100 protein-coding genes and 2 pseudogenes (1 of these 102 cut by a window edge) are annotated in these 115,343 nt (G+C 59.6%); 54 read left to right on the top strand and 48 right to left on the bottom strand.

From position 1 onward, the window contains the following. Together ACL2XN_RS03705 and ACL2XN_RS03700 are read right to left on the bottom strand one after the other, a co-directional pair. Positions 1–2,210: the 5' portion of a TIM-barrel domain-containing protein gene (locus ACL2XN_RS03705; protein WP_413730313.1), read on the bottom strand. Its footprint begins 157 nt before the window's first position; the window shows 2,210 of its 2,367 coding nt (coding positions 1–2,210); the start codon lies at positions 2,208–2,210; its stop codon lies off the left edge, out of view. Positions 2,211–2,230: 20 nt separating this feature from the next. Continuing rightward, positions 2,231–3,535, bottom strand: a complete 1,305-nt coding sequence (locus ACL2XN_RS03700) for an MFS transporter (RefSeq protein WP_413730312.1) — start codon at positions 3,533–3,535, stop codon at positions 2,231–2,233. Positions 3,536–3,817: 282 nt separating this feature from the next. Between ACL2XN_RS03700 and ACL2XN_RS03695 the strand changes: the two genes are divergently transcribed. The 4 genes from ACL2XN_RS03695 to ddlA all read left to right on the top strand — a co-directional run bounded on the left by ACL2XN_RS03695 (position 3,818) and on the right by ddlA (position 8,895). Then, positions 3,818–4,888: a LacI family DNA-binding transcriptional regulator gene (locus ACL2XN_RS03695; RefSeq protein WP_413723014.1), complete on the top strand. Its 1,071-nt coding sequence runs from the start codon at positions 3,818–3,820 to the stop codon at positions 4,886–4,888. Between the two features lie 146 nt (positions 4,889–5,034). Next, positions 5,035–6,066: an AI-2E family transporter gene (locus ACL2XN_RS03690; RefSeq protein WP_413730311.1), complete on the top strand. Its 1,032-nt coding sequence runs from the start codon at positions 5,035–5,037 to the stop codon at positions 6,064–6,066. 147 nt (positions 6,067–6,213) lie between these two features. Further along, a complete protein-coding gene (gene cycA, locus ACL2XN_RS03685; RefSeq protein WP_413730310.1) occupies positions 6,214–7,608 on the top strand; it encodes a D-serine/D-alanine/glycine transporter in 1,395 nt (464 codons plus the stop codon). A 174-nt stretch (positions 7,609–7,782) separates the two neighbouring features. Next, positions 7,783–8,895, top strand: a complete 1,113-nt coding sequence (gene ddlA, locus ACL2XN_RS03680; RefSeq protein WP_410014726.1) for a D-alanine--D-alanine ligase — start codon at positions 7,783–7,785, stop codon at positions 8,893–8,895. Positions 8,896–8,928: 33 nt separating this feature from the next. Here ddlA and yghX read toward each other — a convergent pair whose 3' ends face one another. After that, entirely contained in the window at positions 8,929–9,816 is an 888-nt protein-coding gene (yghX, locus tag ACL2XN_RS03675) for a YghX family hydrolase (protein ID WP_413730309.1), read from the bottom strand. A 232-nt stretch (positions 9,817–10,048) separates the two neighbouring features. Between yghX and ACL2XN_RS03670 the strand changes: the two genes are divergently transcribed. From ACL2XN_RS03670 to ACL2XN_RS03655, 4 genes are all read left to right on the top strand, one after another. Next, positions 10,049–11,545 carry a UbiD family decarboxylase gene (locus ACL2XN_RS03670; RefSeq protein ID WP_410014724.1) on the top strand — a complete coding sequence of 499 codons (1,497 nt, stop codon included), beginning with the start codon at positions 10,049–10,051 and terminating at the stop codon, positions 11,543–11,545. 14 nt (positions 11,546–11,559) lie between these two features. Continuing rightward, on the top strand, positions 11,560–12,135 hold the full coding sequence (locus ACL2XN_RS03665; protein WP_413730308.1) for a UbiX family flavin prenyltransferase: 576 nt from the start codon (positions 11,560–11,562) through the stop codon (positions 12,133–12,135). 33 nt (positions 12,136–12,168) lie between these two features. Continuing rightward, complete coding sequence (locus tag ACL2XN_RS03660) at positions 12,169–12,885, top strand: DUF554 domain-containing protein (RefSeq protein ID WP_413723019.1); 717 nt, start codon at positions 12,169–12,171, stop codon at positions 12,883–12,885. A 101-nt stretch (positions 12,886–12,986) separates the two neighbouring features. After that, entirely contained in the window at positions 12,987–13,841 is an 855-nt protein-coding gene (locus ACL2XN_RS03655) for a LysR family transcriptional regulator (protein ID WP_413730307.1), read from the top strand. A 105-nt stretch (positions 13,842–13,946) separates the two neighbouring features. Here ACL2XN_RS03655 and ACL2XN_RS03650 read toward each other — a convergent pair whose 3' ends face one another. Then, positions 13,947–14,273 carry an NIPSNAP family protein gene (locus tag ACL2XN_RS03650; RefSeq protein ID WP_410014720.1) on the bottom strand — a complete coding sequence of 109 codons (327 nt, stop codon included), beginning with the start codon at positions 14,271–14,273 and terminating at the stop codon, positions 13,947–13,949. Positions 14,274–14,517: 244 nt separating this feature from the next. Between ACL2XN_RS03650 and ACL2XN_RS03645 the strand changes: the two genes are divergently transcribed. Beyond that, complete coding sequence (locus tag ACL2XN_RS03645; protein WP_413723021.1) at positions 14,518–15,318, top strand: inositol monophosphatase family protein; 801 nt, start codon at positions 14,518–14,520, stop codon at positions 15,316–15,318. Between the two features lie 125 nt (positions 15,319–15,443). On the opposite strand, the gene ACL2XN_RS03640 is transcribed toward ACL2XN_RS03645, so the two are convergent. The 3 genes from ACL2XN_RS03640 to dmsA are packed head-to-tail and all read right to left on the bottom strand — an operon-like array spanning position 15,444 to position 19,390. Next, positions 15,444–16,304: a DmsC/YnfH family molybdoenzyme membrane anchor subunit gene (locus ACL2XN_RS03640; RefSeq protein WP_413723022.1), complete on the bottom strand. Its 861-nt coding sequence runs from the start codon at positions 16,302–16,304 to the stop codon at positions 15,444–15,446. Position 16,305: 1 nt separating this feature from the next. Further along, a complete protein-coding gene (locus ACL2XN_RS03635) occupies positions 16,306–16,926 on the bottom strand; it encodes a DMSO/selenate family reductase complex B subunit (RefSeq protein ID WP_413723023.1) in 621 nt (206 codons plus the stop codon). Between the two features lie 10 nt (positions 16,927–16,936). Beyond that, positions 16,937–19,390: a dimethylsulfoxide reductase subunit A gene (gene dmsA / locus ACL2XN_RS03630; RefSeq protein ID WP_413730306.1), complete on the bottom strand. Its 2,454-nt coding sequence runs from the start codon at positions 19,388–19,390 to the stop codon at positions 16,937–16,939. Positions 19,391–20,000: 610 nt separating this feature from the next. Here dmsA and ACL2XN_RS03625 point away from each other — a divergent pair. From ACL2XN_RS03625 to ACL2XN_RS03615, 3 genes are all read left to right on the top strand, one after another. Further along, positions 20,001–20,918: an alpha/beta fold hydrolase gene (locus ACL2XN_RS03625; protein ID WP_413723025.1), complete on the top strand. Its 918-nt coding sequence runs from the start codon at positions 20,001–20,003 to the stop codon at positions 20,916–20,918. Positions 20,919–21,285: 367 nt separating this feature from the next. Next, a complete protein-coding gene (locus ACL2XN_RS03620; protein WP_413730305.1) occupies positions 21,286–22,182 on the top strand; it encodes a Kdo hydroxylase family protein in 897 nt (298 codons plus the stop codon). A gap of 110 nt (positions 22,183–22,292) precedes the next feature. Next, positions 22,293–23,723 carry an EmmdR/YeeO family multidrug/toxin efflux MATE transporter gene (locus ACL2XN_RS03615; protein ID WP_410014713.1) on the top strand — a complete coding sequence of 477 codons (1,431 nt, stop codon included), beginning with the start codon at positions 22,293–22,295 and terminating at the stop codon, positions 23,721–23,723. A gap of 81 nt (positions 23,724–23,804) precedes the next feature. Here ACL2XN_RS03615 and ACL2XN_RS03610 read toward each other — a convergent pair whose 3' ends face one another. Further along, entirely contained in the window at positions 23,805–25,259 is a 1,455-nt protein-coding gene (locus ACL2XN_RS03610) for a DASS family sodium-coupled anion symporter (protein WP_410014712.1), read from the bottom strand. 483 nt (positions 25,260–25,742) lie between these two features. On the opposite strand from ACL2XN_RS03610, the pseudogene ACL2XN_RS03605 reads away from it, so the two are divergent. The 10 genes and pseudogenes from ACL2XN_RS03605 to ACL2XN_RS03560 all read left to right on the top strand — a co-directional run bounded on the left by ACL2XN_RS03605 (position 25,743) and on the right by ACL2XN_RS03560 (position 37,837). Beyond that, positions 25,743–26,496, top strand: a pseudogene (locus ACL2XN_RS03605) (DUF2461 domain-containing protein). Between the two features lie 68 nt (positions 26,497–26,564). Next, entirely contained in the window at positions 26,565–27,440 is an 876-nt protein-coding gene (locus ACL2XN_RS03600; protein ID WP_410014710.1) for an EamA family transporter, read from the top strand. Between the two features lie 69 nt (positions 27,441–27,509). Further along, on the top strand, positions 27,510–28,088 hold the full coding sequence (locus ACL2XN_RS03595; protein ID WP_413723450.1) for a DUF1349 domain-containing protein: 579 nt from the start codon (positions 27,510–27,512) through the stop codon (positions 28,086–28,088). A gap of 601 nt (positions 28,089–28,689) precedes the next feature. After that, positions 28,690–29,991, top strand: a complete 1,302-nt coding sequence (locus ACL2XN_RS03590; RefSeq protein WP_413723027.1) for an anaerobic C4-dicarboxylate transporter — start codon at positions 28,690–28,692, stop codon at positions 29,989–29,991. 191 nt (positions 29,992–30,182) lie between these two features. Beyond that, positions 30,183–31,517, top strand: a complete 1,335-nt coding sequence (locus tag ACL2XN_RS03585; RefSeq protein WP_410014708.1) for an MFS transporter — start codon at positions 30,183–30,185, stop codon at positions 31,515–31,517. 186 nt (positions 31,518–31,703) lie between these two features. Next, on the top strand, positions 31,704–32,918 hold the full coding sequence (gene manD / locus ACL2XN_RS03580) for a D-mannonate dehydratase ManD (protein WP_331123072.1): 1,215 nt from the start codon (positions 31,704–31,706) through the stop codon (positions 32,916–32,918). A gap of 14 nt (positions 32,919–32,932) precedes the next feature. Then, entirely contained in the window at positions 32,933–33,946 is a 1,014-nt protein-coding gene (locus ACL2XN_RS03575) for a Zn-dependent oxidoreductase (protein WP_410014707.1), read from the top strand. A gap of 77 nt (positions 33,947–34,023) precedes the next feature. Further along, positions 34,024–35,496 carry a mannitol dehydrogenase family protein gene (locus ACL2XN_RS03570; protein ID WP_413723451.1) on the top strand — a complete coding sequence of 491 codons (1,473 nt, stop codon included), beginning with the start codon at positions 34,024–34,026 and terminating at the stop codon, positions 35,494–35,496. 294 nt (positions 35,497–35,790) lie between these two features. Next, positions 35,791–37,143, top strand: a complete 1,353-nt coding sequence (locus ACL2XN_RS03565) for an MFS transporter (protein ID WP_410014706.1) — start codon at positions 35,791–35,793, stop codon at positions 37,141–37,143. 1 nt (position 37,144) lies between these two features. Beyond that, entirely contained in the window at positions 37,145–37,837 is a 693-nt protein-coding gene (locus ACL2XN_RS03560) for a cyclase family protein (protein ID WP_413728190.1), read from the top strand. A gap of 96 nt (positions 37,838–37,933) precedes the next feature. Here the strand turns inward: ACL2XN_RS03560 and argE are convergent, their stop codons facing one another. The 9 genes from argE to ACL2XN_RS03515 form a co-directional block, all read right to left on the bottom strand. Beyond that, the gene (argE, locus tag ACL2XN_RS03555; RefSeq protein WP_413730303.1) at positions 37,934–39,082 is read right to left on the bottom strand and encodes an acetylornithine deacetylase; all 1,149 of its coding nucleotides are present in this window, start codon (positions 39,080–39,082) and stop codon (positions 37,934–37,936) included. 141 nt (positions 39,083–39,223) lie between these two features. Next, positions 39,224–39,634, bottom strand: coding sequence for a RidA family protein (locus ACL2XN_RS03550; protein ID WP_410016801.1), 411 nt, complete (start codon positions 39,632–39,634; stop codon positions 39,224–39,226). Between the two features lie 73 nt (positions 39,635–39,707). Next, complete coding sequence (locus tag ACL2XN_RS03545; RefSeq protein WP_413723029.1) at positions 39,708–40,460, bottom strand: amino acid ABC transporter ATP-binding protein; 753 nt, start codon at positions 40,458–40,460, stop codon at positions 39,708–39,710. After that, a complete protein-coding gene (locus tag ACL2XN_RS03540; RefSeq protein WP_410014702.1) occupies positions 40,453–41,115 on the bottom strand; it encodes an amino acid ABC transporter permease in 663 nt (220 codons plus the stop codon). Before ACL2XN_RS03540 ends, ACL2XN_RS03545 begins: the two co-directional genes overlap by 8 nt. Further along, positions 41,112–41,786, bottom strand: a complete 675-nt coding sequence (locus ACL2XN_RS03535; RefSeq protein ID WP_410014701.1) for an amino acid ABC transporter permease — start codon at positions 41,784–41,786, stop codon at positions 41,112–41,114. Before ACL2XN_RS03535 ends, ACL2XN_RS03540 begins: the two co-directional genes overlap by 4 nt. After that, positions 41,786–43,240 (bottom strand): MmgE/PrpD family protein, encoded by a 1,455-nt coding sequence (locus ACL2XN_RS03530; protein WP_413730302.1) that lies wholly within the window; start codon positions 43,238–43,240, stop codon positions 41,786–41,788. Before ACL2XN_RS03530 ends, ACL2XN_RS03535 begins: the two co-directional genes overlap by 1 nt. A gap of 131 nt (positions 43,241–43,371) precedes the next feature. Continuing rightward, positions 43,372–44,157, bottom strand: a complete 786-nt coding sequence (locus tag ACL2XN_RS03525) for a transporter substrate-binding domain-containing protein (protein ID WP_410014699.1) — start codon at positions 44,155–44,157, stop codon at positions 43,372–43,374. A gap of 81 nt (positions 44,158–44,238) precedes the next feature. Beyond that, the gene (locus ACL2XN_RS03520) at positions 44,239–45,207 is read right to left on the bottom strand and encodes an agmatinase (protein ID WP_410014698.1); all 969 of its coding nucleotides are present in this window, start codon (positions 45,205–45,207) and stop codon (positions 44,239–44,241) included. Between the two features lie 48 nt (positions 45,208–45,255). Continuing rightward, positions 45,256–46,131, bottom strand: a complete 876-nt coding sequence (locus tag ACL2XN_RS03515) for a MurR/RpiR family transcriptional regulator (protein WP_410014697.1) — start codon at positions 46,129–46,131, stop codon at positions 45,256–45,258. Positions 46,132–46,145: 14 nt separating this feature from the next. On the opposite strand from ACL2XN_RS03515, the gene ACL2XN_RS03510 reads away from it, so the two are divergent. The 7 genes from ACL2XN_RS03510 to treA all read left to right on the top strand — a co-directional run bounded on the left by ACL2XN_RS03510 (position 46,146) and on the right by treA (position 53,655). Then, on the top strand, positions 46,146–46,412 hold the full coding sequence (locus ACL2XN_RS03510; RefSeq protein ID WP_413730300.1) for a hypothetical protein: 267 nt from the start codon (positions 46,146–46,148) through the stop codon (positions 46,410–46,412). 145 nt (positions 46,413–46,557) lie between these two features. After that, positions 46,558–47,310 carry an IclR family transcriptional regulator gene (locus tag ACL2XN_RS03505; RefSeq protein WP_410014695.1) on the top strand — a complete coding sequence of 251 codons (753 nt, stop codon included), beginning with the start codon at positions 46,558–46,560 and terminating at the stop codon, positions 47,308–47,310. 65 nt (positions 47,311–47,375) lie between these two features. Continuing rightward, positions 47,376–48,965 (top strand): OPT/YSL family transporter, encoded by a 1,590-nt coding sequence (locus ACL2XN_RS03500; RefSeq protein WP_413730299.1) that lies wholly within the window; start codon positions 47,376–47,378, stop codon positions 48,963–48,965. Between the two features lie 67 nt (positions 48,966–49,032). Next, positions 49,033–49,962, top strand: coding sequence for a DUF1177 domain-containing protein (locus tag ACL2XN_RS03495; protein ID WP_413730298.1), 930 nt, complete (start codon positions 49,033–49,035; stop codon positions 49,960–49,962). A gap of 11 nt (positions 49,963–49,973) precedes the next feature. Beyond that, entirely contained in the window at positions 49,974–50,654 is a 681-nt protein-coding gene (locus tag ACL2XN_RS03490; RefSeq protein WP_413723034.1) for an AroM family protein, read from the top strand. A gap of 63 nt (positions 50,655–50,717) precedes the next feature. Further along, positions 50,718–51,428 carry a dipeptidase PepE gene (gene pepE, locus ACL2XN_RS03485; RefSeq protein WP_413730297.1) on the top strand — a complete coding sequence of 237 codons (711 nt, stop codon included), beginning with the start codon at positions 50,718–50,720 and terminating at the stop codon, positions 51,426–51,428. 538 nt (positions 51,429–51,966) lie between these two features. Beyond that, positions 51,967–53,655: an alpha,alpha-trehalase TreA gene (gene treA / locus ACL2XN_RS03480; RefSeq protein WP_413730296.1), complete on the top strand. Its 1,689-nt coding sequence runs from the start codon at positions 51,967–51,969 to the stop codon at positions 53,653–53,655. Positions 53,656–53,738: 83 nt separating this feature from the next. Here the strand turns inward: treA and ACL2XN_RS03475 are convergent, their stop codons facing one another. The 6 genes and pseudogenes from ACL2XN_RS03475 to ACL2XN_RS03450 all read right to left on the bottom strand — a co-directional run bounded on the left by ACL2XN_RS03475 (position 53,739) and on the right by ACL2XN_RS03450 (position 58,626). After that, positions 53,739–54,341, bottom strand: a complete 603-nt coding sequence (locus ACL2XN_RS03475; RefSeq protein ID WP_410014689.1) for an SIS domain-containing protein — start codon at positions 54,339–54,341, stop codon at positions 53,739–53,741. Positions 54,342–54,375: 34 nt separating this feature from the next. After that, entirely contained in the window at positions 54,376–55,104 is a 729-nt protein-coding gene (locus tag ACL2XN_RS03470) for a 3-deoxy-manno-octulosonate cytidylyltransferase (RefSeq protein ID WP_413730295.1), read from the bottom strand. 23 nt (positions 55,105–55,127) lie between these two features. Next, entirely contained in the window at positions 55,128–55,625 is a 498-nt protein-coding gene (locus ACL2XN_RS03465) for a hypothetical protein (RefSeq protein WP_413731071.1), read from the bottom strand. Between the two features lie 159 nt (positions 55,626–55,784). Beyond that, positions 55,785–56,135 (bottom strand): annotated as a pseudogene (locus tag ACL2XN_RS03460) (alcohol dehydrogenase catalytic domain-containing protein); the annotation flags it as partial. Continuing rightward, positions 56,132–57,463 (bottom strand): aspartate aminotransferase family protein, encoded by a 1,332-nt coding sequence (locus ACL2XN_RS03455; RefSeq protein WP_413728183.1) that lies wholly within the window; start codon positions 57,461–57,463, stop codon positions 56,132–56,134. The pseudogene ACL2XN_RS03460 and the gene ACL2XN_RS03455, both read right to left, overlap by 4 nt. Positions 57,464–57,477: 14 nt before the next feature. Further along, entirely contained in the window at positions 57,478–58,626 is a 1,149-nt protein-coding gene (locus ACL2XN_RS03450; RefSeq protein WP_413728182.1) for a sialidase family protein, read from the bottom strand. Positions 58,627–59,633: 1,007 nt separating this feature from the next. Here ACL2XN_RS03450 and ACL2XN_RS03445 point away from each other — a divergent pair. The 4 genes from ACL2XN_RS03445 (at position 59,634) to ACL2XN_RS03430 (ending at position 63,999) form a co-directional block, all read left to right on the top strand. Continuing rightward, positions 59,634–60,677, top strand: coding sequence for a LacI family DNA-binding transcriptional regulator (locus ACL2XN_RS03445; RefSeq protein WP_413730294.1), 1,044 nt, complete (start codon positions 59,634–59,636; stop codon positions 60,675–60,677). A gap of 231 nt (positions 60,678–60,908) precedes the next feature. After that, complete coding sequence (locus ACL2XN_RS03440; protein WP_413731060.1) at positions 60,909–62,204, top strand: MFS transporter; 1,296 nt, start codon at positions 60,909–60,911, stop codon at positions 62,202–62,204. A gap of 26 nt (positions 62,205–62,230) precedes the next feature. Then, entirely contained in the window at positions 62,231–63,394 is a 1,164-nt protein-coding gene (locus ACL2XN_RS03435; protein WP_410014682.1) for an L-talarate/galactarate dehydratase, read from the top strand. Between the two features lie 257 nt (positions 63,395–63,651). After that, positions 63,652–63,999 carry a DUF488 domain-containing protein gene (locus ACL2XN_RS03430; protein WP_410014681.1) on the top strand — a complete coding sequence of 116 codons (348 nt, stop codon included), beginning with the start codon at positions 63,652–63,654 and terminating at the stop codon, positions 63,997–63,999. A gap of 5 nt (positions 64,000–64,004) precedes the next feature. Here ACL2XN_RS03430 and ACL2XN_RS03425 read toward each other — a convergent pair whose 3' ends face one another. Continuing rightward, entirely contained in the window at positions 64,005–65,036 is a 1,032-nt protein-coding gene (locus ACL2XN_RS03425) for an ABC transporter substrate-binding protein (RefSeq protein WP_410014680.1), read from the bottom strand. Positions 65,037–65,104: 68 nt separating this feature from the next. Continuing rightward, entirely contained in the window at positions 65,105–66,151 is a 1,047-nt protein-coding gene (locus ACL2XN_RS03420) for an ABC transporter permease (protein WP_410014679.1), read from the bottom strand. A gap of 491 nt (positions 66,152–66,642) precedes the next feature. Here ACL2XN_RS03420 and ACL2XN_RS03415 point away from each other — a divergent pair, with 491 nt between their 5' ends. Then, positions 66,643–67,455, top strand: a complete 813-nt coding sequence (locus ACL2XN_RS03415) for an ABC transporter ATP-binding protein (protein WP_410016799.1) — start codon at positions 66,643–66,645, stop codon at positions 67,453–67,455. 18 nt (positions 67,456–67,473) lie between these two features. On the opposite strand, the gene ACL2XN_RS03410 is transcribed toward ACL2XN_RS03415, so the two are convergent. Next, entirely contained in the window at positions 67,474–68,064 is a 591-nt protein-coding gene (locus ACL2XN_RS03410) for a carboxymuconolactone decarboxylase family protein (RefSeq protein WP_410014678.1), read from the bottom strand. Next, positions 68,061–69,425, bottom strand: a complete 1,365-nt coding sequence (locus tag ACL2XN_RS03405) for an MFS transporter (RefSeq protein WP_413730292.1) — start codon at positions 69,423–69,425, stop codon at positions 68,061–68,063. Before ACL2XN_RS03405 ends, ACL2XN_RS03410 begins: the two co-directional genes overlap by 4 nt. A 271-nt stretch (positions 69,426–69,696) precedes the next feature. Between ACL2XN_RS03405 and ACL2XN_RS03400 the strand changes: the two genes are divergently transcribed. The 10 genes from ACL2XN_RS03400 to ACL2XN_RS03355 all read left to right on the top strand — a co-directional run bounded on the left by ACL2XN_RS03400 (position 69,697) and on the right by ACL2XN_RS03355 (position 80,178). Beyond that, entirely contained in the window at positions 69,697–70,410 is a 714-nt protein-coding gene (locus ACL2XN_RS03400; protein ID WP_410014676.1) for a GntR family transcriptional regulator, read from the top strand. Then, positions 70,407–71,189: an ABC transporter ATP-binding protein gene (locus tag ACL2XN_RS03395; RefSeq protein WP_413723045.1), complete on the top strand. Its 783-nt coding sequence runs from the start codon at positions 70,407–70,409 to the stop codon at positions 71,187–71,189. The genes ACL2XN_RS03400 and ACL2XN_RS03395 overlap by 4 nt, the downstream gene beginning before the upstream one ends. A 2-nt stretch (positions 71,190–71,191) precedes the next feature. Continuing rightward, the gene (locus tag ACL2XN_RS03390; protein ID WP_410014674.1) at positions 71,192–71,965 is read left to right on the top strand and encodes an ABC transporter permease; all 774 of its coding nucleotides are present in this window, start codon (positions 71,192–71,194) and stop codon (positions 71,963–71,965) included. 5 nt (positions 71,966–71,970) lie between these two features. Next, positions 71,971–72,951, top strand: coding sequence for an ABC transporter substrate-binding protein (locus tag ACL2XN_RS03385; RefSeq protein WP_410014673.1), 981 nt, complete (start codon positions 71,971–71,973; stop codon positions 72,949–72,951). 13 nt (positions 72,952–72,964) lie between these two features. Then, complete coding sequence (locus ACL2XN_RS03380; protein WP_410014672.1) at positions 72,965–73,981, top strand: zinc-binding alcohol dehydrogenase family protein; 1,017 nt, start codon at positions 72,965–72,967, stop codon at positions 73,979–73,981. Between the two features lie 93 nt (positions 73,982–74,074). Then, positions 74,075–74,491 (top strand): PaaI family thioesterase, encoded by a 417-nt coding sequence (locus ACL2XN_RS03375; protein ID WP_331122548.1) that lies wholly within the window; start codon positions 74,075–74,077, stop codon positions 74,489–74,491. Between the two features lie 9 nt (positions 74,492–74,500). Next, entirely contained in the window at positions 74,501–75,286 is a 786-nt protein-coding gene (locus tag ACL2XN_RS03370) for a VOC family protein (RefSeq protein WP_413730290.1), read from the top strand. Continuing rightward, the gene (locus ACL2XN_RS03365) at positions 75,283–76,833 is read left to right on the top strand and encodes a class I adenylate-forming enzyme family protein (RefSeq protein WP_410014670.1); all 1,551 of its coding nucleotides are present in this window, start codon (positions 75,283–75,285) and stop codon (positions 76,831–76,833) included. The genes ACL2XN_RS03370 and ACL2XN_RS03365 overlap by 4 nt, the downstream gene beginning before the upstream one ends. Then, complete coding sequence (locus ACL2XN_RS03360) at positions 76,823–78,445, top strand: gamma-glutamyltransferase family protein (protein WP_413730288.1); 1,623 nt, start codon at positions 76,823–76,825, stop codon at positions 78,443–78,445. Before ACL2XN_RS03365 ends, ACL2XN_RS03360 begins: the two co-directional genes overlap by 11 nt. 86 nt (positions 78,446–78,531) lie before the next feature. Further along, complete coding sequence (locus ACL2XN_RS03355) at positions 78,532–80,178, top strand: ABC transporter substrate-binding protein (protein ID WP_413730287.1); 1,647 nt, start codon at positions 78,532–78,534, stop codon at positions 80,176–80,178. 5 nt (positions 80,179–80,183) lie between these two features. Here the strand turns inward: ACL2XN_RS03355 and ACL2XN_RS03350 are convergent, their stop codons facing one another. The 3 genes from ACL2XN_RS03350 to sodC all read right to left on the bottom strand — a co-directional run bounded on the left by ACL2XN_RS03350 (position 80,184) and on the right by sodC (position 81,886). After that, complete coding sequence (locus ACL2XN_RS03350; protein ID WP_413723048.1) at positions 80,184–80,822, bottom strand: hypothetical protein; 639 nt, start codon at positions 80,820–80,822, stop codon at positions 80,184–80,186. Then, positions 80,822–81,169, bottom strand: coding sequence for a type II toxin-antitoxin system prevent-host-death family antitoxin (locus ACL2XN_RS03345; protein ID WP_413723049.1), 348 nt, complete (start codon positions 81,167–81,169; stop codon positions 80,822–80,824). The genes ACL2XN_RS03350 and ACL2XN_RS03345 overlap by 1 nt, the downstream gene beginning before the upstream one ends. A 192-nt stretch (positions 81,170–81,361) precedes the next feature. Continuing rightward, positions 81,362–81,886 (bottom strand): superoxide dismutase[Cu-Zn], encoded by a 525-nt coding sequence (gene sodC / locus ACL2XN_RS03340; protein ID WP_410014665.1) that lies wholly within the window; start codon positions 81,884–81,886, stop codon positions 81,362–81,364. A gap of 295 nt (positions 81,887–82,181) precedes the next feature. Between sodC and ACL2XN_RS03335 the strand changes: the two genes are divergently transcribed. Next, positions 82,182–83,819, top strand: a complete 1,638-nt coding sequence (locus ACL2XN_RS03335) for an ABC transporter substrate-binding protein (RefSeq protein WP_413730286.1) — start codon at positions 82,182–82,184, stop codon at positions 83,817–83,819. 95 nt (positions 83,820–83,914) lie between these two features. Here ACL2XN_RS03335 and ACL2XN_RS03330 read toward each other — a convergent pair whose 3' ends face one another. Next, entirely contained in the window at positions 83,915–84,073 is a 159-nt protein-coding gene (locus tag ACL2XN_RS03330; RefSeq protein ID WP_410014663.1) for a DUF3309 family protein, read from the bottom strand. A gap of 137 nt (positions 84,074–84,210) precedes the next feature. Beyond that, a complete protein-coding gene (pta, locus tag ACL2XN_RS03325) occupies positions 84,211–86,343 on the bottom strand; it encodes a phosphate acetyltransferase (RefSeq protein ID WP_413731059.1) in 2,133 nt (710 codons plus the stop codon). 249 nt (positions 86,344–86,592) lie between these two features. Here pta and ACL2XN_RS03320 point away from each other — a divergent pair, with 249 nt between their 5' ends. The 3 genes from ACL2XN_RS03320 to ACL2XN_RS03310 are packed head-to-tail and all read left to right on the top strand — an operon-like array spanning position 86,593 to position 89,702. Further along, positions 86,593–86,901: a PTS sugar transporter subunit IIB gene (locus ACL2XN_RS03320; protein WP_413728168.1), complete on the top strand. Its 309-nt coding sequence runs from the start codon at positions 86,593–86,595 to the stop codon at positions 86,899–86,901. An 8-nt stretch (positions 86,902–86,909) separates the two neighbouring features. Further along, positions 86,910–88,220 carry a PTS sugar transporter subunit IIC gene (locus ACL2XN_RS03315; protein WP_413730285.1) on the top strand — a complete coding sequence of 437 codons (1,311 nt, stop codon included), beginning with the start codon at positions 86,910–86,912 and terminating at the stop codon, positions 88,218–88,220. A 42-nt stretch (positions 88,221–88,262) separates the two neighbouring features. Continuing rightward, complete coding sequence (locus ACL2XN_RS03310) at positions 88,263–89,702, top strand: glycoside hydrolase family 1 protein (protein ID WP_410014660.1); 1,440 nt, start codon at positions 88,263–88,265, stop codon at positions 89,700–89,702. A gap of 27 nt (positions 89,703–89,729) precedes the next feature. On the opposite strand, the gene ACL2XN_RS03305 is transcribed toward ACL2XN_RS03310, so the two are convergent. The 3 genes from ACL2XN_RS03305 to ppk2 form a co-directional block, all read right to left on the bottom strand. After that, positions 89,730–90,749 carry a LacI family DNA-binding transcriptional regulator gene (locus ACL2XN_RS03305; protein WP_413723052.1) on the bottom strand — a complete coding sequence of 340 codons (1,020 nt, stop codon included), beginning with the start codon at positions 90,747–90,749 and terminating at the stop codon, positions 89,730–89,732. Between the two features lie 191 nt (positions 90,750–90,940). Then, complete coding sequence (locus ACL2XN_RS03300) at positions 90,941–91,483, bottom strand: glutathione peroxidase (RefSeq protein ID WP_410014658.1); 543 nt, start codon at positions 91,481–91,483, stop codon at positions 90,941–90,943. A 186-nt stretch (positions 91,484–91,669) separates the two neighbouring features. Next, positions 91,670–92,482: a polyphosphate kinase 2 gene (gene ppk2, locus ACL2XN_RS03295; protein ID WP_413723053.1), complete on the bottom strand. Its 813-nt coding sequence runs from the start codon at positions 92,480–92,482 to the stop codon at positions 91,670–91,672. 158 nt (positions 92,483–92,640) lie between these two features. Between ppk2 and ACL2XN_RS03290 the strand changes: the two genes are divergently transcribed. Both ACL2XN_RS03290 and ACL2XN_RS03285 read left to right on the top strand, forming a co-directional pair. Then, positions 92,641–93,201 carry a GNAT family N-acetyltransferase gene (locus ACL2XN_RS03290; RefSeq protein WP_413730283.1) on the top strand — a complete coding sequence of 187 codons (561 nt, stop codon included), beginning with the start codon at positions 92,641–92,643 and terminating at the stop codon, positions 93,199–93,201. Between the two features lie 134 nt (positions 93,202–93,335). Next, positions 93,336–94,148 carry a Cof-type HAD-IIB family hydrolase gene (locus ACL2XN_RS03285; RefSeq protein WP_413730281.1) on the top strand — a complete coding sequence of 271 codons (813 nt, stop codon included), beginning with the start codon at positions 93,336–93,338 and terminating at the stop codon, positions 94,146–94,148. On the opposite strand, the gene ACL2XN_RS03280 is transcribed toward ACL2XN_RS03285, so the two are convergent. From ACL2XN_RS03280 to ACL2XN_RS03235, 10 genes are all read right to left on the bottom strand, one after another. Continuing rightward, entirely contained in the window at positions 94,101–95,222 is a 1,122-nt protein-coding gene (locus ACL2XN_RS03280; protein WP_413728164.1) for a bifunctional transcriptional activator/DNA repair enzyme AdaA, read from the bottom strand. The genes ACL2XN_RS03285 and ACL2XN_RS03280 overlap by 48 nt on opposite strands. Positions 95,223–95,305: 83 nt before the next feature. After that, on the bottom strand, positions 95,306–95,983 hold the full coding sequence (locus ACL2XN_RS03275) for an RBBP9/YdeN family alpha/beta hydrolase (RefSeq protein WP_413730280.1): 678 nt from the start codon (positions 95,981–95,983) through the stop codon (positions 95,306–95,308). Further along, positions 95,980–96,831, bottom strand: coding sequence for a triphosphoribosyl-dephospho-CoA synthase CitG (gene citG / locus ACL2XN_RS03270; protein WP_413731058.1), 852 nt, complete (start codon positions 96,829–96,831; stop codon positions 95,980–95,982). The genes ACL2XN_RS03275 and citG overlap by 4 nt, the downstream gene beginning before the upstream one ends. 61 nt (positions 96,832–96,892) lie before the next feature. Continuing rightward, on the bottom strand, positions 96,893–97,429 hold the full coding sequence (citX, locus tag ACL2XN_RS03265) for a citrate lyase holo-[acyl-carrier protein] synthase (RefSeq protein ID WP_413728163.1): 537 nt from the start codon (positions 97,427–97,429) through the stop codon (positions 96,893–96,895). Continuing rightward, positions 97,430–98,956: a citrate lyase subunit alpha gene (gene citF, locus ACL2XN_RS03260; RefSeq protein WP_413730278.1), complete on the bottom strand. Its 1,527-nt coding sequence runs from the start codon at positions 98,954–98,956 to the stop codon at positions 97,430–97,432. It lies immediately after the preceding gene. Positions 98,957–98,991: 35 nt separating this feature from the next. After that, on the bottom strand, positions 98,992–99,867 hold the full coding sequence (gene citE, locus ACL2XN_RS03255; RefSeq protein ID WP_410014649.1) for a citrate (pro-3S)-lyase subunit beta: 876 nt from the start codon (positions 99,865–99,867) through the stop codon (positions 98,992–98,994). Beyond that, the gene (citD, locus tag ACL2XN_RS03250) at positions 99,864–100,157 is read right to left on the bottom strand and encodes a citrate lyase acyl carrier protein (protein WP_410014648.1); all 294 of its coding nucleotides are present in this window, start codon (positions 100,155–100,157) and stop codon (positions 99,864–99,866) included. Before citD ends, citE begins: the two co-directional genes overlap by 4 nt. A gap of 50 nt (positions 100,158–100,207) precedes the next feature. Further along, complete coding sequence (gene citC, locus ACL2XN_RS03245; RefSeq protein ID WP_413730276.1) at positions 100,208–101,272, bottom strand: [citrate (pro-3S)-lyase] ligase; 1,065 nt, start codon at positions 101,270–101,272, stop codon at positions 100,208–100,210. 48 nt (positions 101,273–101,320) lie between these two features. Beyond that, a complete protein-coding gene (locus ACL2XN_RS03240; protein ID WP_413730275.1) occupies positions 101,321–102,196 on the bottom strand; it encodes a fumarylacetoacetate hydrolase family protein in 876 nt (291 codons plus the stop codon). Between the two features lie 37 nt (positions 102,197–102,233). Next, positions 102,234–103,604, bottom strand: coding sequence for a 2-hydroxycarboxylate transporter family protein (locus tag ACL2XN_RS03235; RefSeq protein WP_410014645.1), 1,371 nt, complete (start codon positions 103,602–103,604; stop codon positions 102,234–102,236). Positions 103,605–104,020: 416 nt separating this feature from the next. Between ACL2XN_RS03235 and ACL2XN_RS03230 the strand changes: the two genes are divergently transcribed. After that, positions 104,021–105,667 carry an ATP-binding protein gene (locus ACL2XN_RS03230; protein ID WP_413730273.1) on the top strand — a complete coding sequence of 549 codons (1,647 nt, stop codon included), beginning with the start codon at positions 104,021–104,023 and terminating at the stop codon, positions 105,665–105,667. Beyond that, positions 105,657–106,370: a response regulator gene (locus ACL2XN_RS03225; RefSeq protein ID WP_410014643.1), complete on the top strand. Its 714-nt coding sequence runs from the start codon at positions 105,657–105,659 to the stop codon at positions 106,368–106,370. Before ACL2XN_RS03230 ends, ACL2XN_RS03225 begins: the two co-directional genes overlap by 11 nt. A 38-nt stretch (positions 106,371–106,408) precedes the next feature. Here the strand turns inward: ACL2XN_RS03225 and maeB are convergent, their stop codons facing one another. Continuing rightward, positions 106,409–108,688, bottom strand: coding sequence for an NADP-dependent oxaloacetate-decarboxylating malate dehydrogenase (maeB, locus tag ACL2XN_RS03220; RefSeq protein ID WP_410014642.1), 2,280 nt, complete (start codon positions 108,686–108,688; stop codon positions 106,409–106,411). Between the two features lie 348 nt (positions 108,689–109,036). Here maeB and ACL2XN_RS03215 point away from each other — a divergent pair, with 348 nt between their 5' ends. After that, the gene (locus ACL2XN_RS03215) at positions 109,037–112,804 is read left to right on the top strand and encodes a hypothetical protein (protein ID WP_413730272.1); all 3,768 of its coding nucleotides are present in this window, start codon (positions 109,037–109,039) and stop codon (positions 112,802–112,804) included. Between the two features lie 24 nt (positions 112,805–112,828). Continuing rightward, positions 112,829–113,563, top strand: a complete 735-nt coding sequence (locus ACL2XN_RS03210) for a substrate-binding domain-containing protein (protein WP_413730271.1) — start codon at positions 112,829–112,831, stop codon at positions 113,561–113,563. Between the two features lie 47 nt (positions 113,564–113,610). Here the strand turns inward: ACL2XN_RS03210 and ACL2XN_RS03205 are convergent, their stop codons facing one another. Both ACL2XN_RS03205 and ACL2XN_RS03200 read right to left on the bottom strand, forming a co-directional pair. Then, a complete protein-coding gene (locus ACL2XN_RS03205) occupies positions 113,611–114,381 on the bottom strand; it encodes an ABC transporter ATP-binding protein (protein ID WP_410016796.1) in 771 nt (256 codons plus the stop codon). Further along, complete coding sequence (locus ACL2XN_RS03200; RefSeq protein ID WP_410016795.1) at positions 114,381–115,325, bottom strand: FecCD family ABC transporter permease; 945 nt, start codon at positions 115,323–115,325, stop codon at positions 114,381–114,383. The genes ACL2XN_RS03205 and ACL2XN_RS03200 overlap by 1 nt, the downstream gene beginning before the upstream one ends. Between the last annotated feature and the right edge of the window lie 18 nt (positions 115,326–115,343).

Below are 115,343 nucleotides of genomic sequence, written 5' to 3'. Positions count from 1 at the left end.
CATTCCAGCCAGAGCGCGTGCCCGTCCCGCCAGGCGAAACTTTCGCCGTCATCCTCGTACAGCATTCCCGAACTTTCCTCTGTCCCCGGCAGGGGAAACAGCGCCAGGCGGCGTTCATCATCCAGGGTGGGATCCTGGCACTGATAACAGCCGGAAAGCGCAATGGCGGCCCCGGCCCGCACCAGCATCGGCAGGCGCTCCAGCGGCGCGTCGAGGACGATATCCTGGCCGCCGGCAAACCATTGTCCGCTGTGCCAGTCATACCAGCCGGCGGTGTTGTCCGGCAGGTAGACCCGCCTTTTACGCGCGCCCGGCTCCACGACGCTCGCGACCAGGAGATCGCGCCCCAGCATAAAATCATCGGTTTCGGCAAAGGCGCGCTCATCGTGCTCATGATCGAGAAACGTCGGGCGCAGCATAGGTTCGTCCTCGCTGCACGCCTGCCAGAACAGGGTATACAGATAGGGCATCAGGCGATAGCGCAGGCGGATGGCCGAGCGCACCATGGCCGTCGACGACAGGTACATCCAGGGTTCGTTGACCGTGCCGTCATCATTCCAGGAGTGGATGGTAAAACGCGGATGCATCACGCCGTTTTGCACCCAGCGCACAAACAGCTCCGCATCCGGCTTGTCGCCGGCGAAACCGCCGACATCATGGCCGATGTTATAAAGCCCGGACAGGCTCATGCCCAGCCCCATACGGGTATTAAACCGCAGCGTTTGCCAGCTGGTGCGGTTATCGCCGCTCCAGGTCTGGACATAACGCTGCATGCCGGCGCAGCCCGAGCGGGAAATCAGATACGGCCGCTTTTGCGGCGCGAACCGCTGCTGGGCGGCCAGAGAGGCGCGCATCATCAGCAGCGGCATGACCGGGCGGATATGTTTAATGGCGATTTCACGGCCAAACCCCTGGCAGCGCGCCTCGCCGTCCCACAGTTCATATTCGTTATTGTCGTTCCAGGTGGCGTCGATGCCGACCTCCAGCAGTTGCCGGGTGACATTTTCCTGCCACCAGGCCAGGGTACGCGGGTTGGTAAAATCGAGATTGGCGCCCTCGTCGTCCCAAAATAGCGAGTTCGCCGGGCCGTCATGCTGAGAATCGCGGATAAACAGACCCTGCTCCGCCGCCGCGGCATACTGGGGATGATCCCGCAGCAGGCAGGGTTTGATATTGGCGGCCAGCTTGATCCCCGCCTGGTGAAACGCCTGCGTCATCTCCCGCGGGCGCGGAAACTTTTCCCGGTTCCAGTTGAAAACATAGCGTTTGTCGTGAATGGAGGTATAGCCGGACGACAGCTGGAACGAATCGCAGGGAATGGCATGTTCGCGGCATAAGGCGATAAAAGCCAGCAGTTGCTGCTGGGCGTCCGGGGCGTCGGTGTAATGCATGGTCGACCCGCTGTAGCCAAGGCTCCATTTGGGGCCGAACGCCGTTTTGCCCGTCAGCCGCACCAAAGCCTTGGTGACGTCCAGCACGCGCGGGCCCAGAAACAGATAATAGTCCAGATCCCCCGCCTCGGCGCGATAGCGCCGATAGGCCGGATGGTAATTATCCAGCTCGTTGCCTAAATCAAACCAGCTGTTGCTGAGATTATCGTAGAACAGGCCGAAGCTGGCGTCGCCACGCTGCGTGATGGTGAACGGGATATGCTTATACAGCGGGTCGGTGGACGCCGCGTTATACCCCATGGCGTCGAGATTGCGCATTTCATAGCGCTTGCCGAGGCGATTAAGATCGCCCGCCTTTTCGCCCAGGCCGTAATAACGGTCCTGCCCATACCGGCGCTGATAATGCTCCGCGCCGTCGCCATGGGCGTTAAGCAAATACGCGCCGGTGGGACGATCGCAGGCCAGCGGCAGCCAGCCGCCCGGCGCTATCCGGTATTCCCATTCCAGCCACAGCGGCTGGTGCACCGTTACCCTCACCCGGTCGGTGCTCAGGCGCAGGGACTTGTCGCAATGCTCAAGCTCGAAGGCGGGCAAGGCAAAATCATCGATATATTCGCGATCCCGCCCTTCCCAGGGGACATCCCGCTGCGGCGCGATGCTCCAGGTGCGATCGAGCGCCAGCTCCCCGCCCTTTTTGATCAGCACGCGGAACAGGCCGTTTTCCAGCACATACAGGCGGAAAAGATGCGCGCCGTCCACGCTAAGCTCAATAAAGTGGTCGGTTTGCCGGTTCAGTTGCCACTGTTTCAACGTCTTCATAATTTGTTGCTTCCTCTACGTCATACCGGCGCGCCAACGCGCCGTTCGGCAATAAACATCACCAGGAAAATAGCGCCGATCAGGTCAAAAAAACCCATGGCGACAAAGAGCGGGTTAAAGCCGATGGTATCGGCGGTGACGCCGATAATTAATGAAAAAAGAAAACTGGCGATCCACGCGCAGGAACCGCGTATGCCGTTCACCGTCGCCATCTGGCCCTTATCGAAAGATTCCACCACCAGGGCGCTGAGCATGCAGGAGATCACCTGATGGCCGAAACCGCCAATGGAAATCAGCAGGATGGCCAGCCAGGGGGTTTGCACCAGCGTCATCAACGCCAGCGACAGCATCAGAAAAGCGCCGGTGATGGAACTGGCGACGATCGAATTGATGCGCGTGCAGCCAAACCAGCGAATATACAGGCGGGTAAGATAACCGCTGGCGATACTGCCTAAATCGGCGGCGAGAAACGGCAGCCAGGCGAACAGCACAATCTGTTTCAGTTCCATGCCGCGTTCGTTGGCCAGGTAGAGCGGCACCCAAAAACTCAGCACGCCCCAGGCCGGTTCGGCCAGGAAGGCCGGAATGGCGATACCGTAGAAACGCTTGAGCCGGGCAATGGTTTTCAGCGCTTGCCAGAACGGCTGCCGGACCGGGTCGGGATCATGGTCCTGGCCGATAAACCCGCGCTCATCCTCGCCCAGATTGGGATGGGTCGCGGGCGAGTGGTAAAGCCACCACCATATGCCCGCCCATAGCAGGCCAAGGCCGCCGGAGAGAAAAAAGGCGCCGTGCCAGCCGAAGCTGGCGTGCGCCAGATAAATGATCGGCGGCGCCAGCATGGCGCCGATGGAAAACCCGACGCCGGCCCAACCCGCCGCCACGGGACGTTCTTTTTTAGGAAACCAGTCGCCAATCGCCTTGGCGTTGGCGGGTGTGGCCGCCGCTTCCGACGCGCCCATAAAAAAGCGCAGGATGGCCAATTGCACCCAACTCCCCGCCCCGGCGTGCAGCAGGCACATGACCGACCAGATCAGGGCGCAAACGAAAAACCCCATTTTTAAACCAATCACATCAATCAGCCAGCCGCAAAACGGTTGGAACACCGTATAGGCCAGTTGGAAGGCGGCGATGATCCACGAATACTGTTCGGTGGTCATATGCAGACTGGCTTTTAGCTCGGGCGCCAGGATCCCCAGCGCGTTGCGCGTGATGTAGTTAACGGTGACCCCAAGCAGGAACAGGGCCAGCATCCACCAGCGTAAATTTCGCACTACCCGTTTACCCGCCAGGGAAAGCGCTTTGGTATGGCCTTCAAGATTCATGATTTACCCCAGGTTGCGAACGGCGGGCGCGAGGCGGGAGACGCTGCGCGTTCCGCCGGCTTGCCGTCCATCGGATTACCCTCATTCACACCGCCCGCGTCCAGACGTAAAACGTGACCATCGCCCGACAGTAAAAGAGCCCAAAACGCGGGTCGAGGCCATTTTTTGCAAAGATTTTCATGAGATAGTGAATCCGGCGCCTCTCTGCGCCGGGAGGCCCGGGGACGCTGCCGAAGGCGTTATGAAAATTTTTTCATTTGCTAATTTGAAGGCGATCACAAAATGAAAGGAAAGTTGAAAATCACCGATATCGCCCGGGAAACGGGACTGTCCATCAGTACCGTTTCCCGGGTGCTGGCGGGCAAAGCCAATACCAGTCCCGCGGCCCGGTCCCGCGTACTACAGGCCGCCCGGCTGGAGGGGGTCATGAATAATTTGTCCACCGGCCGGTTGCTGTTGAACAGTTTGCTGGTGTTTGCCCCGCCGCGGGCGTTCGACGTGCGTACCGATATTTTTTATTACAAGGTGATCCAGGGAATAAGCCGGGCGCTGGAGCAGCATGAGGTGCGGCTGCGCTACTGCGCGTTGGACGAGAACGACAGCGACGCCGCCCTGTTCCTCGCCAGGATGAACCAGCCGCAGACGGAAGCGGCGCTGCTGGTCGGCATTGATGATGACCGCATCCATACCCTGGCGGCCGAACTGCATAAACCCTGCGTACTGATTAACTGTTACGATCGCCGCATGCGCCTGCCCTCGGTATCGCCGCATCACCAGCTGATTGGCGAATTTTCCGCCCAATACCTCTTTGAGCAGGGACACCGTAATATCCTGACCCTGCAATGCCTGCGGCGTTACACCATGGAACTGCGTATGAACGGGATACGCGAAGCCTGGCATGCCCATAACCTGCCCTTTGACGAAGAGCGCCATCAGCTGGTGGTGCAAGGGTTCGGTACCGCGGAGTCGGAACGGGCGCTGGGGGATTTTATCCGCCGCTGCCCGCCGGCGCAGCGCCCGAGCGCCATTCTGGCCGGCGGGGATTTTATGGCGGTGGGCGCCGTCAACGCCCTGCGCCAGGCCGGCCTGCGCGTGCCGCAGGATGTGTCGGTGATGAGCATGGACGGTTTTAACCTGGCGGCGATCCATGATATCCCGCTGACGTCGGTGCACGTGCCGCGCGACGAACTGGGCGTGGAGGCCGTCAGGACGCTGCAGCAGCGGCTGTTGTGTCCCGACGCGCCGGTGGGCAATCTGCTGCTGAACGGCACATTGATGATCAGGGATTCCGTGCGCCGCATCCGCGACAATAAAAACCATTCCGCCGTGCAACGCGACGGTTTGTATGATTAACCTTCAGCCGCATTCCCTTTCAATATGAAGTGAAAACCGGTGGACGGCCGTCACGGCAAATGCCGGTTTCCCGCGCTATATTGGCCGGATTCCATGCCGGCGACATGGCGCGGCGGCAACGATGGCGCACTCCGGGAGCACACCGCATGACCCTTCATGATAAACAGCAAATAGCCCTGACTGACGTGTTGCGCCTGCTGGCCTGCGTGGTGATTGTGCTGGCGGGCGTGCATCTGGCCGCCCCGGTTATCGTACCGCTGCTGCTGGCGCTGTTTCTGGCGATTGTCCTGGAGCCGCTGATCGGCCTGATGACACGCCTGGGCCTGCCGCGGCTGGCGGGGGTGGCGCTGCTGAGCGGCGGCCTGCTCATCGCGCTGCTGTTCACGTTGCTCAACATCATGGACGCCCTGCCGGAACTCAACCAGATGAGCAGCCAGGCGGGCGGCCTGCTGTCCGGTCCCCTGTCCGCCGGACTGGCCCCGCTGGCGCGCGCCGGGGTCACGCTGACGCCGGACGACGTCATGACCTATCTCGACCCGGGCCAGCTGCTGCGGATGGCCACCCGTACCCTCGGCCGGATTTCGGACATTCTGTCGACGGTACTGGTGGTGTTCCTGATGGTGCTGTTTATGCTTATCGAAGTGCCCGCCCTGGTGGCGAAAAGCCAGCGCCTGCTGCACGCCTCATCGCCGGGCATGGCGGCCATGCGCCAGGGCATCGGCTTCGTCAGTCATTACCTGGCGATAAAAACGCTCTCCAGCCTGGTCAGCGGCCTGATTATCTGGGGCGCCCTCCTGCTGCTGCAGGTCAAGTTCGCCTTTATCTGGGGCGCGCTGGCCTGCCTGCTGAATTTTATCCCGGTCATCGGCTCGGTGCTGGCCGCGATACCGCCGGTCATCCAGGCGTTTATCTTTAACGGCGCCGGCGCGGGCGCGGCGGTGCTGATGGTGTTCCTGGCGCTGAACCTGCTGTTGGGATGCATGCTGGAGCCCTACATCATCGGACGTAAGCTGGATATGACCACCAGCACCGTGATCATCTCCCTGGTGGTATGGGACGGACTGCTGGGCATGACCGGCGTGCTGCTGGCGGTGCCGCTGACCCTGTCGGTTAAACTGGCGCTGGAACAGACCCGCGGCGGCCGTAAACTGGCCTTTATGATGGGTGCGAAGCGCTGAGCCGGTCAAAAGCCCCCGGCGCCGCAATAAAAAACCATTACCCCCCCGCCTCATTATTACTTTATCTTATGCCCCGCGAAACGGTTCCCCTTTCACAGCTATCGGCCGGCAGAGCCGACACAACATCACTGACAGGAATAGGTCTATATGGTTGAACATTCTACACAGAGCCCGGCAACGCAAGCGCCTGCGGATACGCTGCAACGCAGCCTGAATAACCGCCATATCCAGCTGATCGCCATCGGCGGCGCCATTGGCACCGGCCTGTTTATGGGTTCCGGCAAAACCATCAGCCTGGCCGGGCCCTCGATCATTTTCGTTTATCTGATTATCGGTTTTATGCTGTTTTTCGTGATGCGCGCGATGGGCGAGCTGCTGCTCTCCAACCTGGCCTATAAATCTTTCAGCGATTTCGCCGCCGACCTGCTCGGCCCCTGGGCGGGTTACTTTACCGGCTGGACCTACTGGTTCTGCTGGGTGGTGACCGGCATTGCCGACGTGGTGGCCATCAGCGCCTATTTTCAGCTGTGGTTTCCCGGCTTCTCCATCTGGATGAGCGCCCTGCTGTGCGTCGCGGTGTTCTTTTCGCTGAATATCGCCACCGTGCGGCTGTTCGGCGAGCTGGAATTCTGGTTCGCCCTGGTCAAGATCATCGCCATCGTCGCCCTGATCGCGGCCGGCGCGCTGCTGGCGGCGATGCACTACCACTCGCCCGCCGGCGGCACGGCATCCATTGCGAATCTCTGGCAGCACGGCGGCCTGTTTCCCAAAGGTCTCGACGGTTTTTTCGCCGGGTTCCAAATTGCGGTATTCGCCTTTGTCGGGATTGAACTGGTCGGCACCACCGCGGCGGAAACCCGCGACCCCCACACCGTATTGCCGCGCGCCATCAACGCCATCCCCCTGCGGGTGATTATGTTTTACGTGCTGGCGCTGATGGCCATTATGGCGGTAACGCCCTGGGACAGCGTGGCGCCGGACCACAGCCCGTTTGTGTCGATGTTTATGATGACCGGCCTGCCCGCCGCCGCCAGCGTGGTGAATTTTGTGGTGCTCACCTCCGCGGCCTCCTCGGCCAACAGCGGCATGTTTTCCACCAGCCGCATGCTGTACGGCCTGGCGGAACAGGGCGTGGCCCACCGGCGTTTCGCGCTGCTATCGCGTCGCGCCGTGCCGACCAACGGCCTGGTGTTCTCCTGCCTGTGCCTGCTTATCGGCGTGGCGCTGATCTACCTGATCCCGAACGTGATGACGGTATTTACCCTGGTAACCACGGTATCCGCCATTCTGTTTATGTTTGTCTGGACCATTATTCTCTGCTCTTACCTGGCCTATCGGAAACGCTATCCCGAGCGCCACCGGCAGTCGCGCTTTAAAATGCCGCTGGGCAAGGTGATGTGCTGGGTCTGCATGGCCTTCTTCCTGTTTGTGCTGGTGTTGCTGACGCTGCAGGAGGATACCCGCGCGGCGCTGATGGTCACGCCGCTGTGGTTTATTCTTCTCGCCGCCGGCTGGCGGCTGCGCGGCAAAAATGCGGCCTGAGGCCAGGGCGCCGTCAGCGGTTGCCCGGCGGCCCCGGCGCCGGCATCTGGCGCAAGGTGCGGCATCGGTGATAATGTGGTCGGACGGGACGGCAACACCCATGGGTTTGCCGGCGCACGCCAGCCAGACGACAGTGGCCTGCCAATAAAAGCAGGCAACCATAAGGATCAACAGATGAAAAAGATTCGGGTAGGCGTCATTTTTGGCGGGAAATCGGCCGAGCATGAGGTCTCTTTGCAATCGGCGAAAAACATTGTTGACAATATCGACCGTGAAAAATTTGATGTGACCCTGTTGGGCATCGATAAACAGGGCATCTGGCACGTTAACGATGCCTCGGATTACCTGCTTCATCAGGACAATCCGGCCCGTATCGCCCTGAACCCGTCCCATACCGGCGTGGCGCTGGTGCCCGGACAGGCGAGCCATCAGCTTATCGAAAGCCGTAACGCCAGCGCGCTGGCGCAGATGGACGTGATTTTTCCCATTGTTCACGGCACGCTCGGCGAGGACGGCTCGTTACAAGGCCTGCTGCGCATGGCCAATATTCCGTTTGTCGGCAGCGGCGTGCTGGGATCGGCGCTCTGCATGGATAAAGACATCGCCAAACGTCTGCTGCGCGATGCCGGCCTGCCGGTGGCGCCATTTGTGACCCTGACCCGGGCCAATAGCGCCAGCCATGATTTCGCCTCGGTCAGCGCCCGGCTCGGGCTGCCGCTGTTTATCAAGCCGGCCAACCAGGGATCCTCCATCGGCGTCAGCAAAGTGGCCGACGAAGCCGGATTCAACCACGCGGTGCAACTGGCATTCCGCTATGACCATAAGGTGGTGGTGGAGGCGGCCATTACCGGGCGCGAGATCGAATGCGCGGTATTGGGCAATGACCAGCCGCAGGCCAGCGGCTGCGGAGAAATTATTCTCAGCGACGCGTTTTACAGTTACGAAACCAAATATATCAACGAACAGGGCGCGACGGTGGCGATCCCCGCCGATATCCCCGCCCTGGTCAACGAGCGCATCCGCGCCATGGCCGTCAAGGCCTACCAGGCGCTGGAGTGCCAGGGCATGGCCCGGGTGGACCTGTTCCTCACCGCCGCCGGCGACGCCATTGTCAACGAAGTCAATACCCTGCCCGGCTTTACCAATATCAGCATGTACCCGAAATTATGGCAGGCGAGCGGCATCGGCTATGCCGAGCTTATCACCCGGTTGATCACGCTGGCGCTCGAACGCCATCAGCAGGATAACCAGCTGAAAAGCACCCACCTCGACGCCCCCGGAGTATAAGAGGCCGCTGGCGCGGCATCAGGCCCGCCGCGGTTACGCCAGATAACGCCGGAACCAGGCGATGGTGCGTTGCCAGGCGAGATCGGCGGCCGCCTGGTCATAGCTCGGCGTGGAATCGTTATGGAATCCGTGGTTCACGCCGGGGTAAATATAGGCCTCATAGGTCTTGCCGGCGGCTTTCAGCGCCGTCTCATAAGCGGGCCAGCCCGAGGTAATGGGGGTATCGAGCCCGGCATAATGCAAGAGCAGCGGCGCCTTGATGCGCGGCACGTCCTCCGGTTTCGGCTGCCGGCCGTAAAAAGGCACGGCGGCGCCAAGCTCGGGATAGGCCACGGCCGCCGCGTTGGCCACCCCGCCGCCGTAGCAAAAACCGGTGATGCCCACCTTGCCGTTGGTTTGCCCGCGCCCCATCAGATACTCAATGGCGGCGAAAAAATCATTCATCAGTTTGGTGGGATCCACCTGCTGCTGCAGTTCGCGGCCTTTGTCGTCATTGCCGGGATAACCGCCGACGGAGCTGAGTCCATCGGGGGCGAGGGCCACGAATCCCGCCTTGGCGACGCGCCTGGCCACATCCTCGATATACGGATTGAGCCCGCGGTTCTCATGTACCACCACCACCCCCGCCACCGGCTCCCTGGCCGCCGCGGGACGCACCCGGTAAGCGCGCACCTGGCCGTGGCCGTTGGGCGACGGGTAGGTAATATATTCCGCGGCGATATCCGGGTCGGTAAATTCAACCTGCTGGGCAAGGGCATAATTGGGGCTGAGCAAGGACAGTATGCCGGCGGCGGTCAAACCGCCGACGGCGAAGTGCGCCGCCTTGACCAGGAATTGACGCTTGGTGATCTTGCCATGGACGTAATAGTCATACAGCTCAAGCAGCTGCGGATCAAAATCGTTAGCGGTAAGACGGGTCATGATATCGCTCCTTTCATCCTGGACACGAATTAATCTAGCAGATCCGCAACCGCAAACGAAACGGGTTTCCGCGGTCATGGCGGGAGAGCGGGAAATACGCTGCGGCGTGTTTTTTCATGAGCTTATCTAAACCAAAAAGGTTTACCGGCTGAATATAAACGGTACTTTATCCATTACGTGGCCGGGGATATAGTCTTCGCAGGATGTATATCACTGTCTTTTCGGAGGAAAAATGTCAGAACAGAACCCTAACACCGATCGGCAACCCGTACAGGATCTCCGGTCGGCCATCGCCCTGCTGGAAACGATTGCCGGTGAATTCGTCAGCACCGATGTCGAGGTCGATCCCGAGGCTGAATTATCCGGCGTCTATCGCTACGTCGGCGCGGGCGGCACCTGCCAGCGCCCGACACGCAAAGGGCCGGCGATGATGTTCAATACCATTAAGGGATTCCCCGGCGTGCGCGTGGTGACCGGCCTGATGTCTACCCGCGAACGCGTGGGCCATCTGCTTAACTGCGCACCGGAAAGATTGGGTTTCCTGTTAAAGGAATCGGTAGCCAACGCCATAGCGCCGGTCGTGGTCGGCAAGGAAAAGGCGGTATGCCAGGAAGTGGTCCATCTCGCCTCGGATCCGGCGTTTGACCTGCGGACATTATTACCGGCGCCGACCAATACCGAAGAGGATGCCGGCCCGTATTTCACCATGGGCTTATGCTACGCCTCCGACCCGGAAACCAAACAATCCGATATCACCATTCATCGTCTTTGCATTCAAAGCCGCGATGAACTGTCCATGTGGCTGACGCCGGGCCGGCATATCGACGCCTTCCGTGAAAAAGCCGAACGGCTGGGACAGGCGCTGCCGATTTCCATCAGCATCGGCGTCGATCCCGCTATCGAAATCGCCGCCTGCTTCGAGCCGCCCACCACCCCGCTTGGCTTTAACGAACTCAGTATCGCCGGCGCGCTGCGCGGCAAAGCCGTCGAGCTGGTGAATTGCCTGACCATCGACGAGCGCGCCATCGCGCACGCCGAAATTGTTATCGAAGGCGAACTGTTGCCCAACGTACGCGTGCGGGAAGACCAGAACACCCATACCGGTAAAGCCATGCCCGAATTCCCCGGTTATACCGGCGAAGCCAAGGCGGCGCTGCCGGTTATCAAGGTCAAGGCGGTCACCTACCGAAAACACCCGATCCTGCAAACCACCCTCGGCCCCAGCGGCGAGCATGTCAGCATGGCGGGCATTCCCACCGAGGCCAGTATCCTGGATATGATTGAAAGGGCCATGCCGGGGCGGGTGCTGAACGTGCATGCCCATACGTCCGGCGGCGGCAAGCTGCTGGCGGTGCTGCAATGCAAAAAAGCCTCGCCGGTTGACGAAGGCCGGCAACGACAGGCGGCGCTGCTGGCCTTCGCCGCGTTTTCGGAGCTCAAGCATGTCATCCTGGTGGATGAGGATGTCGATATCTTTGATACCGACGATATCCTGTGGGCGATGCAGACCCGCTACCAGGGCGACGTCGATACCATCTTTATCCCCGGCGTGCGTTGCCACCCCCTGGACCCGTCGCAGGTGCCGGAATACAGCCCGAGCATTTCGCAGCAGGGCGTATCCTGTAAAACCATTTTTGACTGCACGGTACCCTTTCATCTGAAATCGCACTTTGTCCGTTCCAAATTCAAAAAAGTCGACGTGCGGAAATTTCTGCCTGATTTTAAATAAACCGAGTTGTTAAGATGATTAAGCGGCGCATTATCGTAGGCATCAGCGGGGCTTCCGGGTTCCAGTACGGCATGAAAGTGCTGGAGCTGCTACATGAACAGGATATTGAAGTGCATCTGGTCATCAGCAAAGGAGCGGAAGCCACCAGGGCGCTCGAAACGACCTATGAGCGCCAGGAGGTGGTGAAACTGGCGGATGAAGTGCACAGCGTAACCAATCTGGGCGCCGCGATAGCCAGCGGCTCGTTTACAACGCTCGGCATGATAATCGCGCCCTGTTCAATGAACAGTCTCGCCGCGATTGCCCATGGACTGGCCGGCAATCTTCTGACCCGGGCCGCCGATGTGATTTTAAAAGAGCGGCGCAGGCTGGTGCTGATGGTCAGGGAAACCCCCCTGCATCTTACCCATCTGAAAAACATGCAATCGGTAACGGAAATGGGCGGGATAATATTCCCTCCCGTTCCCGCCTTTTACCAGGCCCCGCAAAGCGTGGACGATATCGTCCGTCACAGCGCCGCCCGCGCGCTGGATTTATTCGGTCTGGACGTCGGCAATCTTAAACGCTGGGGCGAAATCCCGCGCGACTGATGCGGAAATAGTCTTCATTCTAAGGAATAATTGATGTTAATTGGTCCATTCGTCAACGGCTGCGCCGTTTTGGCGGGCGGTATTGTCGGCGCATTTTTTGGCGACAAAATCCCCGAGCGGCTGCGCATTGCCTTACCGCTGACCTTCGGTCTCTCCTCAATGGGGCTGGGTATCGCGCTTATTGTCAAAATCCACAGCCTGCCGGTGGTGATATTATCGCTTATCGTGGGCGCGGCCATCGGCGAGCTGGTTTATCTGGAAAGACGTATCGGCATGATGGGTAATATCGCCAAAGGCATTGCCAATCGTTTTTCAGCGGATGACGGCAAGCTGGATCCGGCGGTATTCACCGAAAAATTCGTGGCGATCCTGGTGCTGTTTTGCGCCAGCGGCACCGGTATTATCGGCGCCATGACCGAAGGCATGACCCACGACGCCAATATCCTGTTCGTTAAATCCATCATGGATATATTCACCGCGGCGATTTTCGCCACCGTGCTGGGTTACGCCGTCGCCCTGATTGCCGTGCCGCAGTTAGTTATCCAGCTGTGCATCGCCTCGGCCGCCGTGCTGATTATGCCGCACACCACCCCTGAAATGATGGGCGACTTTACCGCCGCCGGCGGATTTATCATGCTGGCCACCGGGTTTCGTATTGCCGGCATTAAATCGTTCCCGGTGGGAAATCTCTTACCGGCGCTGGTGCTGGTGCTGCCCATTTCCCATTTCTGGACCCTGTTTATTCACTGATCGCCAGGCCATCCCCCTGACGCAAATACCGCGGCCCATCTTAGCGGTACCGGGATTTACTGTTATGCTGTGCTCACGTCAGGGGGCACCGGGAGAGTGGAATGGACCTGAAAAGGCTGCGGTATTTTTGCGCTATCGCCGAGCAGGGATCTATCAGCAAGGCGGCCAAGCTGCTGAATATCGCCCAACCGCCGCTGGGCAAAAGGCTGCACGAGCTGGAGGCGGAAATCGGTTCGCCGCTGTTTATCCGCACCCCGAAAAAAATGCTGCTCACCGAGGCGGGCGCCTTTCTTTACCGCCATTCCTGCGAGGTGTTAAGCCAGGTTAACGCGCTGAAAAAACAGACCATCGCTATCGCCACCCGGCAAAAAAGAGTGGTCAAAATCGGCGTATCCTATTTGTATTTGCGTTATTTTAACCAAACCCTGCTGGATTTTTACCAGCGGCAGCCTGACTGGGATATTAACGTACTGGTCTCAGATTCTAGCCATCTTGAAGCGTTATTGGCGCAAAAGGCGCTGGATATCGCGCTGATCCAAAGCCCCAGGGAATGCAGCTCTTTTTATGTGCGCGAACTGGCGCCGGTAAAACTTATCGCCGTATTATCAGCCTCATTTTCCCGCCCGTTCGCCGGCAAGCGCGTTAATTTATCCGACATCGGCAAGCTGCCGCTGATATTGCATCACCGTATCGACGGCGAGGGAACCTATGAATTCTTGCTGAATAAACTCTACGCGGAGATTGAGGAAGTGAATATCCTGATGAAGGTGTCCGAGCCGCGGCTGATTCTGGATCTGCTCAATGCGGGTCTGGAGGGCGCGGCGTTTATACCTGATTCAGAGTTTGTACCCAGCCGGGACGGACAGTATTTCTCCTTCGACATCATCCAGGATATCCAAATCTATCAACCCGCTATCGTCACACTGAATACCGCCAAAAATTCTCTTATTCCCTGATTCTTTATAGCGCTCACCGCCGCCGGCAATCATTTCCGCGGCCAGCCCGGCACGGACCGCATAAACTGCGCATGTTAATCCGCACCGGACCGGAGTGTCGTCTTGTCAGCGAAGAGCGGAAAAGTCCGTCGGCGTTAAAAAGGAATTTTCAATACGTTCGACAATAGGTTTATCCGCCTCGCTGGCCGTACGCTTGGCTATCCACGCCGTATCCGCCTGGAAGGCGCTCCAGCGGACCTCGCGATCGGCCAGGCTGTCCCACTTCAGCAAATAGGTCAGGCTATGGTTGCTGGGGCCGATGAGGGTGGTCCAGAAACCTATCGGCTCGATACCGTACTGGGCAAATAAAGCCAGCGTGGTATTCCGGAAGCGGTCCTGAAGTGCCGGCAGGCGGCCGGGAAGGCAATGATAAACACGCATCTCAACAATCATGTATTTTCTCCGTTAGAGGGGTTTCCCCGGCGGCGGTAGCGGGTAAGCACCGGCGAATCGCAACCGGGGATGACATCATCGGGCAAATGCGCCGGCCGGTAAAGGGTCAGGACGTCCCGCGGGTCATATTGCCGTCATCTAGATGTGATGTGATGCGCCTGCGTATATCATCATTGCTGCCAGCCCCGCCGCCCGGCAAGGGCCGGTAGACGACGAGAGACGAGATAATAATATTGAGGCGGAAATGGACATAGTCACTCAGCAGGATATTGACGAACGCTACCGTTTTGCCTGTGAACTGGCGAAAACCGGCGCCCGCCGCGCGTTTGCCTTTTATCAGCAGCGCCACCGGCTGGACGTGGAGCATAAGGGCGGGGATTTGCAGGATGTGGTCAGCATTGCCGACCGCGCCGTGGAGGCCCTTATCCACCAGGCCATCACCGCCAGGTTCCCGCAGGATGGCTTTCTCGGCGAGGAAACCGGCGGCGGCCAAACCGCGTCTTGTACCTGGGTGGTCGATCCGATAGACGGCACCAGCGCTTTTCTCAACGGACTGCATACCTGGTGCGTTGCCATCGGGGTGGTTATCCAGGGCGAACCCATCATCGGCGTGGTCTGCGATCCCAACCACGATGAAATCTTCCACGCCTGCGCCGGCAAAGGCGCCTTTGTCAACGATACGCCGCTGCGGGTACACGGCGGCCAAGCGGTGCGCGACGGCCTGGTGGGCGTGGGGACCTCGGGCCGGGTCGCCCCCGGGGTGTTTACGCCTTTTATCGGCAACCTGCTGCGCGCCGGCGGCATGTTTATCCGCAACGGGTCCGGCGCGTTGATGACGTCCTATGTGGCGGCCGGCCGGCTGATCGGCTATTACGAACCCCATATGAACGCCTGGGACAGCCTGCCGGGCATCGTTATGGTGCGCGAGGCCGGCGGCGTGACGAATGATTTTATGCATAACCAGGGGTTGATGAACGGTAATGCGGTGCTGATGGCCAATCCGGCCGTTTATCGGCAATTGCTGGCGCTTATTGATCAGTCCTGAGGCGATGGGCGCCAGCGCGGCACGCCCAGCTCATGAAACGGGTATCGGCGATGACGGCCTCAGGGTAGCGTGCGCATTCGCCTGGCGGGAATGCAGCACCCCGGCCGAATAAGCCGTTTTGCACGCTAACCGGCAACAGCCATGCCGACGGTCATATGCAATCCATAAAATACCCCGCGGGCCACCAGTTCTCCCGCCACCACCAAGGCAAAACCCAGCGCCAGACCGGCGACGCCGCTGTTGACGCGCCGCAGCATCGGCCAGACCCAGCAGCCCAGGCCAAGGACGACCAGCGCCAGCCGCAGCGCCATCAGTTCGCCGTACCAGGGCACCAGCGCGGCGGACTGCTGCACTGAACTCTGTATTGCCGCCAGTCCGGCCGCCTGCATGACGGCAGCCCCCATACTGACAAGCAACGCCGCGATGCTAAGCGTAACCAGCATCCGGCGGCGGCGGATCTCGATCCCGGCGGCCCGCAGCAATAGCGCGCCCAGCAGCGGCCCGCCGATGAGCACCGTCAGAAAGAAATTCAGCGCGGTATAGCCGTTATTCCAGGTGGGTACGGTATCAATCCGGTAAACCCGGGTCATGGCATAGACAAATACCAGGCCCAGCGCCATGGCAAGACCCAGCCACGCCTTGCCCAGCGCGCGCGGCATCCTGCCGGTCACCGTCAGCAGCCAGTAGAGGCCGCCCGCGGCGAAAAACAGCGACCCGGCGGCGATTTCATTACTGAGTCCCGACGAACCCAGCCGATTGAGCGAATTAAGCGCCCGCAGCGGCGTGCCCAGGTGCAGCACCGACGCCAGAAACGCCAGGCCCATCAGCAGCCAGAGAACGCTCATCCAGCGATGCAGCCGCAGATGCTGCCCGGCATCGTAATGGCCGGCCATCCGCGCCAGCCCCATGACGATAAACCCGCCCACCACACACTGCCCCAGCACCGTAAACCAAATCAGGGGCCATTCCTGCCATCCCGTACCCATATTACACCTCCCTCGGATTAGCCAGATAGCCGGTGGTATCGTCGCAAGGACGGCTATTGGCGTTAGGCTTAAGCACAATGTTAGGCTTGGTGTAGCGAGCCTGCGGCAACGGCGCCAGCTGGGCCAGCGTACCGTGTTGCCGGCGCAGATCCTCAATGGGACCGAAGTCGAGCGCCCGCAAGGGACAGGATTCGACACAGACCGGTTTCAGACCGACGGCCAAACGCTCCTGGCAGCCATCGCACTTGGTCATATGCCCTTTCGCCTCATTATACTGCGGCGCGCCGTAGGGACAGGCCATGGCGCAGTAGCGGCAGCCGATGCAGACATCCTCGTTAACCACCACCAGGCCGTCATCGCGCTTATGCATGGCCCCGCTCGGGCAGACCTTGACGCAGGCCGGATCCTCGCAATGATTACAGGCAATGGAGAGATAATAGCTAAAGACGTTCTGCTGCCAGCTGCCGTCCGCTTCCTGCCGCCATGTGCCGCCGGCATATTCATAAATGCGGCGAAAACTGACGTCCGGCGCCAGATTTTTATAGTCTTTGCAGGCCATTTCGCAGGTCTTGCAGCCAGTGCAACGACTTGAATCAATATAAAATCCATATTGTGTCGACATGGACTACTCCTTAAAGTCGGACAACTTCCACCAAATTGGTATGCGAAGGATTACCCTTGGCCAGCGGAGAAGGGCGCTGCGTGGTCAGCACGTTAATGCTGCCGGCATGGTCGATACGATTCCCGTCCGGCGCATACCAGGCGCCCTCGCCCAAACCCACTACCCCGGGCATCATTCGCGGCGTGACTCTGGCATTGATCCTCACCTCCCCCCGGTCGTTGAATATGCGGATAATGTCGCCGTCTTTGATCCCGCGCGCTTGCGCATCAAGGGGATTTATCCAGATTTCCTGCGGGTTCGCGGCCTTTAAAATAGCGATATTGCCGTAGGTTGAATGGGTGCGCGCCTTGTAGTGAAACCCGGTCAGCTGCAAGGGGTATTTTTTATTCAGCGCATCATCGTAGTTTTCAAAACCCGGGCTATAGACGGGCAGCGGGTTGATTTCATCGCCGGGTGACAGCTGCCAGGTAGCCGCCAGCGTTGCCAGCGCGGCGGAATAGATTTCAATTTTACCAGAGGGCGTGGTGAGCGGATTGGCCGCCGGATCGGCGCGAAAGGCTTTATAAGCCACGAAATGGCCGTCCGGATCGCGCTGCTTGAATATGCCCTGGGCCTGGAGCTGTTCAAATTCCGGCAGCGCCGGAACGGCCAGCCGCGACTGCTGATAAAGATAACGCAGCCACTCTTCCTGCGTGCGCCCTTCGGTAAACTGCTGCTCGACCCCCATGCGGCGGGCGATTTCGCTGGTCATATCGTAGATATTCTTGCATTCGAACCGCGGCTTGATAGCCTGGCTGGCAAAAATCACGTACCCCATATCACCGCTTGACGCGTCCAGACAAAAATCCATTTGCTCCGACGCCGTACAATCCGGCAGCACCAGATCGGCATATTGGGCCGACGAGGTCATATGGTTATCGATCACCACAATCATCTCGCATTTCTTGTCATCCTGCAGGATGTCATGGGTACGGTTGATGTCGGAGTGTTGATTGATCAGGCAGTTGCCGGCGTAATTCCAGATAAATTTAATCGGGACGTCAAGCTTGTCCTTGCCGCGTACCCCGTCGCGGGTCGCGGTCATCTCGGTGGCGCGCACGATGGCATCGGTCCATAAGAACATGGAAATACTGGTTTTTACCGGGTTTTCCAGCGTCGGCATACGGACAAAGGGGATTTCATAGGACCCTTCGCGGGCGCCGCTGTTGCCGCCGCTGATGCCGACGTTGCCGGTCAGGATGGCCAGCATTGCGATGGCGCGGGTGGTCGTCTCGCCGTTGGCGTGGCGCTGCGGCCCCCACCCCTGGCAGATATAGGCCGGCTTGGCGCTGCCGATTTCCCGTGCCAGCTGGATGATGCGCGCGGCGGGGATGCCGGTGATGGCGGCGCCCCAGGCCGGGGTCTTCGCCGTCCCGTCCTGGCCTTGGCCCAGGATATAAGCTTTATAATGGCCGTTGGCCGGCGCGCCGGCAGGCAGTGTTTTTTCGTCATAACCGACGCAGTATGTATCCAGGAAGGGCTGGTCCACCAGATTTTCGCTAATAAGCACATAAGCCAGCGCAGAAGCCAGCGCGGCGTCCGTGCCCGGCCGGATGGGCAGCCACTCGTCTTCGCGGCCGGCGGCGGTATCGGTATACCGGGGATCGATAACCACCATGCGGGTATTGGACTGTTCGCGCGCCTGCTCCAGCAAATAGGTCACCCCGCCGCCGCTCATACGGGTTTCACCGGGATTATTGCCGAACATCACCACCAGCTTGCTATTAACGATATCGGTCGGGCTGTTGCCTTCCGCCCAGCCGCCGTAGGTATAGTTCAATCCCGCCGCGATTTGCGCCGAACTGTAGTCGCCATAATGGTTCAGATAGCCGCCGCAGCAGTTCATCAGGCGGGCAATCAGCGTTTTCCCCGGCGGCCAGGAGCGGGTCATGGTGCCGCCGAGCGTGCCGGTGCCGTAATTCAGGTAAATGGCCTCGTTGCCATAATCCTGAATAATGCGCTTAAGGTTAGCGCTGATTAAACCGAACGCCTCGTCCCAGCTGATGCGTTTGAATTTGCCTTCGCCACGTTGCCCTATCCGCAGCATCGGGTATTTCAGCCGATCGGGATTATAGACCCGGCGTCGCATCGACCGCCCGCGCAGGCAGGCGCGTACCTGGTGCAGATCCCCATACACGTCATTGCCGGTATTATCGGTTTCCACATATGTGATTTCGCCATCGGCCACATGCATGCGCAGCGGACAACGGCTGCCGCAGTTTACCGTACAGGCGCTCCAGACGATTTTTTCAGCGGCGGGGGACGGGGGTAGGGTTGCCGGATCTCCGTCGGCCCGGGCCTGGCGGCTGAACGGCAGCGCCACGCCGCCGGCAGCCAGCGCCAGTCCGCACACTGCGCTATCTTTCACCAGATTTCGCCGGGTTAGGGGGATATTTAGTAAAGTATTATTATTTTCGCTTTTCATGATAATTCACCCTGAAGATCTCAAATCCCTGTTTAACGATGACATCAATCCGGAACAGTCTCGCCACGCATAAAATGCCACCGAACACAGAAAGCGCGGCGGAAATTCATTGCGGCATAATCATCCTCGCAATGAGATTACCCTTAGGATAGACAGGGGTATTGTCCGGCATCAATAAAACCGATATATATAATTTTATATAACACTTCTTGAATTAATTAATACTTAAAATTCAATTAGTTATTTATTAAATCCCTCTTTGCATTTAAATAATATTGATTCATTAAAGAATTAAAATATGAGTTTGCGCACAGATTTTCGCCCTATTGACCGTACAACGGGGAGAATAAAGACGTTCTTTCTCCCCATGGCGAAAAATATCGCCGGCGCACCCGGCCCGCCATAAGCGAAATAAAGAATAAAACAACCCGCCAGATTTTTAAAAAAACAAGTCCGTTATGGGTATAACGCCCCCCCCTGGCGATAAAATATAAATACTAATCACTCGCATGTTATTTCGCATTACGAAGCACGACGGATGATCATCGCCGGTTGCCAACCGTTCTATACTGACTTATCACCTTGCGGCATACACCACAGGAGCGCCCTGATGAAACTTCCCGCGACAAGGCACGTGCGCACCCCCATGCTCGACCTGGCTTATGAGGAATATGGTCCGCGGGACGGCGCGGCGGTGATTTTACTGCATGGCTTTCCCTACGATCCGCGCGCCTATGATGACGTGGCGCCTGGGCTGGTCGCGCGGGGCTACCGGGTGATGGTGCCTTATCTGCGCGGCTACGGCCCCACCCGGTTTATCAACGACGGCGTCATGCGCTCGGGGCAGCAGGCCGCCCTGGCCCGTGATCTGCTGGATATGATGGACGCGCTGTCGCTGGAGAAGGCCGTCCTGGCGGGCTATGACTGGGGCGGGCGCGCGGCCTGTATCCTCGCCGCTCTTTGGCCCGCCAGGGTGACGGCCCTGGTCAGCGCGGGCGGTTACAATATCCAGGATATCGCCGCTTCAGCCGCGCCGCAGGATCCCGAGGCGGAGCACCGGTACTGGTACCAATATTATTTCCATACCCCGCGCGGCCGCGCCGGACTGACGGCCAACCGGGCGGCATTTTGCCGCCTGCTGTGGCGGTTATGGTCGCCTTCCTGGCATTTTACCGACGCCGCCTACGCGCGCACCGCCGCCTCATTCGACAACCCGGATTTTGTCGAGGTGGTGATCCATTCCTACCGCCACCGGTACGGCTATATGGCGGGAGATCCCCTACTGCAGCCGATCGAGGATCGGTTACAACGCCTGCCGGTTATCGCGGTGCCCACCATTTCGCTATGCGGTCTTGACGACGGCGTGGGCGCGGGTCTCGACACCGGCGCGCCGGGCGCCGCCGATCCCGATCGCGATAAATTTTCCGCCTATTATCAACGGCGCCTGTTAGCGGGCATCGGGCATAATATTCCCCAGGAAGCGCCGCAGGCCGTAGTGGACGCCATCGTGGATTTACTGAACCTGTAACGGCGCGGTTTATTGCATGACGGATACGGCATTAATTAAAATGATATATCGCCGGGAAGTTATACATTAATAAGGGTGACCGTAACCATCATAGCGATTTTTCACTGGTCTGGTTACCCTGTCATTCCACGCCGCGTGGCGTGATGGCGACCGCGGTAAAACATAAATTTATCTGGTGCTTATTTGGCGACTGTTTATTTCCTTGTCTCATTTACGATTATAATTATTCAATTAATAACTTGGCAAATTATTGCTCCGGCTCCCGAAATATATCTCTAAATAATAGTAATGTTGGATAAAAGTATTATCCAGTCGCAATGACCGCCGAAAAAAATAACCGGATCGTCCGTTTATACCAGGAATTATTATGCCGAACCCAATAGCCTATGAGCTTGCCGTGATGACGCTGCCTTACCAGCAATGGCACCTTGACCGGCCAGACGCGTCCGCCGTCGTCGCGGCGCTGGAAGAGGGCAAAATTCTGTATTTACCCCGCTTGTCTTTTATATTAACCCCGCAAGAAGAGGCCTTGCTCGATCCCGTCCTGCTGGAGCCGGAACGCAAAAATATCAGCTATCGGCCCGATCGCGACCGGCTGGACGGCGTGGCGGCGCCGGAGCAGCGTCCGGCGGCGCGGCAACTGCTGCAGCGTTATTATCAGGACTGCCGCGCCCTGATGGCGTCATTGCTGCCGGCCTACCTTGACGCCTGCCACAGCCCGGCCGGTACCCTGCGGCTGCATCAGGTCGCCGACTGGCGCGCCAGGGCCTCCTGGCGCAAGGATGATAGCCGCCTGCACGTGGACGCCTTTCCTTCACGACCCAACCGCGGCGAGCGCATACTGCGCATTTTCACCAATATCAATCCTTATGGCATAAGCCGTACCTGGCGCATCGGCGAGCCCTTCCCCCCGCTGGCGCAGCGTTTTCTGCCGCGGCTCAGGCGCTATTCCCCTTTGGCAAGCTGGTGGCTAAACGCCGTTGGCATCACCCAAACACGCCGCAGCCGTTACGATCATCTGATGCTGCAACTGCATGACGCCATGAAAGCCGATACGGACTATCAGCGCGACGGCCCGCAGTTGGTGATGGCATTCCCGCCGGGCAGCACCTGGATCTGTTTTTCCGATCAAACGCCCCACGCGGCGATGGACGGACAATTCCTGCTTGAACAGACTTTTATGCTGCCGTTGTCCGCCATGCGCGATCCCAGGCGGGCACCGTTAAGCGTGTTGCAATCCCTCGTGCACGAATCCCTCATCTAGCCCGGGCGTCAGCGCCCGTCACATCTGCTGATTAAAAAGACTTTGCAAATTCACAGGTCTTTTACCATCATCAAGTAAAGCGCCCGTCTTTTTCTACAGCTGGAACTATCTTGCAAAACATCACAGTAGCGTTGCGGCACGCCATCGAGCGTACGGCGTGGTATCCCAAACGGCATTCCTATCGGGTGCTGTTCTGGCGAGAAATCACCCCGCTCGCGGTGCCGATCCTGTTCGAAAACATGTGCGTACTGCTAATGGGGGTGTTGAGCACGTTCCTGGTCAGTTGGCTGGGCAAGGAAGCCATGGCCGGCGTGGGCCTGGCCGACAGTTTTAACATGGTGATCATCGCGTTTTTCGCCGCCGTGGATCTGGGCACCACGGTGGTGGTGGCGTTCAGCCTGGGGAAACTCAATCCCCAGCGGGCACGCGCCGCCACCAGGCAATCGCTGGCGCTGATGACGGTGATCGCCGTGCTGCTGGCGCTGGGAATCGAATTCTACGGCCAGGCGATTATCGATGTGATCGCCGGCAGCGCCGCGCCGCAGGTGAAAGCCCTGGCGTTAAGCTACCTGAAAATTACCGCCTGGAGCTACCCGGCCGCCGCCATCGCGCTTATCGGCAGCGGCGCGCTGCGCGGCGCGGGCAATACCAAGATCCCGATGCTTATCAACGGCGGGATGAATATCCTCAATATTATTATCAGCACTATCCTGATTTACGGCGTGTTTTCATGGCCGGGACTGGGGTTTATCGGCGCCGGCCTGGGACTGACCATCACCCGCTATATCGGCGCTGCGGCGGTAATTTACGTACTGATGATCGGGTTTAACCCGGCGCTGAAAATTTCGCTGAAGAGCTATTTTTACCGGCTGGATACCAGCATCCTGAAGGAAGTGCTGGGCATCGGTATTCCCGCCAGTATTGAATCAGTGCTGTTTAACGGCGGCAAGCTGCTGACCCAGGTGTTCGTGGCGGGTATGGGCACCGATGTGATTGCCGGCAATTTCATCGCTTTTTCCATCGCTTCCCTGATCAATTTGCCCGGCAATGCGTTGGGGTCCGCCGCGACCATTATTGTCGGCACGCGTTTGGGAAAACGCCAGCGCGGCCAGGCGGAACGCCAGTTGAAGCATATCTTCTGGCTGTCCACCCTGGGATTATCGCTGATCGCCTTCCTCTCGGTGCCGTTCGCCGGCCTGCTGGCCGCGTTTTATACCCGCGAGGAGGATGTTATCCACGTGGTGAAAATACTGGTCTGGCTTAACGCCGCGTTTATGCCGTTCTGGGCCGCGTCATGGGTCTTGCCTGCGGGGCTGAAGGGCGCGCGCGACGCGCGTTTCACCATGTGGATATCCATGCTTGGCATGTGGGGATGCCGCATCGTGGCGGGATATACGCTTGGGATCGTGCTGGGTTTCGGCGTGGTGGGCATTTGGCTGGGAATGTTCCTGGACTGGATTGTGCGCGGCCTGTTTTTCTACTGGCGCCTGGCCAGCGGCCGCTGGCTGAAAAAATACCCTAAACTCCGCTCGACCTCCTGACGCGCGCCCGGTGGGGTTTGCGCCGGGAAAATACTATCCCGGCGCCCCCAGGGCAATGCCGGGATAAGCCCTGGATGCGGATTAATACAGCCCCAGCACCCGCCACCAGGTCAGGCCCACGCCCATAAAAATAATCTGGTTGATCACGCTGACCACAAAACCGGTGCGCCACCAGACACGGGTCGGCACATAGCCGGCGCCAAACAGGATGGGACCGCGCGCATGGGTATACTGGGTTAGGGAACAATACAGGCTGCTGGTAAACGCCAGCATAAAGGCCATGGGCAGCACCGGAATGCCGAGCGTCATGCCGACGGCCAGGAATACCGCGTACAGCGCCGCAATCTGCGCGTTGCCGCTGGCGAAAAAATAATGCGTATAAAGATAGGCGGCGTTCAGCAGCAGCAGTACCCAGACCCAGCTGGTCCCGGCCATAAGGTGGCCGATATTGGTGCCGATCAGATCGCCGAACCAAGTGGTGAACCCCAGATTTTTCAGCTGGTTGGCCATCATCAGCAGCGCGGCGAACCACACCAGCGTATCCCAGGCGCCCTTCTCGCTTTTAATCTCTTCCCAGGTCAGGACACCGGTCAACAGCAAAAAGGACAGGCCGACAAAGGACGCGGTGGTGGGGTCGATGCCAAGCCAGGTGCCAAAAATCCACAGCACCAGCAGCAGCAGCACCGTTGCCAGCATTAACCATTCGCCCTTGCCCAGCGGCCCCATTTTTTCCAGCTCGGCGGCGGCGAATACCGGCGCGTCCGGGGTTTTTTTGATCTCCGGGCGAACCAGATAATAAATGCAGGGCGGGACGATAAGCAGCGACACCACGCAGGGCAGCAGCGCGGCCATAAACCAGCCGAACCAGGTGATATGGATGCCGGCGTTCGCCGCCAGTTTGACCGCCAGCAGATTGCCGGTATACGCGGTCATAAACAGCGCCGAGGTAATATCGTTGACATTGCCGATGCACACGATGAGAAAGGTGCCGATCTTGCTGCGCGAGGCATCGTCCGGATGCGAATTAAAACTGCGCGCCAGGGAATCGGCGATGGGATAGATCACCCCGCCGCAGCGCGCGGTGTTGCTGGGCATGGCCGGCGCCAGCAGCAGGTCGGCAAACGCCAGCCCGTAGGCCAGGCCGAGGGTGCGCTTGCCCAACAGGCGAATCAGCATCAACGCCACGCGCCGCCCAAGCCCGGTCTTGATAAACCCGCGCGCAATCATGAACGCGACCACGATAAGCCAGATAAGCGAACTGTTCAGCTCGCTGAGGGCCGTCACGATGGCGCCGCTGGCGGTTTTATCACCCGCCGCATACGTCAGGGCAAAAATAGTGATGCTGATAATGCCAATGGCGCCGATGGGCAGGACGTTAGCGACGATGGCGACGATGGTGGCGACAAAAATCACCGCGGAATGCCAGGCGGCCGCGCTGAGGCCGGTTGGCGGCGTAAGCGGCCACAGCGCCAGCGCGATGGCGACAATCACCACCAGGGGCAGCCAGCTCAGGCCATAAGACGTTTTTATCTTCACCGGAACTCTTCCTATATTTGCGTTAGGTTGACGAGAGTGAAATCAATTTTAAAAAATGATTTCATTGTGAATAATTCTTATTTGGACGGAACACGACCCACCCTTAAATCGTTCATTGAACAGGGTAGAAAATGTTATTGATAAAATGCGTCAATCCGGTTTATTAAATTGTTTCCTGAATACTGCCGTGGCCTGTTCATGCTGAGGCCTTTCAGGACGTTGCCAAACATAGTAATGCAATCTTATTTTAATTAAAAAGAGAAAAAAACGGCGCGCAGGTTAGGTTGATCTATATCAACCCTTTTTGGGTGATGCGCCTGATTTTGCCTATCGTCAGGGAAATTTCATTTTTTATTGTAACAATGTTTAACGCATTATTTCCCGTCCATGGCATTTATCCGCCGGCCATGGCGCCAATCGCGTTATCCCCGCGGACGCCGTCAGGCGAAAATCCGGTTGAAAGGTCAGGACCGACTCGCCACAATGGCTATAGCAACCGCGGGAAACCGTCCCAATCACATTAAGGTCGTCACAGTGCCGTCGTCTTCTTTCCAGGGTTTTACGCCCACCGGGCTGGAATTTCTGCAACAGGTGGTCAAGGAAAACAGCAAGGAGTGGTTCGAGTCTCATCGCGGGGAGTATCAGCGTCATCTGCTGGCCCCGTTTCGCGCCCTGGTGGAGGATCTTGCCCCGGCGATGCTGGCCATCGACGACCAGGTCGAAACGCGCCCGGCGGTGGGCAAAACGCTGTCGCGCATGTATCGCGATACCCGGTTTTCCCGCGATAAATCGCTGTTTCGCAATCGGATGTGGCTGACCTTTAAACGCCATTCAAAGGAATGGACCGACGCGCCGGTGTTTTTTTTCGAAATCACCCCCGATTTTTTTCATTATGGCCTGGGCTATTACTCCGCCAGCAAAGCCACCATGGACCGTTTTCGCCACCTGATGCTGCGCCAGCCGGAAGAGTTTGCCCGCGCCGCCGCCTGCGCGCGCGCCGTTTGCGCTGGCCGGCGAAAGCTATAAACGCCCGCTTATCAAAGACCAGGATCCGGCGCTGGCGAGCTGGTACAATCGCAAATCCTTTGCCGTGATGACGACGGATAATAATATCGCCTCCCTGTTTTCACCGGCGCTGGCTGCGCGGCTGATGCGGGATTTTACCCGCCTGCAGCCGCTGTACGCGCTGCTGATGCGCGTGGAAACCCTCAAACAGGTGCCGCTGGAAGATCTCTGAACCGCCGCGCACGGAAGATAACCGGCGTCTGTCACCGGGTTAAATCATCACATTAAAGGGAACGTCTCATGTCATCCTCCGCCGCCGCCAGACTGATTCCCTTTCTGTTGGTATTGGGTTCCATATTGTCGCTCAGCATCGGTTCCTCGCTTGCCAAGGCGCTGCTGTTTCCCCTGATCGGCGCCACCGGCACCACCGCGCTCAGGACGGGGTTTTCCGCCATCGTCCTGATGTTGCTGTGGCGTCCCTGGCGGGCGTCAATCACCTTGCGCGAATATCAATCCATCGCCCTTTACGGCCTGACGCTTGGGATGATGAACTTGTGCTTTTATCTCGCCCTCGAAAGCATCCCGTTCGGCCTGGCGGTGGCGATTGAATTTGTCGGCCCCCTGGCCGTTACCGTACTGTATTCACGCAAACTCAGCGATTTTATCTGGATAGCCCTGGCCGTTACCGGCGTTCTGCTGCTGTTGCCGCTGCGCGGCAACGACAGCGGGCTGCCGCTGTCCGGCGTGCTGTTTGCGCTGGCCGCCGCGTTATGCTGGGCGCTGTATATTGTGTTCGGCAAGACCGTCAGCCACCTGCACTCGGGCCAAACCGTGGCCGTCGGCCTGGTGTTCGCCTCGATGGTCACCTTGCCGGTGGGCATGATGGATGCCGGCGCCATCCTTACCCGTCCCGACCTGCTGGCCATGGGGCTGCTTATCGCCCTGCTCTCCAGTTCCCTGCCGATGACGCTGGAAATGGCCGCTTTAAAGCGGCTGCCGCATAAGGCCTTCGGTATCCTGGTCAGCATGGAGCCGGCCGTCGCGGCGCTGGTGGCCTTTGTCATGCTGTCGGAAACCTTGACGCCGACCCAGATTATCGCCGTCGTATTTTCCATTACGGCGGGCATGGGCAGCGCCATCACCGCGCGCGGCAGCGTCGAAACCGTGGTGACCTAGGCTTAATTTGCGCGTATCAAGGACGTCAGCTACTCTTTTCTGCGGATAATAACCCAGGGAGAGGCGGTGATGGATTTTTCAGGCTGGCGCTGGTTTAACGAGCCGGATCAATGGGCCCTGAACGGGTCGGTGCTGCGGGTGGCGACCAACGGCAAGACGGATTTCTGGCAACGGACCTGGTACGGATTCCAGCGTCATTCCGGCCATGTGTTCGGCTGCGATATGCGCGCGGATTTCACATTGCAGGCGCGCGTGCGCGGCGATTATCGCCGGTTATACGATCAGGCCGGCCTGATGGTGCTTAAGGACCAGAGGCATTGGCTGAAAGCGGGGATCGAATATACCGACGACCAGCCGATGATGGGCAGCGTGCTGACCGCGCCGGACTCCGACTGGTCAAGCATGCCGTTCGCGGGCGACGCCGGCTGTTTTTGGCTGCGTCTGACGCTCGCCGACGGCTGCGTGCGGCTGCAATATTCCGCCGACGGGAAATACTGGCCGCTGCTGCGCCTTTGCCCGTTTCCGTCCGCGCCGCCCTGGTTCGCCGGCGTGATGTGCTGCACGCCGGAACGCGCGGGGCTGACGGTCGCCTTCGACGATATCCGCCTCGGCAAGCCGCAGGCGAAAGACCTGCACGATTTGACATAACCCGCACCGCCCTTCCTGCCGGCCCAAGCCCGCGCGGAAAACCCTTTCAGCGAAATGCGGACCCTACTCTCCAGGTAGCTGGCCGTATCCGGCTTAGCGCCATACTGTTGCACGGTCACCTACAGCGTCCCCCCGTCCGGTAACGCCGGCGCACCGTTGGGATTTTTTCCGCCCTATACCGCACACCGCCATCACACCCGCCAGCCGCTATCCGTTGCCGGCAATGCCTGAACTTACCCTAGGCTGGCGCGATAATTCTGAAGAATTTGTGAGAATAATCGCAGATATCGCATTCTGTCGTTTTCGCGACCGTGGATAGTGATCTGGCGACATGTATTGCCGGGAAAACAGCATATGATTGGGCCAGAAATAATAATCTTGGTTGATCCGTTTGGAAATACAGCCAATAGCCCTATTTTTACCGATCTGCTCGTCAATACGATGCTTAAAAGGAGATTTGCATGTTAAACGCTCGTCCCAGCGGCCCTATTTGCTTCACACTTCAGGTCTTTCCGGTATTTTTCCATGATAGTCTCTCTTCTCCTGGCGGGATAAGACCGGCGGCGATAGGGATCAGGCCCCTGCCACGGGGAGGCCGGTTATGCTAGCGGTCGAACTTATCATTGTCTTACTGGCTATTTTCCTCGGCGCCCGCCTGGGCGGTATCGGCATCGGCTTTGCCGGCGGCCTCGGCGTGCTGGTCCTGGCGATGATCGGGGTTAAACCCGGCAGCATCCCGTTCGACGTCATCTCCATCATCATGGCGGTTATCGCCGCCATCGCCGCCATGCAGGTCGCCGGCGGCATGGATTACCTGGTACAGCAAACGGAAAAAATACTGCGTAAAAACCCCCGGCACATTACGCTGCTGGCGCCGGTGGTGACCTATTTCCTGACCCTGTTTGCCGGCACCGGCAATATTTCGCTTTCCGCCCTGCCGGTGATTGCGGAAGTGGCCAAGGAACAGGGCATTAAACCCTGCCGTCCCCTCTCCACCGCGGTGGTCTCCGCGCAAATCGCCATTACCGCCTCGCCGATATCCGCGGCGGTGGTGTATATGTCGTCCGTGATGGAAAGCCATGGCGTGAGCTATATCCATCTGTTGTCGGTGGTCATTCCCTCCACCTTTTGCGGCGTGGTGCTGATGTCGCTGCTGGTCGGGAGACTGTTTAACGCCAGGCTGTCCGATGACCCGGTTTATCTGAAACGGCTTGAGGACGGCCTGGTCGCCCTGCGCGGCAACCAGGTGACGCAGATCAAGCCGCGGGCGAAAATATCGGTGCTGCTGTTCCTTGCCGGCGTGCTGGGCGTCGTCGCCTACGCCATTATCAACAGTCCCGGCCTCGGCCTGGTGGCAACCCCGGTCATGACCACCACCAGCGCCATCCTTATCATTATGCTCAGCGTCGCCACCCTGATTACCCTCACCTGCGCCGTCGCCACCGAAGCGGTGATCAATTCCAGCACCTTTAAGGCGGGAATGAGCGCCTGTATCTGTATCCTGGGCGTGGCCTGGCTGGGCGATACGTTTGTCCAGGCCAATTTGGATTGGATCAAAACGACGGCGGGCGGCGTTATCCAGGGCCATCCCTGGCTGCTGGCGGTGATTTTCTTTTTCTGCTCCGCACTGCTGTATTCGCAGGCCGCCACCGCCAAGGCGCTGATGCCGATGGCGCTGGCGCTGAACGTCTCGCCCCTGACCGTGGTGGCGTCGTTTGCCGCTGTCTCGGGGCTGTTTATCCTGCCGACCTATCCTACCCTGGTGGCGGCGGTACAGATGGACGATACCGGCACCACCCGTATTGGCCGGTTTGTCTTTAACCATCCGTTCTTTATTCCCGGCACGCTGGGCGTCACCTTCTCGGTGGTGTTCGGTTTCCTGCTCGGCAGCCTTATTCTTTAACCCCCCCCGGCCCCGGCATGGGGCCGCTTTCCCTTTCCTGCTGATGAGTGCACGCCATGGCGGCGGTTTTGGCTAAAAATGTGATCGCCGCTGAAAAATGACCATTTATTACTTGTATGGTAGTTGGTTCAGAACTATTTTTCCTGTTGCATTCCCTCCGGCATGACCTCCCCCTACTGAAAGGTGAAAACATGGCGACTCAGACAGAAACGCTCAGCGAAAAAGACTCACGGTCGTTGATACGCCGCGTTGCCAGCGCGTCGGCCATCGGCACGGCGGCGGAATATTATGATTTTTTTGCCTACGGCACCGCCGCGGTGCTGTTTTTCGGTCATCTGTTTTTTCCCAGCAGCGACCCGCTGGTCAGCACCCTGGCGGCCTTCGCCACCTATGCGGTGGGCTTTTTGGCGCGCCCCGTCGGCGGCATCGTCTTCGGCCATATCGGCGATAAAGTCGGGCGCAAGAAAGCGCTGGTGATCACCATTTTGATCGTCGGTCTCGGTACCTTTTGCATCGGCCTGCTGCCCACCTATGAGAAAATCGGCGTTTGGGCGCCGGTGCTGCTGATCCTAATCCGTATATTGCAGGGGTTCGGCGTCGGCGGCGAACAGGCGGGAGCGGTGCTGATGACCGCCGAGTATTCACAGCCCGCCCGGCGCGGCTTTTTTGCCAGCTGGGTGCAAATCGGCGCGCCGCTGGGCTTTTTATTGCCGCTGGCGTTGTTTGCCGCGCTGAACGCCGCCCTGTCCCCCGAGCAGATGATGAGCTTCGGCTGGCGCATTCCGTTCCTGCTCAGCCTGCTGCTGGTGGTGGTGGGGCTGTTTATCCGCCTGCGTATCGACGAGTCGCCGGTGTTCGCTAAAATCCGCGCCACCAAAGCCGTGGAGTCGCGTCCGGTCATGGAAGTGATCCGCGACTTTCCCGGCATCGTCGTCAAGGGGGTGTGCGCGAAGCTGATTGAAGCCTGCGTCTTCGCCATGTTTACCGTGATTGTGCTGGCCTACGTCAAGGCCAATAATCTCAGTACCAACCTGCTGATGGAAACCATGATTATCGCCGTGGCGCTGGAGATCCCCGCCATCCCGCTGATGGGGCATCTGTCGGATCGCCTGGGGCGCAAGCCCGTTTATATGGCGGGCGCGCTGCTGCAAGTGATTATGATCGTGCCGTTTTTCCTGGCCATTAACCAGGACAGTTTCTGGCTGACGCAGTTGGTGATGATACTGGTGCTGACCCTTGGGCATAGCATGTGCTACGCGCCGCAGGCGTCTTTTTTCCCCGAACTGTTCCCAACCCATATCCGCTGCAGCGGCATCGCCCTTATTTGGCAAATCGGCTCGTTGATCGGCAGCGGCGTGCTCGGCCTGGTGGCGGTAAAAATATTGCAGGTCACCGGCGGGCATTATTACGGTCTGGCGATGTATGTCACGGTGCTGGGGGTGGCGTCGGTAATAGGCCTGGCGCTGATGCCGGAGACGGCGCCGCTGCGGCGCAAGCAAGAATACCAGGACTGGACCAGGCATTAAGCGGGGGCCCGCGTTAGCACGTGCGTGTTGTAGCACGGCGTTGGCGGGCATAGCGCCCCGGCGATGGAGGGATAGGGCGAGATAAACGTAAAAATGTGATCAATGTAGCAAAAATACCTTAACGTAACTTGTATGGTAGTATACATTGATTAGTGGTCAACCTGTTTGTTGCTAAGGGTCATATTGATGAAAATTGTAAAAGCGGAAGTCTTTGTCACCTGCCCCGGCAGAAATTTTGTGACGTTGAAAATCACCACCGACGACGGCCTCACGGGGCTGGGCGACGCCACGCTTAATGGCCGCGAACTGCCGGTAGCCTCCTATCTTAAGGACCATGTCTGTCCGCAGTTGATCGGCCGCGACGCCCATCAAATCGAGGATATCTGGCAATTCTTTTATAAAGGCGCCTACTGGCGGCGCGGGCCGGTCACCATGTCCGCCATTTCCGCCGTGGATATGGCGCTGTGGGACATTAAGGCCAAGGCCGCGAATATGCCGCTATACCAGCTGTTGGGCGGCGCGTCGCGTACCGGCGTCATGGTTTACTGCCATACCACCGGCCATACTATAGACGAAGTGCTGGACGATTACGCCAAACATCAGGAAATGGGCTTCAAGGCCATTCGCGTGCAGTGCGGCGTGCCCGGCATGAAAACCACCTACGGCATGGCCAAGGGCAAAGGCCTGGCCTACGAACCGGCCACCAAGGGCAGCTGGCCGGAAGAGCAGCTGTGGTCGACGGAAAAATACCTCGATTTTACCCCGCAGCTGTTCGCGGCGGTGCGTGAGAAATTCGGCTTTAATGAACACCTGCTGCACGATATGCACCATCGCCTGACGCCCATCGAAGCCGCCCGCTTCGGTAAAAGCGTCGAGCCCTACCGCCTGTTCTGGATGGAAGATCCTACGCCGGCGGAGAACCAGTCCAGTTTCCGCCTGATCCGCCAGCACACCGTGACGCCGATTGCGGTGGGCGAAGTCTTCAACAGTATCTGGGATTGTAAACAGCTTATCGAAGAGCAGCTGATCGACTATATCCGCACCACCATTACCCATGCGGGCGGCATTACCGGCATGCGCCGGATTGCGGATTTCGCCTCGCTTTACCAGGTGCGCACCGGCTCGCACGGCCCATCCGACCTTTCGCCGGTCTGCATGGCGGCGGCGCTGCATTTTGACCTGTGGGTGCCTAACTTCGGCGTACAGGAATATATGGGGTATAGCGAACAGATGCTGGAAGTGTTCCCGCATAACTGGACGTTTGACGACGGTTATATGCATCCGGGCGACAAGCCGGGGCTGGGCATCGAATTCGATGAAAAACTGGCGGCGAAATACCCCTATGAACCGGCCCATTTACCGGTGGCGCGTCTGGAAGACGGCACCTTGTGGAACTGGTAACAGGAGAAGCGGCGATGAACAGCGTAGTTATCGAACAACCCGGCAAACTGGCTATCCAGCAGCGCGCGATCCCGCAACCCGCCGCCGGTGAAGTGCGCGTGCGGGTAAAATATGCCGGCATCTGCGGCTCCGATGTGCACATTTACCATGGACACAACCCTTTCGCCAAATATCCCCGGGTTATCGGCCATGAGTTTTTCGGCGAAATCGACGCGGTGGGCGCGGGCGTGGACGCGGGCCGTATCGGCGAAAGGGTGGCGGTCGATCCGGTCGTCAGCTGCGGCCATTGCTATCCCTGCTCGGTGGGACGGCCGAATGTGTGTACCGAACTGTCGGTTATCGGCGTGCACCGCGACGGCGGCTTTAGCGAATACGCCTGCGCGCCGGCTGAAAATGCCTACGTCATCCCGGCGGAAATACCGGACCAGGTGGCCAGCATGGTGGAGCCGTTTACCATCGCCGCCAATATTACCGCCTTTTTGCAGCCCACGCCGCGCGACGTGGCGCTGGTGTATGGCGCCGGACCGATGGGCCTGACCGCTGTACAGGTGCTGAAAGGGGTGTATGGTGTCAGCCGGGTAATCGTCGCCGACCGCATCGCGGAACGTCTTGAGATGGCGCTGGACAGCGGCGCCGACCAGGTGATCAACAATACCGGCCTGTCCTTGCAGGACGCGCTGGCGCAACAGGGCATCCGGCCGACGCTGGTGATTGATGCCGCCTGTCACCCCGCCATCCTGCAGGAGGCGGTCAATCTCGCCTCGCCGGCGGCGCGCATCGGCCTGCTGGGATTTTCCGGCGAGGCGAGCAGCGTGACGCAGCAGAGCATCACCAGTAAGGAAATCTCTATTTTCACCTCGCGCCTGAACAGCCACCGTTTTCCCCAGGTTATCGAGTGGATGGTGCAGGGCAAGATCGATGTGGCCAAATTGATTACCCATTATATGGACGCAGCGGAAGTGGAAGCCGCATTGACGATATTCGAGAAAGATCAGCGCCATTGCTGCAAGGTCATCTTGAAATTCTGATGTGGTGATCCAGGCGATGGCCCCCGGCCATCGCCGCGCTGTCCCTTTTTCATTTCAACACCGAGCCTATGATTATGATGACATTATCAGCAACAAGTCCCGTGGCCGAGGGCGTCAGCACGCCGAAATACGATCGCGACCGCATCAAGACACGTATCGTCCATCTCGGATTCGGCGCGTTCCATCGCGCGCACCAAGGGGTATACGCCGACCGGCTGGCGGCGGAGCATGGCAGCGACTGGGGCTATTGCGAGGTGAACCTGATTGGCGGCGAGAAGCAGATAGCCGATATCCAGCGCCAGGATCTGCTGTATTCGGTTTCGGAAATGGCCGACACGGGCTGGAGCTGCCGCGTGGTGGGCACGGTAAAACGCGCCATGCACCAAAGCGTCGACGGCATCCAGGCCATACTTGACGCCATGGCGCACCCGGACATCGCCATCGTCTCCATTACCGTCACCGAGAAAGGTTACTGCCACCACCCCGCCAGCGGCAAGCTCAACCAGCAGCATCCGCTTATCCAGCATGACCTTGCCCACCCGGATGAGCCGCAGTCGGTGGCCGGCGTGATCGTCGCCGCGCTCAAGCTGCGCCGGCAGCGCGGCTTACCGGCGTTTAGCGTCATGTCGTGCGACAACATGCCGGAGAACGGCCATGTCACGCGCAATGTGGTGCTTGAACTGGCCGCGCTGGAGGATGACGGCCTTGCCCGCTGGATTGAGGGCAACGCCACCTTTCCGTCCACCATGGTAGATCGCATCGTGCCGGCGGTAACGGATGAAACCCTGGCGAAAATACAACAGCTGCTGGGCGTCAACGACCCGGCCGGCGTGGCCTGCGAGCCTTTTTGCCAGTGGGTTATCGAGGATAATTTTGTCCAGGGCCGCCCCGCCTGGGAAAAGGTCGGCGCGGAGCTGGTCAAGGATGTCCTGCCCTACGAGGAAATGAAGCTGCGCATGCTTAACGGCAGCCACTCCTTCCTGGCTTACCTGGGCTACCTGGCCGGTTACCAGCACATCAGCGACTGCATGCAGGATCCGCACTACGTCGCGGCGGCCAGGAAGCTGATGATAAACGAGCAGGCGCCGACGCTGCGCACCGTGGATGTGGATCTCGCGGCCTACGCCGATTCCCTGATAGCGCGCTACCGTAATACCGCCCTGAAACACCGCACCTGGCAGATCGCCATGGACGGCACGCAAAAACTGCCGCAGCGCTGGCTGGATGCGATTCGCTGGCATTTGCGCCAGGGCGACAGCTTTGACTACCTGGCGCTGGGCGTTGCCGGCTGGATGCGGTTTGTCGGCGGCGTCGACGAGCAGGGCCAGCCCATCGAGGTCAGCGATCCGCTGCTTGACCAGCTACAAGGCCTGGTAGCGCAAAGCGAACAAGGCGCGGAACGGGTGCATGCCCTGCTCTCCCTGCAGGCGGTATTCGGCGATGATTTACCCGCCAACCCGCGGTTTATCGAACGGGTGCAGCAGGCCTATCAAACGCTGCTGACCCACGGCGCCCGCGAAACCGTGGCGCAGTGGCCCACGGCGGGCTGACCGGCCCAAGTTTTCTGCCGGCAACGCCGGCCGGGGCGTTGCGCCCCGGCCGTTATCGCACCTGAACGCGCGCGGCTATCCCGCGGCGGATAACATCGCACCGGCACGCCAACCCGCGCGGGCGGGTTCGCGGCTTATTACGTATCGTCGTTGACACAATATTTATTTCTGTTCTGCCTATAGTGAGAGTCCCCGTTTTTTGCATAACCCAAAACGTCCCAGGCAGTCACCGCAGTCCCCGAAGTGAAGTTTGACCCTGCAATATAATAAAAATCATCGTGAGGAAAATTCAGAATGCACCATCAAGACAGCGATACCACCGCCCCCGGCGGTCATCAGTCCCCCTCAGGGCAGCAACCCGATAACGGCGGCGGTTTTCGCCGGTTCCTGCCGAAGGCGCATCCGATATCCTGGTGGATGCTGGTCATTACCACCCTGGCCATCCTGATGAACTCCATCGACCGGATCATCTTGCCCACGCTGCTGCCGGCTATCATGAAGGATTTCAATCTTAGCGAAATGCAGGCCGGCTGGCTCAATTCCCTGAGTTTTATCGGCACGCTGCTGGGCGCGGTGATTTTCGGGATATTTTCCGATTATATCGGCACCGGCTACAAACGCTGCTATAGCTGGACCGTGGCGGTATTGTTCGAAGTGGTCGCCGGCGTCGCCACCGCCTTTTGCAAAACCCTCGGCGCCTTCCAGTTCCTGCGGGTGATGATGGGCATGGGCACCGGCGGCTCCGAGCCCATCAACGTCGCCCTGCTCGGTGAGTGGTGGCACAAGGAAAACCGCGGGTTCGCCATCGGCGTGCATCATACCGGCTTCCCGCTCGGGCAGTTTATCGGGCCGGCGCTGATTGCGCTGATCCTGGCCTTCGGCACCTGGCGGCAGGCCTTCCTGTTTATCCCGCTGATTGGCCTGAGCATCGTCGTGCTGCAGTTTTTTGTCGGCACGCGGAAAAACCAGGATAAGGTCTATACCTGGATCAAAGACAATAACCTGACGGTGCCGATTGAGGACCACCGGCAAAGCCGGCCCAGCAACCTCAGACATACCCTGAAGGAATCCTTTTCCTGCCTGAAGAACCGCAACTGCCTGCTGGCCATCGCCCTGATTTTCGGTTTTACCTGGGCGGAGATGGGCATCGCCAATTTCCTTACACTGCAGCTGACGCGTGAGGTGGGGCTGGACCTCTCCACCGCGGCGATTATTTCCGGCGCCTCCGGCATTACCGGCTGGATTGGGCAAATTTTGTGGGGCGGTTATTCCGATATCAAAGGCCGCAGGATTTCACTGTGCGTCATTATCCTGGGATGGATCCTGGCGGCGGCGCTGTGCATGTTTATTACCTCCGCCACCGTCGGCTGGATCATCCTGATTTTCTGGGGGCTGTTTCGCAATTCCCCCTATCCGGTGGCCTACGCGCTGCTGATCGATTCGGCGCCCCAGGCGGCGGCCTCGAGCATGGGTTTGATGATCGGCCTGGCGGTGGGCATCGCGGGCATCCTGGTGGCGCCGACGGCCGGATGGATTATCCATCACTTTGGCTTCGACGTGCATTATATGGTGATCGTCGGCGTGCTGGCCCTCTCCTGTATCCCGCTGTTCCTGATCAAAGAAACGGTCAACGTGAGGAAAATGTGATATGAATACTGAACTGGCCGAGCTGTTGCTGAAGAAAGATATTATCGAGCTGAACCATCTCTATGAAGAATTGATGCCGGTCTGGCCGACCCATCCCAAATTCCATACAAGCAGCGAGGAGACCATCGCCGGCGGCGATGGCAATTATAATACCCTGCTGCATATGGGCGATCATTGCGGCACCCATGTGGATGCGCCCGCCCATTTTATCGCCGGCGGCGCCACCATCGAGACCGTGGCGGCACGGCGGTTAATCGGCCGGGGCATCAAGATTGATGTTTCTTTTCTGCAGCCAAGCCAGGAAATCGCCCTGTCCGCGATTACGGCCTGGGAGGCGCAGAACGGCGCTATCAACGCCGGGGATATCGTGATATTTCGCACCGGCTATGATAAAAAATGGCGCAACAGACCGCACCACCAGGCGTTTATCGCCGATTGGCCCGGACTGTCCGCCGACGGCGCCCGCTATCTGATCGATAAAGGCGTCAACGCCATTGGCACGGACGCCATGTCGTTGGATGCCTATACCAACGCCGATTATCCCTCCCATCACATCGTGCTGGGCGCCGGCGCCTTGATTATCGAAAACCTGGCCAATCTTGACGCCCTGCCGCAGACCTTTTTATTCCTCGCCCTGCCACTGCGCATCAAGGGGGGTTCGGCCTCGCCCATCCGGGCCGTGGCCCTGGTGTGACGGCGCCGGCGCGGCAATGCCTGTTTATCGCCGCGCCGCGCACAGCCTAATTAATGTCTCAGATCAAGGCGCAATAGCCGCTCTCCCGCTGCCTGCTTAGCAGCCCACCACCTTGCCCAGGAACGCCTGACAAAGTTCCAGCTGTTCGAGGGTGACATATTCATCGGCTTTATGCGCCTGGGCGATGGACCCCGGTCCGCACACCACCGTCGGAATACCCGCCTGCTGGAACAGTCCCGCCTCGGTGCCGAATGACAGCGAGTCAAAAGACGCCTGTTCCAGCGCGCCGGCACAGCGTTGTTTGAGCTCATCGGTGGAGCCGTCGTCGCGCAGCCCGGGATATTCCGACTGTAGCTCCAGCCGGATATCCGCGCCTTCAGCCACCTCGCGCATCGCGGGCAGCAGCTCCCGGGCCACGTTATCCAGCGCGTTTGCCAGCAGGTGGTGGCGGGTGTGCGGCAGCGGGCGGATTTCAAAATCGAACTCGCACCGATCGGGCACCACGTTGACCGCGCTGCCGCCGTGGATGGTGCCCACCTGTACCGTTGACCAGGGCGGTTCGTAGCGGGCGTCGGTATCGCCGTCGCGCCACAGCCGTCCCTGGTTGCGCAGGAACAGAACCAGTTCGGCGGCGTAGTCAATGGCATTCACGCCCAGATGATTTTGCGAGGAGTGCGCCGCCTGCCCCTGCACCGTGCAGCGCCAGGCGCTTTTCCCCTTATGGGCGGTGGCGACGCGCATCAGGGTCGGCTCGCCGATAATACACCCGGTGGGCCGTGCCCGATCGCGCGCCAGCTCGGCAAGCAACCCGCGCACCCCGACGCAGCCGATCTCCTCGTCATAGCTGATGGCGATATGCACCGGCCTGGCATCGGCGGCCCGGGCGGCCTGGATAAAGCGGGGCACCATCGCCAGTACGCAGGCCAGGTAGCCCTTCATATCGGCGCTGCCCCGGCCATACAGACGCTGGCCGCGCCGGGTAAGGACAAAGGGATCGCTGCTCCATGGCTGACCCTGCGCCGGCACCACGTCCGAATGGCCGGACAGGCAGATACCGCCCCGATCAACGGGGCCGATGGTGGCGTACAGATTGGCGCGCTCGCCGTCGGCGCTGTAAACCCGGCGGCTGGCAATACCGTAACCGGCCAGATAGGATTCGACAAAATCAATCAGCGCCAGGTTGGAGCGGCGGCTTAGCGTCGGATAACCCACCAGCGTCGACAGTAGTTCTATGACATCGCTCAATTACGGCTCCTTTGGTTTCACGGCCTCGGGCCGGCGTTAACGCCGCTGCTATCAAGGCGTTCTACCCCGCGCGCGGCGTGCTTATGATGACGGGGCGCCCCGCCTTTTGCTGCGCGGCAACCGGCCAGGCCGCGGGGCAGGTTATGATTTTACGGCGATAACATCGATCTCCACCCACCACTCCGGGCGCGCCAGCGAGGTGATCATCAGCCCGGTGGATACCGGGAACACGCCTTTCAGCCAGCGGCCCATAATGTTGTAGACCGTCTCGCGGTAGCGCACATCGGTCAGATAGACCGTAATCTTACAGATATCCTCAAGCTTGCTGCCCGCTTCTTCCAGCAGCATGTTGATATTGTACATGGCCTGCTCGGTTTGCGCGGCCACATCACCCTTGCCCACCGATTCGCGGGTATCCAGGTCCTGGCCTATCTGGCCGCGCAGGAATACCATATTGCCGGCCACCACGGCCTGGCACAAATCGTTATCCAGATTCTGCTCGGGATAGGTTTTCTTGGTATTGAAGGGGCGGATACGGGTGTGACTCATGATGCGTTCTCCATTGTTGCGATTTTAGGTTTGTGGCCGGAAAGCCCCCGGCCGGGAATGGCATTCGCCCGGCGTTTCACGCCAGGAACTGTTTTAACTCCGCGGTGCGCGGATGATCGAAAATGTCCTCGGGGGTTCCCATTTCATGGACGCGCCCCTGGTGCATAAACACGATGCGATCGGCGACCTTGCGCGCAAAGCCCATTTCGTGGGTGACCATGATGATGGTCATGCCGTCGGCGGCGAGCCCCTCGATCACCTGCAGCACTTCGCCCACCAGTTCGGGGTCGAGGGCGGAGGTGATTTCGTCGCACAGCAGCACTTCGGGGTTCATCGCCAGCGAGCGCGCAATCGCCACCCGCTGCTGCTGGCCGCCGGAAAGATTGCCGGGCCAGGTGGCGAATTTCTCTTCCAGGCCGACGCGTTTTAGCAAAACGCGCGCCGTGCGCTCCGCCTGTTCGCGCGGCATTTTTTTCACCAGCGTCGGCGCCAGCATGACGTTTTTACCCACCGTCAGGTGCGGAAACAGGTTAAAGCTCTGGAAAATCATGCCGACGTTTTGGCGCAGCTCGCGCATGGCGGCCGGGTCATGCTGCCGGATGGCCTGTCCATCCACCGTCAGCTCGCCCTCCTCAAAACTTTCCAGGCCGTTGATGCAGCGCAGCAGCGTGCTTTTACCCGAGCCGCTCTTGCCCAGGATGCAGACCACTTCCTGGCGTTTAATCTGTAAATCGATGCCCTTGAGCACCTCATTGTCGCCAAAGCGCTTGTGCAGGCCGCGAATATCGACCACCGCGAAGGCGGTGTCCGCAGGAGTACTATCAGTCATGTCCGTCGGCTCCCTGGATGAGTTGTTTTTCTAAATGCCGGCTCCACCAAGACAGCGGAAAGCACAGGATAAAATAAAGCGCCGCGACGCTGCCGTAGACCAGGAACGGGGCAAAGGTGGCGTTGGAAATAATTTGTCCCGAGCGGGTCAGCTCGACGAAGCCTATCACCGACGCCAGGGCGGTGGCCTTCACCGCCTGGACCAAAAACCCCACCGTCGGCGCCACCGCTACCCGCAGCGCCTGGGGCAGGATGACGTAGCGCAGCTGTTCGCCAAAGGTTAACGCCAGGCTGGCGGATGCCTCCCATTGCTGGCGGGGAATACTCTCCACGCTGCCGCGCCAGATTTCGGTAAGATAGGCGCTGGCATACAAGGTCAGGCACAGACTGGCGGCGAACAGCGGCGAGGTGTCGACGCCCAGCAGCGCCAGGCCGAAATAAGTCAAAAACAGTTGCAGCAGCAAAGGCGTGCCCTGGAACAGATTGACATAGAGGATCACCAGCACCTGCAGCCAGCGCCGGTGCGACAGCCTGAGCACCAACAGGATGGCGCCGACGATGCCGCCGCCGGCAAAGGCGATGGCCGACAGGCCGACGGTCCAGCGCAGCGCCAGCAGCAGGTTGCGGTATATGTCCCATAAAGAGAAATCACTCATGATTTTTTCCCAAGCGACGGTCCGAAGATAAACCGCGGCCCCAGCCAGCCGAGGAACTGGCGCACCATCACCGCCAGCGCCAGGTAAATCACCGCGGCGACGATAAAGGCTTCGAAATTGCGGAAAGAGCGACTGGCGATCAGGTTGGCGCTGAACGACAGTTCCTCGGTGGATATCTGGCTGCAAACCGCCGATCCCAGCATGATGATAATCACCTGGCTTATCAGTGACGGCCAGACGCGCGACAGCGCGGGCGGCAGCACCACGCGGGTAAAAATCTGCCAGCGGTCCAGCGCCAGGCTCTGGGCGGCTTCGACCTGGCTGCGCGCCGTGGCCTCAATGCCGGCGCGGGTGATCTCGGCCGCGTAGGCGCCGAGGTTCAGCACCAGCGACAGTACGCTTGCGGTCACGGCCGACATATGCAATCCCAGGGCGGGCAGGCCGAAAAAGATAAAAAACAGCTGCACGATATACGGCGTATTGCGCACCAGTTCGACATAGCACCCCACCGCGAAACGCAGCCAAACGCCGCCGTGGGCCCGCGCCCAGCCGCAGGCGATGCCAAGCAGCAGTCCAAGCAGCGTGGACACAAGCGTCATGGCCAGGGTGACCAGCGTACCGCCAAGCAATAGCGGCCATTGCTGCAGAATCGGGGAAAAATCAAAAACCATTACCCATGCTCCTTTGGTGTCGGTTCCGCCAGGGCCAGCGTCGCCACGTCAGTCATAACGGGCAGCCGCCACAGGCTCGCCAGCAGTTGTCCGGCCGCCTGCGGCGCCAGGCAGCGGGCGGCGCAGCGCAGAAATTTATCGCCCAGGGCCCGGTCTTCCAGCGGGCGGGCGGCGCTGCCGGCGGCCTTGGCGACAAAACACTGCAATTTAGCGCCGTCGCGCAGGGTTATCGTCACGTCCGCGCCTTCCGGGGCGTCGGTGAACAGCGCAGGGTCGGCCCAGCGCGCGCCGCTGGTCATGCTCACCCGGCTCATCAGGTCAATGAGGGTCTTATCCGTCATCAGTCCGTCGTCCAGATGGTCCAGGGTCAGTTCGCCGAACAGTAACGACGCCGCGATGGCGAAGGGCAGGCTAAACTGCGCTTGCTGGGCGGTGCGCGGCTGCGGGTAGATCAGGTTCGCCATGACTACCGGCGGCACGTCGCAGGCGATGCCGGCTATCTGGTCCGGTTCCAGCCGGTGGCGCCTCGCCAGATCCAGCACGCCGTCCACCGCCGCGTGTGAGGAGAGGCAGACCGGGATGCGTTTAACATCCACTCCCGGCGCCAGCAGGCACCAGCGTCCGTCCCCCGGCGCCAGCCATCCGGCGTCAAGTTCGCCGTTGTTGCACAGGGCCGCCAGTCCGTAGCCATGGGACAGCGCGCCGGCGGGACCGTTCGCGCCCTGTTGCGCCAGCAGCGCCGCCGTCACGCCGCCCTCGGCGGCGCGCCCCGCCAACAGTGGTTTGGCGTCGCTGCCAAACGCGCATTTCATGCCGCCGGCGCCGGCAATCGCCAATCCTAACGCATGCGCGGTGGCGTCCACATCCAGCGCCAGCAGTTTGGCGGCCGCCGCGCACGCGCCGATGCCCCCAAGCAGGCCGGTGGTCCACCAGCCGCGATCGTAAAGGGTGCGGCCAAGGGCCATGCCGACGCGGTACTGGCACTCCGCCCCGGCCACCAGCGCGGTCAGCAACGCCGCGCCGTCGGCATGGCGCGCCTGCGCCACCGCCAGCGCCGCCGGCGCGATCACCGCCGAGCCATGGACAAATCCGGCATAACAGTTATCGTCAAAATCGAGGGCGTGGGCGGCGACGCCATTGGCAAACGCCGCCGCCGGCGCCGCAAGACGCCGGGAGGCGCCCGCCACCGCCGCGTGGCCGTCGGCCGAGGTCTGCGCCGTTAACCGCCGGGCGCGGCCGGCGACGGGGGTAACCGAACCCGCCAGCATCACGCCCAGGGTGTCCACCAGGCAGCGCAGCGCCACCCGGCTCACCGCTTGCGGAATCTCCCCGGGAACCAGGGCCGCCACCCACTGCGCCAGCGGCCGGGTGTCGCCCGGCGCGGCAACTTCTACGGCCGCCCCGCCGGGTTTATCACCCCGCTCTGGCCAAATCGGATTACCTGTCGTTGTCATAATGTCCGCTCCTGCCGTGGCCTGTTGGCGTCGTCAACCAGCCGGGCCCGCCAGGATCCGCTGGTGTTCATCAGACCCTGCGCCGGTGCGCGCTCCGTGGTCATCGTCATGCCGCGCGCCGGCATCCCGTTTTATTCCGGCAGGTCGCCCGCCGGGGCGCCCAGCCATTTTTGCGAAATCTTATCCAGGGTGCCGTCGGCCTTGGCGGCGCGCAGGATTTCGTTGACCTTGGCCAGCAGGGCGGGTTGGTCTTTTGGCAACCCGACGTAACAAGGCGAATTGGATAAAATTACCTTCAGGTGCAGGTCCAACTGCGGATGCTTTTGCTTCATCGCGGCGGCAACCGTGGTGCCGATGGCCACCAGTTGCGTCTGGCCCGACAGGAAAGCGGAGATGGTGCTGTTATTATCCTCAAAGCGTTTTACCTGCGCGTCCGGCGCCAGCCGGCTTAGCTCTTCGTCCTGCATTGAGCCGCGGGTCACGGCGACGGTTTTACCGGCCAGTTCGCCGAAGTTGGCCGCCTGGGTCTTGTCGGCGCCGAAGACCGCGTCAAAAAACGGCGCGTAGGCGATGCTGTAGTCGATAACCTTGGCCCGCTCGGCGGTTTTGCCCAGCGACGAGATGGTCATGTCCGCTTTACCGGTTTGCAGGTAGGGCACCCGGTTCGGTCCGGTAACCGGCACCAAGATCACCTTGGCGCCCAGCTTTTGCCCGAGCAGATTGGCCACGTCGATATCCAGCCCCTGCGGCGCCATATCGCCGCCTACGTACCCATAGGGCGGGTAATCCACCGGCACCGCCACACGCAGCGTTTTCTGGCTCATGATGTTATCGAGCACATCAGCGGCGTTGGCCGCCGTCAGGGTAAAAGCGGCCAGCGCGCCCATCAGCAGCGCTATCACGAAGTGTCTTTTCATAACGATTATCCTGTGTAGACGAAAAAAGGAACCAGGTCCGGCGCCGCATCCGCGCCGGCGCCGGCGGTAACGACTTAAGTGTTATTTCCTGAAATACCCCGCCCTCACCGCCATGCCGATCAGGTTGACAAAAAAACGGCAGGCGGTAATGGCGGTAATGCCGTTAAGGTCTTTTTTCGGCGTGATCTCAACGATATCCATGCCCACCACCCGGCCCTTTTTCACCAGGCCGTGGATGATTTTCCGCGCCTCGCAATAGGTGACGCCGCCCAGGGCCGGGCCGTTGACGGCAGGCATAATAGTAGGATCGATACCGTCCGCATCGAGGGTAATGTAGTAGTTTCCGCCGTCGGGTATACGATCGAGCACCGACTGCGCGCCCTCATCGTGCAGTTCGTGGGCGGTAATAAGATGCGCGCCATACGCCAGCGCGGCGTCCACTTCCTCCTGGCGGGCCGAGCCGTTGGCGCGCAGGCCGATCTGGAAAATTTCGCCGATATGCGCCATTTCCGAGGCGCGGCGTATCGGGCTGGAGTAACCGTCGGTCACGCCGTTAACCTCCTGGCGCCAGTCCAGATGCGCATCAATATGGACCAGGGTAATGGGGCCCAGGGTGTCAAGCGCGCGCAATACCGGAATGGGTATGCCATGGTCGCCGCCTATCACCAGCGGCATGCCGCCCAGGGAAATGATTTTGCGCACCACCGCTTCGGCGGCGTCATAATGGCCGCCCAGTTCACGCGCGTCGCCGGCGATATCGCCGCAGTCCACCATCCGGATTGGCTGGTTGTCCATCAGCGGGCCGCCGATGTCGAAATCATAGCGCTCGATGCTGCGCACGGCGCGATCGGTGGCCTGGCGCACGGCGGTGGGCGCATTGGTCTGGTCGTTGGTCACCTCATCGATGGAGTAAGGCGAACCGTAGGGGATACCCAGCACGGCGATATCCACCGACTCCAGGGTATTGAGGTCGGTAACCACTTCCGAATACAGCAGGCTTTTATGGCCGTGTTTCGGCGCGGTGGTCAGTTCCGGTTTATAGCGGGTCATAGTCATGTCCTGTACTGGTTGTCTAAAAACGTGGGTAGCGGCGGCGGGTCAATCCACGCTCCACCACTCCCCCATTGCCCATAGCGTTTCCTCGGTCTCGCTGACCAGGGCGCGTACATCCACTTTCGAGGTGGCGGCCATCAGCGCCACCAGTAATTCGCTCACCATAAAGGCAGGCGTTATGGTGTCGAAAAAAGAGGCGGTCTTTTTTTTCACCAGGATGGTCTCACCGGCCAGACGCGCCACCGGCGAGCTGGCGTTATCGCTGATGGCGACGATTTTCACCTTTTGCTGGGACAGGTAGCGGGTCAGGGCCACCGTGCGCCGCGAATAAGGCGACAGGCAGGAGACCAGCAGGGCGTCTTTTGGTCCGAGAGTGCGCATCAGCGCCATGACGCCGCTCTCCCCGGCCCCTTCCACCAAATGGACGTTATCCTTGAAGTAGGACGCCACATGGCAAAAATGAAACGCCACCGGGAAAGACGAGCGCAGGCCAAGACAATAAATATCCCGCGCCTGCGCTAGGATGGCGGCGGCGCGCACCATGGCGGCAAGGTTGTCGTCCCGGCAGGATGCCTGGATATGCCCGGCAGTGGTGTTGGCCAGCTCCAGCAGCAGGGAAGACTCGCCCACCTTCTGTTTCATTTCCACCAGCGCCGGCACCCTTGAGCCGTATTCATAGCCTTTCGCGCGCACCGCGTTGACAAAAACAGCGCGGATATCGTCATACCCTTTGAGTCCAAGGCGCTTGGCCAGCCGTGTCATGGTGGAGGGCGGGATCCCTGCCAGCCGCGCCTGTTCACGCATGGACATCACCGCCACTTCCTGCGGGTGATCCAGGACAAATCTGGCCGCCAGCCGCACCTGTTTCGGCAGGGACTCGTACTGGGCATTAATAGCCTGAGTGAGCGTGAGCTGATCCATAAAAGGGGTCCGTAATGCCTATCGTCTTAAGCATGATTGCAACAGGTATGCCAAAAATGATTACTAATGATTCAATTGATTCATTTTCGCGGCGGCAGGTACGGCTGGCGCAGGGCGCCGTCGGGAAGACGATGCGACAAAATGATTACTTTGATTCATTTTCGCGCCAAATTAATTTTTGCCGCGGGTGGCGCGACGGCGGCATCGCTTGGGCACGCCGCACCGATGCCCGGCTTAGCGGGGAGCCGGCGCCTCATGATGGTGCAAAAGCACCTAATTAGTGCATAGCCTTTTACATGGAATATCGCCAAGAAGCAGGCCTCTAAAAATATCCAATATTTATCAATTAGATATAATTTCAACGCTACTGGCACGCCCTTTGCTTATCTTATATAACGGGACCGAGTTCCATTTTATGAGATAAGCATGAGCATACTGAACAGTACCGCCGCGATTTTGCGCCTGATGAGCACCCTGAAACGCGGCGTGACGGTGACCGATTTGGTCGAACATTTGCAATTCCCCAAAAGCACCGCCTCCCGCGTGCTCAAGCAACTGGCCGAAGCGGGCTTTTTGGACCGGGACGCCAGCTCGCTCGCCTATCAGCCCGGGCTGATGCTGCTGGAAGTGACCCATCTGGTGCGGCGCAATTCCTCATTAACGGATCTTATCGAACAGGCGCTGCGCGAACTGTGCGGATTAACCGGGCATACCGGTTACCTGTCGGTGCTTGACGGCAACGATGTGCTGGTACTGCGCGTTATCCCAGGCGTGCACGCGCTGCGGGTGATCCGCAACGCGGGATCCCGCTCGCCGGCCTGGGGCACCTCCACCGGCCGCGCGCTGCTGGCCCGGCTGCCGGATACCCAGCTGAACGCCCAGTTCCGCGCCGTGCTCTCGCCCGCCAACGACCTGCCGATGCATTTCACTCAGCTGATGGATCGGCTGGCGGTCGTGCGCCGCTGCCATTGGGCGTCGGCGGTTAACGAAGCGGTGGCCGGCGCGGCGTCGGTCAGCTGCGCGGTGGGCGACCCCCACAGCGGCGAAACCGTGGCGTTTTGCCTGACCTTTCCGGCCTCGATGGCGGATGACACGGAAATCCAGCGTCTTTCCCGGCTGTTGTGCGCGGCGGCGATGCAAATCGGCAAAAAGGTCGGCGACCCCTACTGGTTTCGCTAACCGCCGGACGCAGGGTCCCGTGGCCGCATTTCGCCGTTATTTTGCTTTATTTTCAGGAGTGGTTTATGTCACATCGTCAGCATCCCAGCAGCTTTAACCCGGGCACCTTGCTGTTTCTCACGGTGCTCAGCATCTTTGGCGCGGTCATCGGCATCCAGCTGCTGACTACGCTTGGCGTCACGCCCAATACCTCGATTATCGGCGCGCTGGTGGCGATGATCATCGCCCGGGTGCCGCTGCAGCTGTTCAAACGTTTCCGCTCCATACATATCCAGAACCTGGCGCAAAGCGCCATTTCATCCGCCACCTTCGGCGCGGCCAACAGCTTGCTGCTGCCCATCGGCATTCCTTATATTTTCGGCCGGCCGGATCTCGTGCTGCCGATGTTTATCGGCGTTTCGCTGGCCATGCTGCTGGACGGTTATCTGCTCTACCGCATGTTCAACACCACGGTATTTCCGGCCGCCGGCGCCTGGCCGCCGGGCGTCGCCGCGGCGGAATCCATCAAGGCCGGCGATCAGGGTGGGCAACAGGCGGGCATTCTCGGCGCCGGCTTGCTGATAGGCGCCGTCGGTTCCTGGTTTAAGTTCCCCATGGCGGCGCTGGGCACGGCGTTTATCGGTAATATCTGGGCGTTGTCGATGTTCGGCGTCGGCCTGCTGATCCGCGGTTACAGCCTGCCGTTAACCGGGTTCGATATTAATAAAAACTATATTCCCCACGGCATGATGATCGGCGCCGGCCTGGTGGCGCTGTGCCAGGTGATCGCCATGATCCGCGGTAAGAAACTCGATCGTGCCACCGCCACCGCCGATGCGCTGAGCGCGGCGGACGCCGACCGCCGCCATATTCTCGGCTCCCTCGGGCTTGGCGCGGCAGGGTATATCCTTATTGCCGCGCTGATTGCGCTGGGCGGCGGGCTGTATACCGCAATGCCGATGGGCATGTTATTGGCCTTTATCGTCTATGCCGCTTTCGCCGCGTTTATCCATGAACTGATCGTCGGCCTGGCGGCCATGCATTCCGGCTGGTTCCCGGCTTTTGCCGTGGCGCTTATTACCCTGATTATCGGCATCATGATTGGGTTTCCGCCGGTGGCGCTGGTCATGCTGTGCGGTTTCTCGGTGGCCACCGGGCCGGCGTTCGCCGATATGGGATACGATCTGAAAGCCGGGTTTATCCTGCGCGGCAATAACGCCGATATCGCTTTTGAGCTGGAAGGACGCCGCCAGCAGCTGTTCGCCGCCCTGATCGCCTTTGTTATCGCCATGCCGGTGGTCTACCTCAGCTACCAGGGCTACTTCGCCAAGGGGCTGGTGCCGCCGGTGGCTAAAGTGTATGCCGCCACCATCCAGGCCGGCGTGTCCACGGACATTGCCAAATCACTGCTGATCTGGGCGGTGCCGGGCGCCCTGATCCAATGGATAGGCGGGTCTTCGCGCCAGTTGGGCGTACTGCTGGCCACCGGCCTGCTGATTGCCAATCCGCTGGCCGGGTGGGCGGTATTGATCGGTATCGCCATACGCCTGGTGGTGCTGCGCCTTGGCGGTGAGCAGCGCCGTCATCAGCTGGAGGTCTTTGCCGCCGGACTGATTGCCGGCGATGCCCTGTTCAGCTTCTTTAATTCGGTTTTTTCCGGCAAGAGCGGTAAATAACGCGGTATCCGCGGGCCATGGCGTTTTTGCAACCCGGGCTATCCTGACCCTTCGTTGAGAGATATTTATGACTTTATTACAGACCCTGCACGTATTTGAAGCATTCGACTCCGCCTTTGCCAGCGGGCAGACGGTGGCGCAACTGCTGGCCGGCTATCCCGCGGCCCAGGTCAGCATTACCGAAATCAGCGGCCCCAAGGGCAAAACCGATTTCGTCAAAGTCGTTATCCCCGGCACCCAGGGGAAACGCGGCGGCGGCGCGGCTCCCACGCTGGGTATTGTCGGGCGTTTGGGCGGCATCGGCGCGCGCCCTACCCGCATCGGCCTGGTATCCGACGCCGACGGCGCCGTAGCCGCCATCGCCGCCGCCGTTAAGCTTGCGCATATGCAAACCCAGGGCGATAGCCTGCCCGGCGATGTGATCATCACCACCCATATTTGCCCCGACGCGCCGACCCGGCCGCATGAGCCGGTGGATTTTATGGATTCGCCGGTGGAAACCGAAGAGATGAACGCGCAGGAAGTGCTGCCGGAAATGGACGCGGTGCTGTCCATCGACACCACCAAGGGTAATCGTATCATCAACCATAATGGGTTTGCCCTGTCGCCCACGGTGAAACAGGGCTACATCCTGCGCGTGGCGGAAGATCTGCTGCGCATTATGGAAATGACCAGCGGACGGCTGCCGGTGACCTTTCCCATTACCACGCAGGATATTACTCCCTACGGCAACGGCGTTTTCCATCTCAACAGTATCCTGCAGCCGTCCATCGCTACGGCGGCGCCGGTGGTGGGCGTGGCCATTTGCGCGCAAAGCGCGGTACCCGGCTGCGGCACCGGCGCCAGCCAGGAAACCGATATCGCCGCCGCCGCCAAATTCGTGGTGGAAGTCGCCAAGGAGTTTACCCGCGGCACCTGCAGTTTTTACGATAGCGCCGAATACGCCCGCCTGTTGGAACTGTATGGTTCCCTGGCCCATTTACAGCAACGTCAATAAGCGAGGTCGTTATGTCCGCAACCTTACTGGGTACCCTGACCATCGGCCAGGCGCCGCGCGCCGATATTACCCCTATCCTGACCGAGCACCTGCCCGCGGGGGTGGAATGCATCCATCTGGGCGTGCTCGACGGCCTGGATCACGCCACTATCGCCCGGCGCTTTCCCGTCCGGCCCGGCGAGGCGGTGCTGACGACCCGGCTGCTGGACGGCAGCGCCGTGATCCTGGGTAAAAGCGCGGTTCGCGAGGCGGTCCAGGCAAAACTCAATGAACTTGAACATGTGGGCTGCCGCACCATCGCGCTGTTATGCACCGGTGAATTCCACGGTCTGGGCTGTGGGCAGGCCTGGCTGCTGGAACCCGATTTGCTGGTGCCGCCGGTGGTAACGGCGCTGACGAACGGGCGCCAGGCCGGCATCCTGGTGCCGTTGCCCGAGCAGATGGCGAGCGAAGGCGCAAAATGGCGCGCCCTGGCGCGTCCGCCGGTGTATGCCGCCGCGTCGCCGTACAACAGTACGCCGCAGCAGTTGACCGCCGCCGCCCTGGCGCTGAAGACCCAGGCCGCGGACGTGATTGTCATGGACTGCATGGGCTATACCGAACAGCATCGCCGGATAGTGCGTGAAGCCACCGGCCTGCCGGTGATATTATCGAACGCCCTGTTGGCCCGCCTGCTGGCCGCCCTACTGTAGCCATGGAAGCCATGGCGCCGCGACCGGCAAAGCCGCCATGGTAATTCATTAAGGAGTGGATGTATGGAACTGCTGTTACTGAGTAATTCGGTGCTGCCCGGCCACGGCTATCTGGCCCATGCCGTCGATCCGATGCGCGCGCTGTTAAAGAACCGCCGCAAGGCGCTGTTTGTACCTTTTGCCGGCGTCACCGTCGCATGGGACGATTATACCGCCAAGGTACGCCAGGCCATGGCGCCGCTGGGCATCGAGCTGACAAGCGTACACACGCTGGATGACGCGGCGGCGGCGGTCGCCCGCGCCGAGGTGATTATCGTCGGCGGCGGCAATACCTTTCATCTGCTGAAATGCTGCCGCGAGCGCGGGCTGCTGGGGGCCATCACCGAGCGCGTGCGCCAGGGCGCGGCCTATATCGGCTGGAGCGCCGGGGCCAACCTGGCCTGCCCCACGCTGTGCACCACCAATGATATGCCGATCGTCGATCCGGGCGGTTTTGCGTCCCTGGGACTGGTGGACTACCAGATCAATCCCCACTATACCAATCAGTTGCCCGCCGGACATCAGGGGGAAACGCGCAACCAGCGTCTGGCCGAGCTGCTGCGTGCCCGGCCGGAGATGACCGTGATCGGCCTGCCGGAGGGCGACTGGCTGACGGTCGCCGACGGCGAGACGCGGCTGGCGGGGCCTTACGACGCGGTGTTGTTCCGCGCCGGCAGGGAGCCGCAGACGCTGAAACCGGGCGCCGCCCCGCTTGACCTTGCCATAACGCGATAGTCGCCGGTGCGGTTGTCCATTACCGGCCCCGCGGGCTGGAGCCGGGCAGGGTTGCCCCTGCCGGCTGGACACCCTCCGGACCGGCTTAACGCTTATCCTGTGGTCAGGGAATATTCGCCATGAATAGTGCGGAATTATCCGTTAAGACGTTAAGCGATTTATGACCTGCAAACGCTGAGAAATATTCATTATATTTAATATTAATAAGAAATTATTTTCCAGTAAATTACAATAACATGTTCGCAAAATAAATACTCTTATCATTATTATACCCGCGCCGCCGATCTGATGAAACATACGCAACAATAAGCGGATACCGCAGGAAAAAATAACTCAACGATAAAAGATATAGAGTGCTGGAAATAGAATTATCCCGCCAATACTTTGAACCAGCCCCCATTTTTGGTCAAATATCCCATCGCCGGCGTTAAATCCGGCTAAAATTGCTAAATCTTGTCTATTCAAAGGCATAACAATGCCCTCCCCGCGCCGCGGCCGGTTCAATGGCGGGCGGCGCCCTATTCAAAAGGAGATACCCATGCTGGCGCCTTATTCAGTTGGATTAAGGAACATACTGTTGGCGATAGTTCTGGCGGCCGGTGCCGGCCCCGCCGTTACCGCCATGGCCGCGCCCCAGCCGGTCGAGTCCGGTCCCCTGGCCCCCGCGGCGGCGGTGCTGCCGCCCGATATTCTTTTTGGGCCGTTGTTCGAGGCGGTGCAGCAGGCCAGAATTTTCCCCGATCAGAAAACCTTTGCCGACGCGGTGCCGCGGGAGAACCCCGCCGCCATCCTGGCGCAGTATCAGGATCAGCACGCCCAGGCCGGGTTCGATCTCAAGCGTTTTGTCGCGACCCATTTTATCCTGCCCAGCGAAGGCAAACCCTACCAGCCGCCTGCGGGACAGACCCTGCGGGCGCATATCGACGGGCTTTGGCCGGTGCTGACCCGTAAAACCGATAGCGTGCCGCCCTTTGATTCACTGCTGCCGCTGCCGGAAAGCTATGTGGTGCCCGGCGGCCGCTTTCGGGAAGTGTATTATTGGGACAGTTATTTTACCATGCTGGGCCTGGCCGAAAGCGGCAACTGGGAACGGGTCAAAAACATGACCGATAATTTCGCGCATGAAATCGATACCTACGGTCATATCCCCAACGGCAACCGCAGTTATTACCTGAGCCGCTCCCAGCCGCCGTTTTTCTCGTTTATGGTGGAACTGCTCGCCGCGCAGGAAGGCGACGCGGTGTATGCGCGCTACCTGCCGCAGCTGAAAAAGGAATACGACTACTGGATGCGCGGCGCCGACGGCCTCGCCAAGGGCGCCGCCGCCGAACGCGTGGTGCGCCTGGACGACGGCAGCCTGCTTAACCGGTATTGGGACGATCGCGACGTGCCGCGCACCGAGTCCTGGATGGAGGATATCGCCACCGCCGCCAGGGCGAAAAACCGGCCGGCGGCGGAAGTCTACCGCGACCTGCGCGCCGGCGCCGCCTCCGGCTGGGACTTCAGCTCGCGCTGGCTGACCGATCCCCATGATCTCGCCACTATCCATACCACCGACATTATCCCGGTGGATCTGAACGCCCTGCTGTTCCATCTGGAACAGACGCTGTCCCGCGCCAGCAAGGCCGCCGGCGCGTCCGGGGACGAACTGCGCTATACCCGGCTGGCCGACGCGCGCAGCCACGCCATCAACCGCGTGCTGTGGAACCAGCAGGACGGTTATTACACCGATTATGACTGGCGGCAGAAAAAAATCACCCGCCCGATCACCGCCGCCACGGTATTCCCGCTGTTTGTGCGTATCGCGCCGCGCGAGCGTGCGGTCAGCACCGCGCAGGCGGTGCGCGACCAGTTGCTGAAAGAAGGCGGATTAACCACCACCACCGTCAATAACGGCCAGCAATGGGATGCGCCCAACGGCTGGGCGCCCCTGCAGTGGGTCGCGGTACAAGGGCTGCAAAATTACGGCCAGGACGCCCTGGCGCAGTCCATCGGCACCCGTTTTCTTAAAAATGTGCAAAATCTGTATGACGCGCAGCACAAGCTGGTGGAAAAATATGTGGTCGAAGGCAAAGGACTGGGCGGCGGCGGCGGCGGCGAATATGCGCTGCAGGACGGCTTCGGCTGGACCAACGGCGTCACGCTGAAACTGCTGGATGCCTATTGCGGCGCGCTCACGGACTGCAAAAAACACGATCCGGCAGCGGCGGCGCAGCCGGCGCATTAACTGCCGGGAGCACGCCGGAAGGCGTGCTTCAACCACCAGCACCACGCTATCTCTGATGCAGGGCGAAGGGGTAAAAGGGAGGATTACCTTGCAGCCAACAGCGCGCCCAAATGGCCCGCCGGATGGTTTTTGGAAAAATCCTGCGCGGAAAATCCTCTCAATTCCATAAGCGCAATGGCCATGGCGTCCCCGATAGCAAGCGTGGCGCTCGCGCTCACCGTGGGCACGATATCATAGGAACAGGCCTCGCCCTTGATATCAAAGGCAATGGTAATATCCACACTTTCCGCCAGGGGTGAAAGTCTATTCCCCGTTATCGCTATTATCGGTACGCCGCGTTCATGTAAAATAGGGACAAGCTGCATGATTTCATCGGTTCTGCCGCTATATGAAATTAAGAGAATAATGTCATCAGCGGTAATCATGCCCAAGTCACCATGTTTCGCTTCAACCGGATGGATAAAAAAACTTGGTGTGCCTATGGATGACAGGCTGGAACAAATTTTACGCCCGACATGCCCGCTCTTCCCTACGCCCAGGATAATGACATGGCCGGTGGACGCATGAATTAAATTAACCGCCTCATAAAAGCCGGAGTTGCCGAGTGACGAGGCTATCGCATATAACGCATCGGCTTCTTTAACCATAACCCTGCCGCCAATATGCAGTATCGCTTGCTTATCCATATATTTCTCCTCCTGATAACATGATGGCGCGGGCTCAGACCAGGAGACTGCGCGCTATATTAAGGTCATCCAGGGTGTCAACGCCCAGGGGATTGACATCCACAATGGAAATATCGATGCGCATGCCGTGCTCCAATGCCCGCAGTTGCTCCAGTTTTTCCCGCTGTTCCAGCGGACTGGGCGGCAGTTGGGAAAAGCGGGTCAAAGCATCGCGCCTGTACGCATACAGACCTATATGGTGATAATGCTCGCCGCCGCCCCAGGGAATAGTGTTGCGGCTAAAATAGATGGCCCGTCCGGCCTTGCTTCCCGGCGGCATAGAGACGGCCACCTTAACCACGCTATCGGAAAGCCGCTCGTTCGGGGCGGCGATAACCGATGCCAGCGTCGCCACTTCGGCGCCGGGGCGGCGCAGCGGCGCCACCAGCGTTGTCAGCATCGTGGGATTGGCCGTGGGCATATCTCCCTGCAGGTTCACGATCACCTCATATTTGCCTGCCGGGTCGACAGCTTCCAGTGCGGCAAATACCCGGTCAGACCCGCTGTTAAGCCGTGGATCGGTCATGACCGCCTCACCTCCCACGTCGCGGATGGCCCCGGCAATCGCTTTATCGCCGCAGGCGACAATGACCGGCCCAAGATCGGCTTCTATGCCGCGCCGCCAAACGTGAACAATCATAGGGAGGCCGTTAATATCGGCCAGCGCCTTGTTCGGTAGCCGGGTTGAGGCCAACCGGCTGGGAATAATCGTGACGATATTCATATTATCCTCGGTTGAATCGCGCTTTAAAGCTGCTCATGCGTGATGATTTTTTTATTGGATTTAATTTTCCCATAATTAGCAAAAACATTATTAATATCCTCAAGCGAATGAAAACTCAGTAAATTATCATGCTGCGTACTCCAATTATCCGCCAGCAGCGCCGCGGCGTCGGCCATATGGATACTATCGCCATTCAGATGACACAATATGATTTCAGGCTGTTTCCAGGGTAATCGTTCTGGAATAAACGGCTCATCGGCATGGTATCTGCTGAGCACCACCAGCCTGGAACATTTATCCAGTAGATCACAAGCCTGGCGAAAGCCACGGGAAGCGCCGGTCGCTTCGAATATAAGTTGAAAGCGTTGCCCGGCCATGGGGGCCTTGATTCGGTCCGGATACAGGCTTCGTAATTGGTCGACTTTATAATCATTATGATCATGGATATAAACATCGGCCCCGGTGATTTCGAGCAGCGCGAAAATAAGCAAGCTCCCCAACCCGCCGCAGCCCAGCACCAATATTTCGCCTTTACGGCCCGATACATTGCTTAACGCCACGGCATGAAGCGCCACCGAGAGGGGCTCTACAAGCGCGCCGATATGATCTTTCCGGTAAGCGGGTAATTTATGGACGTACGAATAATGGATGTCTATGTACCCGGCATACCCACGGTTGGTATAATGTTGCTCACCGCCCCTGACGCAAAGATGGCCTTTTTTTTGCCGGCAATAATGGCATTGACCGCAGCGAAAGTTGGGGTCGATAACCACCTGGCTGCCTGGCTGCAAGTTGATTACGCCGGCGCCGGCGGCTTTGATCACACCGCAATGTTCATGCCCTAACGATACGGGATAGCCTTCGTTCCTGTGGCCCAGATAAAATGATTTATCCGTACCGCAAACGCCGCAATAATTTATTTTTATCCTGACATAACCAGGGGCGACCTCTTCCTCAAGCTGACGGCTGGCAAAAGAAAACCGCCCCGGCTCCAGTAGTATCGCTACGGTATTTACGCACGCTCCGCTCATGCGAGCCCCCCCGTCTGTTCCAGCGCCGCAACCGCGGCGGCGGCTTGCTCAAGGGTGTAGTCGATATCAGCGGCGCAATGGGCCGTGGAGACATACCATAGTCCCTCGGGGGTAATCCTGACGCCCCTCGCCTGCAATGCCGCATGCCACATGACGAGCAGCGGATGGCTGAGTTCACGCCGAGCTGTACGATAATCGCGGGCAACCGCCGGCGCTGCCCGAAAAGTGGTGGTCACCGCGCCGGGACTTGCCCTGACTTGCAGGGGCAACGCCGTGCCGTCGGCAATGTCTTGTAATCCCGCCCGCAGCGACTCACTCAGCAGATGAATCCTAGCCAGCTCCGCGCCGCCGTTATCGGCGAGTATTTCCAGGTTAGTTATTGCGCCGGCAAGGAAAGGCGGGAACGCATTATAGGTACCGGTATGCAAGGTTTGGGCGCCGGCAAGCAATCGCATATACTGTTCTTTACCGCCGACAGCCGCCAGGCAAACCGGACCGCCCAGCGCCTTGGCGAAAGTGGCGATATCGGGGATTACGCCATACCTGGCCTGGGCGCCGCCTATAGCTGTCCTGAAACCCGTTTGGATTTCGTCGAATATCAGCGGAATACGGTAGTGGTCGCACAGCTCCCGCATTCTGGCGAGATAGTTTTTTTCCGGCAGGATATTGCTCCAGAAGCTGTTAAACATGATGGGCTCGGTCACCACCGCGGCGATATCCCCGGCCTGGCTGGCTAACACGCGCTCCAGCGCGTCGGTATCGTTCCAGCGTAACGCGAGGATATTACCGGCGTCGCCGGCGGGTTGCCCACGCGACATGGCTAACAGGGCGCCGGTATCTTGGGCGGTGTCTTCCGGGGTACTGAATCCCCAGGCGATATTGTCGAGCCAGCCGTGGTAATGCCCCTCGAAACGGATGATTTTTTCACGGCCGGTGGCGGATCTGGCCAGGCGCAGCGCGACATGCACCGCCTCCGAGCCGGAATTGCAAAAGCGGACCATCTCCGCGCCGGGCACCAAGGCTTTTATTTTTTCCGCCAGGACAATCTCCAGTTCGGTTTGCCCGGCGAAAAATTGGCCCGCCTGATATTGCTGCGCAATGGCGTCAAGGATACGGGGATGGGAATGACCGGTAATTAACGGCCCCCGGCCCAGGACATAATCTATGTATTTATTTTCATCGACATCCCATACATATGCCCCTCGCGCTTTTTGATAGAACAGGGGGTGCGGTTGCCAGTTGGCCCGATTATTACTGGACACGCCTCCGGGAATAACATTCGACGCTTTTTTATACAGCGCGTCGGAAATGGCATAATTCATGCTCATTCATCCTCCTTTTGCTAAATCACCAGTGACCGAAAGTCTTTGATAATGTGAAATGTGATTAGGTTGGTATATTGCCCATTTTTTGCAAAGCAATCGCCGGATCGCGCCACCAAAAATATGTCCTGTCCTGAAATGACAAAAGAGGGGTAATTCCTGGCGTGATATTCTGTTTCACCTTTGCTGATAACGCTCGCCTGCACCCAATCAATGCAATTGGATGAATAATAAAGCCCTAAAATATTTCTTTGGTTCGACGGTAAATTATACCTTCCCTGCGGCGTGGCGGATAATTTACACATTGAGTCTGTGATTATTGAAGATGCCATCCAATACAAGTGGGTGAGGGTGTCGTATGTGATAAAAAATTTCAGGCTGCCGCCGGGAAACGGGATAAACGATAATAACTTGCCCGACGGCGCGGTAACGACCTGCAGGGCGATACCGCCGTCCCGCTGCTCCACCGCTTTAAGCACCGCGGCATAACCGCTGCCGTTGGTATTGGTGCGCATGATGATGTAAAGCGTTGCATTCGCGGGATCGTGCCAGATATGTTTAGGATCCGTTATTCGGACCACATTCCCCTCAAGCCAGCCTGGCGGGGAGGCGTTGATGGTCGGCATCAGGGATCGTGGACCGGCGGTTTCGGAAGGATAAAAGGGAATACCAAAATTCTCCCCGAAGCTCGCCGCGCAATAGTTGAATTTTTCGTTAAAGGAAAAACCGGTGGAAAATGTCCAGGCCGACCTGTCCAGCAGATTATCACGCCCATTGCCCCGCAGTACGACCGGCGTCAGCCCCGCGACGTTCCAGCCGGATATGCCCAAATCGGTTCTTAAATCCATGCACATATAGATAGCGCCGTTTTCCTGCAATATATTCGTCGCAGAACCATGCCACAATTGATTGCGGGTCAGTGCCGCCGGCGCCGACCACGTCAAGCCGTCGTCCTGCGATCTGATGATATAGAGATCGCCAGCGTTGCCGATAATGTAAAGGCAGCCCTGGCATTCGAACAGCCGCGCGTGCCAGAAGGGAAAGGATCCCTGCTCAGCCCAGTGCCGGCCCTGATCGTTGGAAATAAATATTTTACCTATGCCGCGGCGTTTTGTACGGCTTCCGTTGCTGGCTTCCTGGTTATCCAGGCCGGGGCCACCGAGATCCATGGTCACAACCAGCCTGCCGCTGGTCGTTTTTACTATTGAAGGGGTATAGCACCAAAGCCGGGTTGGATTGTTAGAGCGATAAATAATACGCCCATTAGAGTCAGTGTTATCCATAGGTCTGCTCCATGCCATAATCGCATCCTTTAGCGCACTTGTTATTACATTCTTATTGCATTATTTGATACATTCTTATTACGCTCGTTGCTGCGCATCAAAGAACGCTTAATAGTTTTATTTATTATTATTGGAAACCATGTTCAAATTAAACACATGTGGAATAATTCATGTGGAATATTTTAATGACGCATCTAAAAGCATTAAATAATATATCTATAACAGCCTACGCGGCGCGCTGATAAAAAATCATCAGCGTCAGCCACTCCACTCTGGTACATTTTTCTGGTTAATGTCAATATGTATTGATGAAATATATAAACAGTTACTCAACCCGATTAATTTGATAAGGACATAGCGCCCCGCTCATCCTCATTTTATGATATTGGCGCCATATCTCATTGCCAAAAAAGCGCTCGCGGTAAAGATGCGCAGCGGCTTCGCATACCTTAGCCGTAAAGCAAACGTTGACACTTCCGTCGATAACGGCGCCCAGCACAGGCACCCATAATAAGCGGCATGTTCCCCAACGGCCCGCAGATTGAGCAGAATAAGGGCGGGGAACGCAGTCAGCAGTCCGGTAACACCGGTGGCGCCGGCCCGTCTCAACCATGGCGATGCTTTTATCTTTAAGCGGCAGGCCGCCGACGGTGCTTCAGTGCGCTATTCCAAAATGATTCAAGGGAATGCAAGAGGCTGATATTCTTCAGAAGCAAGCCGCATAAATAGCCCCCGCCGCTGATACTCCCATGGCAATGTGTTACTCTTTTACCGGTAATGTCCAAGACGCCTTTTATTGCCCAATGATGGCCTTGCCATGGCGGCATGCCAGGATCAGGGGTTGGGTAAAGGCAGTATTTTGGCGGAAACGGCAGTTAAACAAGACGGTAATTATGGTAAAAAAATCCACTAAAAACGCCGCCAGCGCGTCGGCGCAAAGTCCCACCCTTATCGATGTCGCCAGGATAGCCGGCGTTTCCCCCATCACTGTGTCGCGCGCCCTGAACCGCCCGGAGCTGGTCTCCCCCGCGGCCCAGGAAAAAGTCTTCGCCGCGGTGCGCGCCACCGGATATGTGCCGAATATGCTGGCGGGAGGGCTTGCCACCAGCAAAAGCCGGCTGATTGCCATTTTTGTCCCCACCATCGCCAACTCCATTTTCGCCGATACCGTGCAGGCGCTGATGGACAGCCTGACCGCCGAGGGTTACCAAACCCTGCTGGGCCTGACGGGCTATTCCAGCGAGCGGGAGGAGCAACTGCTCGACGCCATTCTGGGCCGCCGCCCCGACGGTATCGTGCTGGCGGGCACGCTGCATACCGATGAAAGCCGCGAGAAGCTGCGCAAAGCGGGCATACCGGTGGTGGAGATTTGGGACTTAAGCGACGCGCCCATCGATATGCAGATCGGTTTTTCCCATGAGCAGGTGGGTATCGAGGTGGCGAATCATTTATTCCAGCGCGGCTACCGGCGCTTCTCGCTGCTCACCCTCGAGGACGCGCGCGGCTTACGCCGCAGCCGCAGCGTGATAGCCGAACTGGCGTCCTGCGGCGTGCATGACGTTTCCATCGAGATTATGCCGGCTCCCGCCACGCTGGCCTCCGGGCGCGAAGGGTTAACGCGCATTCTGGCGCAGCACGGCTTACCCGAAGTTATCGTGTGCAGCTCTGACACCATCGCCGAGGGGGTGCTCGCCGAGGCGGCCAGCCGGGGAATCCGGGTGCCGGATGAGCTGTCGGTCATGGGTTTTGGCGATCTGTCCAGCGCCGCGCAGGTTTTTCCCGCCCTTTCCACCGTCAGGGTGGACGGCGCCAGGATCGGCCTGCTGGTCGCCCAGGCGCTGCTGGTGCGTTTTAACGCTAAAAACCAGGAGCCCGCCCCGTTGCGCATCGACACCGGTTTTAGCCTGATCGAACGCGGCACCACAAAATTAATATGAATTGGCTCACAAATAACAGGTCTTTTTATTGAATGATTGCGCAATCATATTAGCATGATCGGTGTCAGTCATCGGACCTGGTGTTCCCGCGATCGTAAATGATTGCGCAATCATATAGAACCCCATCTCCTTTTTATCTACCCAGCGCCGCCTGGTACCCTACAAAAAGGAAATAACGTGAACAATAACACCGTCCCGGCGAAGACGAATGTTCGCTATTTGATACTCGCGATGATTTTTCTCGTGACCATTTTTAATTATGTTGATCGTGCCACCCTGTCCATCGCCGCGCCCATGTTGCGCAAAGATTTGGGGTTCGACGCCGTGTCGATGGGCATCGCCTTCTCCGCCTTTGGCTGGGCTTACACCGGCATGCAGATTCCAGGCGGCATCATCCTCGATCGTTTCGGCTCGCGCCTGGTGCTGGGCATCAGCCTGATCGCCTGGTCGGTGCTGACCTTTCTGCAGGGTTTTGTCGATCTGTTCAGCTCCGCGCTGCTGGCGTTGTTTGTCCTGCGCTTTTTGATGGGCATTGCGGAATCACCGGCCTTCCCCGCCAACAACCGGCTGACGGTGATGTGGTTCCCCGGGCACGAGCGCGGCATGGCCACCGCGGTATTCCAGTCCGCGCAGTACGCCGCGCTGGCGATTTTCACCCCTGTCATGCTATGGCTGCTCAGTACCTGGGGCTGGCAGCATGTGTTTTTCTTTACCGGCGGTACCGGCATCCTGATCGGCCTGCTGTGGTTTTATGTGGTGCGGGACCCGGCCAGACATAAACGGGTCAATCAGGCGGAGCTGGATTATATCGAAGCCGGCGGCGGCCTGGCGTCCATCGGCGAGGCGCCGACGCCGTTCAGCTGGCGCCAGATCAGGACCATCGGCGCTAATCGCATGATGCTCGGCATCTACCTGGGGCAGTTTTGCCTGACCTCCATCACCTGGTTCTTCCTGACCTGGTTTCCCACCTATCTTATCGAGGCCAAAGGCATGACCATCCTCAAGGTGGGACTGGCGGCGGCCATCCCGGCGGTGGCCGGCTGTCTTGGCGGTATCGTCGGCGGCGCCTGGTCCGACTGGATGCTGCGCCGCGGTTTCAGCCTGACCGCGGCGCGGAAGACCCCCATTATCTGCGGCCTGTTATTATCCAGCAGCATCGTTATCGCCAACTATGTGCAATCCGTTCCGTTGATCATCGCCGTGATGTCGCTGGCGTTTTTCGCCAAAGGCGTGGGCAACCTCGGCTGGTGCATCGTCGGCGATGTCTCCCCCCGGCACGCCCTGGGCATCAGCGGCGGCATGTTTAACCTGTGCGGCAACCTGGCCAGCATCGTTACCCCCATCGCCATCGGCGTGATGATCAAGCAATTCGGTTCATTTGATTGGGCGCTGGTGTATGTCGCCGCCATGGGCCTGCTCGGCGCCTTCGCCTATCTGGTTATCGTCGGCCGGCTGCGCCGCCTCGACAGCGAGGACGCGGCGACGCCCGGCGCCGGACATTTCGCCGCCGGTGCAAAACAATCCTAACTTTTATCCCTTTCACAGGAGAATGTATGATGTCCATTACCCCATCCACTGCTCAATGCGCGGATAACGATACCATCAGCTGGGTACGCGTTTCCTCGGTATTCCTGCCTCTGGCCAATCCGATAAGCGATGCCAAGGTGCTTACCGGCCGGCAAAAACCCATGACCGAAATCGCCATTTTATTTGCCGAAATCGAAACCCGCGACGGCCATCAAGGACTGGGTTTCAGTTATTCAAAACGGGCCGGCGGACCCGGCCAGTTCGCCCACGCCGGCGAAATTGCGCCGGTGCTTATCGGCGAGAACCCCAGCGATATCGCCAAACTGTGGGACAAGCTGTGCTGGGCCGGCGCGTCGGTCGGGCGCAGCGGGCTGGCCACCCAGGCCATCGGCGCCTTTGACGTGGCGCTATGGGACCTGAAGGCCAAACGGGCCAACCTGTCGCTGGCGCGTCTACTGGGCGCGCAGCGCGATTCGGTGCGCTGCTATAACACCTCGGGCGGCTTCTTGCACACTCCCCTCGATCAGCTGATGAAAAACACCGATATTTCGCGGGAAAAGGGCATCGGCGGCATCAAGCTGAAAGTCGGCCAGCCCGATTGCGCGCTGGATATTCAGCGGGTCAGCGCCATCCGCAAGCATCTTGGCGACAGCTTCCCGCTGATGGTGGACGCCAACCAGCAGTGGGACCGCCCCACCGCGCAGCGTATGTGCCGCCATTTCGAAGCGCTGAACCTTATCTGGATCGAGGAGCCGCTTGATTGTTACGACGCGGAAGGCCACGCGGCCCTGGCGGCGCAGTTTGACACGCCCATCGCCACCGGCGAGATGCTGACCAGCGTCGCCGAGCATTGGGAATTTATCAAAAACCGCGCGGCGGATTACCTGATGCCCGATGCCCCGAGAGTCGGCGGCATTACGCCATACCTGAAGGTGGCCGCGCTGGCCGAGCATGCCGGCCTGATGATTGCCCCGCATTTCGCCATGGAGCTGCATGTGCACCTCGCGGCGGCTTATCCGACCGAACCCTGGGTGGAGCATTTTGAATGGCTGGAACCGCTGTTTAATGAACGCCTGGCGATCAAGGACGGCCGCATGCTGGTGCCCACCCGTCCCGGTCTTGGCTTGACGCTGAGTGAACAGGTGGCGGCCTGGACCGCGCAGACCCTGGAAGCCGGCCGGCGCGCCTGACGCACGCCATGCTGGTCAGCGCCTTCCTGTCGGCCGCCGGCGGGGTAAAGCAAAAGCGCCGGCCAGGACCCGGGCAGGCTGAAAAACCTTGTTCAGGGATAACGGCATCGCGCGCGCCGCTGTTTAACCGGCGCGGTGATATTGCTTTCGCCGCCGGCGCTGCTGCATGATGGCGGGGCGGCGGGAACGCTGCGCATAATAAGGCATGCGCGGTACGGCACCCAAGGCGATACCGCGCTGGTCGCGACGGAGGCGGGATGATTTATTGCAAACGCGTTTATGAACCGGTTGAACCCGGCGACGGCTACCGGGTATTGGTTGATCGATTGTGGCCGCGCGGGGTGAAAAAAAACGCCCTGCCGATGGATTTATGGTGCAAAGAGGTCGCGCCGTCGCAGGCGTTGCGGCAGGCGTTTCATGCCTCTTTGCTGGACTATGACGGTTTCCGCGCCGCTTACCGCCAGGAGCTGCGGGACAATGAGGCGGCGTGGCGCCCCCTGGCTACGCGCGCCGCCACGGGGGATGTCACGTTACTTTATGCCTCGCGGGATACGCTGCGCAACCACGCCATGGTGCTGGCGGAATTTTTACTCACCGCCGGTTGACGGCGTCACGCGCTTAAAATATCGGGCACCGTTTTATTGATAAACGTACGGGTATCGGTATCGGCCCGGATGACGTTAATGGTTTTCAGTTCATCCACGTAGGCCGCCAGCTCGGCGCGCAGATGATGGCCGGTGGTGTGGTGGCCGTGGGTATGCTCGGCGAGGATGGCCTTGACCTGCGCCGCGCTGATGGTGCTGGGCAGAAAAGGCGCGAAGATCTCGGCGGTTTCTTCAGGATTATCCACCGCCCACTGCTGGGCGTCGACCACCGCCTGGGTTATCGCCCGGGCGGTCCCGGGGTCGTTGCGCACCAGCGCGCCGCTTAGCGCCAGTACACAGCAGGTGCGATCATGGTAAGCGCCGCTGAGGTTGGTGGCCACCTCGAACAGATCGTCGCGTTCACGGATCAGCCAGCCCTGCGGGTCGGTGGCGGCAATCGCCTGTACCTCGCCCTTGCGCAGCGCCTCGCCGGACAACTGTTCGGGATATTGTACCCAATTGACATCGCTGTCGGGATGGAATCCCTGTTTAGCCAGCTGGATGGCGAAAAAGTTTTTTACCGGGCTTGCCTGGTCGCTTACCGCCACCGCCTTCCCCACCAGATCCCGCACCTGGGTAATGCCGCTGTTTTTGGCGGTGATAAGCCGCATGCAGCCGCCGTGGGTACCCACGGTCAGGGCGACGTCAAACCCCTGCTCCAGGGGTTTTAGCCAGCGCAGCGCCATGCCGATGCCGGCCTCGGCCTGGCCGGTTGACAGCGCGACCAGCGGGGTATCGCCGTCGGTAAAGTTGACCGTTTCCACCTGCAAGCCGTACTTGGTGAAAAACCCCTTTTTATAGGCCACTGAAATCGGCGCCTGGCAAATGCCGGCCTGATGCCAGGCGATGCGCACGGTTTTCAGCGGCGCGGCGACGGGTGCGCCCACGGCCCGGGCCAGGGGTAAGCCGGAGAATAGCCCTCCGCCCAGGGCCACGCCGCCCAATACGCCCGCCGATTGCAAAAAATGCCGTCTTGTAACCTTAATATTCGCCATCATGACTCCCGAAAGAAAATATAAAAAATACGATTTGCGGCGTTATTTATGGGTGCCGAAACCCGCAATAATTACCATTTCACCGCCCCGCTCTGCCAGGCCAGCAAACGATCGCGCACGGCGAACAGCACCGTTATCAAGGTGGAAAATAATAACGCCATTACAATCAGCGCGCCGTACATATTGGAATAAGCGGCCCAACCCTGCGCCCATTGCAAATACCAGCCCAGGCCTGATTTCACCCCCATCATTTCGGCGGCCACCAGTACCGAAAAAGAGGCGCCCAGCCCCATGAACAGGCCGACGAACACATGCGGCAGCGCCGCTGGAATAACCACCCGGGTAATAAGAAACAGGGGTTTGGCGCCCAGGGTGCGGGCCACGTCAAAATAACTTTTATCGACGCTCGCCACGCCGGACCAGGTTAATACCGTCACCGGAAACCAGGTGGCCAGGGCAATCAGGAATATCGCCGCCGAAAAGCTGGAAGGAAAGAAATAAAGCGTCAGCGGTAATAACGCCGTTGACGGCACCGGCCCAAGAAACCGTAATATCGGGTGCAGCCAATATCCCAGACTTTTTGAACAGCCGATGGCGACGCCGGTTAAAAATCCGCTCAGGCTGCCGAATAAAAAACCGAAGAACAGCAAACGCAGGGAGTGCAGCAGACTGTCGCCCAGCCGGAGCCAATCGGTGGCGTAGGCTTCCACCAGCGCATGCGGCGGCGCGAAAAACGGCGCCGGCAGCCATGCCAGCTTGGCGGTCGACACCTCCCAGGCCGCGACAAACAGCGCCAGGGCAAAAAACCATTTACCGCCGGACCGGACATGGCGCGTTAGCGGGGCGATAATCAAGCGCAGCAGCGGCAGGCGTTCTCCCAGGGAAAACAATAATAATAACAGGGCGATGCCCGCCGCCAGGGCGTGCGTTTGCGCAATATAAAGCGGGCGGGCAAAACCGACCGGTTTATCCGGCCAGAGAATCATCAGCGCCGCCACCGCGCCCCAGGCGACGGCGGCGCAAAAGCCCATGGTCCAGAACCCCAAGTCCTGCCCTTGCCCTCGCGCAGAGACTGCCGCGGCGGACGAGGCCGCCGGCTCCCATGCCTCGGATGTCATATAACCTCCCGGTAATTTTTGGCGATATAGCCTGGCCGATAAAGAAGCCAAAAAATGACGGCGACATTATCCGCTGCGGGTATATGCGTTTTTATTCTTTATAAATGCGTTCCCAATGAATATACTCAAATGTGTGTAGCCATAAAGTATATTAATCAAACCCATTCTCATTTAAGCTGCCTGACAGGGGATAAATGTTATTATCAATTAACATTGTTTGGCGATATTTAGCATATTATTAACGTTTACCTTTGCCGGCTAAAACGTTTAATTCAGCAGATGAAGTGACAATATAACTACGCCGCAATTCTCAATAAGTAAATATCATTCTGGAATTAAATATAATTAATTAGACCATAGGTGCGCTTGTGATGGAATTTTTACCGCGTTACGTTAGGGGAAGAAAAAAGTGCCGGATATATATGCATAAAGTAATTATCGTTATGCGGCAATAAGCTTTCGCTATTTATTTAAGGAAACAGCATATGACCCTGATCATCAATAAGCCCGACGCTCCGTCCACCTTTACGCCGTCAGGCGCCGGCGCCGGTCTGCGACTGGATATAAACCGGGTCAGCCATGGTTTTGATCTTGGCGGCGGGCTATTGCCGGTATTGGAGCAGGTCTCAATCAGCGTGGCGCCCGGCGAGTTTATCGCGCTGCTGGGACCGTCGGGCTGCGGCAAATCCACCCTGCTCAGGCTGGTGGCCGGCCTGGAAAATCCGCTTTCCGGCCAACTGCTGGAAGACGGCGAGCCTATTCGGCGGCCCGATCCGGCGCGGGTGGTGGTATTCCAGGATCCCACGCTGTTTCCCTGGCGCACCGTCTGGCAAAACGTGGCGCTGGGCCTGCAGGCGCAGGGATTACTTAACGAACGGGGCCGGCGGCGGGTCGATGGGGTGCTGGAACGCGTGGGGCTGGCGCAGTTTGCCCAGGCCTATCCCCGGCAGCTTTCGGGCGGCATGGCGCAGCGCGCGGCGTTGGCCCGCGCGCTGGTCAACGACCCGCGTCTGTTGATCCTGGACGAACCGCTGGGCAAGCTGGACTCGCTGACGCGCATCCGTATGCAGGGGGAACTGGTCGGCCTGTGGCGGGAAAAGCGCTACAGCGTGCTGATGGTCACCCACGACGTGGAGGAAGCGCTGCTGATGGCCAACCGGGTCGTGGTGTTCGGACCGCGTCCCGCGCGTATCCTGGAAACCATCCCGGTCGCACTGCCCTATCCGCGCAGGCGTAATCATCCCACGCTTATCGCCTTGCGCACCCGGGCCTTGGCGCTGCTGGGGGCCGAAGCCGGCGCCTGACCCGGGCTGCGCGCGGGTTTATTCGAACGCTTTCGCAATGCCCAGCGTATGCGCGTATACCGCTCCGGCCCGGAGCACCAACGCCACCGCATACCCCTCTTCCAGCGCCTGCGGCAGCGCCCCGGCCCGCAGCGCCGCCTGGTGAAACGCCAGCCGCAGCCCTTCCCGCTCTTTGGCCAGGGCCACCGCGGCGGCGGTCACATAACGCAGCGGCAGCGGCAGCGTCGGTTCCCTCAGCAGGGTATTAACGAAAATAGTGCGGTCGTTCTCCACCGGCAGTCCGCTCAACGGCGATGATCGCACACTAATAGCGCCGTCCGCGCTAATATCGATATCGCCGCCCGGCAGTGTTTCCAGCGCCGCGGTGATATAGGCGGCGGCCAAGACGTCGTTCCTGACGGCGCCCAGCCGGCGCGCCAACCGCGCATGGTGTTCAATACAATAAGCACAGCGCGTCACCTGCGCGACCGCCACCGCCACCAGATGTTTATCCCTGCTGCTTAGCGCCCCATTGTTCCAATGCCTGCGGGACAGGTTTCTGAACGCCGCGGCATGCGGACTGGCGGCCTCAAGCGTCGCCAAAATATCGGCATCATGTTGATGGCTCATGCGAGATCCTCGGCATCTAACGAGACGGCGCCCGCCGGCGCGGCGCGTGCCGCGTTACGGCCATCCCGCACCGGATCTTGCGCGGCGAAGGCGGCAATCAGGCTTAACAGGGCGTAAAACGAGATATAGGCGCTGATAAGCCAGGGCGAACCGTCACCCACCGAAAACAGATAGGTGGCGATAAATGGCGTCAGGCCGCCGGAGATAAGCGTCCCTACCTGATAACCGATGGAGACGCCGCTGTAGCGCACCTCGATGGGAAATTGCTCCGAAAACCAGGCCGCGCCCGGTCCATATATCGCGGCGTCGAACACCGCCAGCGCCACGGCCACCACCAGCGGCAGAAACGTCAGATTGCCGTGGTCCAAAAACCAAAAGAACGGCCAGACCAGAATGCCGATGCCCAGGATGCCGAAGACCGCCGGCGCGCGGCGGCCGATTTTGTCGGAGAGCAGCGCCCAGAAAGGCGTGGCGATAATCGCCGCCGCGGAACCGACCAGAACGGCGGTCAGCGCCATGGTGGCGTCGCCGCGTTTTAATACCAGGTAGCTCAGCGCGTACGTGGTTAGGATGGCATACATCGCCGGCTGCGCCAGGCGTAATCCGATGGTGACCAGCAACCCGCGCGGATGCCGGCGGATCGCCTGCGCCACGGGAAAGCGCTGTGTTTTCCCGGCGGCCTTGGCGCGCAAAAAAGCCTCGGGTTCGTCAATACGCAGGCGGACGAAAATACCGATGCCGATAAGCACGATGCTGAACAAAAAAGGCAGCCGCCAACCCCAGGCGGCAAAGGCGTCCGCGCTGATCGACGCCCTGACGATAAGAAACGTGCCCGACGCCAGCAGCATGCCGGCCGCCGAGCCGATTTGCGTGAAAGAGCCTAAAAATCCCCGGTTTTTCGGCGTGGCGTGCTCGACCGACAGCAGCGAGGCGCCGCCCCATTCCGCCCCCGTCGCGATACCCTGCAGCAACCGCAGCAAGACCAGCAGGACGGTGGCCCACAGTCCGGCGACGGCATAAGTAGGCAATAACCCGGTCAGCAGCGTCGCGACGCCCATTAAAACCAGGGAGGAGACCAGCACCCGTTTGCGCCCGACCCGATCGCCGAAATGGCCGGCAATGATACCGCCCAGCGGGCGCGCAAAAAAGCCCACGCCATAAGCGGCGAACGATCCCAACAAACCGGACAGTGGATTGGATGAAGGCGGAAAAAAGGTATGGCTGAAAATCAGCGCCGCGGCGGTACTGTAAATATAAAAATCATACCATTCCACGGTGGTGCCGATAAACGCGGCAAACGCCACTTTACGGCTTCGGCTTCGGTTCCGGCCGGCGCCGGGCAGGTCAACATAATGCGTCATTTTAATACCCCTTTAGCTTGCGTCTTAATACTAAAGCGGCAGGCGGCCCGGGCCGTCAAATAACATTCATTGCTGACGATAGCCGATATTTATCTGAAGTCCCGCCATGGGTCGGCGCGATATTGTGAGCTGCTCAGATTAGCTTATTTTCGGCATAAGATATCACTTTTTCATATTGGATCACCGCGCTTAACTCATCCTACACTGCGGTTTATTAAGCGCCCCAGAGTTAATCAGTGAGCAGCTCACAAGCAAAGGAAGAGACGGTCACATGCCATTATTAAGCAAGACAGCGGATTTACCCCTGGGTGATGTCGCCTATAACCGCATCAGGCACGACATTCTTTGCTGCCGCCTGCTGCCGGGCTCCATGATTACCGAACCGGAGCTGATGGAAAATTATGCCATCGGCAAAAGCAGTTGCCGCGTGGCGCTGGCGAGGCTGTGCCATGAGCATCTGGTTGAATCGCGTCCGCGCAAAGGGTACCGCATCGCGCCGATTACCGTGCAGGACGTCGAGGAGATTTTCACCCTGCGCGTCCAGCTGGAACCGCTGGCGGCGCGGCTGGCGGTAGGCCGTGTCGATATCCAGGAACTGCGCGAGCTGGAGGCGGCCTGCCGTGTGGAGCTGCATGCGCCGTTGCCGGAACAGATCGATGTTTTTATGAACGCCAACAAGCGCTTTCACCTGGCCATCGCCCGGGCGTCGGGCAATAACCACCTGATCCGCACCCTGTCGAGCCTTATGGACGAAATGTCGCGGCTGGTGGCGCTGGGCTTTAACGTGCAGAAAACCAAACCCGAGATCAAGCACGATCATAACGCCATGATTCAGGCGTTTATCGATGGCGATGCCCGGCGGGTGGAGACCATCGCACGCCGCCATATCGAGACCTTCCAGGTGATGACGATGGAAAAGGTCTACGCCACGCTCAGCAAAGGCGGCGCGATCCTGCCGATCCTCGAGCGGAGCATGTCCTTATGAACCCGCCATTGATGACGTTGGCGGCGCGGTCCCAGGATGCCGCGGCGGGGGAAATTATCCGCGCCGAAGGCATCGGCAAGCGTTTCGGCCAGCTGCGGGTATTGGACAATATTTCCCTGGCGGTACGCGAGGGGGAAATCCTCGCCCTGCTCGGCGCCTCGGGATGCGGCAAAAGCACCCTGCTCAATATCCTCTCCGGATTGCTGACCCCCGACGAGGGCGATGTTTTTATCCAGGGCCAGTCCGCCGCCCGCTTCGACCATTGGGAGAAAGTGGCCTATTTGTTCCAGGAGGACCGCTTGCTGCCCTGGCGCAGCGTGCAGCAAAACGTTAATTTCGGGCTGGAGAATACCCGGCTGACGCGCGCCGAGCGCGCGGCAAAGGTCGACGACGCGCTGCGGCTGGTGGGGCTGCATGATTTTCGCCACGCCTGGCCGCATCAGCTCTCCGGCGGCATGCGCAGCCGGGTGGCCCTGGCGCGCAGCCTGGTGGTGGAGCCGGAAATTTTATTGATGGACGAGCCCTTTTCCAAGCTCGATCCGCAAACCCGCGGCGTGATGCATAACGAACTGCTGCGTATCCAGCAGTTGAAAGGCGTTACCGTGGTGATGGTCACCCATGACGTGGAAGAGGCGGTGGTGCTGGCCGATCGGGTAGTGCTGCTCAAACCCAACCCCGGCCGTATTCATAAAATCATCGAGATGTCGCTGCCCCATCCCCGCGTGCCCACCGAGCGCGCGGTTGCGGAACAGTCGCGCCTGTTAAGGCTGGAGGTGTGAACATGAAATCATCCGCATCCTGGATTACGCTTATCGGCCAGCGCCTGGTGCTGCTTGCCCTGTTCCTGGTTATCTGGTGGCTGGCGTCCCAGCGCATGCCGTCGTTCGTGCTGCCGGGACCGCTGAAGACCTGGCAGGCGCTGGAAGCCTTGTGGCATGGCGATTCCCTGCTGCACGATATCGGCATCACCTTCTCCCGCGTCTTGTCCGGGTTTCTGCTGGCGACGCTAGTGGGCACGGTATTCGGCCTGGCGCTCGGCGCCAGCCGGCTGCTGGCGCAGTTCTTCGAACCCCTGCTGGCGGTGTTCAATACCGTCTCGTCGGCCATTTGGGCGATATTCGCCATTATCTGGTTCGGCATTTCCGGCGCCACCACCATCTTTGTGGTGTTCATGACCGCCATGCCGCTGATCCTGACCAACGTCTGGCAGGGCGCGCAAACCGTGGATGCGCAGTATGTGGAGCTGGCGCGCAGTTTTCGCATGGGCCGCTGGCAAACGCTCTTCAAGATCTACCTGCCGACCATCCTGCCCTATTTTTTCTCCGGCGCCCGGCTGGCCTTCGGCTTTGGCTGGCGGGTGTCGCTGGTGGCCGAAACCCTCGGCGCCTCGGACGGTATCGGCTACCGTCTGCGCCAGGCCGGGGATCTGGTGCAAACCGATCAGGTGTTCGCCTGGACCTTACTGCTGGTGGCCATGATGCTGTTGCTCGAAGGAGGGCTGCTCAAGCCGCTGGAACGTCATCTTTTCCGCTGGAAACAACGCACACAGGAATAATCGTTATGAAAAAGATATTGATGGCGGCTGCGCTGGCCGCCGGCACGCTGCTGGCCATGGGTTCCCAGGCGGCGGAAAAAGTCCGCATCGGCTACTGGACCAGCGGCGTCAGCCTGGGGTACGGCGCGGTGCTGGAAAGCCGGGATTTCCTGGCTAAACGCGGTATCGACGCCGAATTTATCCATTTTCCCGATGTGAACGCCCCCATCAAGGCGCTGGCCTCGGGATCGATAGACCTGGCCTTCGGCGCGCCGCTGGCGGGCGTGTTCAGTACCGCGTCAGAAGGCGTGCCGATCAAAATCTTCGCCGCCACCCAGCCGGCCGACGTGCAGTTTGTGGTGCCGGCCGGTTCGCCGATAACCAGCCTGGCGCAGCTACAGGGTAAAAAAGTCGGCATGTCGCCGGCCGGATCGTCAGTGGCGGTTATCGCCAGCACCATTTTGCAGCAGAACTACGCTATCAAGCCGGCGGATTTCTCGCTGATTGGCGGCAATGAATCGCGCCTGGCGCAGTTCCTGGCGCAAAAGCAGGTGGACGCCGCGGCCCTGCGCTCGCTGACCATCAGCCAGCTTGACGAACTGAAGGTGACCTCCATCGGCAGCTTTGCCGGCGAATGGAAAAAGCTGACCCATACCGATGCCCTGCCCTATATCGGCGTCGGCGCGGTGCGCGCCGATCTGATTAACCAGCATCCCGACACCGTGGCGCGGGTCATTGCCGCGCTGCGCGATACCCTGGCCTGGGGCAAGGCGAATCCCGACGCCGTGGTGGCCATTTTGCAAAAACAGGCCAACCTGCCGCAAAAAGACGCGCAGGTCTACATGAGCCGCTGGGACAGCATGAACCGTATCGAGTTCGAGCCGGCGGATATCGACACCCTGAAGCGCGAACATCAGGTCTTTGTCGCCAGCGGCGCCATCAAGGGCGACCTGGACGACAGCCTGTTCGATAACCGCCCTTACCTGGCCGCCAAATCCATCAAGTAATCAGGAGCAATCTGTGAGTAACGTTATGAAAGCCTTAATTCTGGAGCAGCACGGCGACCTCGACCAACTGCGGGTGGTGAACGACAAGCCGCGTCCCGTCGCCGCGGCCGGCCATGTGGTGGTGCGCGTCGGCGCGTCGTCCTTTAATTACCACGATGTGTTTACCGTCAAGGGCATGCCCGGCATCAAGGTGCCGCTGCCGGTGGTGATCGGCTTGGATCTGGCGGGCACCATTACCGAACTGGGCGCGGGCGTCGAGGGCTGGTCCGTTGGCGATCGGGTGCTGGTCAATCCGTTAAAGCCCGGCGTCGGCCTGATGGGTGAAATGACCGACGGCGGCATGGCCGAATATGCCGCGGTGGACGCGCTGCAGCTTATCAGGCTTCCGGCCGGCGTCGACTTTGCACAGGCCGCCGCGCTGCCGGTGGCCTACGGCACCGCCCACCGCATGCTGATAACCCATAATACCGTCAAAAAGGGCGACCGGGTGCTGATCCTGGGCGCCAGCGGCGGCGTGGGCACCGCCTGCGTGATCCTGGCCAAGCATCTGGGCGCCGAGGTCATCGCCTGTGCCGGCAGCGAGGAAAAAGCCCAGGCGCTGAAAGCCCTCGGCGCCGATCATGTGGTCAATTACCGTGAAACGGATTTTTCAAAATGGGCCATCGGCCAGTACGGCAAGCCACAGCGCCGCACCACGGAAGGCGGCGTCGATGTGGTGATCAACTTTACCGGCGGCGATACCTGGCGCCCCTCCCTGAAGTGTCTGAAACGCGGGGGCATCCTGCTGGTGTGCGGCGCCACCGCCGGCTACGACCCGCAGGAAGACCTGCGTTATGTCTGGAGCTTCGAGCTGACCATCAAGGGTTCCAACAGCTTCTATCGCGACAACCTCGAAGACCTGCTGTCGATGATCGCCGACGGCCGTATCGATCCGGTTATCGACCGGGTCTTGCCCCTGGAACAGGCGGCGGAAGGCCTGCGCCTGATTCGCGATCGCGAGGTGCTGGGCAAAGTGATCGTCGCGCCGTAACGCCGCGCGCGACCCGGCCGGCCGGGGTAAGTTTATGGCCCCGCGCCGTCCGGCCGTTTTGTTTGCAGACTGCATGCTATTAAGGAACAGATTATGACCGATATTACCGTCCCCACCGCCGCCGAAGTCCAGGAGCGGTTGTTAAAAGGCCCGTATCATCAATGGCTCGGGCTGGAAGTCCTGACCGTCGGCGAGGGCGAAATTACCCTGAAGGCGCGCTGGCGCGAGGAATGGGTGGTTAACCCCGCCGGCGGCTATACCCACGGCGGCATCCTGGCCGCCCTGGTGGATTTGACCGCCGACTGGGCGCTGGTGGCGTTTACCGGCAAAGGCGTGCCGACCCTGGATTTGCGTGTCGACTACCACCGTCCGGCAAAAGGGGATTTAACCGCCGTCGGCACCGTGATCAAAGTGGGCAAGCAGTTTTCCAGCGCCGAGGCGCGGGTGTTCGACAGCGAGGGCCGGCTGGTGGCCAGCGGGCGCGGACTGTACGCCACGGCAACCGCCTAGGAAACCATCATGACCCTCCCGTTGGACCATCTGGTTATCAATACCCACTTCGCCACCGAGCGGGCGGCGCAGTGGTTCCGGGCGCTGGGTTTTACCCTGACGCCGCGCGGCTACCATTCATTGGGGTCGATTAATTACCTGATGATGTTTGCCGATCGCTATCTTGAAATCGTCGGCCTGCCCACCGACGGCGGGCGCCTGCGCCAGGAGCTGCTGGACAGTCCGGCGGGTATCGACGGCCTGGTGTTCGCCACCCGGGACGCCGGGGGCACCGCGCGCGCGCTGGCGGAGGCCGGTTTTGCCCTGCAGCCGATCCAGGATTTTTCCCGCGAGGTGGCCAGCGGCGATGAGCATGGGCTGGCCAGGTTCACCACGGTGCGCCTGGCCGCCGGAACCTTTCCCGCCGGGCGGGTGTACTTTTGCCAGCACCACACCCCCGAATGGGTTTGGCGTCCCGAATGGCTTAGCCATGAAAACCAGGTCCAAAGCATTACCGGCCTGACCGTGATCAGCGGCGATGTGGAGAACTGCGGGCGTCAATACCGGCGCCTGGGCGATACCGGGCGTGATTTTGCCTTGCATATCACCGATTACGCGGCCTTTGCCCGCCGGTTCGACGGACTGCCGTTGCCCGCCGCGGGCCGGGAGATGTTTGCCGCCGTGCATTTTCTGGGCGGCGATCTGGCGCGCATCGCCCGGGGCGCCGAGGCGCAGGGACTGCCGCTATGCTGGCGCGCGGGACGGTTACAGGTGGCGCTGCCCGAATTATCCACCCTACTCGAGTTTTTACCATGATGCAGACAACCAACCTGGGCGCCATGATCGATACCCGGCAGCCGGGCGGGCAGATTGCTTTTATCGCCCCGCTGGCGGACGACACCGCGCAGGAAATCACCTTTGACGAACTCGGCGCGCGCGCCGACGGCATCGGACGCGCGCTGCTGGCGCGGGGCTACCGCGCCGGGGAACGCGTCGCCATCCTGGGGCGCAACTCCATAGATTATATTGCCAGCCTGTTGGGCATCCTGCGCGCCGGGCTGGTGGCCGTCCCGATTAATTTCAAATTTCCGGTCGAGACGCTGGAGAATATCCTGCGCGATAGCGGCGCCCGTGTGCTGCTGGGCGATGCCGATCAGCTGTCCCGGCCGGCGATCGACCTGCCGCGCGTGGTGTTTGACGGCGCGGGCGCGGACGGGCTGGCGGCCTTTATCGACCCCGGAGAGCTGACGCCCTTCCCCGCCGGGCCGGACGACCTGGCGCTGCTGCTGTATACCTCGGGTTCCACCGGCATGCCCAAAGGCGTGCGCTTAACCCATGCCAGCCATGCCTGGGTGGTGCGTACCCGCCTTGAGAACCATGAGCTGGAGGGCGAGCGGGTGCTGATCGCCGCCCCGCTTTACCATATGAACGCGCTGGCGCTGGCGCTGTTAACGCTTGCCAGCCATGTCACCACCGTGCTGCTGCCGCAGTTCAGCGCCCGCGACTATATCAACGCCATTAGCCGCTACCGCTGCAGCTGGCTGACGGCGGTGCCGCCGATGATCGCCATGATGCTGCAGGAAAAGGATTTACTGGCGCGCAGTGATTTAACCAGCGTCAGGGTGGTGCGCATGGGATCGGCGCCGGTAACCGACAGCCTGTTCCAGCAAATCGGCCAGCTGTTGCCGCAGGCGCGCATCATTAACGCCTACGGCACCACCGAAGGCGGACCGGTGGTATTCGGCCCGCATCCGCGGGGCATCCCCACACCGCGGCTGAGCGCCGGCGCCGCCCATCCCCAGGTTAGCCTGCGTTTGCGCGATCCCCAGGGCCGGGAGGCCGCGCGCGGCATTCTGGAGCTGAAAAGCCCGGGCCTGATGCAGGGCTATCATCAGCGTCCGGACCTGCGGCCGCCGTTTACCGATGACGGTTATTATATCACCGGCGATGTGTTCGCCCGCGACGACCAGGGGTTTTATACCTTTATCGGCCGGCTGGACGATATGTTCGTCAGCGGCGCCGAGAATATCTACCCGAGCGAAGTGGAGCACCTTATCGAACGGCATCCCGCGGTACAACAGGCCTGCGTGGTGCCGGTGGCGGACGAGATAAAAGGCACCAAGCCGGTGGCCTGGGTGATCCTGCGCCCCGGCCGGCAGGCCAGCGCCGGGGAACTGAAGGCGTTTACCCTGCGCCACGGCGCGGCCTACCTGCATCCGCGCCATATCTGGCTGGTGGACAGTTTTCCCCTGGCCGGCACCAATAAGATCGACCGCCGCGCGCTGCTGCTCGAGGCGGAGCGGCGCCTTCACCAGGATGACCCATCCCCCCAGGCCACGCCGGGAGCACAGCATGACATTTAACTGGCATAACCCCTATCCCACCGTACGCGCGCCGTTATTTGCCCGCAATGTGGTGGCGACGTCCCATCCCATTGCCGCCCAGGCCGGCAACAGTGTCCTGCTGGACGGCGGCAACGCGGTGGATGCGGCCATTGCCGCCGCCGCGACGTTAACGGTGGTGGAACCCTGCTCCAATGGTCTGGGCAGCGATGCCTTCGCCATGGTCTGGGACGGCGCGCGGCTGCACGGCCTCAACGCTTCCGGCACGGCGCCGGCCAGCTGGGATCTGGCCCACTTCCGCCGGCGTCACGGCGAGGACGGCAACGGCCTGGCCAAACGCCCGGAACGGGGCTGGGACTCGGTCACCGTACCGGGCGCCGTCGCGGGCTGGACGGCGCTGCACCAGCGCTTCGGCCGGCTGCCGTTCGAACGGCTGATGCAGACCGCCATCGACGTGGCCGAACGCGGCGTGACCATTGCGCCGATTGTCGCGGCGAAATGGCGGGCGGCGGTGACCATATTGGCCGGGCAGCCTGGTTTTGCCGACGCCTTTATGCCCGGGGGGCGCGCCCCCGATATCGGCGAAAAATTTGTCTTTCCAGCCGCCGCGCGCAGCTTGCGGCTGCTGGCGCGGCAGGGAGGCCGCGCTTTTTATGAAGGCGAAATCGCCGAAAAAATCGTCGCCTGGTCACAGGCCAGCGGCGGCAGCCTGACACGCGGCGATCTGGCCGCCTACCAGCCGGAATGGGTAACGCCCATCAGCCAGGACTACCGCGGTTATACCCTGCATGAAATGCCGCCCAACGGCCAGGGCATCGCCGCGCTTATCGCCCTCGGCATCCTGGAGCACTTTGATCTGGCCGGGCTCGCCCTTGACGGCGCCGCGGCCCAGCATCTGCAAATCGAGGCCATGAAGCTGGCCTTCGCCGATGTCTACCGCTACGTTGCCGATCCGGCCAGCATGGATGTGACGCCGTCACAAATGCTGGATAAAGCCTATCTGGCCGGCCGGGCGCGCCTGATCGACCCGGGCCGGGCGGCGGATCCGCAGGCCGGCCTGCCCGCCAGCGGCGGCACCGTTTACCTGGCCACCGCCGATGAAAGCGGCATGATGGTCTCGTTTATCCAATCCAATTATATGGGCTTCGGGTCGGGAGTGGTGGTGCCGGATTACGGCATCAGCCTGCAAAACCGGGGCGCCGGGTTCTCCAGCGACCCGCGTTCGGTTAACGTGGTGGCGCCCGGCAAGCGCCCGTTCCAGACCATTATTCCGGCCTTTTTGACCAAAGACGGCCAGGCGCAGATGAGCTTTGGCGTCATGGGCGGCGATATGCAGCCGCAGGGCCATATGCAGACGCTGGTGCGCATGCTGGATTTCCACCAGCAGCCCCAGGCCGCCTGCGACGCGCCGCGCTGGAAGGTCAACCGTGATTTTACCCTGGACCTGGAAGCCACCGTCAATCCCCTGGTGGCGGAACAGCTGCGCGCCATGGGCCACCGGTTGAAATCGGTGAACGATCCTTATATGGATTTCGGCTCGGGCCAGTTTATCTGGCGGCTGTCGGCGGATCGCGACCACGGTTATGTCGCCGCCAGCGACAGCCGGCGCGACGGCCAGGCGGTCGGATTTTAGCAGCAAAATGGCTTTATTTATGAACCGCATACTGATAAGAATGAGGCTTGTGCTTTTGGCGGACAGCCATTATTCGGGGATATGATATGAAGCCGGGATTAGATCATCTATCAGGTAAAGGAACAAAGACCAATACGGGACGTCCGTCGCCGGCGATATTGACGCTGGCGGCATTGGCGCTGGCCGTCAGCGGCGCGGCGTCGGCCAAAACCCTGGTGTTCTGCTCGGAAGGCTCGCCGGAAAACTTTAACCCGCAGCTGTATACCTCGGGCACCAGCGTGGATGCCAGCGCGGTGCCGGTTTATAACCGGCTGGTGGATTTCAAGACCGGCACCACCGAGCTGCAGCCCAGCCTGGCCGAAAGCTGGGATATCAGCGCCGACGGCAAGATCTATACTTTCCATCTGCGCCAGGGCGTAAAATTCCAGGGTAACAAATACTTTAAGCCCACCCGTGATTTCAACGCCGACGACGTGATTTTTTCGTTTATGCGGCAAAAGGATAAGCAGCATCCTTACCACAATGTGTCCAACGGCACCTATGCCAATTTTGACAGCCTGGAGTTCGGCACGCTGCTGACCGCCATCGACAAGGTGGACGATCACACCGTGCGCTTTACCCTTGCCCATGCCGAGGCGCCGTTCCTGGCCGATCTGGCCTGGTATTTCGCTTCGATACTGTCAAGCGAATACGCCGACGCCATGTTAAAGGCCGGCACGCCGGAACGGGTGGATAGGGATCCCGTCGGCACGGGACCGTTCCAGCTGACCCAGTATCAAAAGGATTCGCGCATTCTGTTCAGCGCCTTCCCCGACTATTGGCAGGGCAAGGCCAAGCTTGACCGTCTGGTCTATGCCATTACCCCCGACGCCTCGGTGCGCTTCGCCAAGCTGGAAAAAGGCGAGTGCCAGGTCATGCCGTTTCCCAATCCGGCCGATCTGCCGCGCATGCGCGACAATAAAGATATTACGCTTATGCAAAAAGCCGGGCTTAACACCGGTTTTCTGGCCTTTAATACGCAAAAGCCGCCGCTTGACAACGTGAAGGTACGCCAGGCGCTGGCCATGGCCATTAACAAACCGGCGATTATCGCGGCCATCTTCCAGGGCACCGGCACCGCCGCGAAAAATATCCTGCCGCCGGGGGTCTGGAGCGCCAAAGAAGATCTGCGCGATTATGATTTTAACCCGGACCAGGCCCGCGCCCTGCTCAAGGACGCGGGGTTCCCCGACGGCCTGACCATCGATCTGTGGGCGATGCCGGTACAGCGGCCGTATAACCCCAACGCCCGGCGCATGGCGGAAATGATCCAATCCGATTGGGCGAAAATCGGCGTCAAGGCCAATATCGTCACCTATGAGTGGGGCGAGTACCTGAAGCGGGTCAGGAGCGGCGAGCATCAGGCGGCGCTGATGGGCTGGACCACCGCCACCGGCGATCCGGATAACTTTTTCGGCCCGCTGTTTTCCTGCACTTCGGCCAACGGCGGTTCCAATTCGGCCAGATGGTGTTACGCGCCGTTTGATAAATTGATTACCGAAGCGCGCGCCAGCAGCGACCATAACCGGCGCATCGCGCTTTACCAGCAGGCGCAGGACATGATGCACGAGCAGATGCCGGCGGTGATGATTGCCCATTCAACCATTTTTGAACCGGTGCGCAAGGACGTCACCGGCTACGAAATCGACCCCTTCGGCAAGCATATTTTTTATCAGGTGGACGTCAAGCAATAGCCCCTTCACTCCGCCAGTTCCATAGCCGCCTCCAGGAGCGGCCGCGCCCAAGCCGGAGTGGCGCTCAACGCCCGGGCATCATCGGCCGGGGGAAATACCATTTTCCCCCGCACCGTTTCAAGCACCAGAGTCGGGTCCGGAATTGCGTCGCCGGGCCTGGCATCCAGACTGTTATCGAAAACCTGCACATGGGCAAGCAACGGCAGCAGCTTTATCAGATTAGCCCGCGACGTGACCCACCGTTCCCGTATTTTCTGGGAGGGTATGGCATGGCCGCCATGACTCACGCGCAGCTGTACGCGCCTGATATGCTGCTCCGGTGATGATAGCCCGCAGAACAGCATGATCACCTCATGCGTTTCGCAGGCCTGGCTCAACAGCCGTGGCATGGTATTGCCGCCCAGCGTGGTTTCAAAGGCATAGTTGGCGCCCCCGGCGATGGCGGCTTCCAGCCGCGAACGTCCAAAGGTCCATGCCCGGCCGTTCGCCTCGTCAGGCTCCAGCCCCAGTTGGGTCATAAGCTCACGGGCATAGGCATCCGGATTAAACCATGCCAGGCCGTGCTCTGCCAGCAGGCTGCCGCCCACCGAACTTTTGCCGCCGCCGTTAACGCCCGCCAGAACAAAAATAAACGGCCGCGCCATTAGAAGCCCTCGCCCGCCTTGGGCCGCCGTTTCAGCGCCCCCCGCCGCGCCAGCACAGAAGCTACATTCACGGCGGCGTCCGGATTTTCTAGCACCGCCAGCCGTGCATTGAACCTGTCGGTCAGGTCATCCAGTACCGATTGCTCGCGTGCTTTAAGCAGCAGCAAAGAGTGAGTCAATTCACGATAGGTGGCGACATCCAGCAGCACCATTTCCACGGTGGAATGATTGGTAATGGCCAGGGTTCCGCCCTGATGCACCCTCCGCACCACCTCCCCCCATTTGTTTTTCACTTGCGAGGCGTTTGCCTGCGGCAATTCATCGAAATTAAGCAGTTCCGTGATCATGGTGTAATCTCCGCGAGCGGTATGATTTAGCCATTATGGCAAAAACAGCCTTATATAGCCATTCGAGATTGCTCAGGTGATGAAGAGGTGTTTGGGGAACAAACCGGCATAATGGGCAAGACGTCAACCTCGCCATAAGTTCTGCTTGCCCATCATACCCGCCGCACGTTCCCGCGCGGGCTTGCCGGTGGGTTATTTTATCACCGCGCAGGCGACACGGTCGCCGGCGCCGCCGATGGGCTGGCTTTGGTAATCATCAGGATTGGCGTGGATAACCACCGAGGAACCGTCGCCGTCCAGCAGCGCGGGGCGCGGGGTGCCGGGCGTCACCGACACCAGCGTCGAATAGATTTCCGCAAAGGCCTTGCCGTCGGCGCCGGCGTAGATATTGGTCAGGTCGCCCTGATCGTTGGCATTGGCGTTCAACAAACCATGCACCACCGGCATCGCGGAGTGGACATGCCCGCCGGCGTCCTTGAACTTATCTTTGGCATCGCAAACCCCCTTTTCATGGAAATGAATACCGTGCCAGCCGGGAGCAAGCCCCGTGGCCTCCACGCGCATAATCACCCCTTTAGGCGCGTCCGAAAGGGTAATCTTACCCATATCCTTGCCGTCGGCGCCCACCAGGCTTGCGGTATGCACCGCCGGCTGGGGCTGGGCCAACGCCATATTGGCGGTTAAGGCCGTGGCGATGAAAAACACAATACGCCGCATAATAAACTCCTGTAGCAGAACCTGCCGACTGCGGAAGTGCAATGTCGGTCAATGTAGATAAGCGTAGACAGTGAGACGCATATTGTCCTGATTAGCGGCGCTATTCTTGATGTCGGTCATGCCATGCGCACCGCCCGGCATCGCGCCATGCCCCGGCCCGGCACCGGCGGCGGCGTATTTATCCGGCGTTAAGCGTCACGGGGACCAGGCCTGGACGGCGCGCCATGTTGATGGTAGGAATGGTGGAGACTGCCGGACAGACATTATTTATCCGCGACAATAAGGAGGGGGAGGCATGAAGACAACCAGACTGCCGGGCATTACACTGGCGGGATTTACCCTGGGCGCGATGGCCGCGCTGTTGCCGGCCGCCACGGCCCTGGGCGCCGAGGTGCCCGCCGGAGTCGAACTGGCGGCCCGGCAGGACATCGTGCGCAATAACGGCAGCGAGCCGGCTTCCCTCGATCCCCACCGGGTCGAGAGCGATGTGGAATTTAATATCATCAGCGACTTCTTCGACGGACTGGTCAGCATCGACAACCACGGCGCCGTGGCGCCGCGCCTTGCCGCCGGCTGGGATAATCCCCGTCCCGGGGTGTGGATTTTTCACCTGCGCCCCGGCATTACCTGGTCGAACGGCCAGCCGATTACCGCCGGCGATCTGGTCTACAGCTGGCGACGCTTAATCGATCCCGCCACCACCTCGCCTTACGAAAGTTATCTGGTAAGCATGCGTGTGCTGAACGCCGCCGAGATCGCCGCGGGCCAAAAGCCGGCGGACAGCCTGGGCGTGCGGGCGCTGGACGACGCCACGCTGCAAATCGACCTCACCCAGCCGGTAAGCGCCTTTCTCAGCATGCTGGCGCATCCGTCCCTGGTGGCGATTAATCCCCGGGCCGTCGCGCAGTTCGGCGATAAATGGACCCAGCCGCAGAATTTTGTCGGCAGCGGCGCCTTCACCCTGGCGCAATGGGTAGTGAATGAAAAAGTGGTGGGTGTCAGGAACAGCCGCTACTGGGATAACCAGCATACCGTGATCAACCGCATCACCTATTTGCCCATCGCGTCGGAAACCGCCGATATCAATCGTTATAAGGCGGGTGAAATTGATATTACCGCGAGCGTACCGCAAACGTTATTCCGGTCGCTGCAAACGGACCTGGGCGCGCAGGTGCATATTTCGCCCAAGCTGGCGGTCTATTATTATGAATTTAATACGCAAAAGCCGCCGTTTAACGATCCGCGGGTGCGGCTGGCGCTTAACCTGGGGCTGGATAAAACCATTATCGCCGAAAAAGTGCTGGGGCAAGGCCAACGACCGGCCTATCTGTTCAGCCCGGACAACACCGGCGGCTTTGCGCTCACCCCCCCTGTTTACGCCGGCTGGACCCAGCAGCAGCGGGTGGCCGAGGCCAGGACATTGCTGGCGCAGGCCGGATTTACCCCGGCGCGGCCGCTGAAATTCTCGCTGTTGTATAACACCTCCGAATCGCACCAGCGCATCGCCATCGCCGCCAGCTCCATGTGGAAAAAAAACCTGGGGGTGGAGGCCACGCTTAACAGCCAGGAATGGAAGAGCATGCTTGACACCCTACACGGGCCTAATTTCGACGTGGTGCGCTACGCCTGGATAGCCGACTATAACGAACCGTCCACCTTCCTCAATAACTACGTCACCAACGACAGCAATAATACGGCAAAATACAGTAACGCGGATTACGACCGGGCGGTAAATAATGCCGCCGCCGCGTCGACAAAAGAGGATCGGGCGCGGTATTACCAGCAGGCCGAGGATATTTTGACCAGAGAATCACCGGCCATTCCCGTTTATCAATATGTCTCGGTAAAACTGGTCAAACCCTATATCGGCGGCTTCCATGAAAGCCCACTGGGATATGTCTACGCCCGGGACCTGTACGTGGTTAAACACTAGCTCCCGCCTCCACTGCCCCGCGAAAATAAAACGGGGACCTGCGCAAAGCAGGTCCCCGTATACATCCGATAATGATTAAAGCATCGGATTAATTGTTAAATCCTGCCCAATAAGACCAAGATCAGCAGAATGACGACCACTACGCCGAGCAGGCCGCTTGGGTAATAACCCCAGCTGCGGCTGTGGGGCCAACTCGGGAAAGCACCAATTAGCAGAAGTATTAATACGATTAAGACGATTGTTCCGATGCCCATGGAAAACTCCTTTGTTTATTGACTTGCTGTTTCCAGCGCATTTGCCTCGTTCTAAACAGAGTTTACGTCTTATGAAAGAAATGAGCTCAGTCAGAGATAACGTAATGAGTATAGACATCTTTTCGCGTTTGCCCCGGCTAAATTTCAACGGGTGGCGATTGCTGCATGGACTGAATGGCTGTCAGGGCGATGGTATAGACGATATCGTCCACCAGCGCCCCGCGCGAAAGGTCGTTGACCGGCTTGCGCAGGCCTTGCAGCATGGGCCCGATGGAAACCAGCGCCGCTGAGCGCTGAACCGCTTTGTAGGTGGTATTGCCGGTATTCAGGTCCGGGAAAATAAACACCGTGGCCTGGCCGGCCACCGGCGAATCGGGCGCTTTGGTTTTGGCCACATCGGCCATAATGGCGGCGTCGTATTGCAAAGGACCGTCGATCGCCAGATCGGGGCGTTTTTCGCGCGCCAGCCGGGTGGCTTCGCGCACTTTATCCACGTCGCTGCCGGTGCCTGACGTGCCGGTGGAGTAGGAGATCATGGCCACGCGCGGTTCGATGCCGAAGGCCGCGGCCGAGTCGGCCGACTGGACGGCGATATCGGCCAATTGCCCGGCGTCGGGATCGGGATTGATGGCGCAATCGCCATACACCAGTACCTGTTCAGGCAACAGCATAAAGAACACCGATGACACCAGCGAACTGCCCGGCGCGGTTTTGATCAGCTGCAGCGCCGGGCGGATGGTATTGGCGGTGGTATGCACCGCGCCGGAGACCAGGCCGTCCACGTGCCCCTGTTCCAGCATCAGGGTACCCAGCACGACGTTATCCTCCAGCTGTTCCCGCGCAATCAGCTCCGTCATGCCCTTGCCCTGGCGCAGCGCCACCAGCCGCGCCAGGTAATGTCCCCGGGCGGCGGCCGGATCGATCAAATCGATTCCCGCGCCCAGCGTCACGCCCTGCGCCGCGGCGATACGGCGTATTTCATCGGGGTTGCCCAGCAGCACGCAGCGCGCGATACCACGCTCGGCGCAGATCGCCGCGGCCTTGATGGTGCGGGGTTCATCGCCTTCAGGCAAGACGATGCGTTTGGCGGCCCGCCGGGCCATTTCGGTCAGTTGATAACGGAAGGCCGGCGGCGACTGGCGGCGCGGGCGTTCAGAGACGGCGGTCAGGGAGGCTACCCACCCGGCATCGATATAGCCGGCGATATAGTCCTGCAGATTTTCAACGCGCTGATGATCTTCGGCCGGCACCTCCAGGTTGAAGTTTTGCAGGTTAAGCGAGGTTTGCCAGGTATTGGTGTCCACCATCAATACCGGCAGGCCGGTCTGGAACGCGCGCGCGCACAGCCGGCCTATCGACGGCGCGATATCATAGCCGCCGGTCAGCAGGATGGCGCCGATGTCCACGCCGTTCATGGCCGCCAGGCAGGCCGACACCAGCACTTCCGGGCGGTCCGCGCAGGTCACCAGCAGCGAGCCGGGACGAAACAGGTCGACCATGCCGGTGAGCCCGCGCGCGCAAAAGGTCACCGAACGCACCCGCCGGGTCTGGATATCGCCGGCGTTGACGATACGGGCGTTAAGGTGATGCGCCATATCGATGACGCGCGTGGCGATAAGCGCCATGCTCCAGGGGATAGCGCCCAGGATCGGCATGGGAAAATGACTGAACGGCGGCAACGCCGCATCGGCGGCGCCGTCCTGGCTGGCCTGGTCGAAGATTTCCGACAGGTCGGGACGGGTGCGGCCCTGTTCGTCCAGCGGCGCGTTGATTTTATTGATGATGACGCCCGCCACGCCGCTGTGTTTGCCGATGCCCGCGCACGCCAGCTCCAGCCGCTCCCGCAACTGCGCCGGTGTACCGGTTCCCAGCGCGGTGACCAGCACGATTTCCGCGCCCAGCGCCTTGGCGATGTCGTGGTTCAGCTGGTTGGCGAACTGGTGGCGCCGCGTCAGCATCAGCCCCTCGATCAGCACCACGTCCGCCTGTCCCAGGGCGCTGTGATAACGCGCGACGATGTCTTCCATCAGGACGTCGCGCGCATTGGATCCCAACAACATCTCGACATAGCCCATCTCCAGGGGCGGCGCGACGGCAATCGCGGAGTTGGCCCGGATGATGGCGGTGGTCTGGTCCGGCCGGCTGCTGCCGTCGCGCGGCTGGGCAACCGGCTTGAATACGCTCAGGCGTATGCCTTTGCGCTCAATGGCCCGGATCACGCCCAGGGTGACGCTGGTTAATCCGACGCTAAGGTCGGTTGGGATCAACATAATAGTACGTGGCACGGCGCAACCCCCGGCAATATTCTGGAACGCTATTTTCTCCTATTTTGTGTGAGTTATGCCGTGAGGCCGCCGACAGTTGTCGGCATAAGCCGTCTCATGTCACCGATTGCCCCGCCCCGCCGCGGACCGGCCATTGACCGTCATCACAAAACCGCAACCGGTTTCTGAAACCGGTTGCAGAAAAAAAGTCCATCAGGTATTACTCCCTACACCATGTCATAAGAGGGCCGCTGTATGCCAAAGATCCTATTGTGTTGCGCCGCCGGAATGTCCACCAGCATGGTGGTGAAAAAAATGCAGAAAGCCGCTGAAATAAAAGGACTGGACGTCGAAATAAAAGCGGTGGGGCTGGAAGAGTTTGCCGAGCAATTACCCCATTACGATTGCTGCCTGCTGGGGCCGCAGATCAAATATAAGCTCGGCGATTTCAAAATCATCGCCGATGAGCAGCATAAACCCATCGTGGTTATTAACAGTATGGATTACGGCATGATGAACGGCGAAAAGATATTAAACGACACGCTGGCGCTGCTTAACGCCTAGGAGAAACTATGTCCGGAATTAGCGCATCGGTATTTGGCGTCATTGAAAACACCATCAGTCCCATTGCGGGCAGATTATCCAGCCAGCGCCACGTAATGGCGATCAGGGATGGTTTTATTTCCGCCATGCCGTTCCTGATCGTCGGCTCCTTTATGCTGGTGTTCGCGCACCCGCCTTTTTCCGCCACCAGCGATTGGGCATTTGCGCAATGGTGGCTGCGCATGGCGGCGCAATATGAGTCGGTTATCCTCATGCCGTACAATATGACCATGGGCATTATGTCGCTGTTTATTGCCGCCGCCATCGCTTATAACCTGGCCCTCAGTTATAAAATGAACGGGTTTATGGCCGCCATGTTATCGCTGATGGCGTTCATGGTGGTGGCCGCCCCGCAAACCGATAAAATGCTGCCGGTCTCCTCGCTGGGCGGCACCGGGATATTTACCGCCCTGCTGGTGGCGATTTTCGCCACCGAATTAATGCATTTCCTGCAGGTCAGGAATATTGGCTTCCATCTGCCGGAGCAGGTGCCGCCGAAAATACAGCAATCCTTTGATTTACTGATTCCGGTGCTGGCCATATTTTTTACCCTCTATCCCCTGAGCCTGTTTATCCAATCGCAGTTCGGCATGTTGCTGCCTCAAGCCATCATGGCGCTGTTCGGCCCGATTATTTCCGCCGCCGATACGCTGCCGGCAATTTTGATCGCGGTCTTGATCTGCCATTTATTATGGTTTGCCGGCATCCACGGCGCGGTTATCGTCGGCGGCATGCTGCAGGCCTTCTGGCTGACTAATCTTGGCATCAACCAGCAGGAACTGACCGCCGGCCAGCCGCTGACCCATATCTTTATCGAACCCTTCTGGCAGTTTTTTATCGTCATCGGCGGCTCCGGCTCCACCATGGGACTGGTGTTGCTTTATCTGCGCAGCCGTTCCGCCCACCTGCGGTCCATCGGCAAACTCAGCCTGGTGCCCTGCCTGTTCAATATCAACGAGCCGGTGATTTTCGGCTCGCCGGTGGTGATGAATCCGACGCTGTTTATTCCCTTTATCACCGCGCCGCTGATTAACGCCACGCTTGCGTATATCGCCACCCGCACCGAACTGGTTGGCCGGGTGATTTCCATGGCGCCCTGGACGACCCCGGCCCCCATCGGCGCGGCCTGGTCCACCGGCTGGGATCTCCGCGCGGCGCTGCTGGTGGTGGTGCTGCTGGTCGTGTCGACCCTGGTGTATTACCCCTTTTTCAAAATCTATGAACGCCAGCTGCTGGCGCAGGATCGCCCGCTGCCGCAGACCCGGCCGCAGGCGGCATAAGCCGCGCAAAGGTCATCACAATACTCACTGAGGAAGATGGATATGCATTATCAGACGTTGCCCCCTTTTCCAGCGGACTTTCTCTGGGGCGCCTCCACCTCGGCGTATCAGGTGGAGGGCGCCTGGAACGAGGACGGCAAAGGCCCGACGGTGATCGATCGGGCGCAATTCCCGCCGGCGCTGAGCGATTTCACCGTCGCAAGCGATCACTATCACCGCTTTGCCGGGGACATCGCCCTGTTCGCCGAACTGGGGCTGAAGACCTACCGCTTTTCCATTGCCTGGAGCCGGCTGTATCCCGAGGGCGACGGCGAGCTCAATCCGCTGGGTGTGGCCTTTTACCAGCGGCTGATTGATGACATTCGCCGCCACGGCATCGAACCGCTGGTGACGCTGTACCATTTCGATTTGCCCTGGGCGCTGCAGCTTCAGGGCGGCTGGTCGAACCCGCGCACCATCGCGGCCTTTGAACGCTTTGCCCGCACCGCCTTTGCCCTCTTCGGCGATCGTGTCCACTACTGGCTGACGATCAACGAACAGAACATGATGATCCTGAAAGGCGACGTCATCGGTACCCTGCCCCCCGGCACCCCCGATCCGCAAAAGACCCTCTACCAGCAAAACCACCATATGATGCTGGCGCAGGCCAGGGCGATGATCGCCTGCCATGAGCTGCTGCCGGCCGCCAAAATCGGCCCGGCGCCGAATATTTCCTGCGTCTATCCGGCCAGCCCGCGCCCGGAGGATGCGATCGCCGCCAATAATTATTCGTCCATCCGCAACTGGCTTTACCTGGATCTGGCCTGCCACGGCCGGTATAACGCGCTGGCCTGGCGTTTTATGGCGGAAAAAGGCTATCTGCCGCGCATCGCCGACGAGGACATGAACCTGCTTGCGCAGGGGCGTCCCGATTTTATCGCCTTTAATTATTATGCCTCCACCACGGTGGCGGCGGACGTGCCGCGGGAAAACGCCGCCCCGGACAACGCACGCGACATCGAGGATCAACAATTGCCCGGCATGGATCGCGCGGTGTATATCGGCGCCGATAATCCGCATCTGGAACATAATCAGTTCGGCTGGTATATCGACCCGGTGGGATTGCGCGTGACCTGCCGGGAAATTTATGAGCGTTACCACCTGCCGCTGATCGTGACCGAAAACGGCCTGGGCGCGTTTGATACGCTGGCGGCGGGCAACAAGGTGTATGACGATGACCGTATCCGGTATCTCAGCGACCATATACGCCAGCTGCGGTTAGCCCTTGCCGACGGCGTGGCGCTGTTCGGGTATTGCCCCTGGTCGGCGATTGACTTGGTCAGCACCCATCAGGGCATCGGCAAACGCTACGGCTTCGTGTATGTCAATCGCGACGAGCACGACCTGAAGGATTTGGCCCGCTTGCGGAAAAAGAGTTTTTTCTGGTACCAGCGGGTGATTAAAAGCAACGGACAGCGCCTGGAGACGGATATCGGGTATTAAGCCAGCACCCCTTCGCCGGGCGGGCATTTACCGCCCGGCGAAGGGACCGGGAATAACGGAGTCGCGCACCATCAGCCGGCCGCTAAAGGGCTTGAGCGGCGATACCCCCTTGCCGTCAAGTACGTTGACCACCTGCTCCAGCGCGCTTTTAATCATCTGCGCCACCGGCACATGCACGGTGGTCAGCGGCGGATTAAGATACGACGCCACGGGAATATCGTCAAAACTGAGCAACGAGATCTCGCCGGGCACCGCCCGGCCGCGCTCACGCAGCGCCCTGGCGGCGCCGATGGCCATATCGTCGTTGGCGCACACCAGCGCGCTGAAGGCGGCCGCGCCGTCCAGCAGCGCCAGGCAAGCGTTAAACCCGCTGTTTAACGACCATTGACCGGCGGCGAGCAGCGATTCATTCACAGGTATGCCCGCGGCGTCCAGGGCCTGGCGGTATCCCGCCGCGCGCGCGGCGGCGGTGGGCGACCCGGCCGCGCCGGTGATAAAGGCGATGTCCCGGTGTCCCTGCGCGATGAGATACGCCACCGCCTCGCAGGCGTCGCGCTGATGATCGGCGAATACGCAATGCTCGCGGGCATGCGGCAAATCGCGGTTGATCACCAGGAACGGGATATCGTGCCGGGCGATCAGGCCCATCAACTCCGCTTCACCCAGGAAGCTCGGATAGATAATAATGGCGTCGCAGCGGCGATCCAGCAGGAACTGGATCGCTTCAAGCTCGCTGTCGACGCTGTGTTTCCCGTCCACCAGGATAAGCTGCCGGCCGTAGTTTTCGGTCATTTTGGCGGTCTGGTACAACAGTTCGCTGAAATAAGGACCGTTAAACAGGGTGTTGGTGACGATCAGGCCGATACTTTGCGAATTTTTGGTCGCCAGGCTCCTGGCCAGCAGGTTGGGACGGTAGCCGGATTCTTCAATAGCCTTGAATACCCGTTGGCGCGTTGTTTCCTTGACATAATTATCGCCCGACAGGACACGGGACACCGTGGATTTGGAGACGCCCGCCTTGATCGCAACATCCTGCATGGTAATCATTGCAAAACCCTATTCATCCCATGACTGGGGAGAAAATCGCCTGGCGCTGATTTTAGCATACCGGCCTTGCCGGGATAAGATATCCGCGCTGTTTACGGCGCTTTTGCCGCGGCGGTGGGATGAGAGGAATAGCGCCCCGGATTAAGCGCCGGCGCCGGCCCCGCCCGCGCCAGTCCGGGCCGCAGGGGGGGTTAGCCGAGCGCGGCGTCGATGGCGCGCAGCAGCCGCGGATCGTCAGCGGTGACATCGGGCGCAAACCGCGCGATAACCTTGCCCTGCCGGTTGATAAGGAACTTTTCAAAATTCCATAATACGTCCTGGCGATTGGTGGGGTCGACCCCATAGCCCTTCAGGCGCTCGCGAAACGGGCCGTCGCCGGTAGCCACCGGTTGCGCCGCGGTCAGCTGGGCGTATAAAGGATGCTGATCCTCGCCAAGCACCGATAATTTGGAAAACATCGGGAAGTGCACGTCATAGTTGACGGCGCAGAAGTCGCTGATTTCCGCGTCGCTGCCCGGTTCCTGGCCCTTGAAGTTATTGGCGGGAAAACCCAGCACTTCCAGCCCGCCGGCGCGCCGTTCCTGGTAAAGTTTTTCCAGCCCTTCATACTGCGGCGTCAGCCCACATTTGGACGCCACGTTGACCACCAGCAGCACCTTGCCGCGGTACGCCGCCAGGCTGCCGGGAGTACCGTCAATGTGTTTAAGCGGTATGTCGTAAAGAGACTCGGTCATGTTTTATCCTTTTCAAATGATAGAGGGCCAGGTTTCATCGGCGGCACGCCCCGCCCCGCCAGGGGAACGCCGGGCGCCGCCGGTCATGCCGCGCAAACGACCTATGACAATAGCGCGCCCGGGCCGCAGGCGCAAGGCAAGGCGCGCCGGCGGTCAACCGGGGATCGCCGGGGCCCGCGCCGGCCGTCAGGGCGCAAGCCGGCCGTTTTCAATGCAAACGGTATCGAAGGCATACAGCACCTCCGGGTCCGGCAGAGCCAGATTTTTATCCTTGCCCTGGTATGGTAGGCGCCCAAGCAAGTCGCGCAGGATATTGACGCGCGCCGTATGTTTATCGTCGGTATGCACCACTATCCACGGCGTGGTCGGGGTATGGGTGCGGGTCAGCATGAGGTTGCGCGCCTCGCTGTACGGCTTCCACAGCTTGGTGGCCTGCTGGTCGATGGGGCTGATTTTCCACTGTTTCAGGGGATCGGTGAGACGGGATTCCAGCCGCTCCTTTTGTTCGCGCTTGCTGATATCCAGATAATATTTGATAAGCTTAATGCCCGAGCGCACCAGCAGCTGTTCAAAATCCGTCACGGTGTTCATAAATTCTTCGTACTGCTCGTCGGTGCAAAACTTCATCACGCGCTCGACGCCGGCGCGGTTGTACCAGCTGCGGTTGAACAGCACCATTTCCTGCGCCGCCGGCAGCTGCGCCACGTAGCGTTGGAAATACCATTCGGCCTGATCCCGCTCCGAGGGTTTGCCAAGGGCGACTACCCGGATTTCACGCGCGCTCAGGTGTTCGGAAATGGTTTTGATAATGCCGTCTTTGCCCGCCGCGTCGCGGCCCTCGAAGATCACCACGATTTTATCGTTGGCGCTGATGATTTCGCGCTGCAGCTTGACCAGCTCTACCTGCAGTAAATGCAGGACCTGATCGTACTCCTTGCCGGACGGGATCTGCGCGGAGGGTGATTCCTGGTCGTCGTTATGGTGCTTTTTTTTGCTCATTGTTACTCCCGATGGATGAGATTCCTGATTTCAGCCCTGAGTATGGCATTCAATTGGCCGTTGCGTGAGGATGGCGGGTTTTAATGTTTTTTATACAGAACTATCAAGCGCAAGCGTTATGATGGCGTTACTGCTGGAACAATAACCGGGTGATACCATTGGAACTGTACACCGAGAGAATGGATTTGCGCCCCGTACGGGTAAGCGACGGCGACAGCCTGTACCGCATCTACGGCGACCCGGAAACCCAGGCCTTTAATCCCGCCGGTCCCTATCCCGATCTTGCCTATGCCAAGCGGGTGCTGGCCGGCTGGCTGACCCATTGGCAGGCTTTCGGTTTCGGCACCTGGGCGATTAAGCTCAACCGCGGGCCAGAGGCGATTATCGGCTTTGGCGGCCTGAGCGTGCGCCCCTTGGGCGACCGGGTCATCAATAACCTGGGTTACCGGTTCGCGGCCGATGCCTGGGGAATGGGCCTTGCCACCGAATTTGCGCGGGCGGCGGTCGCCGCCGGCTTCGGCGCGCTGGGGCTCGCGGAGATCTCCGCCACTGTCCGGGAAAACCATCTGTCGTCGCAGCGGGTGCTGATCAAAGCGGGACTCGTACGGGCCGGCAGCATTGACGATGTGCCGGGCCACGTACCCAGCCTGCTGTTCACGCTGCGCGCTGGCGACTATGATCCCGGCAAAAACGCGGCAGACGACCCTTCCGGGCGTTAACGCGGCCAGTACGATGTCGTCCTTGACAGCCGCTGGAATTCCCGATAATTTCCCACTTTATAAAATACTTTTATAAAGTCGCCCTGCCCGCCGCCCCGGCACACAATAGCGCGGCGACAGACTCTGGAGCGCGGATGAGCATCAAAATGATTGCGGTGGATATGGACGGCACGTTCCTGGACGACGGCAAAAATTATGACCGGCAGCGATTCAGCCGGCAATACGCCAGCCTGCGCCGGCGGGGCGTAAAGTTTGTGGTGGCCAGCGGTAATCAGTACTACCAGCTGATCTCCTTTTTTCCCGACATTGCCGGTGAAATCGCCTTTGTCGCCGAGAATGGCGCCTACGTCGTCAACGGCGGCCAGGAAGTGTTCTGCGGCGAGTTCAGCCGGGAACACTATGAAAGGATCTTGGCCGTGCTGGCGGAGATACCTTATCTGCACACCGTCGTCTGCGCCAGGGAAAGCGCCTATCTGCTTAACAGCGTCGCACCGCACCTCTACCGGCGGATCAACCGTTATTATCATCGCCTGGCGGGGGTAGATAATTTTTCCGCCGTCACCGGCACGATATTTAAATTTGCGCTCTCGCTGCCCGATGAAAAATTACCCGGGTTTATCCGTTTTATCGCCGCTGAACTGGAGGGCATCGTCACCCCGGTATCCAGCGGCCATGGGTCGGTCGATCTGATTATTCCCGGCCTGCATAAGGCCAACGGGCTGCGGATACTTCAGCGGCTATGGCATATCTTGGATGATGAGGTGGCGGCCTTCGGCGACGGCGGCAACGACCTCGAAATGCTGCAACAGGCGGGCTACGGCTACGCCATGGCCAACGCGCCGGACACTATCAAAGCGGCGGCCCGTTACCTCGCCGCCTCGAATAATGAGGCCGGCGTATTAGGCATTATCGACGACATTTTGCTGCCCGCCCCGCCCTTCGCCTGAGAACCGCCGTTTTTCGTGTTCGATCAGCCACTGCTTGCGCCATAAGCCGCCGCCGTAGCCGGTAAGGGTGCCGTCGGCGCCGATGACCCGGTGGCAAGGTATCAAAATGGCAATCTGGTTGGCGCCGTTGGCCCGGGCCACCGCCCTGGTCGCGGTGGGACGCGCGATGGCGGCGGCCACCGCCGAATAGCTTCTTACCTGGCCCGCGGGGATGGCGCGCAAGGCATCCCAGACCCGGCGGGTAAATAGCGATCCATGCTCGGCCAGCGGCGTGGCGAAGCGGCAGGATGCGCCGGCGAAATAGTCGTTCAGCTCGCGCTCCAACTGGTCGGTGACCGGCGTGCTATCCATAACGATCTCCGAGGCGGTGAGGTTCCTGAGCCGGGTGAGTTCCGCGGGCAACGCCGGGCGATCGGCAAACTCCAGCAGGTGCAGCGCCTGCTGGTCCGCCACCGCCAGCATGGAGCCGAGCGGGGTGTCCAGCCAGCGGCTTTTCAGAAACCGATGCCGCCGGGCCTGGCTGGGATTCATGCCCAGGTGCCGGGTAATGGCGGCGCGAAAACCGCTGCCCGATTCAAAGCTGGCCTCCAGCTGGGCCTCTATGACGTCCGCCCCCATCGTCAGTTGGTGAATGCCCTTGCCCAGCCGGCGCAGCCGCGCCATCTCAAGAAAGGTGACGCCAAACTGGCGTTTAAACGCCCGCCTTACGGTGGAGGGATCCAAACCCGCCGCGGTCAGGTCGTCTTCCGACCATTTTTTTTCCGGGTCGCTTTCCAGGCGGGCCAGCAGCATGCCCAGGGTTTTATCCCGCGCGCCGAACAACGACAGGGGCTGGCACCGTTTGCACGGCCTGAAACCCGCCTCCATGGCCTCGACCACGGTGGCGTAAAAAACGGCATGTTCTTTTTTGGGCTTGCGCGCCGGGCAGGTCAGGCGGCAAAACACGCCGGTGCTTTTGACCCCCACGAACGCAAAACCATCATAGACCGGGTCGCGCGCCAGCAGCGCGGCGTATAGCGTATCCACATCAGGCAGCTCAAAAAACATCGCGATCGGCACCCTGTAACCCAACATAAGCGCCATCTTAAAGGAATGTATTTTTGCCGACGACATTTTTCGGGCGTTGATTTTTTTGCCCGATCCGCGCGGCGACGCCCCTAGTATCGCGCCGCCAGCCGGCGGGCGAACCGGGCCACGCAATCCAGGCCGTGCGGCCAGGCGCCAAAACCGGACTGGGCGTTGATATGGCCGGCCTCCCCCACATCCACCAGTTCGCTGCCCCAGGCGTCGGCCCAGTATTGCGCGCGCGGGAACGCCAGCAGCGGATCGTTATGGCTGGCGAACATCAGGCTGGGCACCGGCAGCCGTACCGGCAGGATGCGATCCTCGATTTCAAAGCGCACCGGCTCGGCGGGCGCCACCAGGACGACCCCGGCTATTTGGCCGGCGCAGCGGCTGGCATAATACCAGGACGACAAGGCGCCAAAGCTATGGCCTATCAGCAATGCCGGCGGCGCCGGTGCGTCCAGCGCGCGCCTGATGGCCGTTTGCCAGCCGTCGAGATCCGGCTGCAGCCAGTCGCGCTGGGCAATACGCCGCCAGGTGGGAAACGCCCGCTGCCAGCAGGTTTGCCAATGCTGCGGGCCGCTGTCGTTGATGCCTGGCACCAGTATCACGCGCAGCGGCGCATAAACGTCGGCGGCGGGCGATTGGGCGTCGGCGGGCCGCGGCGGATAAACGCCCGGACCAGAGCGCGCCGGATCGCCGGGCGCGGCGCGCTCTGGCCCAGGCTGCCCGTTCACGGCCCGTTGCCGCGCCGGCCGGCGCAGGTTCATACCGGGAACCGCGCCAGCACGGACATGACCGCCAGCAGATCGGCGCTGCCCCCGGGGCTGAGATTGCGCCGCGTCAGCGCGCGATCCATGACCTCCAGATCCTGCTCGCGCCAGCCGTCCGCCAGCAGCCGCCGGGCATAGCCGCGCACAAACCGCAGCCCGCCGAGGCCGCCGCGCGCCACCAGATTGGTATCGGGATTATGGGCCATCAGCACCAGCAGGCAGTGCAGCAGCGCGCTTTCTCTTTTCGTCCCCACCGCCAGCAGCCGATCCCAGGCCGGCAGGGCATGATCGCGCACGGTGGCGAATCCGCATGCAGCCTCGCCCCGCGCGCCGGTCAGGCCATGGCGCAGGTAAATATGCTCGCCCACGGTAGCCGCCCGGCGGCAGCCGGCCAGTTCCGTCGCCACCAGCCGGGCGCAGATCGCCGCCACGTCGGCGCATAACCCGCTGCGGGTCAACGCCTGCCCCCGCCCGCTCAGGCGCCCGGCGGCGACGCACAGCAACCCCAGGGAAAAAATCCCCCCTTTATGGGTATTGACGCCGCCGGTAGCGGCAAACATGGCGTGCTCGCAGGCCAGGCCGGTGGGGCGGATTTCAGCCAGTACCCGCTGCGCCGGCATTCCGGCGCACCGCTCGCCCAACGCGATAAACCAGCCGAACCAGGGCGCGATGGCCGTTATGCTTTGCATAAACAGCGGCAAATCCATATCGCGGTGCGCGCCGTTGTTGCGGCCGTCCACCAGCCCGGGTTTTGGCGTCAGCATCACTTCCTCGCGCAACGCGGCGGCGGCCAGCAGATCAAGCGCGGGCGGCGCGGCCTGACGGCCGGCGTCATCCCGTATCATTGGCGACGCGGATGGCGCGGCCCATGCCGGGTAGCCGGCGCCGGCCGTCCGGGCGCCGTTATCAGCGGGCAAAATAGGCATCCAGCAGCCCCTCTATTTTAGCAATAACCTCTTCCTGAGGATGGCGGCGCGACCGCGCGCAGGCATGGGCGGGCTGGTCGCACAACAAACACGGCCGCCCCGCCTGATCAAGGGAGCGGCGGCCGATAACGCCGCCGGCCGGGGAAAGCACATCAATATCCCACAGCCGCCCCAGGGGATGCTCCTGCTCCAGCGCCACCGTGGCGGCCTTGATTTCCACGGCGGCATGATCAACCGCCCAAAACGCCTCCGGACCGGTGTCCGGCCACCACACCGCGCGCGCCAGCACCGGCCAGCCGCGCTGGGCCAGCAGCGCGTCGCAGGCCGCCAGCGCGGCGCGCATCGAGCGCCGGTAGCGGGCCGAATCCTTCACCGGGCCAGGCGACACCAGGGTCAATGAAATAAGCGGGCGCCGGTGGCGCGTGAGCCATTCCGTTTGGCGCGCGGCGCGCAGATCCCGGGCCGTCAGCAATTCCTCCAGCGAAACGGCGAACTGCAGTGAATCGGCGATCGTCATTTAGCTGTCCTCTTGAACCTGGCGCACCACGTCAATGACGCTGCCGTCGCGATAGCGGATAACGCCGACAATGCGCCGGGTAAACGCGATGGCCTTCGGCTCGCCGGTCAACCCCACCGCCCGTTGATAAAGCTGTTCGATATCCACGACATCCAGACCGGCATCCACCAGACGCTGGCGCACTTCCGGCCGCGCCGGATTGACGGCAATTCCCTGATCGGTCACCAGAACGTCGATGCTCTCGCCGGGCGTCACCAGGGTGGTGACCCGGCGCACTACGGTTGGGATCCGGCTGCGCGTCAGCGGCGCCACCACGATGGTCAGGTTGGCGGCGGCGGCCACGTCGCAGTGCCCGCCGGACGCGCCGCGCATCACCCCGTCGGAGCCGGTTATCACATTGACGTTAAACGCCAGGTCGATTTCCAGGGCGCTTAAAATCACGATATCCAGCTGGTCGCAGCAGGCGGCCTTGGCGCCGGGATTGGCATAGACGTTGGTGGAGATCTCGATATGATTGGCGTTGTGCTCAAGGGAGGCCGCCGCCTGGCCGTCGAAGGATTGCGTATCCAGCAGCCTGGCGATCAGGCCCTGCTCAAACAGATCGACGATGCTGCCGGTAATGCCGCCCAGCGCAAAGCGCGCCGCGATGCCCAGGCGTTCCATTTTCTGCGCCAGGAAGCGGGTGCAGGCGGTGGAGGATGCGCCGGAGCCGGTCTGGAGGGAAAAACCCTCGACAAAATAGCCGGAGTGTTCGATGACATCGGCGGCGGTGCGGGCAATCATCAGCTCGCGCGGATTACTGGTCACGCGCGCCGCCCCCACGCTTATCTTGGCCGGGTCGCCCACCTGATCCACCGTCACGATATAATCCACCTGATCCTGCCCCAGGCTGGCCGGCATATTGGGAAACGGCACCAGCGCCTCGGTAAGCAGCACCACTTTGCGGGCAAACTGCGCGTCCACCATGGCGTATCCCAGCGAACCGCAGCGGGATTTGCCTTGGGTGCCGTTGGCATTGCCGAACTCGTCGCTGCAGGGCACGCCCAGAAAGGCCACATCTATCTTCAGCTCACCGTCCTGCAGCAGTTTCACCCGGCCGCCGTGGGAATGGATTTGCACCGGTTCTTCCATCAGGCCGTGGGAAATAGCGTCCGCCAGCTTGCCGCGCATGCCGGAGGTATAAATTTTGCTGATGACGCCGGCGCGGATCGGCTCGATCAGTGCATCGTTGCAGGTCATCAGCGAGCTGGAGGCCAGCGTCAGGTTTTTAAATCCCAGCCGGGCCAGCGTCTCGACCACCCGGTTGATCACCATATCGCCCTCACGGAAGGCATGGTGAAAAGAGATGGTCATGCCGTCCCGCAGGCCGCTGCGCTCGATGGCCTGCTCCAGGCTGGCGCACAGTTTACGCTGGTGTTTGGCCTGGCCGTCGGCCAGCCACGGCGTAAGGCTGTTGGCATGGCTGAACGGCGCCAGCGGCGGCAAATGGCGGTACTGCGCCTGTAAATCGTCTGTTACGTCACTCATTAGGTATTCCTGTCATTCTGTTAACGTGAAAACACTTACCGCCGCACACCGGAAGCCCGGGCGCGCTCCAATACCACCTGGGCATGGTTGATAATGGGGCCGTCAATCATCTTGCCGTTAAGTGAAATCACCCCCAGCCCGTTGCGCTCGCCTTCTTCGGCCGCCTGGATGACGCGCTCGGCGTAATCCACCGCTTCCTGGGTGGGCGCGTAGGCGTTGTGCAGCAGTTCAATCTGGCGCGGGTTAATCAGCGATTTGCCGTTAAAACCCATTTTGCGCACCAGATCGACCTCGCGCAGGAAACCGGCATCGTCGTTGATATCGGCATAGACCACGTCAAAGGCGTCGATCCCGGCGGCGCGGGCGGCGTGCAGCACCGCGCAGCGGGCATAGAACAGTTCCGTGCCGTCGCCGCGCTCCGTTTGCATATCCATGACATAATCGAACGCCGCCAGCGCGATGCCGATAAGCCGGGGCGAGCAGCGGGCTATCGCCACCGCATTAATAACGCCGATGGCGGATTCGATAGCCGCCATAATGCGGGTGGATCCAACCTCGCGCCCGCATTCGCGCTCGATGCGCTCGATATGGGTTTCCAGCTCGTGGATATCCTCCGGACTGTCGGTTTTAGGCAGTCGCACCACGTCGGCGCCGGCGCGAACCACCGCCGCCAGATCCTTCAGGCCGAAGGGCGTATTCAGCGGATTGATGCGCACCACGGTTTCGATATCGCGGTACATCGGGTGCTGCAGCGCATGGAATACCAGGATGCGCGCACTGTCCTTCTCGCGCAGGGACACCGCGTCTTCCAGATCGAACATGATGGAGTCAGGGCGGTAGATAAAGGCGGTGGACAACATGGCGGCGTTGGCGCCGGGGATAAACAGCATACTGCGGCGAAGCTTTTTCATGACAGGTGTTCCCATTGGATGCTATCGGCCCCGGCGGCGCGGAGCACCGCCGTCTGCACGCGGGCGCGGATCACGCAGTCCAGCGCCCCTTTATCGTCGATAATGATCAGTCCTTCTTTGACATCCATGGCCGCCAGCGTCGCGTCGATCACCCGGCGGATCTGCGCGCCGAACTGCTTTATCACCTCGCTGTTGATCACCACGCTTAATTCGCCGCTGTTAGGCGCGACCTTGACCAGCAAATCGCTGGACTCAAAGGTGCCCGCCAGGGCCTCTTGTATGATTTTCATAATGCGTTCCTGATTAAAAAACACGGCTAAATAAAAGGTCCCGGGCCACATTACGCGCCCGTTGCGCAGATCCCGGCCAGCGGCCTCGTCTCGCGCCGGCAAAGATAAGCAAAGGTGCTCGGCGGGACGAGGTCGCGGATGCGCGCCATTTGCCGTTGCGAAAGCAGCGCCCGCACCTCGGAAGCTGATATCGCCCGGCCCGGCGCATGGCATGCGCGCGCGATCTCCACTACCCGCAACGGCGGCTGCGCCGCGCGATCCGGGTCTTCGAGCCACTCGTGCATATCGTGGTTATATTGATGGGTCACCGGGCAATAGGGCTCGGTGCCGACATAACGGTGGGTAATGCCCAGCGGCGGCGCGATATAATGACGGAAAATCAGTAAATCCATGGCGCTGTAGGTTTTGCCCACCAGCCCGGCGTCACGCAGGAAATAGCCGGGAAAGGTGGCGCGCGAGATCAGGTAGTCGGACCCGTCATGCACCGTCACGTTGGCCAGATGCGCCACGCCCTGGCGCACCATGTCCAGGCGTGCGGCATACGGAAACAGCGACACGTCTTCGCGCACCACAAAGATATGCACCCAGGCGCAGGCGGCGGCGGCCTGTTCCGCCAGATAGCGGTGGCCGAGGGTGAAGGGGTTGGCGTTCATCACCACCGCGCCGATGGGCGCGCCCGGCCGGTAATATTGCGCAAGCGAATGGCTGTAGCGCCGCACGCCCACCGGCGTATTTTCCATCAGCACCGCCACCTGGCCCGTCTGCGCCAGGGGGTAAAAACCGCAGCCGCGAAATACGCCGATGTTCGCCGGCCGGGTATACAGGAACAGATGGAAATGGCCCTGGCGTATGGCCAGTTGCTCCACCTCGCCCACCAGCCGTGCGCTCAGGTTATCGCCCCGGTAATCCGCCGCCACCGCGACGCATTTGATCACATTTCCCGCGATGCCGGCGCATCCCACCAGCCGCCCGCCGCTGCGGGCCACCACGAATCTGGCGATATCCGCGTCCATGCCCAGAAGACTTGCCTCCAGCAACGCGCGCACGTCCGCCAGGTTATCGCGCGGGTGGTTAACGGTCAGCACGGAAAAGTCCAGGGGGTCCCGATCGTACATACAGTTTTTCCTATCATGGAGTAAAAAGCCGGCGGCGCAGGCGCGGCGCTACGCGGCGATATGGGACGCCGCGGCGGCCGTGGGCCGCTGCGCGTCGATGACCATATTGCGCAAATGGCCGATATTTTCTATTTCGACCTCGATGCAGTCGCCGGCCTTCATAAACAGCGGCGGCGTGCGTTTTTTACCGACGCCGCCCGGCGACCCGGTAATAATCACATCGCCGGAATTCAGCCGGGTAAAGGTGCTGATATATTCAATCAGCTCGGCGATGCTATGAATCATGCTGCGGGTATTGTCGTCCTGCACCATCAGGCCGTTAAGCCAGGTCCGGATGCTGAGCGCATGGGGATCGGGGATTTCGTCGGCAGTGGTCAGGTAGGGTCCGAACGCGCCGGTCCGCCGCCAGTTCTTGCCGGCGGTGAACCAGGTGTGCTGCCAGTCGCGGGCGGAGCCGTCCATATAACAGCTGTAGCCGGCGACATGGGATAAGGCGCGATCGGCGGGGATATCCTCGCCGCCCCGGCCGATAATCACCGCCAGTTCCCCCTCGTAATCAAACTCCGCCGAATGGCTGGGTTTTTCGACCGGCGTGCCGTGCCCGGTCTGTGAATCGGCAAAACGCACGAAGAGGGTGGGCGCCGGATTCATTTCATTGAACTCCCGGCGTTTGGCGGCATAGTTCATGCCGACGCATAAAATTTTGTCCGGATGTTCGATTACCGGCAGGAACGTCAGCCCGGCGAGGGCAATATCCGCCGGCGCGCCGGCCAGTTCGCGGGCCAGGGGCAGCGCGTTGCCCGCCAGCAGGGCCTTTAAATCCGGATAACGCTGGCCGAAACGACGGCCCAGGTCCACGATGCCGCCGGGCGTGACGATGCCGTAGCTTTTGGTGCCCTGATGAAGATAACTTGCGAGTTTCATAAACATTCCTGTGTTAACTACCGGCGCCGGCGCCGGTTCAGAGAATAAAATTGCCCAAGACCAGCAACGCGACCGAGACATTGATGGCGCCGCCGATGCGGGTGGCAATCTGGGCGAACGGCATCAGCGCCATGCGGTTGCCGGCGGTGAGGATGGCCACGTCGCCGGTGCCGCCCTGCCCGCTCTGGCAACAGGAGACGATGGCCACGTCGATGGGGTGCATGCCGATTTTTTTGCCCACCAGGAAACCGGTGCCGACCAGGGTGCCGACGGTGCTGACTATCACCAGCAGGTTGGTCAGGGTGAAGGCGTTGACCAGCTCTTGCCAGGGGGTGATGGCCACGCCCACGGCAAACAGGATCGGGTAGGTCACCGATGTCTGGAAGAATTTATATACCACCTGCGAGCCTTCCAGCATGCGCGGCGATACCCCGTGGGCCAGTTTGATCAGCACCGCGATAAACAGCATGCCCACCGGCGCCGGCAGGCCGATAAGCTTATAGCCCAGCATGCCCACCATATAGAGCAGCACGGCCAGCAGCGCGCCGGCGGCAATGGTGGTCACGTCGGTTTTACCGGCGGCGGCCTGGGCCGGTTCCGCGTCGGCGGCGTCTTGCGCGCCGGGCCTGGTGGGCATCAGGTTGCCTTCGCCGGTGAGGTGGGGATAACGCTTGCCCACGCGGTTAAGGCAGCCGGCAATCACAATGGCGGTTAGGCCGCCGAGCATCACAATCGGCAGGATGCGGCCAAGTGCCACCCCCTGCTCCATGTGCAACAGCGCGGCGTAGCCGATGGAGAGCGGAATGGCGCCCTCGCCGACGCCGCCGGCCATGATGGGCAGGATCAGGAAAAAGAAAATCTGGAACGGCGGCAGGCCGAGCATCAGCCCGACGCCCATCCCCACCAGCATGCCTGCCACTTCGCCGCACAGCATCGGGAAAAAAATGCGCAGGAATCCCTGGATCAGCGTGCGCCGGTTCATGCTCATGATGCTGCCGACAATAATGCAGCAAATATAGAGATAAAGAATATTGGTGGTTTTAAAAAACGCGGTGGTGGAAGCGACCACGACATCGGGTAATAACCCGTAATGCACCAGCGCCGAAGGAATAAAGGTGGCACAGATGGCGGCGGCCCCCATTTTACCGATAATCGGCAGTCGTTTGCCGAATTCACCGCAGGCGAAGCCAAAAAATGCCAGCGTGGCCACCATTACCACGATATCGCTGGGTAATTTCCCGCTCAGGCAATCAATGCCGATCAGCGCCCCGGCCAATAAAAATAGCGGCAGGGGAATAATACCTACTTTCCAGGTATCCAGGATATGCCACCATTTTTCCTTTGCGGAAATTTTTTTTGCGTGTGTTGTATCCGCGACAACAATATATGAATCATCTGTCGTGCTCATTATCTGCCCCTTTATCAATTAGTGCAGGCATAATAAAGACCAGTACGCATGAAATATGTGATTGCATTCAAATTAAAACCGCTATTTTAAAGGCATTTAAGATTTTAATGGTTTTAATTATTTCATGTACAATCAATAGATTCAATTTAACGCCATGAAGTTTTAATGGCGTCTATGGCGTTAATGGTTTTTAGTGTTTTAATGGTTTTAATTCCCGGCAAGGGTATATGTTAATGAAAGGTGATGGGAATGTATTATATTTACCTGATGCTATTTTTAATCGCGGGACGAGGAAGGCTAAAGCATTGCCAGGCTGTGTTTGCGATCACATTTTGCGGGGCAGCCCCTTACAGCCTTTTTCAATCATGATAAGCTGAATTATCAGGTAATCATTCTTCCTATGGCCGAAGTATATTATGCGCGCGAGAATCTCATTCCATATAAAGCTTTTTATAAGCCTTATCGTTTTTTTCTCGCTGCTGCTTACGCTGATAGGTATTTATTATTACTACGATCTCGATAAACAACTGTATGCGGAAATCGGTGCGCGGGCCCAGGTGCAGGCGCGGGAAATCGCCATGATCCCATCGCTGATAGACGCGGTCAAAATCAAGGATATAGCCGCAATCGCCGCCCTGATGGACACCTTGGCCCAGCGCAGCGACGCCAGTTATATCGTTATCGGCGACCAGCAGGGGCTGCATTTGTATCATTCGCGTTATCCGGAGCAGGTGGGCAAGTCGATGATCGGCGGGGATAATAGCGAAGTGCTGGCGGGGAAAAATATTATCTCCATTCGTAAAGGCGGTCTGGGCATATCCCTGCGCAGCAAAGCGCCTATTTTCGACAAGCATAATAATATTATCGGCATCGTCTCCATTGGCTATTTGAAAACGCATATCGACACCCTCAGCACCGGAAAATTGGTTAACATACTGCTGGTGGCATTACTGTTGCTGCTGGCGTTGTTTATCTTTTCATGGTGGTTTTCCAATACCATGAAAAAGCAAATGTTCTCACTGGAGCCGCGGGAAATCGGTTTATTGGTGCGCCAGCAAAAGGCGCTGCTGGAATCGATCTTCGAAGGGGTGATAGCCATTGATAAAGAATACAGGATTGCGCAAATTAACCGGGCGGCAAAATTATTATTATCCCTGTCGGCCACCTCGCGCGAACTGCGCGGCCGCCCTTTGTCGGCGGTAATTAAACCCATCGCTTTCCTCGCTGAACACACCATGCTGGCCGGCGACACCCATGACGAAATATGCCTGTTCAACGACGTCACGGTTATCGCCAGCCGGGTAAGGATCATGCTGGAAGGCAAGTTGCAGGGGTGGGTGATCAGTTTCCGCGACCAAAAGGATATCGATAGCCTGAGCATTCAACTCAGCCAGGTGAAACGTTATGCCGACAACCTGCGCATCCTGCGGCATGAACAGCTGAACTGGACCGCCACGCTTGCCGGTTTGCTGCATATGAAACGTTACGACGAAGCCATCCATTATATTGAAGCACAATCGGAAAGCGCCCAGGAAATACTCGATTTCATCTCCGCGCGGTTCTGCTCGCCGGCGCTGTGCGGCCTGCTGCTGGGAAAATATGCCGGCGCCCGCGAAAAAGGCGTGCAGTTGCTGTTCGACCCGGCCTGTCATTTAACCCGCATTCCTCCCCGCCTGCGCGACACCGAATTAATGTCGGTGGTCGGCAATATCCTCGACAACGCCATTGAAGCGACCCTGCAGCGCGAGGGCGAGCATTACCCGATCGAAGTCTATATCGTTGGCGGCGACCGGGAACTGGTGATTGAAATCGCCGATCAGGGTATCGGCATCGCGCAGGACAACGTCGAACGCATCTTTACGTTTGGCGTGACCACCAAACTTCATGGCGACCATGGCCTGGGTCTGCATCTGGTCGCCAGCTACGTCCACCACGCCGGCGGCGCGATAGAAGTCTCCGCCAACCAACCCTACGGGACGGTATTTTCCGTATTTATACCCGTAACCAGCCTTGCGACCACGGTGGGCCCCCTCACCCCGGATGAACCTTATTATGCAACCTGAAATTTTTGACGTGCTTATTGTTGAAGATGAAAGCTCACTGGCGCGGCTGCATGCCGATTTTATCGATAACCACGACAAGCTCCGGCTGGTGGGCGTTGCCGGTACGTTGAAAGAAGCGCGCGAACAGCTGCTGCAAAAACGTCCCCGGCTGATATTGCTGGATAATTATCTCCCCGACGGCCAGGGTATCTCGCTTATCGACAGCGAACTGCTGCGCGGGCTTGAGTGCTCGGTGATTTTCATTACCGCCGCCAGCGACATGAACACCTGCAGCCAGGCCATCCGCTGCGGCGCGTTCGACTATATTCTGAAACCGGTATCCTGGAAGCGCCTGCGTCATTCCCTGGAGCGTTTTATCCAGTTTGCTTTGACTCAGCGGGCGTTTAAGGTGGTGGATCAGCAAAATGTCGATATCCTCTACCAGCTCCAGTCGAAAACCTTCAGTCAGGAGGCCGGCAGCAAAGGCATCGAGGAAAATACCCTCGGTCTGGTAAAGCAGATATTCAGCGCCGGTGACAGTGATTTACTTTCGGTTGACGATATCGTCGGCCGCACCGGGCTGAGCAAAACCACCGCTCGCCGCTATCTGGAATATTGCGTTGACACCGGGTTCCTCGGCGTGGAAATGCGCTATGGCAATATCGGTCATCCGCGGCGCTTATATCGCCGCGCGCCGCCGGACGCGCAACCCGGCGCGCAGTAGCATAGCCATGGCGCGCCGGGCCCGTCGATACCGCGGGGTTACAATGGTTCCGTCTGCGCCTCCACCACCGCCAGCGCCACCATATTGACGATACGCCGCACCGAGGCCACCGGCGTGAGGATATGCACCGGTTTCGCCACCCCCATCAGCACCGGCCCGACGGTAACGCCTTCGGAAGAGGACACCCGCAGCAGGTTATAGCTGATGCGCGCGGCCTCCATATTGGGCATGATCAGGATGTTGGCCGCGCCCTTGAGCGGGCTGTCCGGCATCAGGTCGCGGCGAATGCTTTCCACCAGCGCCGCGTCGCCGTGCATCTCGCCGTCAATTTCCAAATCGGGCGCCATCTGGTTGACCAATTGCAGGGTCTTGCGCATCTTGCGCGCCGCCGGGCAATCCGAACTGCCGAAACTGGAGTGCGACAGCAACGCCACCTTGGGCTCGATGCCGAACCGCCGCACCGTCTCGGCCGCCATCAGGGTAATTTCCGCCAGTTGCTCCGGCGTCGGGTCGTCATTGACATAGGTATCGGCGATAAAGGTATTGCCGCTGGGCAGCAGCAGCGCGTTCATCGCGCCGGCCACATGCACGCCCTCGCGATAGCCGAAGACCGATTCCACCACCGCAAAGTGCTCTTGATAACTGCCGACGGTGCCGCAGATCATCGCGTCGGCCTCGCCGCGCCGCACCATAATGGCGGCTATCAGCGACGGATTGCCGATCAGCGCCCGCTGCGCCTGCTCGGGCGAGACGCCCTGGCGTTTCATGATCTGGTAATATTCGCCCCAGTACTCCTTAAAACGCGGGTCGGATTCATTGTTCACCACTTCAAAATCCTTGCCGGCGATAATCTGCAGGCCCAGCTTTTGCAAGCGCATCTCGATAACGCTCGGGCGGCCGATCAGGATCGGCAGCGCCAGCTTCATGGTGACCATTTCCTGGGTGGCGCGCAGTACGCGTTCCTCCTCCCCTTCCGCCAGCACCACGCGTTTCAGCTGTTTGCGCGCCTGGGCGAAAATCGGCCGCATAAACAGATTGGTTTTATAGACGAATTCGGTCAGTTTTTCGGTATAAGCGTCGAAATCCTTGATGGGACGGGTCGCCACGCCGGAGTCCATCGCCGCGCGCGCCACCGCCGGCGCAATCTTGACAATCAGCCGCGGGTCGAAGGGTTTGGGAATGATGTATTCCGGCCCGAACGACACGTCCTGGTCGCCGTAAGCGGAAGCCACCACATCGCTTTGCTCGGCCAGCGCCAGATCGGCGATGGCGCGCACGCAGGCCAGCTTCATTTCCTCATTGATGGTGGTGGCGCCCACGTCCAGCGCGCCGCGAAAAATAAACGGGAAGCAAAGTACGTTATTGACCTGATTGGGATAGTCGGAGCGGCCGGTACAGATAATGGCATCGGGGCGCACCGCCTTCGCCAGCGGCGGCAGAATTTCCGGCTCGGGATTGGCCAGCGCCAGAATCAGCGGCCGCGGCCCCATGGTCTTCACCATAGCCTGGGTCAGCACGCCGGGGCCTGAGCAGCCCAAAAAGATATCGGCGCCGGGGATGGCGTCCGCCAGGCTGCGCATGCCGTTATCCTTGATGGCGTAGGCGGCCTTGGTTTCCGCCATGTTCTCTTCCCGGCCCTCGAAGATTACGCCGCGCGAATCGCAAACGACGATATTATGACGCTGCAGCCCCAGCGCCACCAGCAGGTTCAGGCAGGCGATGGAGGCGGCGCCGGCGCCGGAGACCACCAGCTTGACGTCGCTCATATTCTTTTCCACCACCCGCAGGCCGTTCAATACCGCGGCGGTGCAGATGATGGCGGTGCCATGCTGATCGTCGTGGAATACCGGGATTTTCATGCGTTCACGCAGTTTTTTCTCGATATAAAAACATTCCGGCGCCTTGATATCCTCCAGGTTGATGCCGCCGAAGGTCGGCTCCAGGGCGGCGATCACCTCGATAAGCTTATCGGGATCCAGCTCATCCACCTCGATATCAAACACATCGATGCCGGAAAACTTCTTAAACAAAACGCCCTTGCCTTCCATCACCGGTTTGCCCGCCAGGGCGCCGATATTCCCCAAGCCCAGCACCGCGGTGCCGTTGGAGATAACCGCCACCAGGTTGCCGCGCGCGGTATATTTAAACGCGGCCAGCGGATCCCGGGCGATCTCCAGGCATGGCGCCGCGACGCCCGGCGAATAGGCCAGCGCCAGATCGTGCTGGGTGGCCAAGGGTTTGGTCGGGGAAACCTGGATCTTGCCGGGCTGCGGGAACTGATGAAAATCCAAAGCGCTTTGTTTTAGCTGTTCGTCCATTGTAGGATCCCTTGTATTCTCTTAAGACTTGTAAAGGAATGGTTCGACGTTAGATCCCCTCTAGTATAAAGAGCGCGCACAGTCAAACTATGAAGCAAGGCATAGTCTGCATAACATTATGAGACACGTATCACGTCCAGAAAATAAAACACTTTTTCATTATCTATTTCCCTTCAGGGTAGCGCAGCCAAAACATATTGGCGGAAAGGCATGATCAACACCCCGGCGCGCAATTCCACCTGTCCGTCTGGTCCCCTAACCCGTCCGGCGATATCCCGTTGCCGTACTGTTTTACCCGGGACAACTACTATGGATACCTCTTCATGTTTCGCCTTGAGGAATACACCCATGCAAAAAGGACTTTCGCTCACCTCACCTCCCTGTTCTGGTCCTTATCAGTCCGTTCCCCAAGCGGATCAGGCACAGAAAAGCCCTGTGCCTGGGAAAACGGCATTTTCACACCGTCTTGACGTTGCCTCCTGTTCCTCTGAACAGGTTGCCCTGAAATTACCGTCGGATACCCGCCGGCCGGCCGGCCAAACCAGGGCTTACTGGAAGATCTGGCTCGCGGGCGTTGCCGTTCTGGGCGGCGCGACCTGTGCTTACGGCTCTTTTCTTCGCTGGCGGTCGGGAAATATCGACGGCGGCCTGGCAGGCGCCGGCGTGCGGGACAACCTTCTTCCTTACCCGTTAGCGTTGGGTGCGCTAAACAGTACAGACCTGAATAGGCTTATGCCGCTTGCAACGTTGCCTGAGGATACAGCATCGTCATCACGCGGACTTAACCCCTATCGCGGCCATGTTACGACGCGCGGGGACGGGACTTTCGCAGCCGAATTGCACAATAAGAACAAACAAATTATTCGATTTCTCAAGAAAACCCATTATCTGGATAAAGGTAAGAAACCGCATGAATTCAGTAAGGTGGAGATAACCGCCGCGGTTGCCAAATACCTATCTTTCGCGGAGCCGAAGGATAAAAAATCTATCGCCCGGCTGCTGCTGAACGCCGCCAATTTTTATGACGCCCATAAGAACGACACATTATCATCGGAACAAGCCGGCTCAGTCATCGGGCAGTGGCTTTTCGACAATATACTGGGAACATCACCCGATATGGCAATGGCGATAAGTGTCGCTAACGCCAGCTACCCTTTTATGTTTACCATCGACAGCATAAGGTACTTGCTTTCCTCTGAGGGCTTACAAGCGGAAGGGAAAGTGGATTTTAATATCTTGACTGAAACGGACCAGGCGATATTAAAAAACAAATGGGACAGCGAGGTATGCAAACACATCCCCCTATTGACTTATTATGGTCGTGACCCACAGGTAAAACACTTATCCCTGGATGATTTTGAATTCGCCTCGCTGTTCTCCGGCTCATTATTTTTATATGAAAACGGCATAAACCTGGGGGAAACCCATTGGCGCGAGGTGGTAAAAACCGGCGCGCTATTATGGGATATTGCGCTGCGCGACGGCGTCAGCGCGGATATGCTTAAATACTACTCGCTGCCCGCCCTGCTCTTCCAGGCCGTTAACCATCCTGGGAAATTCATTGCCGAAGAGGAGTCAAATCCGTTGCTACTGCGGGCCAGGGCGCTGGACGAATACCGGGCGCACAGAGTCCAGGTAAGGAACGCGCTCGAGGACCTCGACAACAAAATCAACCGCTTTAAGAAAGCCGTAGAACAATGGCTAACGCGGGGGCAGCTTGCCGACAGTATCATTGACCGTTGCCCGCGCGACACTGTTTTTCCTATGACCATCATGGTCAATCCGGCGATGACCCTTGAACAGAGAAACAGTGAAGGCAAAAAGCACGCCAAAGAAGCCTATTTAAACAACGTCTTTGTTCCCTGTAAAACAGCGCCGGAAAGCCTTGATAATGAGTATGAAAAGCACACCAATATTGTCGCAGACCGTTATTCCGAGTGGGATGAAATCCTGATCAAAAATGCGCTTGGCTCGGTAGAAAAAAAAGATCGTGACTTCATTTTATCAGACCATGCCATTATTCATCGCCTGCGGATAATACCCTTCTTAAAGGCTAACGCACTTATTCCCGCCATGCGGGATAATGGCGCTGGCCACTATGATTTTGATAATATCAAAGAAGCGGATGTTTTTTCAGTGAGCCTCAGCGGTGAAAAACGCTATTATGCCATGAAGGGGAAAATCGGCATTGGTTATCACATTATGCGGTTTGACCAGCATCTGCCTCATGATGGCAGAAAAGAATACAGTAATTTACATCCGCTTATTGCCTATTTTAACGGAGAGGCTGAAAAAAGCGTCATCAAAAATGAGGACCAAACCAACGACGGCTTGACTGTTTTTATGACAAACAGCCACCGGGAGACATTCTATAATGCCCTTTATCAGTCGGGATATACGCTCTCTGACCTGCAAAAAATATGGGCTGTGGCAAAAAATATCATCCCCTTTTATGACTGTGTTGATGGTGCTTTGAAGCACGATCTTGAAAAAGCCGTTCCCGCCTGTTTGCTGGACGCTGTGGCGTTTTTTACCGTGACTGCGAAAATAGCCGATGTGAGCCAAAAATTTGGCGCCAGTATTATCAAAGGGTTGAGTAAAAGCCAAATGGTGTTTGCTGGTAATGCGCTGACTAAAAACACCCTGAAGTCGGCGGGCGCTCAAGTTATCCATCACATCAGGCTGCCAACCGGTAAAGAAAGCACTTCTCTGCTAATAGGCACCCTCAAGGCCGCTGATCCTGGCGTTGACATATTGTCCGCCATAAGCAGCCATTCCCTAAGAAAATTAATTAAACATTTTGAACAATATGGCAAAAAAAACCAGTTTGATAAACTCGTTGATAAACTGAAATTCTCGGAAATGAAAAAGAGCATACCACCACCTGTCAGGCTCAATGAGGGAAAACCGCTATCGTCGCCGGTAAGAGAGCACACCGCGCAATCTAAATCGGGAATCCTGGCTGGCGGGGGACAAGAACAGCAAAAGCTTCAATTTATGTTTAATAATAACCACGGGCACCCACCTCAGCCCGCATGGGCCGACAACCCATTGGTTGATCTGGCTGGCATACCCGACCGTTCCACGTTTATGGCGCCGATGAACCGATTCTATGCTGAACTTTATCCGTATAAATTCGACCATACCCGCGATATTGCCGATGCTATTAAGCAGCATTATGCTTCGCCGACAACTTACCAGTTTGGTTATGGAGAAGATATCTTAAAAATTCCAGCGGAATTTTCTTTGCTGAGAAACCATATCAATCAATTTATTCAGGAAGTGGATCGAGCCCATAGCCATGCGGCGTTTGTTAAGGACAAGTTCCATAGGACAACGATGACACTGCCGGAAGGCATTATGCAATATCCTGAAAAAAATCCAATAAAATGTTATTTATCAAAGGTTTTGAAAACCGATGATCCGTCCATTATTTTCCAGGCCATGACCAGGCTGAGGTATCACACCGAACAGATTGTAAAGTACTTCGAAACCACCAAACAAAGCATCATTTTCGCCACCTGCTCCACATCGGCGCGCCCCTACGCATATCGCGCCCAAAGTCCCATGGGATTTACTTATGCGGACGATATAAAAAGCAGGGTAATCATTATGGTTGATAATTTTTATGCCGCGCAGCCCCTGAGCACCCTGCCCCGCCACACCGTGCTGCATGAAGTTTCACACCATTCCGGTTCATTAGATTTCTTGATATCACCCTCTACCAGCAGAGTGGGAGATGCCAGTGAGTTTATGGAGAGTTTTGATGATGCGCTAAACAACCGCTGTACAAACTACGTTAATATTGAGGATGATTTTGCCAGGGCATTCAATTACGATCGCGGCAACATGGCCCTGGGTAAGCAGCAGATTCGTGAACTGCTGCTTAGGGATCCGATGTTGAAAGCAAATGCTGTCATGGATAATGCCGATTTTATAGCAAGATTTCTTACTGATATAGCTGAGAATAAGCCTTTTGATTATGATTATATCAAACCAAAAAACAAAAGGGCGGCTGCGCTGATGCCAGATAATATAAGGTTAGACGATATGGTTTCTTTTATTTACAGAATGGCCATGAATAGCATATATAATAGCTATCCAGATGCTACATAAAGCAAGCCTATTAACGGGAAAACCATGTCACCATTGATTGTATTGGCCGCCGGCAGCCTGCGCCCGGCGCTAACGCCGCTGCTGGCCCGTTACCGCACTATTGCCGGCCAACAGGTGACGGTGGACTTCGGCCCCGCCGGCCTGCTGTCCCGGCGCATCGAGGCGGGCGAGCACTGCGATCTGTTCGCCTCGGCCAATACCGGCCATCCCGCCCGGCTGCGGGAAAAGGGATTGGCGCTGGAGGTCCGGCCCTTTGCCCGCAACCGGTTGTGCCTGACGGTAAAACGCGGACCGCGCACCGACGGCGCCGACTGGCTGGCGCTGTTGAGCGATCCCGGGTTGGTTATCGGCACCTCCACGCCGGGCTGCGATCCTTCCGGCGACTACGCCTGGCAATTGTTCGATACCGCCGCCGCCCTGTTGCATACCGGCGCGGCCCCTCTGAAACAGCGCGCCCGGCCGCTGGTGGGCGGCGCGGATACCGCGCCCATTCCCGCGGGCGAGCTGGCCGCCGGGTGGATTATCCGCCGTGGGCTGGCCGATATCTTTATCGGCTACGCGCATTACGCGCCAAGGCTTGAACAGGATCCGACGCTGCGGGTGGTCGTTATCCCGGACTGCCATAATGTCTTCGCCACCTATGCCCTGGCGCTGCGTTCGGCGCCGGCCCGCGCGCTCGCGGACTTTATTCTTTCGGCGCCGGGGCAGTTTTTTTTGCGCCAAGCCGGATTCCTGTCCCCCTGCGCCCCCTTGTCCTGAGCGCGACGCAGGCGAGACAATCGCCATAGCGCCCGCTTGGCGCAATCTTATGACGCCGCATCCGGCCCGCGCAGGTCAAACAGCGGAGCCAGGACCCGATGTTGCCGGCCCCGGTCATCAATATCTATCCCCTTGACCACGATATCGTAGGCGCGTTTCAGGTTTTCTTCGCTTAATACCGTACGCGAGGCGCCGTGCAGCCACTCCCGCTCCGGCAACAGTAGCACGGTATTATCGGCCAGCAGCGACGCATGGCAGGGATCGTGGGTGGTAAACAGCACGCTGACGCCATGGCGGCGGGCCAGCCGGCGGATCAGGCGCATCACCGCCTGCTGGTTAAACAAATCCAGCGCCGCCATGGGTTCATCCAGCACCAGCAAATCGCTGTGGGTCGCCAACGCCCTGGCGATCAGCACCAGTTGCTGCTGTCCGCCCGACAGCGACAGGTAGGCGCGCGGCGCCAGCGCCGCGATTCCCAGCATCTCCAGCGCCTCACGGGCCATGGCTTCGTCCCGGCGCGAGGGCATCTGCAACAGCCCGACGTGGCCCGCCCGTCCCATCAGCACGATATCAAACACCCGGTAGGAAAAGGCCGGCGTAAAACGCTGCGGGACAAAACCAATACCGCCGTGGCAGCGGATATCGCCGCTCAGCGCGGGCAGAATACCGACCAGGGTATGCAGCAACGTGCTCTTGCCGCGCCCGTTGGCGCCAAGGACGGCGCAGATCTCGCCGGGCGCGCAGGCAAAGTCCAGCGGCCGGAATAACGGCTCCCCATGACCGAATGCCAGGCCCCGGGCATTGAGCGTAGCGCCGATCATTGCGTTCTCCCGCGGCTGTCGCGGATCAGCAGCCAGGCAAACAGCGGCGCGCCGAGCAGCGCGGTAATAATGCCCAGAGGGATTTCGGCCTGGCTTAGCGTACGCGCCACATCGTCCACCAGCACCATAAAGGCGCCGCCGAGCCAGAACGCCGTGGGCAACAGGCGCCGGTGATCGGCGCCCACCAGCATGCGCGCAAGGTGCGGGATCACCAGCCCAATCCAGCCTATACTGCCGCTGACCGCCACCTGCGCCGCCGTCAGCAGCGCGCACAGCACCAAGACCAGGCGCCGCAGGTTAACCACCGCCATGCCCAGCGCGCGCGCATCGTCGTCGCCCAGGGAAAGAATATTGATGCGCCAGCGCAGGCGATACAGCAGCGTACCCGCGCCCAGTACCGGCGCGAACAGCATCAGCAACTTATGCCAGCTGGCGGTGGCGAAGCTGCCCAACAGCCAAAATACGATACTCGGCAGCTTTTCCTCGGTATCGGCCAGATATTGCAGCAGGCTGACCAGCGCGGCAAAAAAGCCGCCCAGGATAATGCCCGCCAGGATCAGCATCAGCCGGTTTTCGCGCCCCAGGGTGGCGGCAATCATATACACCAGCAGCAGCGCCAGCAGGCCGAAGAAAAAGGTGGAGGCCATCAGCAGCAGCGGCGCGAGGCCAAGCAGGATAGCCAGGGTGCCGCCAAACGCGGCGCCCGCGCTGACGCCGATAATATGGGGATCCACCAGCGGATTATGGAATACCCCCTGCAACGCGGCGCCGCACAGCGCCAGCGCCCCGCCCGCCAGGCAGGCGGTAAGGATGCGCGGCATACGGATGGTCCAGATAACCTGGTAGTCCAATGTTCCCGGCTGCAGGGGATGGGCCAGTTGCTGCATGACGCGCAGGGGCGACAGGCTGAACTGCCCGATGCCCAGGGACAGGAAAACCATGGCGATCGTCAGCACCGC

The sequence above is a fragment of the Sodalis sp. RH22 genome (assembly GCF_047324165.1).
In the GTDB taxonomy this organism is placed as follows: domain Bacteria; phylum Pseudomonadota; class Gammaproteobacteria; order Enterobacterales; family Enterobacteriaceae; genus Acerihabitans.
This window is presented reverse-complemented; position numbering and strand designations above follow the sequence as displayed.

Bases quoted from the DNA above. Each gene is read 5' to 3' on its own strand.
- yghX (WP_413730309.1), bottom strand. From the start codon at position 9,816: ATGACCCGTCTTACCGCTAACGATTTTGATCCGCAGCTGCTTGAGCTG.
- ACL2XN_RS03215 (WP_413730272.1), top strand. From the start codon at position 109,037: ATGCAAAAAGGACTTTCGCTCACCTCACCTCCCTGTTCTGGTCCTTAT.
- ACL2XN_RS03395 (WP_413723045.1), top strand. From the start codon at position 70,407: ATGAACCCGCCATTGATGACGTTGGCGGCGCGGTCCCAGGATGCCGCG.
- ACL2XN_RS03585 (WP_410014708.1), top strand. From the start codon at position 30,183: ATGGCGACTCAGACAGAAACGCTCAGCGAAAAAGACTCACGGTCGTTG.
- ACL2XN_RS03570 (WP_413723451.1), top strand. From the start codon at position 34,024: ATGACATTATCAGCAACAAGTCCCGTGGCCGAGGGCGTCAGCACGCCG.
- ACL2XN_RS03700 (WP_413730312.1), bottom strand. From the start codon at position 3,535: ATGAATCTTGAAGGCCATACCAAAGCGCTTTCCCTGGCGGGTAAACGG.
- ACL2XN_RS03505 (WP_410014695.1), top strand. From the start codon at position 46,558: ATGAGCATACTGAACAGTACCGCCGCGATTTTGCGCCTGATGAGCACC.
- ACL2XN_RS03490 (WP_413723034.1), top strand. From the start codon at position 49,974: ATGTCCGCAACCTTACTGGGTACCCTGACCATCGGCCAGGCGCCGCGC.
- ACL2XN_RS03240 (WP_413730275.1), bottom strand. From the start codon at position 102,196: ATGAAACTCGCAAGTTATCTTCATCAGGGCACCAAAAGCTACGGCATC.
- ddlA (WP_410014726.1), top strand. From the start codon at position 7,783: ATGAAAAAGATTCGGGTAGGCGTCATTTTTGGCGGGAAATCGGCCGAG.
- ACL2XN_RS03355 (WP_413730287.1), top strand. From the start codon at position 78,532: ATGAAGCCGGGATTAGATCATCTATCAGGTAAAGGAACAAAGACCAAT.
- ACL2XN_RS03305 (WP_413723052.1), bottom strand. From the start codon at position 90,749: ATGATTACCATGCAGGATGTTGCGATCAAGGCGGGCGTCTCCAAATCC.
- pepE (WP_413730297.1), top strand. From the start codon at position 50,718: ATGGAACTGCTGTTACTGAGTAATTCGGTGCTGCCCGGCCACGGCTAT.
- ACL2XN_RS03620 (WP_413730305.1), top strand. From the start codon at position 21,286: ATGCCGAACCCAATAGCCTATGAGCTTGCCGTGATGACGCTGCCTTAC.
- ACL2XN_RS03625 (WP_413723025.1), top strand. From the start codon at position 20,001: ATGAAACTTCCCGCGACAAGGCACGTGCGCACCCCCATGCTCGACCTG.
- ACL2XN_RS03200 (WP_410016795.1), bottom strand. From the start codon at position 115,325: ATGGTTTTCCTGTCCCTGGGCATCGGGCAGTTCAGCCTGTCGCCCCTG.
- ACL2XN_RS03515 (WP_410014697.1), bottom strand. From the start codon at position 46,131: ATGGATCAGCTCACGCTCACTCAGGCTATTAATGCCCAGTACGAGTCC.
- ACL2XN_RS03320 (WP_413728168.1), top strand. From the start codon at position 86,593: ATGCCAAAGATCCTATTGTGTTGCGCCGCCGGAATGTCCACCAGCATG.
- ACL2XN_RS03410 (WP_410014678.1), bottom strand. From the start codon at position 68,064: ATGAGCCATCAACATGATGCCGATATTTTGGCGACGCTTGAGGCCGCC.
- ACL2XN_RS03475 (WP_410014689.1), bottom strand. From the start codon at position 54,341: ATGGATAAGCAAGCGATACTGCATATTGGCGGCAGGGTTATGGTTAAA.
- ACL2XN_RS03665 (WP_413730308.1), top strand. From the start codon at position 11,560: ATGATTAAGCGGCGCATTATCGTAGGCATCAGCGGGGCTTCCGGGTTC.
- ACL2XN_RS03670 (WP_410014724.1), top strand. From the start codon at position 10,049: ATGTCAGAACAGAACCCTAACACCGATCGGCAACCCGTACAGGATCTC.
- ACL2XN_RS03420 (WP_410014679.1), bottom strand. From the start codon at position 66,151: ATGACATCCGAGGCATGGGAGCCGGCGGCCTCGTCCGCCGCGGCAGTC.
- ACL2XN_RS03315 (WP_413730285.1), top strand. From the start codon at position 86,910: ATGTCCGGAATTAGCGCATCGGTATTTGGCGTCATTGAAAACACCATC.
- ACL2XN_RS03640 (WP_413723022.1), bottom strand. From the start codon at position 16,304: ATGGGTACGGGATGGCAGGAATGGCCCCTGATTTGGTTTACGGTGCTG.
- ACL2XN_RS03540 (WP_410014702.1), bottom strand. From the start codon at position 41,115: ATGAGTGATTTCTCTTTATGGGACATATACCGCAACCTGCTGCTGGCG.
- ACL2XN_RS03385 (WP_410014673.1), top strand. From the start codon at position 71,971: ATGAAAAAGATATTGATGGCGGCTGCGCTGGCCGCCGGCACGCTGCTG.
- ACL2XN_RS03435 (WP_410014682.1), top strand. From the start codon at position 62,231: ATGATGTCCATTACCCCATCCACTGCTCAATGCGCGGATAACGATACC.
- ACL2XN_RS03235 (WP_410014645.1), bottom strand. From the start codon at position 103,604: ATGAGCACGACAGATGATTCATATATTGTTGTCGCGGATACAACACAC.
- ACL2XN_RS03450 (WP_413728182.1), bottom strand. From the start codon at position 58,626: ATGGATCTCGGTGGCCCCGGCCTGGATAACCAGGAAGCCAGCAACGGA.
- citE (WP_410014649.1), bottom strand. From the start codon at position 99,867: ATGAAAAAGCTTCGCCGCAGTATGCTGTTTATCCCCGGCGCCAACGCC.
- ACL2XN_RS03310 (WP_410014660.1), top strand. From the start codon at position 88,263: ATGCATTATCAGACGTTGCCCCCTTTTCCAGCGGACTTTCTCTGGGGC.
- ACL2XN_RS03575 (WP_410014707.1), top strand. From the start codon at position 32,933: ATGAACAGCGTAGTTATCGAACAACCCGGCAAACTGGCTATCCAGCAG.
- ACL2XN_RS03565 (WP_410014706.1), top strand. From the start codon at position 35,791: ATGCACCATCAAGACAGCGATACCACCGCCCCCGGCGGTCATCAGTCC.
- manD (WP_331123072.1), top strand. From the start codon at position 31,704: ATGAAAATTGTAAAAGCGGAAGTCTTTGTCACCTGCCCCGGCAGAAAT.
- ACL2XN_RS03345 (WP_413723049.1), bottom strand. From the start codon at position 81,169: ATGATCACGGAACTGCTTAATTTCGATGAATTGCCGCAGGCAAACGCC.
- ACL2XN_RS03430 (WP_410014681.1), top strand. From the start codon at position 63,652: ATGATTTATTGCAAACGCGTTTATGAACCGGTTGAACCCGGCGACGGC.
- ACL2XN_RS03335 (WP_413730286.1), top strand. From the start codon at position 82,182: ATGAAGACAACCAGACTGCCGGGCATTACACTGGCGGGATTTACCCTG.
- treA (WP_413730296.1), top strand. From the start codon at position 51,967: ATGCTGGCGCCTTATTCAGTTGGATTAAGGAACATACTGTTGGCGATA.
- ACL2XN_RS03360 (WP_413730288.1), top strand. From the start codon at position 76,823: ATGACATTTAACTGGCATAACCCCTATCCCACCGTACGCGCGCCGTTA.
- ACL2XN_RS03300 (WP_410014658.1), bottom strand. From the start codon at position 91,483: ATGACCGAGTCTCTTTACGACATACCGCTTAAACACATTGACGGTACT.
- ACL2XN_RS03445 (WP_413730294.1), top strand. From the start codon at position 59,634: ATGGTAAAAAAATCCACTAAAAACGCCGCCAGCGCGTCGGCGCAAAGT.
- ACL2XN_RS03520 (WP_410014698.1), bottom strand. From the start codon at position 45,207: ATGACCCGCTATAAACCGGAACTGACCACCGCGCCGAAACACGGCCAT.
- ACL2XN_RS03230 (WP_413730273.1), top strand. From the start codon at position 104,021: ATGCGCGCGAGAATCTCATTCCATATAAAGCTTTTTATAAGCCTTATC.
- ACL2XN_RS03280 (WP_413728164.1), bottom strand. From the start codon at position 95,222: ATGTTGGGTTACAGGGTGCCGATCGCGATGTTTTTTGAGCTGCCTGAT.
- ACL2XN_RS03530 (WP_413730302.1), bottom strand. From the start codon at position 43,240: ATGACAACGACAGGTAATCCGATTTGGCCAGAGCGGGGTGATAAACCC.
- citD (WP_410014648.1), bottom strand. From the start codon at position 100,157: ATGAAAATCATACAAGAGGCCCTGGCGGGCACCTTTGAGTCCAGCGAT.
- citG (WP_413731058.1), bottom strand. From the start codon at position 96,831: ATGATACGGGATGACGCCGGCCGTCAGGCCGCGCCGCCCGCGCTTGAT.
- ACL2XN_RS03595 (WP_413723450.1), top strand. From the start codon at position 27,510: ATGGATTTTTCAGGCTGGCGCTGGTTTAACGAGCCGGATCAATGGGCC.
- ACL2XN_RS03425 (WP_410014680.1), bottom strand. From the start codon at position 65,036: ATGATGGCGAATATTAAGGTTACAAGACGGCATTTTTTGCAATCGGCG.
- pta (WP_413731059.1), bottom strand. From the start codon at position 86,343: ATGTTGATCCCAACCGACCTTAGCGTCGGATTAACCAGCGTCACCCTG.
- citX (WP_413728163.1), bottom strand. From the start codon at position 97,429: ATGACGATCGCCGATTCACTGCAGTTCGCCGTTTCGCTGGAGGAATTG.
- ACL2XN_RS03370 (WP_413730290.1), top strand. From the start codon at position 74,501: ATGACCCTCCCGTTGGACCATCTGGTTATCAATACCCACTTCGCCACC.
- ACL2XN_RS03695 (WP_413723014.1), top strand. From the start codon at position 3,818: ATGAAAGGAAAGTTGAAAATCACCGATATCGCCCGGGAAACGGGACTG.
- dmsA (WP_413730306.1), bottom strand. From the start codon at position 19,390: ATGAAAAGCGAAAATAATAATACTTTACTAAATATCCCCCTAACCCGG.
- ACL2XN_RS03455 (WP_413728183.1), bottom strand. From the start codon at position 57,463: ATGAGCATGAATTATGCCATTTCCGACGCGCTGTATAAAAAAGCGTCG.
- ACL2XN_RS03405 (WP_413730292.1), bottom strand. From the start codon at position 69,425: ATGACGCATTATGTTGACCTGCCCGGCGCCGGCCGGAACCGAAGCCGA.
- ACL2XN_RS03690 (WP_413730311.1), top strand. From the start codon at position 5,035: ATGACCCTTCATGATAAACAGCAAATAGCCCTGACTGACGTGTTGCGC.
- ACL2XN_RS03525 (WP_410014699.1), bottom strand. From the start codon at position 44,157: ATGAAAAGACACTTCGTGATAGCGCTGCTGATGGGCGCGCTGGCCGCT.
- ppk2 (WP_413723053.1), bottom strand. From the start codon at position 92,482: ATGAGCAAAAAAAAGCACCATAACGACGACCAGGAATCACCCTCCGCG.
- ACL2XN_RS03350 (WP_413723048.1), bottom strand. From the start codon at position 80,822: ATGGCGCGGCCGTTTATTTTTGTTCTGGCGGGCGTTAACGGCGGCGGC.
- citC (WP_413730276.1), bottom strand. From the start codon at position 101,272: ATGTACGATCGGGACCCCCTGGACTTTTCCGTGCTGACCGTTAACCAC.
- ACL2XN_RS03275 (WP_413730280.1), bottom strand. From the start codon at position 95,983: ATGAACCTGCGCCGGCCGGCGCGGCAACGGGCCGTGAACGGGCAGCCT.
- ACL2XN_RS03655 (WP_413730307.1), top strand. From the start codon at position 12,987: ATGGACCTGAAAAGGCTGCGGTATTTTTGCGCTATCGCCGAGCAGGGA.
- ACL2XN_RS03500 (WP_413730299.1), top strand. From the start codon at position 47,376: ATGTCACATCGTCAGCATCCCAGCAGCTTTAACCCGGGCACCTTGCTG.
- ACL2XN_RS03635 (WP_413723023.1), bottom strand. From the start codon at position 16,926: ATGTCGACACAATATGGATTTTATATTGATTCAAGTCGTTGCACTGGC.
- ACL2XN_RS03535 (WP_410014701.1), bottom strand. From the start codon at position 41,786: ATGGTTTTTGATTTTTCCCCGATTCTGCAGCAATGGCCGCTATTGCTT.
- ACL2XN_RS03375 (WP_331122548.1), top strand. From the start codon at position 74,075: ATGACCGATATTACCGTCCCCACCGCCGCCGAAGTCCAGGAGCGGTTG.
- citF (WP_413730278.1), bottom strand. From the start codon at position 98,956: ATGAGTGACGTAACAGACGATTTACAGGCGCAGTACCGCCATTTGCCG.
- ACL2XN_RS03590 (WP_413723027.1), top strand. From the start codon at position 28,690: ATGCTAGCGGTCGAACTTATCATTGTCTTACTGGCTATTTTCCTCGGC.
- ACL2XN_RS03645 (WP_413723021.1), top strand. From the start codon at position 14,518: ATGGACATAGTCACTCAGCAGGATATTGACGAACGCTACCGTTTTGCC.
- ACL2XN_RS03545 (WP_413723029.1), bottom strand. From the start codon at position 40,460: ATGACTGATAGTACTCCTGCGGACACCGCCTTCGCGGTGGTCGATATT.
- ACL2XN_RS03495 (WP_413730298.1), top strand. From the start codon at position 49,033: ATGACTTTATTACAGACCCTGCACGTATTTGAAGCATTCGACTCCGCC.
- maeB (WP_410014642.1), bottom strand. From the start codon at position 108,688: ATGGACGAACAGCTAAAACAAAGCGCTTTGGATTTTCATCAGTTCCCG.
- ACL2XN_RS03510 (WP_413730300.1), top strand. From the start codon at position 46,146: ATGCCTATCGTCTTAAGCATGATTGCAACAGGTATGCCAAAAATGATT.
- ACL2XN_RS03400 (WP_410014676.1), top strand. From the start codon at position 69,697: ATGCCATTATTAAGCAAGACAGCGGATTTACCCCTGGGTGATGTCGCC.
- ACL2XN_RS03210 (WP_413730271.1), top strand. From the start codon at position 112,829: ATGTCACCATTGATTGTATTGGCCGCCGGCAGCCTGCGCCCGGCGCTA.
- ACL2XN_RS03285 (WP_413730281.1), top strand. From the start codon at position 93,336: ATGAGCATCAAAATGATTGCGGTGGATATGGACGGCACGTTCCTGGAC.
- sodC (WP_410014665.1), bottom strand. From the start codon at position 81,886: ATGCGGCGTATTGTGTTTTTCATCGCCACGGCCTTAACCGCCAATATG.
- ACL2XN_RS03560 (WP_413728190.1), top strand. From the start codon at position 37,145: ATGAATACTGAACTGGCCGAGCTGTTGCTGAAGAAAGATATTATCGAG.
- ACL2XN_RS03470 (WP_413730295.1), bottom strand. From the start codon at position 55,104: ATGAATATCGTCACGATTATTCCCAGCCGGTTGGCCTCAACCCGGCTA.
- ACL2XN_RS03660 (WP_413723019.1), top strand. From the start codon at position 12,169: ATGTTAATTGGTCCATTCGTCAACGGCTGCGCCGTTTTGGCGGGCGGT.
- ACL2XN_RS03365 (WP_410014670.1), top strand. From the start codon at position 75,283: ATGATGCAGACAACCAACCTGGGCGCCATGATCGATACCCGGCAGCCG.
- ACL2XN_RS03225 (WP_410014643.1), top strand. From the start codon at position 105,657: ATGCAACCTGAAATTTTTGACGTGCTTATTGTTGAAGATGAAAGCTCA.
- ACL2XN_RS03330 (WP_410014663.1), bottom strand. From the start codon at position 84,073: ATGGGCATCGGAACAATCGTCTTAATCGTATTAATACTTCTGCTAATT.
- ACL2XN_RS03440 (WP_413731060.1), top strand. From the start codon at position 60,909: ATGATTTTTCTCGTGACCATTTTTAATTATGTTGATCGTGCCACCCTG.
- ACL2XN_RS03600 (WP_410014710.1), top strand. From the start codon at position 26,565: ATGTCATCCTCCGCCGCCGCCAGACTGATTCCCTTTCTGTTGGTATTG.
- ACL2XN_RS03650 (WP_410014720.1), bottom strand. From the start codon at position 14,273: ATGATTGTTGAGATGCGTGTTTATCATTGCCTTCCCGGCCGCCTGCCG.
- cycA (WP_413730310.1), top strand. From the start codon at position 6,214: ATGGTTGAACATTCTACACAGAGCCCGGCAACGCAAGCGCCTGCGGAT.
- ACL2XN_RS03390 (WP_410014674.1), top strand. From the start codon at position 71,192: ATGAAATCATCCGCATCCTGGATTACGCTTATCGGCCAGCGCCTGGTG.